Genomic DNA, 102862 nt, shown 5'->3' with positions numbered 1-102862 from the left:
CGGCCAGATCTTGCATGAGTCACTCGTCGATCACCGACGTCGAACCCTACCGATACCAATCCCTCCCAGAACCGGCTCACCTATAGAAGCGTCGCCGGGGGCGGGGGGCGGGGGCGGGGGTCAGAGAGTGGTGCGGGTGCGGGTTACCGCGTCGACGGCAGCGGCCAGGAGCGGGGGCGGTGGGGTGGCCAAGGCCAGGTCGGCGGCGACCACCCGGAGCTGGTCGGGCAGGGCCAGGTCGCTGGGCAGCCGGGGCACCTCGCGGCGCGGCTCACCGGCGGCGTCGGCGGCCAGGTTGGCGAGTTCCTGGACCAGCTTGTGCACCAGGTCGGCCCGGGACACGTTGCCGCCCCCGGCCGGCGCCGACCAGCGCGGCTGCTGCCAGTGCCCGACCTGTCGGACCAGCAGGGCCACCGCCCGGTCCAGTTCCGCTGCGCTCATCACCGCCGAGTCTACGGACGACGCCCGCCGCCGCGGGATGCGGAGGCGGGCGTCGACGGGCGGGCGGGACGGTCAGTCGTCGCCCTGGAAGTAGCTGAGCAGCCGCAGGATCTCGATGTAGAGCCAGACCAGGCCGACCACGATGCCGAACGCGGCCGTCCAGGCGTAGCGCTGCGGGAGCCCCATCCGGACCCCCTCCTCGATCTGGGCGAAGTTGAGCACGAAGCTCAGCGACGCCACCACGATGCAGACCAGGCTGAAGCCGATGGCGAGCGGGCTGCCGTCCCGCAGGTGCGTGTTGACGCCGAACAGCGCCAGCACCAGGTTGACCAGCATCACGCCGAACAGGCCGGCGATGATCGCCACCATGATCCGGGCGAACTTCGGGGTGGCCCGGATGATCCGCGCCTTGTAGATCATCGCCATCAGGAAGAAGACGCCGAAGCTGGCCGCCACCGCCTGGAGCACGATGCCGTCGTAGAGCGAGTCGAACGCCTTGCTGACCATGCCGACGAAGACGCCCTCGACGATCGAGTAGGCCACCACGAGCGCCGGGTTCGCCATCCGGGAGAACGAGATGATCAGGCCGAGCACCAGGCCGACCACGGCGGCGCCGATCCAGGCGACGCCGACCAGGGCGTCCGGCACGAGCACCCAGGCCGCGGCGGCCGAGGCGCCCAGGATGGCGAGCATGAGGACCGTCTTGACGACCACGTCGTCGAGCGTCATCGGGGTCACCGCAGGCGGGGCCACCGGCTGGCCGTAGCCGCTCGGGTAGTGCTGCTGCGGCGGGTACTGCTGGGGGTATCCGGGCTGACCGTACGGCCCGGGCTGGGCGTACCCGGTCGCCCGCTCACGCTCGGCCGCCTGGCCGAGCCGGGCGAGCACCGGGTTCGAGGTCTTCACTTCTCAGGCCTCCCTCAGGGGGTCGTTCGCACGTAGACGTGCACCTCCAGCGTAGACGCGGCGACAAGACCGTGCGCGGCGTCAAGCTGTGGGAAAGCTGAGAGTTCCGTGCCCGGGGCGGGGGTCGAACCCGCACGCCTTTCGGCAGCCGCTTTTAAGGCGGCCGTGTCTGCCGTTCCACCACCCGGGCGGGTGACACCGCCGCGCCGACACGCGCGGTGCAGATCTCACCGTAGCGGCTGCGCCGCGCCGCGGCGTACCCCGTGGGGGGCGGCCGATAGGGTCGGGGCCGTGACCAGCGCCGCCCGCGCGGCCCCCGGGCCCGACCGCGACCAGGCGGTCCGACCCGCACCGGCGACCGCCGCGGCGCGGGTCGGCCGGGTCCGGGCCGCCGCTCGCCGGCACCGCGCGGACCTGCTGGTCGGGCTGCTGTTCGTGGCGTTCGCCGGCGGCCTCACCCACGGCCTGTGGCCGACGCCGGGCACCCGGATGCTCGCCCTCAACCCGGCCGACCAGACGCTCTACGAATGGTTCCTGGCGCTCGACGCGCGGGCCCTGCGCGGGGACGTCAGCCTGGTCACCGACCGGCTCAACGCGCCGGACGGGGTCAACCTGATGGCCAACACCTCGGTCATCGCGCTCGGGGTGCTGCTCGCGCCGGTCACCTGGGCGTTCGGCGCGCCGGTCACGTTCGCCCTGCTCGTCGCCGGCAACCTGGCCGGCACGGCGGTCGCCTGGTATCTGCTGTTCACCCGGACGCTGCGGGCCCACCGGCTCGCTGCCGGGCTCGGCGCGGCACTCTGCGGCTTCGGGCCGGGCATGGTCTCGCAGAGCAACGGCCACCTGCACATGACCGCGCAGTGGCTGGTCCCGGTGCTGGTCTGGCTGGTGGTACGGCTGCTGCGCGCCGCCGACCCGGCCGGTCGCCCGGACGGCCCGGACCGCCGCCGGATGGCCTCCTCGGCGGTCGGGCTGGCCGGCACCGCCGTCGTCCAGGTCTTCGTCGGCGAGGAGGTGCTCTTCCTCACCGCGCTCACGCTGGCGGTGCTGGCCGTCGCGTACGGGCTGGCCGACCGGGAGCTGTCACGTCGGGCACTGCCCGGCTTCGCGGGTGGGCTGCTCGGCGCCGCCGGGCTCGCGCTGGTGGTGCTGGCGTACCCGCTCCGGCTCCAGTTCGCCGGCCCGCAGGGAGTCGCCGACGGCATCTTCCCGCCCGCCTACTTCTCCGCCGACCTGACCGGTTGGACCCGGCTCTCCGCGCTGACCGTGCTCGGCAGCCCGGAGGCGGTCCGGCTGACCACCGGCCCGGCGGAGTTCACCACGTTCCTGGGCTGGCCGCTGCTGGTGGTGGCGGCCGGCTGCGCGGTCTGGCTCGGCCGACGCGCGCTGGTGCGTGCCCTGGTCGCCGCGGCGCTGGTGATGGCCGCGTTCTCGCTCGGCCCCGAGGTGGTCGCCGGCGGCGAGCGGACCGGCGTGCCCGGCCCGTACGCGCTGCTGGCCGGCCTGCCGGTGGTGGACGGCGCGCTGCCCACCCGGTTCGCGCTGGCGGTGCTGCCGCTGGTCGGCACCATGCTCACGCTCGCCGTGCACCGGGCGCTGCACGAGCCGGGTCCAGCGCGCCGGCTGGTGCCGCTGGCGGTCGGCGCGGCCCTGCTCAGCGTCTTCCCGACGCCGCTGCCCACGATCGACCGGCCGCCGCTGCCCACGTTCGTCACCGGCGGCCACTGGCGGCAGTGCGTACGCCCGGGCGGGGTGCTGGTGCCGGTGCCGACGGCCACCCCGCAGCACCCCGGGCCGATGCGGTGGGCCACCGCCACCGGCGTCGGGTTCGGCATGCCGGAGGGGTTCTTCATCGGCCCGTACGGTCCCGGCGGCTCGGCCACCATGGGCACCTGGCAGCGTCCCACCTCGGCGCTGCTGGCCGACGTGGCCCGGCGGGGCGTCGCGCCGGCGATCGGCGACCGGCAGCGCCGCCAGGCGGCCCGGGACGTCGACGCCTGGGGCGCGTCGTGCGTGGCGCTCACCGACGACGCCCCGCACGCGGAGCTGCTGCGTCGGACGCTGGAGGCGCTCTTCGGTCCGGGCCTCCGGGTCGCCGACGCCTGGACCTGGCGGTTCTGACCCGGGTACGACGAAGGGCCCTTCCGTGCGGGAAGGGCCCTTCGCCGGCGAACGTCAGACGCGCGCCGCGCCGACCGGAGGGGCGGACGCCTCGGCGAACTCCTCGCGCGGGTCGTGCAGCTGGCCCAGCGCGACCACCTCACGCTTGAGGAAGAACGCCAGCGACCAGTCCACCACCACCCGGACCTTGCGGTTGAACGACGGGATTCGCGACATGTGGTACGTCCGGTGCATGAACCACGCCGGCCAGCCGGTCATCTTGACGCCGTAGACCTGCGCCACGCCCTTGTGCAGGCCGAGGCTGGCCACGCTGCCGGCGTGCTTGTGCTTGTAGTCGACCGGCTCGCGCCCACGGACCACGTTCACGATGTTGTCGGCCATCCGGGCGGCCTGCCGTACCGCGTGCTGGGCGCTGGGCGAGCAGAAGTTGCCCGGCTCCTTGGTCAGGTCCGGCACGGCGGCGCAGTCACCGGCGCTCCACGCGCCCTCGACCACCCGGTCACCGTCCACGATCTGGAGCGTCGGCCGGCAGGTCACCCGGCGCCGCTCGTCGCGCGGGAAGTCGGTGGCGTCAAGCATCGGCGACGGCTTCACGCCGGCCGTCCACACGATGGTGTCGGACGGGAAGCTGTCGCCGTCGGAGAGCTTGACCACCCCGTCGACGCAGGACTCCAGCCGGGTGTCCAGCCGGATGTCCATGTTCCGCTTCAGGAGCTGCTGCACCGTGTAGGCGCCCATGTCCCGGTCGACCTCGGGCAGCACCCGCTGGGTCGCCTCGACCAGCACCCAGCGCATCTCCTCCGGCGTCAACTCCGGGTAGTAGCGCAGCGCGTCGCGGGCCATGTCCTCCATCTCGGCGAGCGCCTCGATGCCGGCGTAACCGCCGCCCACGAAGGTGAACGTCAGCGCACGGCGGCGGACCTCCGGGTCGGTCGTGGCAGCCGCCACGTCCAGCCGGTCCAGCACGTGGTTGCGCAGGAAGATGGCCTCGCCGATGGTCTTGAACCCGATGCCGTTCTCGTGCAGGCCCGGAATCGGCAGGGTGCGGGAGACCGAGCCGGGGGCGACCACCACGTGGTCGTACGGGATTTCCCGGGCCGGGCCGCTGATCGGCTGCACCACGGCGGTCTTGCGGTCGTGTTCGATGCGGGTGACCGTGCCGGCCACCACCGTGCACTTGCGCAACTCCCGCCGCAGCGGCACCACAGCGTGCCGCGGGGAGATGTTGCCGGCCGAAGCCTCCGGGAGGAACGGCTGGTACGTCATGTGGGGCTGCGGGTCGACGACGACCACCTCGGCCTCACGCGAGCTCAGCTTCTTCGACAGACGCAGAGCGGCGTACAGGCCGACGTGCCCGGCACCCACGACAAGGATCCGCTTCGGATTCACGTCATCCATCTTTCCCCGGGGGGCTCCGGTAACACCGCGCGAGACCCCCTTCTGTGACGGAGCACAACCCGTGTGACCTGCGCAACGTCCCGCCGCGTCCCGTCATCTGCGACGCAGCAGCCACCCCAGCAACGCGCTCAGCCCCACCGCGACCAGCAGCCCCACCACGGTCGCCGCCTGCGTCCCGTCGGTCCCGCCGAGCCCGCCCAGCCACGCCAGCACGATGCCGAGCACGGCGCTGGCCAGCACCACGCCGCCGGCCCGCGCCAGCCACCGCAGCACCAGGTCCGGGTCGATCAACCCGTCGTAGGGCAGCAACGCGGCCAGCGCGCAGAGCGTGTGCGCCAGATAGAGCAGCGTGGCCACGGCGAGCAGCCGCCACAGCGCCGGCGGCCGGTCGTAGCCGAGTGTGGCCAGCAGCCAGCCGCCCACCGTCACCAGCGCGGCGAACGTCGGCCAGAGCCGGCGCGGCGCGACCGCCGGCAGCACCGCGGCCACCGCCAGGGCCAGCAGCGACCGCGGGGCCAGCATCTGCACCGGGTACGCCAGCAGGAAGCCGGCGAACACGACGAGGAAGATGCCGCCGCGCACCAGCAGCGGCAGCGCGCTGACCCGGGCCACCCTGTACCGCACCGCCCGCACCCGTTCCACGAGCCCGCCCGCCAGGTCGCTCACCGCAGCCCCACTCTCGGCGCCATGGCCAGGCGGGACACGTCGCGCAGCACCTCGTCCAGGCTGCCCGCGCCGGCCCAGCGCACCACCGGCACGCCGTGCTCGCGGAGCTGCCCGATCATCGTGTCCCGGTCCAGCCGCCACAGCCGGTACGCCACCTCGGCCCAGCCCCGCTCCTTCGGCACCGGCAGCTCCGCCGGCAGCGTGTCCACCGCCACCACGAACCGCCCGCCCCGGGCCAGCCGGGCCAGCATCTGCGCCGAACGCTCGTCGAGCAGCGGGGTGAGCACCACCACGAGCGCGTCCGAGGAGAGCACCTGCGGGCCGAACACCTGGTCGTACGGCTCGTGCGGGGACGACTCGGCCTGCACGTCGAGCAGCCACTCCAGCACGGTCAGGTACTGCCGGCGCCCGGTGGCCGGGCGCAGTCGCCGGGCGGCCGGGCCGTACTCCAGCAGCGCCACCCGGTCGCCCCGGTGCAGGTAGTGCTCGGCGATCGCGGCGGCGGCCCGGACCGTGGTGTCGAGCACCGACGCCGGGCCGCGTACGCCGCCGGAGCGGCCCGCCTCGGCGAGCACGTCCAGCAGCACCACCACCTCGGCGTCCCGGTCGGAGAGGGTGGCCGCGACGTGCAGTTGGCGGGCCCGCAGCGACACCCGCCAGTCGATACGGCGCAGCCGGTCCCCGGGCGCGAAGACGCGTACGCCGGCCAGCTCGCCGCCCTCCCCCGGCCGCCGCGACCGGTGCGCGCCGACCAGCCCGGCGGCCCGAGGCATCGCCTCGACCGCGTCGAACGGCTCGGTGCGCGGGTAGACCCGGGCACGGATCGGAGCGGTGAGCACCGCCCGGGAGACCAGCAGCCCGTCGGCGGCGGCGACCCGGACGCCGGCCGGGCCGAACGGGTGCCGGCCCCACCGCAGCGCGGTGCCGGTCAGCTCCAGGTCGACGGCGCTGCCCCGGGGCACCGACGTGACGAACGGCCGGTCCGCGCCGCCGGAGCGGCTCACGTCCAGCTCGGCACCGCCGAAGCCGACCTTCTCCACCCGCAACCACTGCGACATCCGGGTCCGGACCACCGCCAGGTCGTAGCCGATCAGGTCCGGGTTGGCCACCGCCACCGTGGTGGCCATCGGCGCCCCTTCGACCAGGTGGGTGTCCGCGACGCTCAGCTCCAGCTCGGGCTGGGTGGCCGGGCGGCGGCGCAACCCGTACGCGGTGCCCAGCGCGAACGGCGTGGCCAGCACCACCAGGTCGATCCGGCCGAGCAGCACGGCCGCGACGAGCAGCACGCCGGTGAGCAGCACGGCCCGGCCGAGCGCCCAGGTGGGCGCCCAGCCGTTCGCCGGCTCGGCCCGCTCGTCCATCAGCGCCCGGCGGCGTAGCTGGGCAGCGCGCCGCTGGCCGGGGCGGGCGTCGACTCGAGCACCTCGCCGACCACGAACGCCGGGTCGACCCGGCGCAACCACATCTCCGGACGCAGCGTGATGCGGTGCGCCAACGCGGGCGCCGCCACCGCCTTGACGTCCTCCGGCACCACGTAGTCCCGGTTGGCGAGCACGGCCCGCACCCGGGACAGCAGCAGCAACGCCAGCGAGCCGCGCGGCGACGCGCCGACCAGCACGGACGGGTGCTCGCGGGTGGCCGCGGTGAGCGCCACGATGTACCGGCCGATCGAGTCCTCGACCACCACGTCCTCCAGCGCGGCCTGCATGGCGCGCAGCGTGGCGGCGTCCACCACCGGCGTGATCTCGGCCTCCTCGCGACGCCGGGCGATGCGTCGGCGCAGCACGTCCCACTCCTCGTCGTGGCTCGGGTAGCCGAACGAGACGCGCAGCAGGAACCGGTCGAGTTGCGCCTCGGGCAGCGGGTAGGTGCCCTCGTACTCGATCGGGTTGGCGGTGGCCAGCACGTGGAACGGCTCGTCCAGCCGGTAGGTCACGCCCTCCACCGAGACCTGCTTCTCCTGCATCGCCTCCAGCAGCGCCGACTGGGTCTTCGGCGGCGTCCGGTTGATCTCGTCGGCGAGCAGCAGGTTGGTGAAGAGCGGCCCGGCCCGGAACGAGAAGTCGCCGCTGCTCTGGTCGTACAGGAACGAGCCGGTGACGTCGGCGGGGAGCAGGTCGGGGGTGAACTGGAGCCGGCGGAAGTCCAGCCCGAGCGCCTGCGCGAAGCACCGCGCGGTGAGCGTCTTGCCCAGGCCGGGCAGGTCCTCCAGCAGCACGTGGCCGCCGGCCAGGATGCCGGCCAGCACCAGCTCCAGCGCCTCGCGCTTGCCGACCACGACGGTGCCGACCGCGTCCAGGACGGTCCGGGCGAGCCGGCCCACCTCGGCGGGAGGCATGCTCCGGTCCTCGTTCATCAGATCTTCTCCAGTTCGGCGACGATCGCCGCGAGGTCGCGCGGCGTCGGGGGGCGGCGGGCGGGGGTGCCGAGGAACGTCCACAGCGGCTCGCCCAGCAGGGCGCGGGCGCGCGCCGGGTCGGACTCGCGGGTGACGCCGTGCCGCTGCCGCAGCCGCTCGTCGGCCAGCTCACCGAGGCGCGGCAGCACCCGCTCGGTGAACCGCTCCCGGTTGTCGGTGCACCAGTCCAGCGGTCGTTCCCAGCCGTTGATGGCGGTCCGCAGCGCGTCCCGGGCGGACCAGTTCCAGGTGCCGGACTCCTCGCCGCCGGAGGACCGCAGCCCGGCGCGCGGCGGGGGTGGGGGCGAGAGCGCGGCGGTGACCCGGCGCACGGCGAGCACCGCGAGCACGCCCGCCACGATGATCCAGAGCGGCACCCGCAGGCCGACCGCGCGGAGGCCGACCACGATCACCACGACGGCGGCGGCGGTGACCAGCACGATCCGCAGCAACCACCGGCCCCGGCCCCCTGACGGTCGGTCAACTGCGGAGCCGGTGGGCTCTTCGCCGGAGCCGAGCAGGTCGTCGATGCTGGTGCTCACGGAGCGCCGACCTCCCCCGCCGCCACCCCGGTCAGCTCGCCGCGCAGCCGGCGCAGCGCCGCCCGGGCCTGGTCGCGGGTGCGTTCGTCGACCGGGTGGGTGGCGTAGCGGGCCTCCCGGTAGACGTGCGCGAACCCGTCCAGCACGTCGGCGCTGGCGATCGCCGGGATGCCCGCCTCGGGGTCGCCGCGCAGCAGCCGACTGACCAGGTCGGTAGGCGTGTCACCGGTCCTCCGGGGCACCCCGGTGTCCTCGGCGGCCTCCTCCAGCCGGACCCAGCAGGCGATCACCGCGGTCCGCGGGTCGGTGGCCCGGTCGTCCAACTCCTCCAGCCCGGCGTCCAGGGCGGCCACCACCTCGCGGGCGGTCCCCTCGGCGGTACGCCGGGTGCGCCGTACCGGCACCGCGCGGGTGGTCCGGCGCAGCGCGCCGCGGAGCACGCTCCAGAGCAGGTAGCCGACGACGACCAGCACGATCGTGAAGAGCAGCGCCACGGCGGCGGTGCCCAGCCAGTCGGGCACCCCGCCCTCGGAGGGGATGCCCGCCTCCCGGGGCTCGACCGGGATCGACGGCGGCGCCTCGGACGGATAGTCCGGGACGTACGGGACGTTGTCCACGGGCGGGATCCGGCTGGCCCCGATCGCGGAGTGGCCGGCGGCGAAGGCGGCGACCGCGAGCAGCACCGCGACCGCCGCGACCGGCCACCACCTGCGCAGCACGCCGAAGTCCATTCCCCCGCCTCAGGTGTGTTCCTCAGTCCACCCCGGACAGTTGCTTGGCCCGGGTGAACACGTCGTCCAACATCGCCGGCGTGAGCCGGCCGGTGAACGTGTTCTGCTGGCTGACGTGGTAGCAGCCGAGCAACGCCGGCACGGACTCGCCGGACCAGTGTGCCCCATGACCGAACACGGGTCGCGGTGTGGGCGGGCGCTGTCCGTACACCTGGCGGAGCACCGGCCACCACGCGGCCCAGGCGAACGCGCCCAGCGCGACCACCACGCGCAGCGTGGGGCGGATCAGTTCGACCTCGCGGTGCGCCCACGGCGCGCAGGTGTCCCGCTCGGCCGGGGTGGGCTTGTTGTCCGGCGGGGCGCAGCGCACGGCCGAGAAGATGCGGGTCTCCCGGAGCGTGAGGCCGTCGTCGGCGGCGACGCTCGTCGGCTGGTTGGCCAGCCCGGCCCGGTGCAGCGCGGCGAAGAGCACGTCACCGGAGCGGTCCCCGGTGAAGATCCGGCCGGTGCGGTTGCCGCCGTGCGCGGCGGGCGCCAGGCCGAGGATCGCGATCCGCGCGTCCGGCGGCCCGAGGCCCGGCACCGGCCGCCCCCAGTAGTCCTGGTCGCGGAACGCGGCCCGCTTGACCCGGGCCACCTCCTCGCGCCACGCCACCAGCCGCGGGCAGGCGAAACAGTCACCGACCGCGCCATCGAGGTCGGTGAGGTCGGTCGCCCGCGCCGCGCGGGCGACCACCTCCCCCGGGGTACGCGACTCAGCCAAGCTTCGCCCGGAACAGTTCCAGGGTGCGGGCCCAGGCGGTGGCGGCAGCCCGCTGGTCGAACTGCTCCGGCCGGTCCTCGTTGAAGAACGCGTGCGCGGTGCCCGGGTAGTCGAACGTCTGGCAGGTGCCGCCGGCGGCCTCGATGGACCGGCGTACGCCCTGCACCCCGTCGGCGGCGGAGAGACCGTCCGCCTCGGAACAGTGGACGAGCGCGGCCTTCCCGGCGTAGCCGGCCCAGTCGGCGGGCATGCCCTCCCACGGGAGCCGGGGGTAGAAGGCGGTCGTGGCGACGATCCGCTCGGCGGCGGTGCCGGCCCACAGGGCGAGGCTGGCGCCCGCGCAGAACCCGGCGCAGCCCACCTTGCCGGCCACCTCCGGACGGCTCGCCAGGTATTCGGCGGCGGCCGAGATGTCGCTGGCCGCCTCGTCCATCTGGCTGCTGTTCAGCATCTGCCGGGGCTCGGTCGGCTTGACGGCGGGACCGCCGTGCCGGAAGTCGGGCGCGAGGGCGACGAAACCGGCCTCGGCGAAGCGGTCGACCACGGCCCGGACGTGGGGCACCAGGCCCCACCAGTCCTGGATGACGATGACCGCCGGGCTGGCCGCACCGCCGGAGGGTATCGCGAGATACCCCTCGCTCGTCCCCCCGTTGCCGGTGAAGCTCACCATCTCGCCCATGGGCCCGTCCTCCTAGCGGTCAGTCACCGTTGGCTGGTCGCACAGTTGGCTGTCACGTGCCGGTAGCGTGCCACGCCGTCACCGGCCCGGGGAAGACGGAAGAACAGTGGCATTCACCTCCTGTTTGAACCGCCAAGGGGTTTAGCGATTGCTAAACTCACCGTATGGTGGCTGGTGAGTGGGACGTCTACCTCGTCGACGAGGTGAGGCACTGGATCGACACCTTGGATCCACACCTCCACGCCCGGGTCATCCAGGCGATCGACCTACTCGCGGAAGTCGGGCCAGGGCTCGGGCGACCGCTCGTCGACACCATCCACGGTTCGTCCATGGCCAACTTGAAGGAGCTCCGACCGGGAAGCGTACGTATCCTCTTTGCGTTCGATCCGTGGCGTTCGAGCATCCTTCTGGTCGCCGGCGACAAGTCGGGCCAGTGGAACAGGTGGTACCAGGAGGCCATTCCGACGGCCGAGCACCGTTACGAGCTCTATCTCAAGGATCGGGCACGAGAGGAGGAGGGGAGGGCATGAGCGACTACACCCGGTGGCAGGACATCCGCACGGCTCACGTCACCCGAGCCGGCGGCGAAGAGGCAGTCGAGGCGGGCAAGCAGCAACTCCTCGCCGAGGTCATCGGTCACCGGCTCGCCGAGGTGCGTCGCGCCCGAGGACTGACCCAGCAACAGGTGGCGGACCGCATGGGCGTCACGAAGGGGCGGGTCTCCCAGATCGAGCAGGGAAAGATCTCCGGCCAGGAGGTGGTTGCCCGGTTCGCCGCCGCGCTGGGCGGCCGACTGCACCAGGCAATCTACTTCGACGACGGCGACATCGCCGCCATCGCCTGAGCCGGTCGTCCTCACCGCCACCCGGGCGGCGGTGAGGACGACGGCGACAGATCAGTTGGTCGGAACCGGCGCTCCAGGCTCCGCGGACGCACCGGTGGCAGACGCGGTCGGCAGGGCCGGAGGCGCCGATCCCGGCGTCCCGCTCGCGGTCGGCGCGGGCGTGCCGGTGACCGCGGGTGGGAGGCCGGACGGCGAGGCCGTGCCGGTGGCCGTGGGCGGGGCGGGGGGCGCCGGCGCCACGGCCGGCGGGCCGAACGGGGCCAGCTCCGGGCAGTACGGGTAGGCGTTGCGCGGTGCCGGCACGGCGCCGGCCGCGTCGAGGCAGGTCGGCCAGCCGAGCCGGATCGGCACGCCGTTCTGGTCGAAGAGTTGGGCGTCGCGGACGAGCCGCCCCTGCTGGTCGTAGACGAAGACGTCCTCGATCCGGTCGTACCGCCGGTCGACCGCGACCTCCTGGTAGGAGGGATAACCGTCCTCGCCGGCGTTGCGATCGACGTCGGCGAGCACCGCGAACGAGAAGACCACCAGCACGGCGGTGCCCACCAGGTGCAGCCGGCGCGGCCACCCGGTGAAGCCGCCGGAGCGACGGCCGAGCCACAGCGACGCGAGGACCGCGCCGGTGAGCAGCAGCAGGCCGCCCAGCAGGCTGTCGTCGAGCCGGGGCAGCAGACCGGCCCGGCCGCTGCGCGTCATCTCGCCGATGAGCAGCGCGGCCAGATAGCCACGCAGCAGCCACCAGGCCGGGCGCAGCGAGCGCAGGAAGTCCGCCACCCGGGCGTGCCCGAGCAGCGGGCCGAGTTGACGGTCGAGCAGGCGCACCTGGGTGGCGGCCCGGTCCCGCGCGGCGGCCAACCGACGCAGGCGGGCCGGTCGGCCGCCCGGCTCCGCGCCGGCCGCGGTCCGCAACTCCAACGCGTACGCCTCCGGTGCGCCGAGCCGGTCGACGAGCGTGCCGTCGCCCTCGGCGGCCACCTCGGCGAGGTGCTCCGGAAGGTCCTCGGTCAACTCGTCGCGGAGCGTCGGCGGCAGGTCGGCGAGCGCGGCCCGCACCCGGTCGACGTAGTCCGTGATCTCCTGCCCAGTGACGGTCATGCCGCCATCCCCCGATCGTCGAGCAGTGCGTCCATGGTGGTGGCGAACGAGCGCCAGGTCTTGCCGGAGCGGGTGAGCTGGTCCCGGCCGGCGGCGTTCAACGCGTAGTACTTGCGGTGCGGCCCGGACTCGCTGGGCACCACGTAGGTGGTCAACAGGCCGCCCGCGAATAGCCGGCGCAACGTGCCGTAGACGGAGGCGTCGCCGACCTCGGTGAGGCCGGCCTCGCGCAGCCGGCGGAGGATGTCGTAGCCGTAGCCGTCGGAGTCCCTGAGCACGGCCAGCACCGCCAGGTCGAGCACGCCCTTGAGAAGCTGCGTCGTATCCACGCTCCGCACAGTAGTGCGCATTGCACAGTACCGTCAACGAAGACACCCCCTCCCTCCCCTCTCCACCCCCTCCCCCGCCTCGTTGATCAAGGAGTTTGCGTCGGGACTCGCCGCGAAGGCCGACGCGAACTCCTTGATCAACGAAGCGGAGGGAGGGGAGGGAGGGGGAGAGGGCGGCGGGCTAGGCGAGGCTCCAGGCGATGCCGTCGAGGATGTCGTGCTCCGAGGCGACCACCGAGGACATGCCGGCCCGTTCCATGATCACGCGCAGCACCAGCGCGCCGGCGCCGATCACGTCCGCCCGGCCGGGGTGCATCACCGGCTCGGCCAGCCGCTGTTCCCGGGTGGCGCCGAGCAGGTAGGCGGTCACCTCGGCGACCCGCGCGTACGGGACCCGGGCGTGGTGGATGCGGCTCGGGTCGTACTCCCGGAGCCCTTCGGCCAGGGCGACCACTGTGGTGACCGAACCGGCGAGCCCGACCAGCGTGGCGGCCTCCCGGCCGGGGACGGCGGCCAGCGCCCGGTCCACCGCCGCCGCGATGTCCGCCTCGGCGGCGGCGATCTCGGCCGGCGTGGGCGGATCGCCGGGCAGGTGCCGCTCGGTCATCCGGACGCAGCCGATGTCCACCGAGATCGCCCCGCGCACGCCGTCGGCGCGGGTGCCGACCACGAACTCGGTCGAGCCACCGCCGATGTCGACCACCAGGTACGGCGGTTCGGCGTCGGCGGGCAGCCCGCGCACCGCGCCGGTGAACGACAGCCGGGCCTCCTCGTCGCCGGTCACCACCTCCGGCGGTACGCCGAGCGTCCGCTCGACCATCGCGCGGAAGTCGTCGGCGTTGGAGGCGTCGCGCGACGCCGAGGTGGCGCACATGCGCACCCGCTCGACGCCTGTCCTCTCGATCTCCGCCGCGTAGTCGGCGAGCGCCAGCCGGGTCCGCTCGATCGCCTCGGGCGCCAGCGAGCCCGTCCGGTCGACGCCCTGCCCCAGCCGTACGATCTCCATCCGCCGGCTGACGTCGGTCAGCGGCGCCGCCTCCCCGGCGGAGGGATCCGGCAGGTCCGCGATCAGCAGTCGGATCGAGTTGGTCCCGCAGTCGATGGCCCCCACGCGCACGCTCACGGCGCCCACCCTACGGCAGCCCGAGGCGACTCAGAGGCGCAGCAGCATGCGGGTGTTGCCCAGGGTGTTGGGTTTGACCCGTTCCAGGTCGAGGAACTCGGCCACACCCTCGTCGTAGGAGCGCAGGAGCTGCTCGTAGACCACCTGCGGCACCGGGGCGCCGTCGATCTCGTGGAAGCCGAAGCCGCCGAAGAAGCCGGTCTCGAACGTGAGCACGAAGATGCGGGCGATGCCCAGCTCGCGGGCCGCGTCGATCAGCTCACCGACGATCCGGTGGCCGATCCGGTGCCCCCGGCAGGACGGGTCGACCGCGACCGTCCGGATCTCGGCCAGGTCCTCCCACATGACGTGCAGCGCGCCGCAGCCGACCACCGTGCCGTCCGGCGTCACCGCCACCCGGAACTCCTGCACGTCCTCGTAGAGCGTCACGGTGGCCTTGCTGAGCAGCCGCCGGTCGTCGGTGTACGTGTCCACCAGCCGGCGGATGCCGCGCACGTCGGCGGTGCGGGCCCGACGGACCGTGACCTGGTCGACGGTGGTCATCTCACTCTCCGGCGGGCACGTCCACGCAGGGGCCGGCGGCCCACCACTTCTCCACGAGCGCCAGCGTCTCGTCGCCGAACGGGTTCACCCCGGGGCCGGCGGCCAACGCGTGGCCGAGATGCACGTGCAGGCACTTCACCCGACCGGGCATCCCGCCGGCGGAGATGCCGGCGATCTCCGGCACCTCGCCGATCGCGTCGCGGCGGGCCAGGTAGTCGGCGTGCGCGGCCCGGTAACGGGCGGCCAGCTCCGGGTCCTCGGCGAGCCGGTCGGCCATCTCCTTCATCAGCCCGGCCGACTCCAGCCGGCTGCACGCCGCGGTGGCCCGCGGGCAGGTCAGGTAGAACAGCGTCGGGAACGGCGTGCCGTCGGCCAGCCGGGGCGTCGTCTCCACCACGTCGGGCAGGCCGCACGGGCACCGGTGGGCCACCGCCCGGGTGCCGCGCGGCGGGCGTCCGAGCTGCGCGGCGACCGCGGCCAGGTCGGCCTCGGTGGCCGGTCGGCGTTCCGGCGGGGGTACGGAGTCCGCCGCCGGCTCCTGCGGTGGTACGACGCTCACAGATTGTGCCTCTCGAAAACAGCTCACTTGTCGGGGCGCTCGGCGTTCGCCGCCTGCACGCTCGACCACAGCGTGTCGTACCAGGGGTCGGGCGGTCTCGGCGACCCCGGCTTCGCGCCCTTGCCGGCGTCCTTGGCGGCCCCGTCCGGGTCGGAGAGCACCACCAGCAGCGTCTCCCCCGGCTTGCCCATGAAGAACCGTTCCCGGGCCTGCGTCTTGACGTACTCCGGGTCCTTCCACTTGGCCGCCTCGGCGGTGAGCCGGTCGATCTCCGCCCGCTGCGCCGCCTGGGACGCCTCCATCCGCTCGATGTCGGTCTGCTGGTCCAGGTAGACCCGGACCGGGTAGGTGTACGCCAGCGCGAGCGCGATCAGCACCGCGAACAGCACGGTGGCGCGCCCGGTGAAGCGCCGGGGTTGGGGTGCGGTGAGCCGCTTGACCGGGCCGCCGGCCGCGGTACGCCGGGCCGCGCCCGGACGGTTCGCGGAGCGTACGCCCTCGGTGACGCGGGACGCGCCGGGTGACCGGCCGGCGGCGCGCGCCTCCGCGCGGACGCCGTCGCGGGCCGTGGACCGGGTCCGGCCCCCACCCGTCCGGCCGGCCTGACCCGGCCGACGGGCGGGCCGCTGGCCACCCGGTGTGCGGCGCTGCTGCATCGTCACACCCCTCCCCCGGAGCGTCGACCTCAGGCCGAACGGTAACGCGGGAACGCGCCGGCGCCGGCGTACCGCGCCGCGTCGGCCAGCTCCTCCTCGATCCGCAGAAGCTGGTTGTACTTGGCGACCCGGTCGGAGCGGGCCGGCGCGCCGGTCTTGATCTGACCGCAGCCGGTGGCGACCGCCAGGTCGGCGATGGTGGTGTCCTCGGTCTCGCCGGAGCGGTGGCTCATCATGCACCGGAAGCCGGCCCGGTGGGCCAGGTCCACGGCGTCCAGCGTCTCGGTGAGCGAGCCGATCTGGTTGACCTTGACCAGCACCGCGTTGGCGGCCCGCTCGGCGATGCCCCGGGCGATACGCTGCGGGTTGGTCACGAACAGGTCGTCGCCGACGATCTGGATCCGGTCGCCCAGCGCGGCGGTGAGCGTGGCCCAGCCGCTCCAGTCGTCCTCGGCGAGCGGGTCCTCGATGGAGACGATCGGGTAGTCGCCGGCGAGCTTGGTGTAGTAGTTGCTCATCTCCTCGGCGCTCTTGGTGCTGCCCTCGAACGTGTAGGAGCCGTTGTCGAAGAACTCGGTGGCGGCCACGTCGAGCGCGAAGACGATGTCGGTGCCGAGCCGGTAGCCGGCCTTCTCCACCGCCTCGGCGATCAGGTCCAGCGCGGCGGCGTTGGTGGGCAGGTTCGGGGCGAAGCCGCCCTCGTCGCCGAGGCCGGTCGACAGGCCCTTCTTCTTCAGCACCGACTTGAGCGCGTGGTAGACCTCGGCGCCGGAGCGGACCGCGTCCCGGAACGTCGGCGCGCCGATCGGCGCGATCATGAACTCCTGGACGTCGACGTTCGAGTCGGCGTGCGCGCCACCGTTGAGGATGTTCATCATCGGCACCGGGAGCAGGTGCGCGTTGGGGCCGCCCAGGTAGCGGAAGAGGCTCAGCTCGGCGCTGCCGGCGGCGGCCTTCGCCACGGCCAGGGAGACGCCGAGGATGGCGTTCGCGCCCAGCTCGCCCTTGTTGTCCGAGCCGTCGATGTCGATCATCTTCTGGTCGATCAGCCGCTGCTCACTGGCCTCGTAGCCGATGAGCTGGTCGACGATCCGGTCCTCGATGTTCGCGACCGCCTTCTCGACACCCTTGCCCAGGTAGCGGTCCTTGTCGCCGTCGCGCAGCTCGACCGCCTCGAAGGCGCCGGTGGAGGCGCCGGAGGGCACCGCGGCGCGGGCGATCGTGCCGTCGTCGAGCCCGACCTCGACCTCGACCGTCGGGTTGCCCCGCGAGTCCAGGATCTCCCGGGCGACAATTCCCTCGATGGTTGCCACTGAGTCGCTCCTCGTTTGTGTGTTCCGGTCCGGTGTGGGCCGCGACGGTGCGGCTGAGGCAGGTGTTGAACGCAGCGTATCGGTCCCCGCTCTCCGGTACGGCGCTCGGGGCGCACCCCGGGGCAGCGAATGAGACGGACATTCCCGGTTTACCGGTCGTCAACCGGCAACGGGTTTGCGAGAGGTTGCGTCGATCGACAAGGCTGGGCATCATGCCTGCCGCTTCGACGACCCTCCGCGTGCTCGCCGCCTCGGTCATCGCGTCGCTCTCGGTCACCGGCTGTCAGGCCCTGGACGACGCGGACGTCGCGCTCGGCCGGGCCGACCTGGTGAACGACCTCGCCGCGCGGATGGACCGGGCGCTGGAGCGGACCTGGGCCGCGGAATACCAGCTCACCGGCGGCGGGACCGCCTCGATCGCGCAGACCGCCAAGCCGCTCCGCTCCACCTACGCCTGGCCCGGCGGCAAGATCACGGTGACCCAGGAGGCGGTGACCCGGTGCGCGAGCACCACCGCCCGCACCTCCTGCACCATGTCCCCGCCGGTGCTGACCGCCGGCAAGCCGTCGGTGATCGTCTACGACGAGGCGCGCAAGCAGGGGCTGGTCACCCCGCCGGCGGTGATCCGGCTGCTCACCGCCGCCGCGCTGGAGCCCCAGGCGGTCATCAAACAGACCGACACCACGCTGGCCGGTCACCACGCCACCTGCATCGACGTCACCGACACCGGGGAGCGCTTCACCGCCTGCGTCACCACCGAGGGGGTGCTCGGCAGCTTCACCGGCACGCTCGACGGCAAACCGGCCGAGCTCACCCTGAGCCGCTACACCGAGACGGTCGAGGCCGGCGCGTTCGCGGTGCCGGCCGGCGCCGGTGTGGTGGACCGTCGCCCGAAGGCGTCCTGACCCTCACACCCCCAACAGCGTGCGCAGGTGGCGCGGCGGCGGGCAGTCGTGCGACAGCATCGCGTCGTGCCAGTCGCGCGCCGGCACGCCCGCCGGCCGGGCGGCGGCGATGTCCGCCATCTCGCTGTAGCCGACGAAGTAGGTGGAGAGCTGGGTGGAGGTGAGCAGCGCCCGCCGCCACTTGCCGGCCGCCTCGCCCTCCTCCTGGAAGCCGCGCCCGGTCATCAACGCCATCGCCTCGGCCTCGGACAGGTCGTCGCAGTGCACGAGCTGGTCGAGCAGCGCGTTGATGGTCATCCGGAGCTGCATCTTGAGCTGCTGCAACCGCACCGGCAGCCCGCCGAAGCCGAGCCCGGCCATCAGCTCCTCGGTGTAGACCGCCCAGCCCTCGACGAACACGCCGGACTCGGTGAGCGCGCGCACCCGGGTCGGGCCGGCGTACCGGCGGGCGTGCGCGAGCTGGAGGAAGTGACCGGGCATCGCCTCGTGCACGGTCAGGTTGCGGATCATGTGGTCGTTGTACTCCCGGTAGAACGACTCGACCCGCTGCGCCGGCCAGTCCGCCGGGGTGGGCGCGATGCAGTAGAACGTCGGCACGTCGGCCGTCTCCAGCGGGCCGGGCGAGTCGCAGTAGGCCACCGCGACGCCGCGGGCGAACTCCGGCATCTCCTGGATCACGCACGGGTCGTCGACGAGGCTGACCAGGTCGTGGTGGCGGACGAAGTCGGTGGCCTCGTCGAGCGTGCCGGAGGCGAGGTCGACGATGGTGGCGTCGTCCGGGTGCTCGGCGGCGAGCAGGTCAAGCGCACGGCGTACCGTCTCGTCGTCGGCCGGACCGCCGACCAGCTCGACGGCCGCCGCGCGGATCTCGTCGGTGACCCGGTCGAGGTTGGCCCACGCGCGGCGCTGCACCTCGGCGGCGCCCAGCTCGGTGTCGAGCGTGTGCCACAGCCGCGCCTCCCAGCGCCGCCGGCCCAGCCGGGGATCGCGCCCCGGCCCGGCGTCCGCTGCCAGCCCGGCCCGCAGCCACGCCACGAACTCGTCGAGCGCGGCGATCGCCGCGGTGGCGGCCGGTCCCACCCGGTCGCGCAGCGCCGGGGCCTGGGCGAGCAGCGCCGGCACCTCGTCGCGGACCAGCGCCGCCGCGCCGACGAACTGCCCGACCGCCGTCTCGGCGTGGACCCGCGGCATGTCCCGCAGCGTCGCGCGCGCGGTCGCCAGCGCGTCCGGTACGGCGGAGAGGCGCCCGGCCAGGTGGGTCAGCCGCTCCTCGACCGGCGCGTACGGCCGGGCCAGCAACGCGTGCAGCAGCGGACCCGGGTTGTGCCGCAGTGGGTCCCACTCGTGGCTGCGGATCTCGGAGTCCTCGAACAGCCCGCGGTCGACCAGGGCGCTGAGCAGCGCGTGGTCGACGCTCTCGTCGGTGTCGAGCACGTCGGGGTCGATCTCGGAGAGCGCGTCGGCCGCGTCCCGGAGCATCGCCCGGTCGGCGGCGAGCGCGTCGGCGGAGAGGTCGGGCAGCCGGTCGTCGTAGCGGTGGTCCCCGACCGAGGTCGCCAACCCGGGCCGGCTCTCCAGCACGGCCTCCACGATCCGCTCCGCCAACACCCCAAACGCTTCCATCCCCGAACCCTACCGATCACCCCCGACGCCCACCCCCCGCGATCTTGCAGTCACGGCCCCTCCGATGCCGGATTCAGCCGTTTTGTCGAGGCGGAAAGTGCAAGATCGGCGGCGGGTCAGGCGCGTTCGGCGGCGCGGACCGCGTCGGCGTACGCCAGGGTGGCGCGGCGGAGCGCGGCCTCCGGGTCGATGCCGGCCTGCCGGGCGGCGGCGACGGTGGCCAGCAGGCTCGCGCCGAGCCGCGCCTCGGCGTCCACCTGCGACTCGGCGAGCGGCGGCGGCACCGCCAGCCCCACCCGGCCGGCGCGGTCCAGGATCTTCGCGGCCAGGGCCAGCGCGGGCTGGCTCAGCGCGATGCCGTCCAGCACCGAGTCACGGGTCTTCTCGGCCCGTTTGATCCGCTCCCAGTTCGCCTCGATCTCCTCGATCGAGCCGGCCCGCTCACCGGAGAACACGTGCGGGTTGCGCCGCACCATCTTGTCGACCAGGCCGCCGGCCACGTCGTCGACGGTCCAGCTCTCCCCCTCCGGCAGGTCCTCCGCGAGCCGGGCGTGCAGCAGCACCTGGAGCAGCACGTCGCCCAACTCCTCGCGCAGCGCGTCGGTGTCGTCGGCGCCGATCGCGTCGTACGCCTCGTAGCACTCCTCCAGCAGGAACGGGGCCAGGCTGCGGTGCGTCTGCGCCCGCTTCCACGGATCACCGCCCGGGGAGGCCAGCCGGTCCATCACCTCGACCGCGTCCAGCAGCCGGGCGCCCGGCGGGTCCCACGAGCCGTACATCAGCTCCAGCTCGGCCAGGCCGGGCTGCCGGGCCAGCCGCAGCCCCAGCTCACGGGCGAGCGCCTCGTCGCCGGCCGGGCCGGCCAGCCAGACCGCGCCGCCCTCGGTCGCGGCGGCGTCCAGCAGCGCCTGCGTCGCGCCCTCGGTCACCACGCGCACCTCGGCGCCGGCCGTCCGGACCGCCCGGGTCAGCTCGCTCTCCGCGCCGGTGAGGACCGGCGCGGAGCGTACGGCGTCCCAGGCGGCCGACGTCAGCAGACCGGCCGGCAGCCGGGGCGAGGTGACCAGCAGGACGATGCGCGCGGTCATGCGCCGGGCGCCGCCGACGGGTCGATCACCGGCACCGACTCACCGGTCTCCGGCTCCGGGGTGGAGACGTCGGTGACCGACGAGCCCGGCTCGCCCAGCGGCACGGCCACCGCCGGCACGTCGCCCTTGAAGCTGAGCAGCGGGAACGCCAGCGGGCGGTAGCGCGGGTTGACCGAGACGTCGTACCCGCCGATGGCGTCCGCGAGCACCTTGCGGGTGGCCAGCGCGGAGCGGAGCTGCTGTCCGTCGAGCTGGCTGGCCGCGTCGGCGTCCTTCACGTCCGGCGGGATGGCGCCGGCGGCCCGGCCGGCCGCGATCACGGTGGCCAGGTCCTCGGCCGTGGGGGCGGCCGGCTCGCCGGCCGGCAGGCCGGACATGCAGGTGTAGAACTCGGCGACCTTCTTCGCGTACGTCGCGTCGGCGGGCAGCCCGGTCTGCTGCGCCACCTGCTCCGGCGTCACCTGGCCCTGCGGCTGGTAGCCCTTGTCGGCGGAGAGTTCCCGGCACACGTCCGACAGCACGAGGGTGGCGACCACCTGGTCCCGGGCCGGCAGCAACGCGTCGGCCTGCGGAGCGGTGGCCGGCTGGCTGGCCAGGCCGTCCCGGACCTCGTCGAGGATCGAGGTGACCCGATCCTCGGTGACGCGGGTGTCGCCGACGTAGGCGGCGACCCCGGGCTCGGTACGGCAACCGGAGAGGGCGACGAGGCCGACCGCCACGCTGGCGACGGCGACAAGACGGCGAGCACGCATGACGGTCACTCTCTCACGCCCCGTATCCGGCTGTGACGCCGCCCACCTCACCGCGCCCCCGCCCCGGCCGGCTGCGCCGCCGCCGGTTCCCCCAGGACATCCTTCAGGAGCTGGGCGCACCACTCCAACAGCGCCTGGTCGCGCAGCGGCTCGCCACCGATCCGCCGGGTGCTCGGCCGGGGCACGCTGACCTGGTCGAGCGCCTGCTTGTAGACCGAGTCGGGGTGATAGCGCTTGAGCCGCATCTGCTTCGAGTCGGGCAGCGGCAGCGGACCGAACCGGATGTGCTTGCCCTGCATCGACACGTCGGTCAGGCCGTAGCGGCGGGCCAGTAGCCGGAAGTTCGCCACCGCGACCAGGTTCTGCACCGGGGCGGGCGGCTCGCCGTACCGGTCGGTCATCTCGGCCACCACCTCGCGCAGCCGCTCGGCGTCGCGGGCCTCGGCGAGCTTGCGGTACATCTCCAGCCGCAGCCGTTCCACGCCGACGTAGTCGTGCGGCAGGTGCGCGTCGATCGGCAGGTCGATCTTGACGTCCACCTCCTCCTCGGCGCGCTCGCCCTTGAACGCGGACACCGCCTCGCCGACCATCCGCACGTACAGGTCGAAGCCGACGCCCTCGATGTGGCCGGACTGCTCGCCGCCGAGCAGGTTGCCGGCGCCCCGGATCTCCAGGTCCTTCATCGCCACGTACATGCCGGCGCCCAGCTCGGTGTGCTGGGCGATGGTGGCCAGCCGCTCGTGCGCGTTCTCGGTGAGCGGCTTCTCCGGCGGGTAGAGGAAGTACGCGTACGCCCGCTCCCGGCCCCGGCCGACCCGGCCGCGGATCTGGTGGAGCTGGGCCAGGCCGAGCAGGTCGGCGCGCTCGACGATCAGCGTGTTGGCGTTCGGGATGTCGATGCCGGACTCCACGATCGTGGTGCAGACCAGGACGTCGAACTCCTTCTCCCAGAAGCCGACCATCACCTTCTCCAGCGCCTCCTCGCCCATCTGGCCGTGCGCCACCGCGACCCGGGCCTCGGGCACCAGCTCACGGATCCGGCGCGCCGCCCTGTCGATCGACTCGACCCGGTTGTGCAGGTAGAACACCTGCCCGTCACGGAGCAGCTCGCGGTGGACGGACGCGGCCACCTGCCGGTCGTCGTACGCCCCGACGAACGTGAGCACCGGGTGCCGCTCCTCCGGCGGGGTGGCGATGGTGGACATCTCCCGGATGCCGGTGATCGCCATCTCCAGCGTCCGCGGGATCGGGGTGGCCGACATGGCGAGCACGTCGACCGAGGCACGCAGCGTCTTCAGGTGCTCCTTGTGCTCGACACCGAAGCGCTGCTCCTCGTCGATGATGACCAGCCCGAGCGACTTGAACCGGGTGGCCGCCTGGAGCAGCCGGTGGGTGCCGATGACGATGTCGACGGTGCCCTCGGCGACCATCTCCAGCGTCCGCTCGGACTCCTTCGGGGTCTGGAACCGGGAGAGCTGCCGGATGTTCACCGGGAACTGGCTCATCCGCTCGGCGAACGTGTTGTAGTGCTGCTGCACCAGCAGCGTGGTGGGCACCAGCACGGCCACCTGCTTGCCGTCCTGCACCGCCTTGAACGCCGCCCGGACCGCGATCTCGGTCTTGCCGTAGCCGACGTCGCCGCAGATCAGCCGGTCCATCGGGACGGTCTGCTCCATGTCCCGCTTGACCTCCTCGATGGCGGCCATCTGGTCCGGCGTCTCCTGCCAGGGGAACGCGTCCTCCAGCTCCCGCTGCCACGGCGTGTCCGGCCCGAAGTTGTGCCCCTTGGACGCCTTGCGGGCCGCGTAGAGCTGGATGAGCTGGGCGGCGATCTCACGGACCGCCTTGCGGGCCCGGGCCTTGGACTTCTGCCAGTCCGAGCCGCCCATCTTGTGCAGCGTGGGCTGCTCGCCGCCGACGTAACGGGAGAGCTGGTCGAGCTGGTCGGTGGGGACGAAGAGCCGGTCGCCGGGCTGGCCGCGCTTGCTCGCCGCGTACTCGATGACCAGGTACTCCCGGCTGGCGCCGTTGACGGTGCGCTGCACCAGCTCGACGTAGCGGCCGATGCCGTGCTGCTCGTGCACCACGAAGTCGCCGGCCCGCAGTTCCAGAGGGTCGATGGTGTTGCGCCGCCGGCTGGGCATCTTGCGCATGTCGCGGGTGGAGGTGCCCCGGCCGCCGGTGACGTCGTTGCCGGTCAGCAGCACGAACCTGGACGCCTCGTCGACGAAGCCGGCGGTCAGGCAGCCGCAGGAGACCAGCACCTCACCGGGGGCGGGCGCGGCCGGCACCTCCGCCACCAGCCGGGCGCCGAGGCCGGCGTCGCGGAGCACCTCGACGGCCCGCTGGGCCGGGCCGTGCCCCTCGAACACCAGCGCGATCGACCAGCCCTCGCCGGCCCAGCGCTTCAGGTCGTCGACCACCCGGGCGGTCTCACCGTGGTAGAGCGGGGCCGGTCGGGCGGCCAGGCTCACCGCGATGGCGTCGTCGGGCGTGACGTCGACCTCGGCCGGCGCGTCCTCCCAGGGCTGCCGGGCGGGCGCCGCGTCCGCCTCGTCCAGGCCGAACGGGGCGAGTGTCCACCAGGGCTGGCGCAGGGCGCGGGCCTGCGTGCGTACCTCGGCCAGGGTCTTGAAGGCGGCGGCGCCGAGGTCGACCGGGGCCTGGCCGCCGACGGCGGCGGCGGCCCAGCTCGCCTGGAGGAACTCCTCCGAGGTACGGACCAGGTCGTGCGCCCGGGTGCGGATGCGCTCCGGATCGCAGAGCAGCACGTGGGTGCCGGCCGGCATGCAGTCGACGAGCAGTTCCAGCGCGTCGTCGCCGATCAGCGCCGGCGCGAGCGACTCCATCCCCTCGACCGGGATGCCCTCGGCCAGCTTGTCGAGGATCTCGGCCAGCTCGGGGTGCTCGGCGGCGAGCGCGGCGGCCCGCTGCCGGACCTCCGGGGTGAGCAGCAGCTCACGGCAGGGCGGCGCCCAGAGCTGCGGCACGCCCTCGATGGTGCGCTGGTCGGCGACCGCGAAGGTGCGGATCTCCTCCACCTCGTCGCCCCAGAACTCGACCCGGGACGGGTGCTCGTCGGTGGGCGGGAAGACGTCCAGGATGCCGCCGCGCACGGCGAACTCGCCGCGCTTGGTGACCAGGTCGACCCGGGCGTACGCCATGTCGGTGAGCCGGCGGGCGACCTCCTCCAGGTCGGCCTCCTCCCCGGCGGCGAGCTGCACCGGCTCCAGGTCGCCGAGGCCCTTGAGCTGCGGCTGGAGCAGCGACCGGACCGGCGCGACGACCACCCGCAGCGGCCCGGTACGCCCGTGCGCGTCGGCCGAGTCGGGGTGGGCCAGCCGGCGCAGCACGGCCAGCCGCCGGCCGACCGTGTCGGAGCGGGGCGAGAGCCGCTCGTGCGGCAGCGTCTCCCAGGACGGGAAGACCGCCACCTGCTCCGGCGGCAGCAGGCTGCCCAGCGCCGAGACCAGGTCGTCGGCCTCACGGGTGGTGGCGGTGACCGCGAGCACCGGCCGCCCGGCCCCCTGCTCGTCGGCGGCCACCGCCGCGACCGCGAACGGGCGCAGCGCGGCGGGTGCGGTGAGGTCGAGACCGTCGACCTGGGCGGCACCGGAGCGCGCCAGGTCACGCGCCCGGGCCAGCCCGGGGTCGGCCAGGGCGGCGGCGAAGAGTCCGGTGAGCATCAGTGATCACTTCCAGCGCTTGACACGACGACGACCCCGCGTCCAGCCGGACGGGGGGTGCACCCGTCGAGCCTATCCCTCTCCCGTCCCCGCCACCCCCCACGCGCCCTCACCTCCACCCCCATCCCCGCGCGGATTCACGGAAAGAGGGCCCTTCGGGGTGCGGACAAGCACGCTTTCCGTGAATCTGCGGCGCTTCTTGACGGGGTGGAGGGGGCGTGGTGCGGTGGGCGGATGGGTGAGTATCGGGCGGTGTTCGACGCCGAGGTGGTCTTCGCGAACGGGGGCGGTCTGCGCACCGACGGGTTCCGGCTGGACGTGCCCGACCCCGGGATCACCGACGACGAGCTGGCCGCGTTGCTGGTCCGGCACCTCGGGCTGCTCATGGTCGGCGAGGTGCGGATCACCAACCGGACCGTCGTCGAGGAGCCGCACAAGGGCGGGCGCGGCACCGCCGTCCCGGCCACCGGCGGGCGGCGGCTGGTCGAGCTGAGCCACGAGATCACCGAGGGCCTGGTCACGCTGCCCGGCTGGCCGGGGCCGCGGATCACCGACTGGCTCACCCGGGAGACCTCCCGCCAGCGGTACGCCCCGGGCGTCGAGTTCCACGTCGGGCGCATCGACATGATCGCCAACACCGGCACGTACGTCGACACGCCGTCACACCGCTTCGCGGACGGCCCCGACCTGGCCGGGGTGCCCCTGGACCGGCTGGCCGACCTGCCCGGCCTGGTGGTCCGCGTGCCCGCCGGGGTCCGCGCGGTGGACCGCCTGCTGCTCGCCCCGTACGAGGTGGCCGGGCGGGCGGTGCTGCTGCACACCGGCTGGGACACGCACTTCGGCACCGACCGGTACGCCGCCGAGGACGCGCCGTTCCTGACCGGCGACGGCGCTTCCTGGCTGGCCGAGGCCGGCGCGACGCTCGTCGGCATCGACTCGGTCAACATCGACGACATGACCCCGGCCGCGGCCGGTGAGCGCCCGGCACACAGCACGTTGCTGGCCGCCGGCATCCCGATCGTGGAGCACCTGACCGGCCTGTCCGAGCTGCCGCCCACCGGTTTCCGGTTCACCGCCGCCCCACCGAGGGTGGCCGGCATGGGCACGTTCCCGGTCCGCGCCTTCGCCACCGTCTGACGGCTCCGCCTCGCCCGCGCAAGATCCACTCCGCTTCGCCGAGATGGCGGGATCACGGCACCCGCGATGCCACCACCTCGCCGAAGTGGCGGACGCACCCAACGCGATCACCGGCAAGATCCACACCACCTCACCGAGGTGGCGGGGTCAACAGCGCACCGACACCCCCACTTCGGCGAAGTGGAGTGGATCTTCCCGTTCCACCGCGCGCCCCCGCCCGCCCCCAGGGATCACGGCCGGCTTCTGGCGACATCTCGTTCGCGGCGAACGAAAGCTTGCCAAGATCCACGAGGCGACCCAGTGGGTGGAACGCCGTGGGTGTCAAACGGGAGCCGAGACACCCATGGCGTTCCACCTACGGCATCCCGACGCGGTGGGTGGAACGCTACGGCTGTCAGAAGAGTGCTTTGACAGCCCAAGAAACAACGCCTCATCGACACGCTGACCGAGCGCATCGAGTCCGGCGACTTATCCCCCGGGCGCGAAGTTGCCCTCCGGCACCGAACTCTGCGCCGAGTTCGACGTCCCCCGCCAGGTGGTGCGCTCCGCCGTCGACTGGCTCAAGGCACGGGGACTCGTCGAGGGCGCGCCCCGCGTCGGCGTGTTCGTGCGGGGTCAGTAGTGGACGGCGATTCGCCGGTTGATCGGGTCGACCAGGATCTCGCCGCCGTACGGGATGATCAACTGCGGGTCGGTGTGACCGAGGTCGACGTCGAAGACCACCACCGGGTCGTCGACGTAGGGGCCGATCGCCCGCAGGACCGCCGTCCGCTGCGCGTCGCCCCAGGCCAGCCGCTCCGCGACGGACAGCGGCCGGTCGAAGTCCCACGCCTTCGGGCGGCCGACCACGATCGCCGGGAAGCCGGCCAGCAGGCCGCGCTCGCCCAGGTTGCGCACGATCCGGAAGACCTCCTGCGCCGACGGCATCTCCTCCGAGGTCTCCAGCAGCAGCACGGAGCCGGCCAGCGCGGCGGCGGAGGGCACCCGGTCGGCCGCCGCCAACCAGTGCAGGATCTCCAGGTTGCCGCCCCAGGTCCGCCCGCGTACCACCCGGGCCGGGCCGTGCCAGCGCCAGCCCGCGCCGGGCAGCAGCGGCGGCTCCTCGGTCAGCGTCGTGGGGTCCTGCCAGTCGAGCGGCTCGTCGCCCCACTCGGCGGCCGGCGTCAGGTCGTACCAGTCGGAGGTGAACAGCGCCGCGCGCAGCGAGTCGAACGTCAGCGGGTGCGGGCGGCCGGGCCGGCCGAGGTGCACCAGCACCGAGCCGCCGTGGTAGGCCACCATCCCCAGCCGGTACAGGTGGTTGAGCACGTTGGTGTTGTCGGAGTAGCCGAGGTACGGCTTCGGGTTGGCGCGCAGCACGTCGTCGTCGAGATAGGGGGTGACCGTGATCAGGTCGTCCCCGCCGACGGTGGCCAGCACCGCGGTGATCGTCGGGTCGGCGAACGCGGCGGTCAGGTCGCGGGCCCGGTCGCGCGGGTCGGCGCCCATCACGCGGGTGGTCGGATACTCCACCGGCACCAGGTGCAGCTCCTCGCGGAGCCGGCGCAGGCCCAGCTCGTACACGTGGGGGAAGAGACCCGGCAGGCCGGCGGAGGGTGAGACGACCGCGACCCGGTCGCCCGGCTGCGGCTTGGTGGGGTAACGGGGCGTCGTCATGATCCGAACGCTATCGGCGGGCGCCAGCGAATTCCGCCCGACGAAACCGCAAAAATGGGGCACATGCCGGCAATAGGCTGGGCCCGTGGACGACGAGCCGGAGCTGCGGACCCGGGACTGGCTGCCGCGCACGGCGGCGCTGGTGCTCGGCACCCTGGCGCTGGCCAGCGCGTTCATCGCGGCCTACGTCGGCGCGCTGCACAAGCCGGAACCACGCGACCTGCCGGTCGCCGTGGTGACCTCCGACCAGCAGGCGCAGGCCGTGATGACCGCCGTCCGCGCCCGCACGAACACCATCAAACCCGTCGGGTACGACAGTCAGGCCCGCGCCGTCGCCGGCCTCAACGACCGGTCGGTGTACGCGGTGCTCAGCTCCGCTCCGGGCGGACTGACCCTGGCCACCGCCAGCGCCGGCGCGCCGGCCGCCACCGAGCTGGTCACCGACGTGTTCACCCGGGCCGCCCAGCAGGCCGGGGTGCCGTTGCAGGTCACCGACGAGGTGCCGGTGTCCGCCGGGGACCCGCGCGGCCTGGTCCCGTTCTACCTGGCGGTCGGCGTGGTGCTCGGCGGCTACCTGGCCTCCACCGCGCTGGGCATCTCGCTCGGCACCAGCCCGCGCGGGCTGCGTCAGGCCGGGCTGCGGATCGCCACGCTCGCGGTGCACTCCATCCTGCTCGGCACCATCGGGGCGGTGCTGGTCGGGCCGGTGCTGGACGTGTTCGACCACGACGTGGGCACCATCGCGGTGGTCGGCGCGCTGGCCGCGTTCGCGGCCGGGATGGTGGCGGCGGCCGTGCAGGCGTGGCTCGGCCTGCTCGGCACCGGGCTGGTGATCCTGCTGCTGGTGGTGCTCGGCAACCCGGGCTCCGGCGGCATCTACGCGCCCGAGTTCCTGCCCGCGTTCCTGCGCGGGATGCACCGCTGGAACGTGCCCGGGCTCGCCACCGACCTGTTCAAGTCGGCCGTCTACTTCGACTGGCGCGGTGGCGGCTGGGCGTTGACCGGGCTGCTGGTCTGGGTGCTCGTCGGGCTGGTCGGGCTGCTCACCGCCACGGTGTTCCGGGCCCGTCGGCGGGCCGCGCGGACCGGCGCGGGACGGCACGCCGCCGCCGACAGGTGACCGGCCGGCACGTCCCAGAGTGCAGATCATCACGCCGTCCCCCTCCTCCGGCCGGGGCCCGCGCGGATACCATCCAGGGGAGTCGGACAGCGCTGTCCTTCGTCCTCGCGTAAGGAGCGCACCCGTGACCGACCAGCACGACCACGACGGCCCCGACGCCGCTCTCCGGGCCGACATCCGCCGCCTCGGCACGCTGCTCGGGCAGACCGTGGCCCGCCAGGAGGGCCGCCCGCTGCTCGACCTGGTCGAGGAGATCCGCGCCCAGGTCCGCTCCGACGCGCCGGCCGCCGCGCAACGCCTCGCCGGGCTCGACGTCACCACCGGCACGAAGCTGGCCCGCGCCTTCTCCACCTACTTCCACCTGGCGAACATCACCGAGCAGGTGCACCGCGCCCGCGACCTGCGCCGGCGCCGCGCCACCCACGGCGGCTGGCTGGACCAGGCGGCCAAGATGATCGCCGAGCGTGGCGTGCCGGCCGAGGAGATCGCCGCCGCGGCCCGCCGGCTCGCCGTCCGCCCGGTGTTCACCGCGCACCCGACCGAGGCGGCCCGCCGGTCCATCCTGTCCAAGCTGCGCGCGGTCGCCGACGAGCTGGACGCCGAGACCGCCAACGCCATCCTCTACGGCGCCAGCGACGAGGGCCCGGCCAACCGCCGCCTCGCCGAGCTGCTCGACCTGATGTGGCAGACCGACGAGCTGCGGCTGGACCGGCCGGACCCGACCGACGAGGCCCGCAACGCCATCTACTACCTGCGCGACCTGCACGCCGAGGCCGCCCCGCAGGTTCTCGACGACCTCGCCGACACGCTGCGCACGCTCGGTGTCGAGACGTCGCCGACGGCCCGCCCGCTGACGTTCGGCACCTGGATCGGCGGCGACCGCGACGGCAACCCGTTCGTCACCCCGACGGTCACCCGCGAGGTGCTGCGCATCCAGCACGAGCACGGCATCGAGGCCACCGAGAAGGCGATGGACGAGCTGATCAGCGAGGTCAGCGTCTCCCGCCGGCTGCGCGCGGTCTCGCTCGACCTCTCCGCCAGCCTGGCGAAGGACCTGGACGCGCTGCCCGAGGTGGCGCCCCGGTTCCGCCGGGTCAACGCCGAGGAGCCCTACCGCCTCAAGGCCCGCTGCGTGAAGGCGAAGCTGGCAAACACCCGGGAGCGGCTGCGCGCCGGCACCGGCCACGTGCCGGGCCGCGACTACCGGGGCGCGACCGAGCTGATCGCCGACCTGGAGCTGCTGCGCGCCTCGCTGGCCCGCAACTCCGGCCAGCTCACCGCCGTGGGGCGGTTGGCCTCCACCATCCGTACGGTCTCCGCGTTCGGGCTGCACCTGGCCACCATGGACATCCGGGAGCACGCGGAGAAGCACCACGAGGTGCTGGCGCAGCTCTACGAGACGGTCGGCGAGGTCTCCGACTACCCGTCGCTGACCCGGCTGGAGCGCACCAAGCTGCTCGCCGACGAGCTGACCGGCCGCCGGCCGCTCTCCACCCAGGACAGCCCGCTCACCGAGTCGGCCCGCAAGACGTTCGACGTGTTCTCCGCGATCCGCGAGGCGCAGGACCGGTTCGGTCCCGAGGTCATCGAGTCGTACATCATCTCCATGACGCTGGGCGTGGACGACGTGCTCGCCGCGGTGGTGCTGGCCCGCGAGGCCGGCCTGGTCGACGTGCAGAGCGGGCGGGCCCGGATCGGCATCGTGCCGCTGCTGGAGACGCCGGCCGAGCTGAACACCGGCGGCGAGCTGCTCGACGAGCTGCTGTCGCTGCCGGCCTACCGGGCGCTGGTCGCGGCCCGGGGCGACGTGCAGGAGGTGATGCTGGGCTACTCCGACTCCAACAAGGAGGCGGGCATCACCACCAGCCAGTGGTCCATCCACCGGGCCCAGCGCGCGCTGCGCGACGTGGCCGCCCGGCACGGCGTACACCTGCGGTTGTTCCACGGTCGGGGCGGCACTGTCGGTCGGGGCGGCGGCCCCACCCACGAGGCGATCCTGGCCCAGCCGTACGGCACGCTGGACGGCGCGATCAAGGTGACCGAGCAGGGTGAGGTCATCTCCGACAAGTACACGCTGCCGGCGCTGGCCCGGGAGAACCTGGAACTGACCGTGGCGGCCGTGCTCCAGGCCACGCTGCTGCACACCGCGCCCCGGCAGCCGGCCGAGATGCTGGAGCGCTGGGACGCGGCGATGGACGTGGTGTCGGACTCGGCGTTCCGGTCGTACCGTTCCCTGGTCGAGGACCCGGACCTGCCGGCCTACTTCTGGGCCTCCACGCCGACCGAGCTGCTCGGCGCGTTGAACATCGGCTCCCGCCCGGCGAAGCGCCCGAACACCGGCGCGGGCCTGTCCGGCCTGCGGGCCATCCCGTGGGTGTTCGGCTGGACGCAGACCCGGCAGATCGTGCCGGGCTGGTTCGGCGTCGGCTCCGGGCTGGCCGCCGCGCGCACGGCCGGGCTGGCCGACGTGCTCGCCGAGATGAACCGGAACTGGCACTTCTTCCGCACGTTCCTGTCGAACGTCGAGATGATGCTGACCAAGACCGACCTGACGATCGCCCGTCGCTACGTGGAGACTCTGGTCCCGAAGAAGCTGCACCCGATCTTCGCCACGATCGAGGAGGAGTACGAGCTGACCAAGCGGGAGGTGCTGGCGGTCACCGGCTCGCCGGCCCTGCTGGAGAACTCGCCGGTGCTCCAGCGCACGCTCGCGGTGCGGGACACCTACCTCGAACCGCTGCACCACCTCCAGGTGGCGCTGCTGCGGCAGTACCGCGAGTCCGGCGCCGCCGGGCGGGCGGTGGCGACCGCGCCGGGCGGGCGGCGTGCCCCTAACGACGGTACGGCGCTGGAGCGGGCGCTGCTGACCACCGTCAACGGCATCGCCGCCGGCATGCGCAACACCGGCTGAGCAGGTAAGGAGGGGCCCCCGCTCAACGCATCACGCATGGGCGGGGGCCCCTTCTCACACTTCGGGCCGGTGCTACCAGTCGCCGCCGCCGAAATCGCCACCACCGAAATCGCCGCCGCCGAAGTCGCCGCCACCGAAGTCGCCGCCGGCGTAGTCGCCCTGACCGCCGAAGTCGTTGCCGCCGAGGTCGCCGCCGCCCGGGTCGCCGTAGTCCTGGCCGTCGCCGAAGCCGTCCTGGAAGCCCTCCTGGTAGCCGGCCTCGTAGCCGTAGCCCGGGTCGGCGAACGCGGGCGAGAAGAGCGCGTCCGCGATCAGCATGCCGCCGAGCACACCGGCGCCCGCGCCCAGCGCGGTCTTCCACCACGGCGTGGAGTACCAGCCGGCCGGCACCGGCCGGCCCTGCATGTGCCCGCCCGGGTAGTAGTAGGGCGTGTGGCTGCCCGGCTGCGGGCCGGCGCGGAACGTCTGGCCCTGCACGTTGACTTCACGCTCCTTGGTGAGCTGGCCGACCCCGCGGGCGGCGGCCAGCGGCGGCAGCTCCGGGCCCGGGTCGATGCCCATCGCCGTACGCGCCGCCCGGATGTACGCCAGCCCCTCCAGCGCGGTCTCCCGGGCCAACGCGAACTGGTGCGGCGTGCGCGCCTGTTCGAGCTGCGAGCCGGCGGCGTTGTAGCGCTCACCGGCGTCGGCCAGCGCCTGCCGCACCGCCGGGGCGTCGCCGTGCAGGTTCATCAACTGGCCGCCGAGCCGCTCGTACCAGCGCTGCGCCTCGGCCCGCGCGTCGGCCATCTCGTTGGCCCGCCGGGACCTGCTCCCCCACCGCCAGAACACGAACGCACCTCCGAGCATCAGGACCAGGAACAGCCACAGGGCACCTTCCATGACCTCGAACGTACCCAGCTCGCGCACGTCGTACCCGTTTGGCAAGCTCTCCGGCATGAGCTTCTCGACGCTGGCCGTGGTGGTGCTCTGCCTCGCCGCCGGCGGCGCGGTGGGCTGGCTCGCGGCGCGGGCCCGGTCGGCGGCCGACGTGGCCCGGCTGGAGGCGACGCTGGCGGCCACCCGGGAGGGTGAGGGGCGGCTGGAGCAGTCGATGCGCGCGCTCAGCTACGAGGCGACCGCGCAGTCGCAGGAGGCGGTGGCGCGGGCGGTCGCGCCGCTGCACGACTCGCTGCGCCGCTACGAGCAACGCGTCGCCGAGCTGGAGCACGACCGGGTCGACGCCTACGCCGAGCTGCGCGAGCAGGTGCGCGCGATGAGCACGGTCTCCGGTGAGCTGCGCACCGAGACCAAGCAGCTCGTCGCCGCGCTGCGCGCGCCGCAGGTGCGGGGACGCTGGGGCGAGCACCAGCTCCGGCGGATCGTCGAGGCGGCCGGCATGCTGGAGCACTGCGACTTCAGCGAGCAGGTCACCGCCGCCACCGAGCACCAGGGGGTCCGTCCCGACCTGGTGGTGCGGCTGCACGGCGGGCGCACGGTGGTGGTCGACGCCAAGGCGCCGTTCGACGCCTACCTGACCGCGATGGAGGCGCGCGACGAACGCGGGCGGGACACCCAGCTCGACGCGCACGCCCGACACCTGCGGGCACACGTGGACAGCCTGGCCGCCAAGTCCTACTGGACGGCGTTCGACCAGACGCCCGAGTTCGTGGTGCTGTTCGTGCCGGCCGACCCGTTCCTGGACGTCGCGTTGCAGCGTGATCCCTCGCTGTTGGAGCACGCGTTCGCCCGCAACGTGGTGCTGGCCACGCCGGCCACGCTGGTGGCGCTGCTGCGGACGGTCGCCTACTCCTGGCGGCAGGAGGCGTTGGCGCGCAACGCGGCCACCGTCCACTCGCTGGCCCGTGAGCTGTACGGGCGGCTGTCCACGCTGGGCGACCACGTCGGCAAGCTGGGCAGCTCGCTGAGCGGGGCGGTGACGGCGTACAACCGGGCGGTCGGTTCGCTGGAGGCCCGGGTGCTGGTCAGCGCGCGCAAGCTGGCCGAGCTGGGCGTGTCGGGCGACGAGCTGGTCGCCCCGGCGCAGGTCGAGCTGGCGCCCCGGCAGCCGCAGGCGCCGGAGTTGCTGAACGGGTCGTCCACATCGGCCGAACGGTCGGCGGGCATCGACGTCTAACACGGTCGGCATGACGATGACGGCCGATTCTCGTCACGGAGTGGTCACAAAGCCAACCTCGGTAGTGACACAACTCGACACGCCACGAAGGATCTGCGTCACACGCGCCCTGTCCCCTGAAGGGCCCTGTTCTCTGGAGGAAGAGAACGTGAGTCAACCCCGCAATCGGAGCCGGCGCCCCTCCGCCGCGCTCTTCGCCTCGGTCCTCGCGGCCGGGGCCATGACCGTCGGGGGTGGCGCCGCGACCGCGAGCGCGGCCCCCGCCGCCCCCCGACCCTCGCAGCCGACCGCCGCGAAGGCCCTGGGCGCCCACGACGCCAAGTTGCTCGACGCGGCCGAGGCGAAGCACGCGCCGACCGTCACGATGATCATCGCGGCGAAGAAGGGCTCGGCCAAGAAGGTCGTCGACGGGCTGACCGGCCTCGGCGCCACCGTGAGCCAGCGGTACGACCAGGTCGGCTACGTGCTGGCCAAGGTCCCCACGGCCAAGGCGCTCAAGGCCGCCACGCTGCCCGGCGTCGCCGCCGCCGACCTCGACGAGACCATCACGCTCCCCGACCCGACGCCGGAGGCCGCCCCGAACGGCGCCAAGGCCGCCGAGCAGGGTGAGACGCTGGCCGGCCCCGGCGGGGACACCGGCGCGGTCAACCCGTACATGCCGACCAACGAGACCGGCGCGGAGGCGTTCAAGGCCGCCCACCCGGAGTGGGACGGCCGCGGCGTCACCATCGGCATCATGGACTCGGGCGTCGACCTGAACCAGCCGGCCCTCCAGCAGACCACCACCGGCGAACGCAAGATCGTCGACTGGGTCACCGCGACCGACCCGCTCGAGGACGCGTCCTGGCGCCCGATGACCACCGAGGTCACCGGTCCGACGTTCAGCAACTCGCTGGGCACCTGGACGGCGCCGGCCGGCACCTACAAGTTCAACGTGTTCCGCGAGAACATCACCGCCGGCAGCGACGCGCGGGGCGACGTCAACCGGGACGGAGACACCACCGACGCCTGGGGCATCCTCTACAACCCGGCAAACGGTGACATCCGCGTCGACGTGAACCAGAACAACGACTTCACCGACGACGCGGTGATGCGGCCGTACAAGGAGAAGTTCCAGGTCGGCCAGTTCGGCACCGACAACGCGGCCACCGACGTGCGGGAGCAGATCCCGTTCGTGGTCGAGTACCGCCGCAACGTCGACACCACCCCGGTCGGCGGTCCCGGCCTGGTCGACTACGTCAACATCGGCATCGTCGAGAGCACCCACGGCACGCACGTCGCCGGCATCACCGCCGCCAACGACATGCTGGGCAACAGCGCCTTCGACGGCGCCGCCCCGGGCGCCAAGCTGGTCTCCGCCCGGGCCTGCTCGTGGGGCGGCGGCTGCACCGCCGCGGCGCTCACCACCGGCATGGTCGACCTGGTGGTCAACCGCCGGGTCGACCTGGTGAACATGTCGATCGGCGGCCTGCCGGCGCTGAACGACGGCTCGAACGCACGCGCCGTGCTCTACAACGACCTGATCAACACCTACGGTGTGCAGCTGTTCATCTCGGCCGGCAACTCCGGCCCGGGCCTGAACACGGTCGGCGACCCGTCGGTCGCCACCGACGTGGTCAGCGTCGCGGCGAGCGTCAGCAAGGACACCTGGCTGGCCAACTACGGCTCGGTGGTCCGCAAGGACAACTGGCTGTTCAACTTCTCCTCCCGCGGCCCGCGTGAGGACGGCGGCTTCAAGCCGAACATCACCGCCCCCGGCTCGGCCATCTCCACCGCGCCGACCTGGCAGGCGGGCAACCCGGTGCCGGAGGCGGGCTACCCGCTGCCCCCGGGCTACCAGATGCTGAACGGCACCTCGATGGCCGCTCCGCAGACCGCCGGCGCCGCCGCGCTGCTGCTGTCGGCCGCGAAGGCGACCGGCACCGGCGTCACCCCGGCCGCGCTGCGCCGGGCCGTCTACACCTCGGCCAAGCCGATCGCGGGCGTCCCGACGTACGCGCAGGGCTACGGCATGGTCGACGTGCCGGGCGCGTGGAACCTGCTCGCCCAGGGCGTGCCGACCCGCACCTACACCTCCGAGGCCGCGGTCTGCACCGAGCTGTCGCCGAACCTGACCCGCTACGACCGGGCCTCCGGCACGTTCGTGCCGAGCCCGAACGTGGGCGCCGGCGTCTACAACCGCTGCGCCGCCGACCAAGGCGGGCAGAAGGCCAAGGAGAGCCGCTACTACGAGGTCAAGCTGACCCGCACCAGCGGCCCGAACAAGGGCGTCAAGCACCTGGTCGACTTCCGCGGCAACGACGGCACCTGGACCGCCCCCAAGGAGGTCTGGCTGCCGCTGAACTCGACCGTCACCGTCAAGGTGAAGGCCAAGCCGATGACCGTCGGCGCGCACGGCGCGATCATGACCGTCGACGACCCGGCCACCTCGATCGTCGACTTCGAGGTCGCCACCGTCGTGGTCGCCTCGAACGCGGTGACCGGCCCGGCGTACTCGTTCTCGACCAACGGCTCGGTCGAGCGGAACAGCTTCACGTCGTACTTCGTGACGGTTCCGCAGGGCGCGGGCGCGCTCCAGGTCAACCTGTCCGGCATCGCGACCGGCTCGCAGACCCGGTTCATCGCCATCAACCCGTACGGCGTGCCGGTCGAGAGCACCGCGAGCACCGCCTGCTACACCAACTTCTCCGACGCCGCCGCCTGCAAGCCGCAGGAGCGCGACTACCAGAACCCGATCCCGGGTGTCTGGGAGATCGAGGTGGAGTCGCGGCGCACGTCGCCGGCGCTGGACAACCCGTTCACCATCCAGGCCCGGGTGCAGGGTGTGCAGGTGGAGCCCGCCGTGGTCGAGCTGCCGTCGGTGACCGCCGGCACGCCGGCCCCGGTGAGCTGGAACCTGACCAACACGTTCGGCCCGGTCCAGGTGACCGGCGTCGGCGGCCCGCTGTCCAGCGTGCGCGCCGAGCGGCCGACCATCACCGAGGGCGCGACCCAGGAGTACACGGTGGACATCCCGGCCGGGACCACCTCGTTCTCCGCCCGGATCGGCAACACCGCCGACCTCGGCGCCGACCTGGACCTGTACATCTTCCGGGGCACCACCGAGGTGGGCCGGTCGGCCGACGGCGACTCGGAGGAGGCCGTCACGCTGACCAACCCGGTGGCCGCCACCTACCGGGTGGTCATCGAGGGCTACGCGGTCGCCGCGGGCGGCACGGCGTACGACTACCGTGACTCGTTCGCGTCCCCGGCGCTGGGCTCGCTCTCCGCGCCGGCCACGCCGCTGTCCCTGGCCAACGGCGCCACCGCCACCCTCACCGGTGCGGTGACCGCGCTCGCCACCCCGGCCGCCGGCCGGGAGCTGTTCGGTGACATGGCTGTCACCACCACCGAGGGCGCGGTCGTCGGCCGCGGTTCGGTGCAGATCCACGCGGTCAACTAGCCGCTGGTACGACGGGAGCCCCGTCCCCCGGTCCGGGGGGCGGGGCTCCTGCGTGCGTCCGGTGGTCCCGGACGGGTGGCCGTGGCCCGGGCGCGTCAGGCGGGGCGGGCCGACTCGACGACGAACGGGGTGCCCTGCTGGCAGGTGGTCATCATGCCCGGCTCGGGACGGCCGGTGACCTCCACCTTGGCGCCGGCCTTGAGCAGGTCGCGCGGGCCGCCGACCAGCAGGTGGTCGTCGAGCAGCAGGCAGTTCGGTTCGACGCCGGCGCGGATGGTGCCGCTGAGCGTGGTGCCGCCCACGCCGGGCGGCGTGGACGGGCCGCCCTTCCAGGTCGGGTTCGGGCGGCTGGGGCTCACGCTGGGGGCGGGGTCGGGCTGGCTGGTCACCGGAGCGGCTCCCGTCGGGCTCGGGCTGGGGCTGGCGGGCTCGTCGCCCGGGCCGGCGCAGGCGGTCAGCGCGGCACCGGCGATCAGGGCTACGAGCACCGTCCGAGGAGTCTTCATGGTCGGTTGGACGCGTCGGGCGCCGGATCCGTTCCCCGTCAGCCGCGCGCCGCGGCGGCCTTCATGTCGCGCTTGAGCTCCTGCGGCAGCGAGAACGTCAGCCGCTCGTCGGCGGTGGTGATCTCCTCGACGTCGGCGAAGCCGCGCTCGGCCAGGTACGCGAGCACGTCCTGGACCAGGTCGTCCGGCACGCTCGCGCCGGAGGTCAGCCCCACGGTGCGGGCCCCGGCGAGCCAGGCGTCGTCGATCTCGTGGGCGAAGTCGACCAGGTGCCCGGCACGGGCGCCGGCGTCGAGCGCGACCTCGACCAGGCGGACCGAGTTCGAGGAGTTGCGCGAGCCGACCACGATCACCACGTCGCACTCGGGGGCGATCTCCTTGACCACGTGCTGGCGGTTGGAGGTGGCGTAGCAGATGTCGTCGCTGGGCGGCGACTGGAGCAGCGGCAGGCGCTGCTTGAGCCGGGCCACGGTCTCCAGCGTCTCGTCGACCGAGAGCGTGGTCTGGGAAAGCCAGACCACCTTCTCCGGGTCACGCACGGTGACCTGGTCGACGCTGTCCGGCCCGTCGACGAGCTGGATGTGGGCGGGGGCCTCACCGGCGGTGCCGATGACCTCCTCGTGCCCCTCGTGACCGATGAGCAGGATGTCGTAGTCCTGCTGGGCGAACCGCCGGGCCTCGTGGTGCACCTTGGTGACCAGCGGGCAGGTGGCGTCGATCGCCCTCAGCGAGCGCTCCCTGGCCTGCTCGTAGACCTCGGGGGCGACACCGTGGGCGGAGAAGATGACGGTGGCGCCCTCCGGCACCTCCTCGTTCTCCTCCACGAAGATCGCGCCCTGGGCCTCCAGCGTGCGCACCACGTGCTTGTTGTGCACGATCTGCTTGCGGACGTAGATCGGCGCGCCGTAGAGCTTCAACGCCTCCTCGACGGTCTGCACCGCCCGGTCCACGCCCGCGCAGTAGCCGCGGGGCTTGGCCAGGAGCACGCGCTTGCCGGTCCGGGGAGTCGTCTCAGCGTCAGTCACCCGACCATGGTACGTGCGCCCGCCGCGCCCTCGCCCGGCCTGTCGGCCCCGGGCCGTAGGGTGGGCGGGGTGAGCGCGGGTGAGGTGGGTCGGGGCACACCCCCGGAGGCGAGCACGCCCCCGGAGCGGAGCACGTCCGAGGAGCCGTGGCCGGTCCGGGTGGTCAGCCAGAAGGTCGGCGCCTGGATCGCCCGGCTCGGCTGGGTCTGGGTCGACGGCCAGGTGGCGCAGATCAGCCGCCGGCCCGGCGCCGCCACCGTGTTCCTCACCCTGCGTGACCCGTCGGCCGATCTCAGCCTGACCGTCACCACCAACCGCGACGTGCTCGACGCGGGCGCGCCGGAGCTGCGCGAGGGCGCCCGGGTGGTGTTGCACGCCAAGCCCGAGTTCTACGCCGCGCGGGGCACGCTGAGCCTGCGCGCCGACGAGATCCGCCAGGTCGGCCTCGGCGAGCTGCTGGCCCGACTGGAGAAGCTCAAGAAGCTGTTGGCGGCCGAAGGGCTGTTCGACAGGTCCCGCAAGCGGCGGCTCCCGTTCCTGCCCGGCCGGGTCGGCCTGATCACCGGGCGGGCCTCGGCGGCCGAGCGCGACGTGCTGACCAACGCCCGCCGCCGCTGGCCGGCGGTCGACTTCCGCACCGTCAACGTGGCGGTGCAGGGGTCCGCCGCGGTGCCCGACATCGTCGGCGCGCTCAAGGTGCTCGACGCCGACCCGACGGTCGACGTGATCGTCATCGCCCGGGGCGGCGGCGGCATCGAGGACCTGCTGCCCTTCTCCGACGAGGCGCTGTGCCGGGCGGTCTTCGCCTGCCGCACGCCGGTGGTCAGCGCGATCGGCCACGAGACCGACGCGCCGCTGCTCGACTACGTCGCCGACGTCCGGGCCTCCACGCCCACCGACGCGGCGAAACGGATCGTGCCCGACCTGACCGAGGAGGTCCGCCTCATCGGGCAGGCCCGGTCCCGGCTGGAGCGGGCCGTCCGCCATCTCGTCGACCGTGAGCAGCACCGGGTCGACCTGCTCCGCTCCCGCCCGGTGCTGGCCCGACCGCAGGTGATGGTCGACCAGCGCGCCGTCGAGGTCACCGCGCTGCGGGACCGCGCCGGCCGGTGTCTGACCCACCGGCTGGGCGCCGCCGACGACGACCTGCGGCACACGCTGGCCCGGCTGCGGGCGCTCTCCCCGGCGGCCACGCTCGACCGCGGCTACGCCATCGTCCAGCGCGCCGACGGCCACGTGGTCCGCGCGGCGTCCGAGGTGGCCAAGGGCGATCCACTGCGGGTACGCCTCGCCGAGGGCGAGCTGACCGCCACCGTCGACGGCTGATGAGATGGGACCGATGACTGAGAAGACCAAGGACGAGCAGCTCAGCTACGAGCAGGCCCGTGCCGAGCTGGCCTCGGTGGTGGAACGGCTGGAGGCGGGCGGCACCTCGCTGGAGGAGTCGCTGGCCCTGTGGGAGCGCGGCGAACAGCTCGCCGGTGTCTGCCAGCGCTGGCTGGACGGCGCGCGGGCCCGCATCGACGCCGCCCGGCAGCGCGCCGGGGAGTGACCCCCGGAGCCGGTACGCCGCAGCGGCGTCGGGATGCCACTGCGGCGTACCGGCGACGAGCCGGACGACCTCCGGTCAGTTGAACAGGTTGTACAGCTCCGGCGGCGCCTCGACGACCTGGTCGGCCGGGGGCTTCTGGGCCGCGGCGGCGGCGCCGTAGTCGCTGTAGGTGATCTTGACGTCCTGCGCGGCGCTCTGGCCGGCGGCCGGGATCTTGAGCACCAGCTCGCTGAGCCGGCCCTGCGGGTCGACCTTGGCGGTGAACGGCACCGACTGGGCCTGCGCCCCGAGCGCGGTGATCACGGCCGGGTCGAGCGAGCCCGCCTCGGCGGCCTTCGACACGTCGACGGTGCCCTCGTACGCGCCGTCACCGCTCTGCCGTACGTCGGTGATGCCCTGGGTGAGCACGGCGCTGCCGGCCGGGTCGACCTTCTCGAAGTCGAAGCCCAGCGCCCGGTTGCCCTTGATCCGGTTCTGGTCGAGGTGGTGGTACTTGCCGGTGTTGAGGTTCTTCACGCCGGGGATCTGGGTGGCGGCGGTGCCGCCCAGCTCCAGCTTGACCCAGCTGTCCGGCTTGGCGTGGATGAGGTCCAGCTTCATCATCAGGTCCGACGACGGGTCACCGATCGTCATCCGCATCTCGGCGCTCTGGCTGGGCTGGTGCACCTGCCCCTCGGCGGTGGAGCCGGCACCGGTCATGGCGAACCGGAAGTTGCCCTCCCGGATCGCGTTGGTGGAGTCGAGCAGCGCCTGCTTGGCCGCGCTGCCGGACGCCGTGGCGCTGGGGGCGACGCTGCCGGAGGCGCCGGCGCTCGGGGTCGCGGAGGCGTCGGACGTGCCGTTGCCGTTGCAGGCCGCCAGGCCGGGAATGAGCAGCGCCGCGGCGAACGCGGTGGCGCTGAAGCGTCGTATCTTCACGTCAACCTCTCCAGGTGGGTCGTCCGGGATCGTGTCCCTTCTGTTCCCTGAAGCGGCGTTCGGCAATCCCGGTCATCCGACCGGGGGACGTCAGCGCAGCGAGGTGGCGAGCCGGCGCAGCTCCGTCTCCCCCGCGTCACCGACCACGATCACCGTGCGGTTCGGTTCCAGCAGGACGAGCGCCTGCTCGTTGCCGCGGGCGGTGTACCGCTGCCAGCTCAGCCCGTCCGGCAGGTCGGCCGGGCCCTGCGGCTGGCCGTCGCTCAGCTCGGCCGGCAGCAGCTTCTCCGCCGGGATGTTGCTCTCCACGAGCTGCGCGCCCCGGCCCTCCGGGGTGAGGTACCCGATGCGCAGCGTCGCGCCGTCCGTCTCGGTCCGGAAGCGGGCGTTCACCGTACGCCAGTCGTCGCCCAGCCCGGTCGGCGCGGCGACCGGGAAGGCGCCTGCCGCGCGGGCCTGCTCCAGCGCGGGCGCCGGGTCGACGGTGACCGGCGAGTCGCCGCCGAGAAAGCCCCGGTAGAACGCGATCAGCAGCGCGATCGGCACCAGCAGGATCAGCAGCGACAGCACCATGTCCTTCGGGGACCGCTCGGAGCGGGCCTTGTCCTTCCCCGGGGGCGGGGCGGGACGCTCACCGGCGTCGGCGAGCGGCGCGGACGCCGACGGCTCGACGAGCGCGGGCGTCCCCTCCGGCGGGGTGGCACCGGGCCGCACCGGCGGCTGGCCGTCGGGCGGCGTGGCGTCGGACGGTACGCGGTCGGCAGGCTGTGCGGGTTCCACCCGGCCATTGTCGCAGCCCGACGGGGAAGGTGATCCTGGCCTCCTCCGCCCCGCCGGGGCGGCGAACCTGAGATCGTGTGAGGATCAGCGACAAAACCGGCGGCATCCCCGCCGGTCCACCCCGCAACGTCGCGAGGAGGAGGCCGCCATGACAACCACCGGTACGCGGACGCCCCAGGATCTCGACCGCAATCTCGCCCTCGATCTGGTCCGGGTCACCGAGGCCGCGGCCATGGCCGCCGGCCGGTGGGTCGGCCGGGGCGACAAGGAGGGCGGTGACGGCGCCGCCGTCGACGCCATGCGCAAGCTGATCAACTCGATCCCGATGCGGGGCGTCGTGGTGATCGGCGAGGGCGAGAAGGACAACGCCCCGATGCTCTTCAACGGCGAGGAGGTCGGCGACGGGACCGGTCCCGAGGTGGACGTGGCGGTCGACCCGATCGACGGCACCACACTGATGAGCAAGGGCATGCCGAACGCGCTCGCCGTGCTGGCGGTGGCCGAGCGCGGCGCGATGTTCGACCCGGGCGCGGTCTTCTACATGGAGAAGCTGGCGGTCGGCCCGATGTACGCCGACGTGGTCGACATCAACGCCGGGGTCGCCGAGAACATCCGCCGGATCGCGAAGGTCAAGGGCACCGACACCAGTGAGGTGACGGTCTGCGTGCTGGACCGGTCGCGCCACGACGACCTGGTGAAGCAGATCCGGCGTTCCGGGGCCGGCATCCGGCTCATCTCCGACGGCGACATCGCCGGCGCCATCGCGGCGGCGCGCGGCGAGTCGGACGTCGACGTGCTGATGGGCATCGGCGGCACCCCCGAGGGCATCACCGCGGCCTGCGCGCTGAAGTGCATGGGCGGCATGATGCAGGCCAAGCTCTGGCCGAAGGACGACCAGGAGCGGGAGAAGGCGCTGGCCGCCGGGCACGACCTGGACCGGGTGCTGTTCACCGACGACCTGGTCACCGGCGACAACTGCTTCTTCGTGGCCACCGGTGTCACCTCCGGCGACCTGCTGCGCGGCGTGCGCTACCGGGCCGGTGGGGCGTACACCCAGTCGATCGTGATGCGCTCCAAGAGCGGCACGATCCGGGTCATCGACTCGTACCACCGGCTGGAGAAGCTGGCTCTCTACTCGGCTGTCGACTTCGACGGGCGTCCGTTGGCCGAGCAGGAGTGACCACGACCGGGACGCCGACGCCGGCGCCGACGCTGTCGACCAGCCGGCGGATCGCCGGGGTGGGGCTGGCCACCGGCTCCGGCGTCCTGGTGGCGCTCCAGTCCCGGATCAACGGCGAGCTGGGCGTACGGCTGGCCGACGGGATCGCCGCCGCGGTGGTCTCGTTCGGCGTGGGTCTGCTGATCCTGCTGGTGCTGGTCCCCGCCACGGGCGGGGGCCGGCGAGGGCTGGCCGCGCTGCGCGGTGCGCTGCGCAGCGGCACGCTGCGGCCGTGGCAGTGTCTGGGCGGCGTGTGCGGCGCGTTCCTGGTGGCGACGCAGGGGCTGACCATCGGCGCGCTCGGCGTGGCCGTCTTCACCGTCGCGGTGGTGGCCGGGCAGTCCGGCAGCAGCCTGCTGGTGGACCGCGCCGGCATCGGCCCGACCGGCCGGCAGGCGGTCACCCCGAACCGGCTGGTCGGCGCGGTGCTCACCGTGCTGGCCGTGCTGCTGGCGGTGGGCGACCGGCTGGGCGACCCGGGCGCGCTGGCACTGGCCCTGCTGCCGCTGGCGGCCGGCGTGGGCATCGCCTGGCAGCAGGCGGTGAACGGCCGGGTCCGCGCGGCGGCGGACAGCGCGGTGACCGCGACGCTCGTCAACTTCGCGGTCGGCACGGTGGCGCTGCTCGCCACGTTCGCGGTGGAGGTGGCGGTGCGGGGTCGGCCGACCGGCGGCTTCCCGCGCGAGCCGTGGCTCTATGTCGGCGGTCCGATCGGCATCGTGTTCATCGCGCTGGCCGCCGCGCTGGTCCGGTTCACCGGGGTGCTGCTGCTCGGCCTGGCCACCATCGCCGGGCAGATCGTCGGCGCGGTGCTGCTGGACGTGGTGCTGCCCACCGCCGCCTCCCACCCCGGCCTCAACACCCTCCTGGGCGCCGCCCTGACGCTGGTAGCCGTCCTCATCGCCGCCGGGGGTAAGGCGGGGCCCCCGGTCAACGCCTCCGGTAGCGGCGGGGCCCCCGCTTGACAAGCGCGTCACCAGAGGGCCCGGCCTAACGCGGAGCCGGGGCAGGCAGGCCGGCGACCATCTCGTCGACGATCCGGTCCAGTGGGGTCGGCTCGACGCCGAGCGTGGCGGTGGCCGCGGACGAGTCCAGCACGAACGGGCCGGCGAACTGGTGTGCGGTCTCGCGCAGTTCCCGGGCGAACGGGTTGACCACGCCGGCCGCCCAGAGCACCGGGTACGGCATCCGGGTCAGCCGCGGCGCGGGCGCGCCGGCCCGGGCCGCCGTCCGCCGGGCCAGCTCGCGCATGGTGGCCGGCGGCGGGCTGGGCACGTGCCAGGCCCGGCCCCAGGCCCGCGCGTCGGTCGCGGCGGCGACCAGGGTGCGGGCGACGTCCGGGACGTACGTCCAGGTGTGCGGCGCGTCCCAGTCGACCGGCAGGAACACCCGCTGCCCGGCGAGTACCCGGGGCAGCACCATCATGGCCAGCGAGGTGCCGCCGAGGCCGATGTAGTCGGAGCCGCGTACCTCGGTGACCCGGGCGTGACCGGCGCGGTGCGCGGCCAGGGCGTCGGCCCACATCCGGTTGCGGACCCCGCCCTTGGTGCCGGTGGCGGCGAGCGGGGTCGCCTCGGTCATCGGCGCGTCGACCGGGCCGTACCCGTAGAGGTTGCCGACGGTGGCGAGCACGGCGCCGCTGCGTCCGGCGGCGGTGAGCAGCGCGGCGGCCAGCGGCGGCCAGTCCGTGGCCCACCTGTGGTACGCCGGGTTGGCGCAGTTGTGCAGCGCGACCGCGCCCTCGGTCAGCGCGGTGAGCCGGTCGGCGTCACCGGCGTCGGCGGCGATCCGCTCGATCGCCGGGTGTGCCGGGCCGGTGCCGCGCCGGGTGACCACGCGCACCCGCTCGCCGCGCTCGGCGAGCAGTCGGGCGGTGGCGGTGCCGACGGGTCCGGCGCCGACGATCACGTGCAGGGCCATGACAGGTCCACCTTCTCTGAAGCAGTAGTCCGAAGCGAGAGCACTGCTCTCGAAAAAGAGCATGACTCACTGATCGACCCCTCGTCAAGAGCAGTGCTCTCTGTTTTGATTGCCGCTCTCGCTCATGGCACAGTGGGCGCATGGTCGCTCCCTCGCTCCGCGCCCGGGTCCGCGCCGGGATGATCGAAGAGATCAAGGCGGTTGCCCGCCGTCACCTGGCCACCGACGGCGCGGACCTCTCGCTGCGCGCCGTCGCCCGGGATCTCGGCATGGCCTCCTCCGCGATCTACCGCTACTTCCCCAGCCGCGACGACCTGCTCACCGCGCTGATCCTGGAGGCGTACGACGCGCTCGGCGACGCGGTGGAGACGGCCGACGCCGCCGCCGACCACGACGACCTGCGCGGTCGCTGGCTCGCCGCCAGCCGCGCGGCGCGCGCCTGGGCGCTCGCCCACCCCGCCGAGTACGCGCTGCTCTACGGCAGCCCGGTCCCCGGCTACGCGGCCCCGGACGACACGGTCGCGCCCGCCCAACGGCCCCCGATGACGCTGCTCGGCATCCTGCGCGACGGGATGGCCGCCGGCCGGCTCACGCCGCCGGACGAGGAGCTGCCCGAGCCGCTGCGCGGCGACCTGGCCGAACTGACCGCGCTGACCGGGGTGCCGTTGCCACCCGCGCTGATGGTCCGGGCGATGGCCGGCTGGACCCAGCTCTTCGGGCTGATCAGCTTCGAGCTGTTCGGCCGGATCAACCGGGCGCTGCCGCACCGGGACGAGTACTTCGACCACCAGATCGCCCTGATGGCCGACCTGGTCGGCCTACCCTGACGGCCGGTTGGGAAGGGGGCCGCGCCGCTACCGAAGGCGTGCCGAAGGGGCCCCTCCTCACGTGCCGTCGGAGGAGTGGCCGGGGAAGAGGTGCGCCGTCGGGTCGATGGCGACCGCCGCGTTGTTGACCGCGGTCGCCGCCTCGCCGAAGCCGGTGGCGATGAGCCGGACCTTGCCCGGGTACTCGGTGATGTCCCCGGCCGCGAACACCCGGGGCAGGTTGGTGGCCATGGCGCTGTCGACCACGATGTGCCGCCGGTCCAGGGCCAGCCCCCACTCGGTCAGCGGCCCCAGGTCGGCGGTGAAGCCGAGCGCGGCGACCACGGTGTCCACCGGGAGCGTCTCCACCGCGCCGCCGCGTACGGTCAGCTCGGCGCCGGTGACGTGCTCCTCGCCGTACAGCCGGCTCACCTCGGCGTTGACCACCACCCGCACCGGCAGCGCGCGAACCCGCTCGACGGTGGCGGCGTGCGCGCGGAACCGGTCCCGCCGGTGCGCCAGCGTCACCGACCGGGCCAGCGGCGCGAGCGTGACCGCCCAGTCGAACGCCGAGTCGCCGCCGCCCACGATGAGCACCTGCCGGTCGGTCAGCTCGACCGGCTGCGGCACGAAGTAGACGATCCCGGCGCCGGTGAAGCTCTCCGCGACCGGCAGCGGCCGGGGCGTGAAACTGCCCAGCCCGCCGGTCACCACCACCGCGCCGCAGCGGAGCTGCGCACCGCCGGCCAGCCCGAGCACCGGCCGGCCGTCGAGGTGGGACAGCTTCTCCGCGCGTACGCCGAGCAGGTAGTCGGGGTGGTACGGCGCGGCCTGGGCGAGCAGGTTCGCGATCAGCTCCCGGCCCTTGACGGCGGGGAAGCCGGCGACGTCGAGGATCAGCTTCTCCGGGTACATCGCGGTGACCTGACCACCCGGCTCGGGCAGCGCGTCGATCACGGCGACGGAGAGCCCCCGGAACCCGGCGTAGTAGGCGGCGAAGAGCCCGGCCGGGCCGGCCCCGATCACGGCGAGATCGACTTCGCGCATGGCGTACCGTCACTTTCGGCCAGGGATCAACCCGTGCTGCCGACGGTAGGCGGGCCGGTGACCTGGGGCAAGGACGTCCCGCCGGTCGATCGGTCGCGTCGTCAGGGCAGCCGGAGCGGCGGCGACCCGAGCGGGTCCGGCGTGCCGGCGTCGGCGCGACGGCGGAACAGGATCGCGGCGACCACGCCGCCGAGCAGCCCGAACAGGTGACCCTGCCAGGAGATCAGCTCGTCGGTGGGGAGGATGCCCAGCAACTGCCAGCCGTAGAGCAGGCCGACCAGCAGCACCACCGCGAAGTTCCACCAGCTCCGCTCCACCACCCCCCGGGTGAGCAGGATGCCGAGGTAGCCGAAGATCACCCCGCTCGCGCCGACCACCACCGAGCTGGGCGAGCCGGTGAACCACACGCCCAACCCGCTGACCAGGATGATCACCGCGGTGGACCAGAGGAACCGGCGGGTGCCGGCGGCCAGCACGAACGTGCCGAGCAGGATCAGCGGGATGCTGTTGCTGTAGAGGTGGTTCCAGCCGGCGTGCAGGAACGGCGAGAAGAAGACGCCGTCGAGGCCCTGGACGCGGTGCGGGATGATGCCGGCGGTGAGGTCGAGGTTGAGCCGCAGCCCGACGTCGAGCGCCTCGATGAGGAACAGCACCGGCACCACCGCGCACATGGCGACGAACGCCCGGCCGAGCGACGCGTAGAACGCGTCGGTGCCGAACCGGTGGGGGTCTCCGCCGCGCGGGCTGTCCTGCCAGGTCACCTGTCAACAGCTATCAGCAAATGCGGCGGATCGCCACTCGGGCGGACAGACGACGGCGGCGGGACACCCGGATCACCGGGCCTCCCGCCGCCGTTCGACCCGATCAGTACCAGCCCTCGCTCTGCGACTGCTGCCAGGCGCCGCACGGGGTGTCGTACCGGCCCTTGATGTAGCCGAGGCCCCAGGTGATCTGGGTGGCCGGGTTGGTGCGCCAGTCGTCGGCGACCGAGCCCATCTTGCTGCCGGGCACCGCCTGCGGGATCCCGTACGCGCCGGAGCTGCTGTTGGACGCCTTCGGGTTCCAGCCGCTCTCCTTCGTCCAGAGCTTGTCCAGACAGGGGAACTGGTCGATGCCGAAACCCTTGTCCAGCATGACCGCGCAGCCGACCTTGCGGTTGCCGCTGTACTCCGCGCAGGACGCCGGAATCGGCCCGTCGTACGGCTTGGCCTTCGCCTCCGCCTCCGCCTTCGCCTTGGCCTCCGCCTCGGCGCGCTCCTTCTTGCGGTTCGCGGCGGCACGCTCGGCGGCCTTGGCCCGCTCGGCGGCCTCCTTCGCCGCCGCCTTGGCCCGCAGCTTGGCCTGGTACTCGGCGGCGCGCTGCTTGGACGACTGCAGGCGGTGGTCGGCCTGCCGTTCGCGCTGGTAGATGTATTCGGTCCGGTCGACCTCGAGGCCGACCTGCGCGGTCAGGCCCTGCTGCTGGGTCTGACGATCTTCGCCCAGGTAGAAACCACCGGCGACGCCCACGGAGAGCAGCGCGACAGCGGCCGTACGGGCGCCGAACCGGCTCCAGAGCCGACTCACGAAGTTTCCCTTCGTCGGAGGCAGGGACACGGCACCACGCGTGGCCGCACGGCCGCGCCCGGGTGCCGCGAGCGCCCCGACCCACCGGTCTCCGCCGGCGCACCGACCCCCGTGGCTCCCGCCGTCGTGGCGGGGAATGCTCGACGAGGCGCCGGGTGCGAATGGGACTCCAGGCACTGGAGTTGTCGGTGACGCTCGATGGACACCATCGCGCACGGTGAGGCGGGTGGGAAACTGCGGGAGCCAAAAGTGATCTGTGCCACACTTAAAATAGGGACGAAGTGGGGCATAACGACCCGTCAGCTCGGGATGTCCTCCAAGAGGTCGGTGACCATCGCGGCGATCGGCGAACGCTCCGACCGGCTGAGGGTGACGTGCGCGAAAAGGGGATGGCCCTTCAGCGCCTCGATCACCGCGGTCACGCCGTCGTGCCGCCCCACCCGCAGGTTGTCGCGCTGCGCCACGTCGTGCGTCAGCACCACCCGCGAACCCTGGCCGATCCGGGACAGCACGGTGAGCAGGACCCCCCGCTCCAACGACTGCGCCTCGTCGACGATGACGAACGCGTCGTGCAGGCTCCGGCCCCGGATGTGCGTCAGCGGCAGCACCTCCAGCAGACCGCGCGAGGTGACCTCCTCCAGCACGTTCTCGTGCACCACCGCGCCCAGCGTGTCGAAGACGGCCTGCGCCCAGGGCGACATCTTCTCCGACTCCGAGCCGGGTAGGTAGCCCAGCTCCTGGCCACCGACCGCGTACAACGGGCGGAAGACGATCACCTTCTTGTGCCGGCGGCGCTCCATCACCGCCTCCAGGCCGGCGCAGAGCGCCAGCGCCGACTTGCCGGTGCCGGCCCGGCCGCCCATCGACACGATGCCGATCGACTCGTCCAGCAGCAGGTCGAGCGCGATCCGCTGCTCCGCCGAGCGCCCGTGCAGACCGAACGCCTCCCGGTCACCACGGACCAGCCGAACCGTCTTGTCGGGCAGCACCCGGCCCAGCGCCGAGCCCCGCGACGAGTGCAGCACCAGACCGGTGTGACAGGGCAGGCCCGCGGCGGCGTCGACGTCGAGCGCCTCGCCCGCGTACAGCCGGCCGATCTCGTCGTCGGGAAGCTCCAGCTCGGCCATCCCGGTCCAGGTCGGGTCGCTGGCCTGACCGTGCCGGTACTCGTCCGCGCGCAGGCCGACCGAGGCGGCCTTCACCCGCAGTGGCATGTCCTTGCTGACCAGGGTCACGTCGCGGCCCTCGGCGGCCAGATTGAGCGCCACCGAGAGGATCCGGGCGTCGTTCGACTCGTTGCGGAAGCCGGGCGGCAACACGCCGTCGTCGGTGTGGTTCAGCTCCACCCGCAGCGTGCCGCCGGAGTCGTTGGCGGGCACCGGACGGTCCAGCCGGCCGTGCCGCACCCGCAACTCGTCCAGCATGCGCAGCGACTGGCGCGCGAACCAGCCCAGCTCGGGGTGGTGCCGCTTGCCCTCCAGCTCCGAGATGACCACCAGCGGCAGCACCACCTCGTGCTCGGCGAAGCGGTGGAACGCCGCGGGGTCGGAGAGGAGGACCGAGGTGTCCAGGACGAAGGCCGGGCCGGATGGTCGGGGCTCCTCGGTGCCGGCGGTGGCGGCAGCGGCGCTCCGCCGGCTGCGCGTGGTCCGGCGGGTCGTGGCGGTCGCGGCCGGGGTCGGCTCGGCTCCGGCGGGGGTACGGCGAGTGGTCACAGGCCTGCTCCGCGGATGGGCACCCGGCCACCCGAGTTCCGCCTCATCCGGTGCCCGGCGGACACGGGGTCGGATGCGGGCCCCGTGCGCGAGGTCGCAGGTCCGGGCTGTCCGGCTGGCCCGGGAAAACCCCGTGCCATGCCTAGACGCTAATCGCCGTGGGCCCGCTCGGCTAGAGCCCCGGGTGGATCACCGGTGAACACGCCGGAACCGGCCGGGATGCATGCCCCCTGCGCGCATCCCGGCCGGGGCCGGAGCCGCCGGCGTCGCGCCGCCACGACGGCGGGCGGGCACGGCGCGTACCGGACGCGGACCTCAGCCCGGCCGCCGCACCAGCGCCCCGGCTCGGGGGCCGGCGGCGGTCGCGCCGAACGACGACCCGGTGTACGTGGTGCCGGCGCGGGCGACGGCGCCGCCGAGCCGAGCGGTCGCGGTGACCCGTACGGCCGGCGCCCCGGCCCGCACGGCCGGCGCGTCGGGGCGGGCGGTGACCGCGGCGGGCACGGCGGTGCCGGCGAACGGCGCGCCGGTACGCCCGACCGAGGTCACCACCGTCGGGGCGGGCGCGGCCAGCGCCGAGGCGATGACGGCCTGCGCCTCCCGACGCCGACGGTTCCAGGCGCCCCGGTCCCCGTCGAAGTAGCCCTGCCGGTAGCCGAACCGGTAGCCGATCCGGTAGCTGAGCTGGCCGTGCAGCCGGCCGGCGGCGTAGCAGGTGGAGCCGAGCACCAGGACGAGGACGACGGCGAGAAAAGGGCTCACCGGGCCACCTCCCCCGCCCGGCTCATCGCTCGTCCGCCCCGGGCAGCGGATCGGCCACCAGTAACCGCTCCAGATCGGCGGTGCTGACCTCCTCGACCAGTTCCACGCTGATCCGGCAGCCGTCGAGGATCACCTCGGCCACCGAGGCCCGGCGGATCTCGCCGCCGGAGTCGTAGACCCGCACGCTCAACTCGGGGCAGCCGAGGTGGGTCCGCCAGGCGTCCCACTCCTCCCGGTCGCCCACGTTGAGCGAGAGGTAGCGGCAGCCCCGGGCGAGGTAGAGGCGCCAGGGCGCGCTCAGCCCGGCGGAGACGCCGTCCGCGATCAGTCCGAAGGCCTGGGCGCGGGTCGCGAGTTCGGTCACGACACCCCCTCCGCACCGGCGGAGTGACGCATGTGAGCACTTGTCGTCTCAAGCACGTGACACAACGTAAGTTGTCTCATGGGCGTGACAGTATCAGCTTTTCGTCCGCTTGCCGCCGTACTGGCGTCTATCTATCCTGCCCGGGTGACACCCCTCGACAGCGGCTCCGGAGCGGTGACCGGCAGCCACCCACCGGCGTCACGTCGGCGTGACACCAGCGCGCCGAGCAACCCCGACACGAGCGACTGGTCGTACCGTCACGGGGTGAGCGAGACGGCCAATGCACGGAAGATCTCCTTTGCCACCTTCGTCCGCCGCGCGCTGGACGACGCCCGCGCCATGCGCGCGTGGAGTGGCACCGAGGTCTCCCGGCGCACCGGTGTCTCCCGCCAGACCATCAACCGCTGGGTGCGCGGCGACTGGGCGAGCGACCCCGAGGCCGAACGGGTGGTCGCGTTCTGCGAGGGGCTCGGGCTCGATCCGGCCGTCGCGTTCACCGCGCTCGGCTGGGACCGGACGACCGGCCCCCGCGCCGCCCCCGCGCCGCCCCCGATGGATCCGGACGTCGAGGCGCTGCTGCGCCGGCTGGTCGACCCGAACGTCTCCGACGCGGAGAAGTTCCACATCCGGGAAACCATTCGTTACCTCGCATATCGCCCGACACTGCCAGCCGATGTCCGAAATAGGGGCAAACAGGCCGGCTAGTTCTCAGATGGCGAAAGAACGGAAAGGCAGTACCGATCGTTTCGCCTCGGGCCCGGATCGGACCGGCTAGCGTCCACGTTTGTACTGCTAAGGGCTCGTCGTCGGCGGGGGGACGGGACACAGCCGAACCCAGCCCTGCGGGACAGAAGGAGGGGTCTGTCCATGACCCTGAAATGGTTGGCAGTCGTGGTCGCGGTGGTGTCGGTGACATCGTGCGTGACCGGCAACGTGGTGGTCGGCGTGCTGGACGGCGGGCAGCTTCCCCTGGTCGTCAATCTCCTCGCGCTCACCACCACCGGCACGGCGGTGATCCTCGCCGTCGTGGCCGAGTTGCACGACCGGCTCAACGACCGGGTCAGCGCGCTCACCGAGTTCCTGGTGGCGCGACTCAACGAGATCGAGGCGCACACCGGCGACCGGAACACCGGCTTCGTGGAGGGGTACCTGCTCAGTCACGGGCAGGAGGCGGCCGTGGTGCCGTTCGGGCGCCGAGGACGGGGAGCCGCCGAACGCTGACCTGCCACGTCGTCCCGACGTCACATCTCGGCCACGAATACGCCGCCCGGCGCGGGGGTACGCTGTCGCGCGTGCCGCCGTTGAATCTGGGCAACCAGCAGCCGAAGACCCCGTTGGACGCCGAGCACGCCTGGCGGGCCACCGCCGCGCGTGCGGGTGACGTGGTGCTCTTCTTCGACTTCGACGGCACACTGGCGCCGGTCGACGACGATCCCACCGCGGTCCGCCCCGCGCCGAAGGTGCTCGCCGCGCTGGAGGCGCTCGCCCCGCGCGTACGCCGGATCGCGATCGTCTCCGCGCGCCCGGTGGAGTTCCTCCGCGACCATCTCGGCGGCCTCACCGGCGTCGACCTGTACGGGCTCTACGGCCTGGAGCACAGCCACTCGGGCGGCGAGACGGTCACCGAGCCGGCGGCGTTGCCCTGGGTGCCGACCATGGCCGAGCTGGCCGAGCAGGCCCAGACCGAGCTGCCGCCGGGCGCGCTCGTCGAGTTCAAGCGGCTCTCCGTCGCGCTGCACTGGCGCACCGCGCCGCAGCTCGGTGACCTGGTGCAGGAGTGGGGCCGGGCCCAGGCCGAGCGGCTGGGCCTGCGTTGTCAGGCCGGCCGCATGGTGCTGGAGCTGAAGCCACCGGTGGACCGGGACAAGGGCATGGTCATCGGCGAGACGGTCCGCGACGCCGGCGGGGCGTGGTATTTCGGCGACGACGTCTCCGACATCAAGGCGTTCGCCGCGCTGCGCGCCCGTGCCGCCACCGATCCCGACTTCCTCGGCGTCTGCGTGGCGGTCGCCAACCCGGAGACCGGCCACGAGGTCGCCGACGCCGCCGACCTCACGCTCGACTCCCCCGCCGCCCTGGGCGACTTCCTCACCGCCGCCCTCCCCCACCTGACCCCCTGACCCCGACCCCCCACCCCGCCCCGCCCCCACCCCCACCCCACCCCCACCCCGCCCGCTTCGTCGATCTTGCACTTACTGCCCGGACAAAGGCAGACAAAAGCCCCAGCCGCGGGGCCGAATGTGCAAGATCGGCGAGATCGGCGAGATCGGCGAGATCGGGCGGCGGGCGCGGGCCGGGACGGGCGGGCGGCGGGCGTCAGGTGCCGTAGCGGCGTTGCCGGGTGGCGTACGAGCGCAGGGCGCGGAGGAAGTCGACCTTGCGGAAGTCGGGCCAGTTCAGCTCGCAGAAGTAGAACTCCGAGTGCGCGCTCTGCCAGAGCATGAAGCCGGAGAGCCGCTGCTCCCCGCTGGTCCGGATGATCAGATCCGGATCCGGCAGGCCCTTGGTGTAGAGGTGCTCGGAGATGTGGTCGACGTCGAGCGTGGTGGCCAGCTCCTCGATCGTCCCGCCGTGCGACGCGTGCTCCAGCAGCAACGAGCGGACCGCGTCGGCGATCTCGCGCCGGCCGCCGTACCCGACGGCGATGTTGACCTGGGCGCCGCCGTCGCGGTCCCGGGTGCGCTCCTCGGCGGCCTTCAACGCGGCCGCGTGCTGCGCCGGCAGCACGTCGAGCGCGCCCACCATGCGCAGCCGCCAGGGATTGCCCTGCTCGGCCAGCTCGGTGGTGAGATCCTCGATGATCTGGAGCAGCGGGTCCAGCTCGGCGGCCGGCCGGGAGAGGTTGTCGGTGGAGAGCAGCCAGAGCGTGACGTGCCCGACGCCGGCCGCGTCGCACCAGCGGAGCAGCTCCTTGATCCGCTCGGCCCCCATCCGGTGACCGTCGTTCGGATCGACGAAGCCCATCTCCCGGGCCCATCTGCGGTTGCCGTCGCACATCACGCCGACATGGGCGGGCACCGGCTTGCCCGCGAGCTTCGCGGTCAGCCGGCGCTCGTACACGGAGTAGAGGAGTTTCCGCAGAGTCATCACTTGCAGGGTAGCGACCCACGGGAAAGATCAGTGCCGCGGTGGCGCATCGCGGGACGGCGGGTCGCCTCCGGCCCGGCACGCCGACCTCGGCGGGTCACTCCCCGGTCCGGCGCGGGCGCGTCACCCGCCCTCCGCGCGGGTGCGGCTCGTCACCCGGCCCCCGCGCGGGTGCGGCTCGTCACCCGGCCCCCGCGCGGGTGCGGCTCGTCACCCGTTGGCCCGGCGGCGGCGCGGCGCGGCGGCGGCGATCGCGCCCAGTGTGCGGGCGTCCAGGCGGCCGTCGCCGAGCCCCAACTCCACCACCGTCCGGTAGACCCGCTCGTCCCGGCCGGCCGCGCCGACCACCGCGTCCACCACCCACTGCCGCCGGGCCAGCCAGGCCGCCGCCGAACTGTGCCGCAGATGAGCGCCGAGCCGGGCGCGCAGCGCCGCCGCGTACCGCCGGGCCGCCTCGGCGGGCGCGTCGGCCGCCGCCGCCCCGGCCAGCGCGCCGGAGCGCAACGCGTAGAAGATGCCCTCGCCGGTGAACGGGTTGATCAACGACAACGCGTCGCCGGCCAGCACCACCCGGCCCTGGCCCGGCGCCGGCCGGTGGGTGGAGAGCGGCAGGTGGTGCGCCCGCAGGTCGGTCACCGTGGCCGGGTCGGTGTCGGGCAGCAGCGCGGCCATCCGGTCCAGCAGGTGCGCCCGGGTCAGCGGCTCGCCGCGCAGCACCTCCCCGTACCCGACGTTCGCCCGCCCGTCGCCGATCGGAAACACCCACGCGTACGCGGGCCAGCGCGCCGCCGAGGTCACGATGAGCTGCTCGGGCGGGCCGGGCGGCGCCGGCGCGTAGCCACGGATGGCGAGCGCGAGGTGCCGGTCCGGGTTCACCGGGTACCCGAGCGCCCGGCGCAGCACCGAGCCGGCGCCGTCCGCGCCGACCACCGCGCGGGCGGTCAGCTCCCCGTCGAGCACCACCCGGTCGACGCCGGCCTCCACCCGGCGTACGGTGTGCCGCCGCAGCTCGGCTCCCGCCCCGACCGCCGCCCGGACCAGTCGCGCGTCGAACACCCGCCGAGGCACCGTGTACGCGGGCCGGGGCAGCGCCCGGGCCACCGCGCCACCGCCGGGACCGACCAGGCGCAGCGCCGGCAGCGGCGGATATCCGTCGACCGCGCCGGTCACGCCCAGCTCGGCGAGCACGTCCAGCGCGTGCGCGGCGATCCCGTCCCCGCACGCCTTGTCCCGCGGGAAGTCGTACCGGTCGAGCAGCAGCACCCGCGCCGCCCCGGCCCGCCGCGCGGCGAGCGCCGCCGCCGCCCCGGCCGGACCCGCCCCCACCACCACGACGTCCCACACCGTGTCACCACCCACCCCCCAATCCTCCCCCCGCCCACCCTTCCCCAACCCCCCACCGCGCCGCCCCACCCCCAACCCCACCCACCCCGCCCCGCCCCCCGCCCCGACCCCCGCCCCGACCCCGTTGATCAAGGAGTTTGCGTCAGAAAGAGGCTCGAAGTTGACGCAAACTCCTTGATCAACGGGGAACGGGTGGGGGGGTGGGGGTGGGTTAGGGGGTGGGGGTGGCTCGGTGGAGGGAGTAGAGGGTGAGGGCGGCGGCGGTGAGGAGAGGGGCGCCGTCGCGGATCAGGCCGTCGGAGCCGAGCAGCCACCAGCAGAGCGGGAGGTCGAGCGCGAGCACGCCGAACGTCACCACCACCAGCGCGCGCCGGGCCCAGCCCTTGCCGCGCAGCAGGAACGCGGTGCAGAACAGCACCGCGTAGCTGGCCGCGATGCCGGCGCCGATCCAGAACAGCACCGCGGGTACGGCGGCGACCCCGCCGTCCAGCAGTGACCCGGTCGCCACCAGCGCCGGCACGAGCATCAAGGGGCTGTAGGTGAACGCGGCGACCCGGGCGGTCAGCAGCCACCCGTTCGCCTGTGGGCGCTTCGGCGTCACCTCGCGCCAGGCGATCGTCCCGCCCTCGACGACCAGGCCCTTGCGGTGTCGGACCAGGTGCGCCCGGACCGCGTCGGAGCGGTAGAGCAGCACCACCACGGCGACGCAGAGCGCGGTGAGCGCCGCGAAGCCGAGCAGGCCGGGCAGCGCCGGCACCCCCTGCCGGGGCACGATCAGGCGGCCCACCGCGAAGACGGTGGTCACGGCCAGGATCAACCCGAACGGGCGGGCCGCCACCCGGCCCCGGTTGACGTGGCCGATCAGGATCAGGAAACCCAGCGAGCGGAGCATCGCCCAACCGGTACGCACCGCGAGGCCGAACTCCTGCTCCGGGGCGTACCAGTAGTTGAGCAGCTCGACCACGACGGTGGCCCCCGCGGTCACGGCGAGCAGCGTGGTCAGCGCCCGGACGGCGGACGGCCGCCGGACCTCGACAGGTTCGGCGGCCGTCCTCATGGCATCCGTTGTTGCCCGGCGCGGGCAACCGGCACACCTGTTACTTCTGCGGCTCCACGTCCAGCCGGGCGCGCAGCGCGTCCAGCTCGGCCCAGAGCACGCCGGGGAGCTTGTCACCGAACTTCTCGAACCACTCGGTGACCAGCGGCAACTCCTTGCGCCACTCCTCCGGGTCGACCTTCAGGGCGATCCGGACGTCCTCCGGGGTCATGTCGAGGCCGTCGATGTCCAGCGCGTCCTGCGCCGGGACCATGCCGATCGGGGTCTCCACCGCGTCGGCGGTGCCCTCCAGGCGCCCGATGACCCACTTGAGGACGCGGGAGTTCTCGCCGAAGCCCGGCCAGAGGAAGCTGCCCTCGGCGTCCTTGCGGAACCAGTTGACGTAGTAGATCTTGGGCAGCTTGGCCTCGTCGCCGTCGGTGCCCTTGCCCATCTCGATCCAGTGCCGGAAGTAGTCACCGGCGTGGTAGCCGATGAACGGCAGCATGGCCATCGGGTCGCGGCGCACCACGCCGACCGCGCCGGACGCGGCGGCGGTGGTCTCCGAGGAGAGCGTGGCCCCCATGTAGACGCCGTGCACCCAGTCCCGCGCCTCGGTGACCAGCGGGACGGTGTCCCGCCGCCGGCCGCCGAACAGGATCGCGTCGATCGGCACGCCGTTCGGGTCGTAGTAGTCCTCGGCCAGGATCGGGCACTGCGTGATCGGGGTGCAGAACCGGCTGTTCGCGTGCGAGGAGAGGTTGTCGCTCTCCGGCGTCCAGTCGTTGCCCTTCCAGTCGATCAGGTGCGCCGGCGGCTCACCCATGCCCTCCCACCAGATGTCGCCGTCGTCGGTGAGCGCCACGTTGGTGAAGACCGAGTTGCCGCGGTCCAGCGTCCGCATGGCGTTGGCGTTGGTCTTCCAGTCGGTGCCGGGCGCGACGCCGAACAGGCCGTACTCCGGGTTGATCGCGTAGAGGCGGCCGTCCGGGCCGAAGCGCATCCAGGCGATGTCGTCGCCGATGGTCTCGACCTTCCAGCCCGGGATGGTCGGCTCCAGCATGGCCAGGTTGGTCTTGCCGCAGGCCGACGGGAAGGCGCCGGCGATGTGGTAGACCTTGCCCTCCGGCGAGGTGATCTTGAGGATCAGCATGTGCTCGGCCAGCCAGCCCTCGTCGCGCCCCATCACGCTGGCGATCCGCAGCGAGTAGCACTTCTTGCCGAGCAGCGAGTTGCCGCCGTAACCGGAACCGAAGGACCAGATCTCCCGGGTCTCCGGGAAGTGCGAGATGTACTTGGTCTCGTTGCACGGCCAGGCCACGTCCTGCTGGCCGGGCGCCAGCGGCGCGCCGATCGAGTGCAGCGCGTGCACGAAGTCGGCGTCGTCGCCCATCGCCTCCAGGATCGACGACCCCATCCGGGTCATGATCCGCATCGAGGCGACCACGTACGGGCTGTCCGTGATCTCGACGCCGAACATGGGGTTCTCGGCCTCGACCGGGCCCATGCAGAACGGGATGACGTACATGGTGCGACCGCGCATGCTGCCGCGGTACAGCTCAGTCATCGTCCGCTTCATCTCGGCCGGCGCCATCCAGTTGTTGGTGGGGCCGGCGTCCGCCTCGTCGACGGAGCAGATGAAGGTGCGCTCCTCGACCCGGGCGACGTCCGTCGGGTCCGTCCGCGCGTAGAACGAGTTGGGCTTCTTCTCGGGGTTCAGCCGGATCAGGGTGCCGTTGGAGACGAGTTCGTCGGTGAGGCGACGCCACTCCTCGTCGGACCCGTCCACCCACACCACCCGCTCCGGAGTGGTGAGTTCCGCGACCTCTCGGACCCAGGCGAGCAGTTTGGGGTGGGACGTCGGGGCCTGATCGATACCCCGAACAACAGCCGGAGCAACCATGTCACATCTCCTTGTGGTCGACGCTGACCGATCTATGGGATGCACGAGTTCTGGCGGGTGAGGCGCCGCCGTCGTGGAAACCTGGGATTGGGCTCAGCGTAAACCGGGCTGCCTCCCCAGTCAGTGGGACTGGTTGTGAAGAACTGCACAAGGTACGCCCACGCTGCGGCTACACGATCTGATACCCGCTTTCGCGCGCAGTTTCACGCAAATCCTTCGGCGAACCTTCGACCGCCCGACCCACGGATGCGGGATTACGTGATGCGCCGCGCGCCTTGGTACGGTCGGTTACGCTCTGCTCACCGACATTCGGAACGAACCACCGGACCGCCTCCCGGCGACCCGGTCGCGGCGGACGGCGGGGAAGTTGTCGCGGCCGACTCGCCGTTGCGGCGGGTCCCCCTTCCCTGCAACCGGTACTCTCGGCGGGTGGCCGCGACGATGACCGGGGACCAACCGGGGGCTCCGCCGACCCGTTCGGGTCCGCTCGGAGCGCTGCTCCACCGCTTCGGCCACCTCATCCACGAGCTGAGCAAGTTCGCCACCGTCGGCGGCTTCGCCTTCCTCGTCGACTTCGCGCTCTTCAACTACCTGTCGAGCGGGCGCGGCATGCCGCCGCTGGCCGCGAAGACCATCTCCACCGTGGTCGCCGCGACGGTCGCCTTCCTCGGCAACCGGTTCTGGACCTGGCGGCACCGCCAACGCTCCAACCCGGCCCGCGAGTACGCGCTGTTCTTCTTCTTCAACGGGGTGGGCCTCGGCATCGCGGTGGCCTGCCTGGCGATCAGCCGCTACGGCCTGGGCGCGATCTGGCCGGCGGTGTTCCAGACGCCCCTGGCCGACAACATCGCCAGCTTCCTCGTCGGCACCGGCCTGGGGACGCTGTTCCGCTTCTGGTCGTACCGACGATTCGTCTTCGTCGAGGCGGGAACTCCCCCCGTTCCGGCACCGAGCCGAGATCGAGAGTCCGGGGCGTGACGCACCGCCCATCCCGACCCGCCGGGCCCTGCCGGCCCTGCCCACTGCCCTAAGGTGTTCCGCATGCCTGGAGTCCGTCTGCTGCCCGAGCGCTGGCAGAAGTTCATCCGTGAGGCGGCCAAGTTCGGCATCGTCGGCGGCATCAACACCGTCATCAATTACGCGGTGTTCAATGCGCTGGCACTCACGGTTTTCCGGGACGGCCAACTCAAGGCGACCGTGATCGCGACCATCGTCGCCACGATCACGTCGTATCTGATGAATAGGCACTGGACGTACCGGGATCGACCGAAATCCGCCCTGCGGCGGGAATATGTCCTGTTTTTCCTGTTCAACGGCGCCGGCCTGGTCATCGAACTCGGCGTCCTGGCGTTGGCGAAGTACGGCCTCGGCGTCCACGGCCTGCTGGCGTTGAACGTGGCGAAGACGGTCGGCGTCCTGCTGGCCACCCTGTTCCGCTTCTGGTCCTACCGCACGTTCGTGTTCCAGCCGGTGCCGAAGCACGCCGAGGAGACCTGGCACGCCGTGCCCCGCGACGAGTGGGACAACGTCGCGGAGATGGACCCGGTCGCCGAGCTGGCCGAATCGGTGAGCGAGCTGGAGGAGGAGGAGCTGCCCCCGGGCGCGAGCCGCCCGAGGAGCGACTACACACCGCCCCAGGGGCGTACAGCTCCGGTCGACGCCGCGCTGGGCGGGGCGCTCCGCGCCGACCTGGACGCCGAACTGGCCGCCGAGTTCCCGTCCCGCCGCGCCCGCCGCTGAACGTGGGCGCCCGCCGCTGAAGGGTGGGCGCCCGCTGGCTGAACGTGAGCGCCCGCCGGCTGGACGTGGACCCACCCTGGCGCGGCTCACGAGGGGTCGCGGAGCGGCTTCCCCTCGGCCATGTCGGCAAGCATCTCCCGCATCTCTCCGTCGCCCAGGCTGTGCTTGTCGTGGTGGGCCTCGACCAGCTCGTAGAGCTTCGTCTGCACCCGGTCCACGTGCGGCACGTCGTGCAGCACCGACTGGCCCCGCTCACCGGCCGACTCGATGGTCAACGTCCCGCAGCCGAGCATCCGCTCCACGAAACGCTGGTGCATGGCGTGGTCGTTGATCCGGGTCAGCGGCAGGTCCCGCCGGTTGCGGGAGAGCACGCCCTCCTGGAGCAGCACCCGCTCGTTGGTGAACAGGTAGTGCGTGCTGCGCCAGACCAGGAACGGCCACAGGCCCAGCCAGAGCACCAGCACGAGGCCGAGCCCGGCGAGGACGTACAGCGCGATGGCGCCGCCGTCGCCCTCCGGCAGCAGGATCCAGCCGGCGACCACCGCCGCGACGGTGAGCGCCAGCACCAGGATCGGCCGGACCAGGGCCTTCCAGTGCGGGTGCAGGTGCAGCACGACGTGCTCGTCCTCGGTGAGCACGTCTTCGGGGAACGCCACTTCGAACCTCCTCGGGGAACCGGACGCGCTGACCGTAACCGGTCGGGGCACCCCGGCGGCATCGGCCGCGCGGGCCGCTGCCGGAGGGAGATGTTAGGCGGGGCCCCCGCCTATACCGGAGGCGTAAGCAAGGGCCCCTCCTTTCACCGCAGGTGGAGCACGTCGCCGGCGGCCAGGCGGAGGGGGGCGCCGGTGGCGGCGTCGACCACGAGCTGGCCGTCGGGGTCTACGCCGGTCGCGGTGCCGTGCGCCTCGCGCCCGTCCGGCAGCAGCACCCGTACCCGGCGGCCGATCGTGGCGCACCCGGCCAGGTACGCGTCGCGCAGCCCGCTGGCCTCCGCGTCGCCCCCGGCGTCGCGCCAGCGCGCGTACCAGTCGGCGAGCGAGCGCAGCAGCGCCCGCAGCAGCGGATCGCGGTCGGTGGCGGTGGCGCCGGCGAGCTGGAGCGAGGTGGCCGGCAGCCCGGTCGGGTTCTCCGGCAGCTCGGCGGCGCGCAGCGTCACGTTGAGGCCGACGCCGACCACGATCGCGGGCGGCACGGCCCCGTCGCCGGGCACCGCCTCGGCCAGCACGCCGGCGCACTTCGCGCCGTCCACCAGCAGGTCGTTGGGCCACTTCAGCCGGGCGTCCAGCTCGGCCAGCAGGCGGACCGCCTCGGCCAGCGCGACGCCGGCCAGCAGCGGCAGCCAGCCGTACCCGGTGGCCGGCACCGGCGCCCAGCCGCGTTCGGCGACCGCCTCCCCGGGTCGGAGCAGGACGCTTGTCGCGATGCCGGCGCGCGGCGGCGACTGCCAGACCCGGCCCCGCCGCCCCCGGCCGGCGGTCTGCCGCTCGGCGACCACCACCAGGCCCTCCGGTTCGCCGTCCCGCGCGGCGGCCACCACGTCCGCGTTTGTCGAGCCGGTCTCCACCAGCAGCTCCAACCGGCGCCAGGGTCCGTGCGGCGCGACCAGCGCCCGCCGCAGCCGGGCCGCCGACAGCGGCGGGCGGTCCAGATCGGTGTACGGCGAGCCGGGCATCCCGCCAGCCTACGGCCCCGAGGGTTCGCCGGTCGCCGGTAAGCGGTGAGGCGCACTGCACAACCCCACCCACCTGAACCATCGTTATATTCCACGGGTGACTACCGAGACCGGGACCACCATCCACACGACCGCCGGCAAGCTGGCGGACCTGGAGCGACGGCTCGACGAGGCGGTGCACGCCGGGTCGGCGCGCGCGGTCGAGAAGCAGCACGCGCGGGGCAAGAAGACCGCCCGGGAGCGGATCGAGCTGCTCCTCGACGAGGGCTCGTTCGTCGAGCTGGACGAGTTCGCCCGGCACCGCTCGACGAACTTCGGCCTGGAGCGCACCCGCCCGTACGGCGACGGCGTGGTGACCGGCTACGGCACCGTGGACGGCCGGCAGGTCTGCGTGTTCGCGCAGGACTTCACCGTCTTCGGCGGCTCCCTCGGCGAGGTCTTCGGGGAGAAGATCGTCAAACTGATGGACCTGGCCATGAAGATCGGCTGCCCGGTCGTCGGCATCAACGACTCCGGTGGCGCGCGGATCCAGGAGGGCGTCGCCTCGCTCGGTCTCTACGGTGAGATCTTCTTCCGCAACGTGCGGGCCAGCGGTGTCATCCCGCAGATCTCCCTGATCATGGGCCCGTGCGCGGGCGGCGCGGTCTACTCCCCGGCGGTCACCGACTTCACCGTGATGGTCGACCAGACCTCGCACATGTTCATCACCGGCCCCGACGTGATCAAGACGGTCACCGGCGAGGACGTCGGCATGGAGGAGCTGGGCGGCGCCCGCACCCACAACGCCCGCAGCGGCAACGCGCACTACCTCGGCACCGACGAAGAGGACGCGATCGACTACGTGAAGGCGCTGCTGTCGTACCTGCCGTCGAACAACCTGGACGAGCCGGTGGTGTTCGACGCCCCGGCCGACCTGGCGGTCACCGACTCCGACCGGGAGCTGGACACGCTGATCCCGGACTCGGCCAACCAGCCGTACGACATGCACCGGGTCATCGAGCACGTGCTCGACGACGGCGAGTTCCTGGAGGTGCAGCCGCTGTACGCGCAGAACATGGTGGTCGGCTTCGGCCGCGTCGAGGGTCGCCCGGTGGGCGTGGTGGCGAACCAGCCGATGCAGTTCGCCGGCACGCTCGACATCGCCGCCTCGGAGAAGGCGGCCCGGTTCGTACGCACCTGCGACGCGTTCAACGTGCCGGTGCTGACGTTCGTGGACGTGCCCGGCTTCCTGCCCGGCACCGGGCAGGAGTGGGACGGCATCATCCGGCGCGGCGCGAAGCTCATCTACGCGTACGCCGAGGCCACCGTCCCGAAGGTCACCGTGATCACCCGCAAGGCGTACGGCGGCGCGTACGACGTGATGGGCTCCAAGCACCTCGGCGCGGACCTCAACTTCGCCTGGCCGACCGCGCAGATCGCGGTGATGGGCGCCCAGGGCGCGGTGAACATCCTCTACCGCGCCGAGCTGGCGAACGCCGAGGACCCGGCCGCCGTCCGCGCCGAGAAGATCGCCGAGTACGAGGACACGCTGGCCAACCCGTACATCGCTGCCGAGCGCGGCTACGTCGACGGCGTGATCCCGCCGCACGAGACACGGACCCAGATCGTCCGGGCGCTGCGGGTGCTGCGCACCAAGCGCGAGACGCTGCCGCCGAAGAAGCACGGCAACATCCCGCTGTAGGTGTAGGGAGGGGTCCCCGCTTGACGCCTCGCGTAGAGCGGGGCCCCTTCGCCCACGCGGCCCGGTTCAGCAGCCGGGGTCGGCGGCGACGCACATCCGCTCGGCCGCGAGCCGGGCCAGGTCCCGCAACTGCGACTCGGTGCCGTCCGAACCGTTCTGGAGCACGCTGACCAGATCACCGACACGCACCACCGCCAACGCGGTGACCGACGTGGTGTCACCGAGTGACGCGCCGGTGTCCAGGTTGCGGGCTTGGCCGACCGTGTGGCGCACCAGCACCGACTCGTCCCCGGCAAAGCCGCGGTCGACCTCCTGCCAGGAGTGGGCGACCTCCGCGTCGATCGTCTTGCCGCGCCACGCCGTAGGGCCGCTGGAGCGCCACATCCGGCAGGGGGCGAGCAGCGCGGGCAGCCCGTCGAAGAGCCGGTCGGCCCCGTCCGGCGCGATCCGGTAGAGGTCCTGGATGGCCAGCACCTGGCCCTCTCGCTGATCGCGGCCCCCGGTACGTTCCCGGACCATGGTCACCGAACGCGAATAACGGGACTGCTCCCACGTCGTCGGTTGTCCCTGGTTCTGCCGGCAGTACTCCAGCATCCGGTCCAGCCGGATCTCCTCGCCGAGGCCGGACTCGGTCCAGGGCTCCACGATGGCCGGCCGCAGGTCCGCCGGTTGCAACAGCGCCTCGGCGGGCACCTCGGTGGCGGTCCAAACAGTCGCCGACGGGCTGGCCGCGGCCGGCGTCGGCACGTCGGCGCCTCGGCTTGTCAGGAGCGCGGCACCGGAGGTGAATGTCAGCACCGCCACGGCCGCCGCGACTGCCGCACGCCGGCTGCGTCGGCGTGCCCGGGCCCGCAACTCGGCCGGCTCCGCCCACCGGACGGCGTGCAGCTCACGCTGCATCAGGGAGATGAACGTCGGGTCGTCGTCACGCATCGGCGGGCTCCTCCAGATCTACGACCACGAGCAGTTCGGCCAGCGCGGCGCGGCCCCGGGACAGCCGCGCCTTGACGGTGCCGAGCGGCGCCTCGGTCTCCCGGGCCACCTCGGCCACCGGCATGCCGAGCAGGTAGTGCATCGCGATGGCGGTGCGTTGCGCCTCGGGCAGCCGGCGCAACGCCGCCACCACCTCCACGGTGTCCGTGCCGGGGGCGGGAATGCTCTCCTGTGCCCCGTGTCGCAGGTAGGCACGGGCCCGGCTGCGCAGGCTGCGCCACCGGCTCACCGCGATCCGGCTGGCCACCACCCGCACCCAGGACTCCGGGTCGTCGTACCCGCGCACGGTCGACCACCGCTGCCAGGCCCGGATGTACGCCTCCTGCACCGCGTCCTGCGCCTCGGCCAGGTCACCGGTGAGCACGTACACGAAGCCGAGCAGCCGTTGCCGGCTGCCCCGGTAGAACTCGTCGAAGCCGTCGCTGTCGGGCACTGCCACCTCCCCGTGTTCGCCAGGGACACGCCTGGCGGCGCGGCTCGGGTTGCCCGCTCAGCCGATCAATTTCTCCAGTTCCCCGCGGGGGAAGCCGCCGGCCGGGATCCGTTCGCGGACCGCCCGCCGGACGGCGGTCTGGACCGCGGCGTTGGCCGGGGTGGGCACCCCGTGCAGGCGGCCGAGCAGCACGATCTCGCCGTTGAGGTGGTCGGCCTCGGCGGAGCCGGCACCTCGGGCGAGGCTCTGCCAGGTGGAGCCGCCGGACCGCGTTTCGCCGTCGACCGGCCGGTGCGCCACCAGGTCGCCGCGTGCGGCGGCCTCCTCCTCGCGGGTCGTGTGCGGGATGCCGGCGGCGGCCAGCGCCGCCTCGCCCTCGGCGCGGACCCGGGCCGACAGCGGCTCGGGCACGTCCCGGCCGAGCAGTGCCTGGAGGCCGTTGCCGAGGTTGGCCAGGAGCTTGCCGTACTTCCAGCGCATCACGTCGTCGCGGACCGGGGCGACGAAGCCGGCGGCGGTCAGGTCGGCCGCGACCGCCCGCCCGGTGTCGTCGGTGCCGGTCGGGTAGCGCCCGAGGTGCAGCATCCCCGGATGCGGGTGCCCGTTGGCGACCACCACGCCCGGTTCCAGGTGGGTGGCGGGCAGCCACACGCAGACCGGGTGCACCCGGGCGAAGAGCCGCAGCGCGGCGGGTTCGTTCGCCACCCCGTTCTGGGCCAGCACGACCGGGAGCCGCTCGCCCGCCGTGCCGCCGCCCGCCACCGGCGCGTCGGCCCAGGTGGTCAGCGCGGCGACGGTGTCCTGCGACTTCACGGTGAGGACCAGCACGGTGTCGGCCGGCAACGGTGGGCCGCCCGGCCCGGCCGCCGCCGGCAGCCGGCCGGACACCGCGCCGCGCGGCGTCCGCAACGTCAACCCCCGCTCGCGCAGCGCGTCCAGGTGAGCGCCGCGGGCCACCAGCGTCACGTCGCGGCCGGCGTCGGCCAGCAGTACGCCGATGGTGCCGCCAACCGCGCCCGCTCCGATGATCACGTATCGCACCGGTCCGATTCTGCCTCGCCGGGCCGGGTACCGCCCGGAACGGTGGCGTGTCCCGGTGCGACGAGGCGTGCCGCGGCGCGGCGCGGGCGCCGGAGCAGCGGGCACTGGAGCAGCGGGCACCGGAGCGGCGGGTGCCGGAGCACGGCAGGGGTCAGCCGGTGAGGCCGGTGTCGGCGAGGATCGGGCCGGCCAGCAGCAGCGCGCCGGCGACCAGCGCGCCGACACTGACCAGCAGGAACGCCGCCACCCAGAACAGCGGCGGGAACGGCGTGAGCCGGGCGAGCTGGTCGGCGTCCGACTCCGGCATCCGGCCGCGGCTGCGTTGGCGTCGCAGCTCGAACACCGGGCGTACGCCGCCGAACAGCAGGAACCAGATCGAGGTCCAGGCGAACGCGGCCTGGACCTGGGGCGGGGTGTACCAGGACACGGCGAGCACCAGACCGCCGGTGACCAGCAGCGACAGCGCGCCGAACAGGTTGCGGATCAGCACCAGCATGCCCAGCAGCAGCGCCACCGCGACCCAGAGCAGCAGCGTGATCCGGTTTCCGGCCAGCAGCCAGGCGCCGGCCAGGCCGAGCAGCGAGGGGGCGACGTAGCCGGCGAGCAGCGTGAGGATCATGCCCGGTCCGGAGGGCCGGCCGGCGGAGAGCGTCAGCCCGGACGTGTCCGAGTGCAGCCGGATGCCGTGCAGCCGCCGGCCGGTGAGCAGCGCCACCAGCGCGTGGCCGCCCTCGTGGGCGATGGTCACCGCGTTGCGGGCGATCCGCCACGGCAACCGGGTGACGACCACCGCGAGCGCGACCACGGCGGTGAGCACCACCAGCAGCGGGGGCGGGTCCGGCTGGGCGCTCAGCAGCGTGTCCCAGAGCGTGGTGAGACCGTCGATCAGGGGCATGGGCGGGGAGCCTACCGGCCGGAGTCGTGTCGATCGACCGGCCCGGCCTCGTAGAGTGTGAGACTGATCGGACGAGGCGTCGGAACGGAGGTGAGGTCGGTGAGCGCAGCCCCCCTGGAGCCCCACAGCTCGCACGTGGGTCCGTGGACCGAGGCCGACTACCTCGCGCTGGAGGACAGCCTCGACCGCATCGAACTGCTCGACGGGAGCCTGATCGTGAGCCCTGCCCCGAGCCGGCGGCACCAGCGGGTGGCACGACGGCTGGCGAACGCGCTCGAGCTGGCGGCCGAACCGGTCGGCCTGTTCATCTACGACGCCATCAACGTTAGGCTGGGTGGGGACCGGATCGTGATCCCGGATCTCGTCGTCACGGATACCGACGACGACGGAGTGATCCTGGATGTGGCCCGAGTCGTGCTTGTCGGAGAGATCGTCTCCCCCGGCAACGCCGCCGCCGATCGGGTCCTGAAGATGCAGCTCTACGCGATCGCGCGCATCCCGTGGTACCTGCTTGTCGAGCAGGACGGCGACAGCCACTCGCTGCGGCTGCACCGGCTCGACGGTGAGCACTACGTCGAGGACGCAGTCGCCAAGGCCGGCGAGACACTGACAGTGACCGAGCCGTTCCGCTGGGCAATGGACCCGGCCGCGCTCCGCTGACTCCGAAGTCGCGCACCACCAGGGACGACGACATTCGTCGATGAAAATTTCCTTGCTTCCTATTGCGATGCAGGGCAGTTATCTCCAAAGATGGGCGTCAATCAGTTGACGTCCTCTGGAGGCAAACCATGGCCCGTACCAGACTCTCCGTACGCCGGCTCCTCGCCGCCGGCCTGGCCGTCGCCGCCACCGCGGCTGCGGCCCTCGTGGCGACCGCCGGACCGGCCGCCGCCGCGACCACGCCCGGCATCGACGTCTCCCGCTACCAGGGCACCATCAACTGGACCAGCGTGCGGAACTCGGGCATCCAGTTCGCCTTCATCAAGGCCACCGAGGGCACCAGCTACAAGGACCCGAACTTCAACACGAACTACGTGAACGCCTACAACGCCGGCGTGATCCGCGGGGCGTACCACTTCGCCCGGCCGAACATCTCCGCCGGTTCCACCCAGGCCGGCTACCTGGCCAGCAACGGTGGCGCCTGGTCCGCCGACAGCCGGACGCTGCCCGCCGCGCTGGACATCGAGGCCAACCCGTACAGCGGTGGCTACTGCTACGGCCTGAGCACCACCGGCATGCGCAACTGGATCCAGGACTTCCTCAACACCTACCGCTCCCGCACCGGCCGGTACGCGGTCATCTACACCACCACGAGCTGGTGGAACCAGTGCACCGGCAGCTGGACCGGGCCGTGGGCCAACCACCCGCTGTGGCTCGCCCGCTGGTCGAGCACGCCCGGCTCGCTGCCGGCCGGCGCCCCGGTCTGGAGCTTCTGGCAGTACACCAGCACCGGAAGCGTCTCCGGCATCAGCGGCAACGTCGACCGCAACTACTGGAACGGCGACCGCACCCGGCTGATCGCGCTGGCCAACAACACCTGACGGACGCGCACGGACAGCGGGACCGCCCCGAACCGGGGCGGTCCCGCTGTCGTCGTACCGTCTCGATCGAAGCTCAGGCCCGGCGGCGCGTGGCGACCGGCACGGGCACCGCGGCAGGCCGACGGGTCCAGCGCCACGCCGCCACCCCGGCGACGGTCAGGGTGAGCACCCCGAGGACCGCGACCGGCGCGGACAGGCCGGCGGTGATCAGGAGCAGGACGGCGTCGCCGAGCGCGACCAGCATCCACAGTGCCAGCCGGGGGCCGGTGTCCCTGCGTCGGTAACCCATGTCGCACCTCCTTCGTCGTCGGGGTATTCATACCCCCGACTACGGAAAGTCATGCGAACAAGTTTCGCGGGCGCGGGATTCGCCGGGTCAGTTCCTCCGGTCCGGCACGAAACCCTTGGTGATCACGTCGAAGGCGGCCAGGTTGGCCTGCCAGTCCTTCGCCGGCACCTCCCAGCGCAGCGCGTAGCCCCGGTTGCTGGCCGTGGCCACGCCCCGGTTACGCACGTGGAAACGGGTGCCGTTGTCGCGCGTCTCCAGCCAGTCCCAGTCGGCGCAGGTGCGGTAGTAGCCCTTGCACGGGACGATGTCGACAAGCTCGTAGTTGCTGACCCGCGAACGCCGGTACGGCTCCTGCTCCCGCCAGTCGGCGAGCGCGTCCTTCTCCGGCCGGTCCGTCCACTGCATGAACAGCACCCGGCGGGCGCCGCCCACCTCGTAGAGCACGACCTGGTTGTTGCCGGGCCGGGCCTGCCAGCCGTTCGGGATCGGCACCTTGAAGCCGTTCGAGCCGGTGTAGTAGCGCCAGCCGGTCGGCAGCACGAACCCGGTCGGCGACGGGCTGGCCGACGGGCTCGGGCTGGTCGACGGGCTGGCCGACGGCGCGCTCGCACTCGGTGAGGCGCTGGCGCTCGGCGCGGGCGGGACCGCCGACGCCACCGACGAACCGGTGGTCGGTCGGCCGCCGTCGCCCCCGTCGTCGTCGCCGTTGTTCAACAGCGGCACGGCCACCGCCAGGCCGACCAACAGCACCAGCACCAGCGCGCCGAGCAGCAGGTTGCGCCGGTTCGGCGCAGCCCTGACGCCCGGCAGCACGGTCGCCCGACCGGTCGACGACACCGGGCCACCCGCCGCCGGGCTGACCGGCGCGGATCCGGCCGGAGCCGGGCTGACCGACGCCGGGGCCGGACGCTGCGCGGGCGCGGCGACGACCGGCTCACCGTCGAGCCGGGTCTCGTCGAGCGCCGGGTCGGCGTCGTCGACCCGGGCCTCGCCGACCGGCGGATCGGCGTCGAGCTTCGTCGTCGGATCGGCGACCGGCGGCGTCACCTTCGCGGTCGGTCCGGCATCCGAGGTGGACGCCGGCACCAACGCGGTCGGCTCGGCGACCGCCCCACTCGCGGCGGCGGCCACCCCGGACGCCGAGGTGGAAGCGCGTTCGACCTGGTCGTCGGCGGGGCGCGGCGCGGGCACCAGCGGGGGTCGCGGCACCCGCGGACCATTCGGCCCCGGCCGGCGTACGCCGTCCAGCAGCGAGATGCCCTTGGCCCGCCGGCCGCCGACCTTGCGCAGCATGCGCTCCGCCACCTCGGCGGTGATCCGCTCGTCCGGATCCTTACGCAGCAGGCCCTGGAGCACCGGCTTGAGCGGCCCGGCGTTGCGCGGCGGCGGCATCGGCTCGGTGGCGAGCGCGGCCAGCGTGGCGATCGCCGACGGGCGAGCGTACGGCGACTTGCCCTCGACGGCGGCGTAGAGCGTGGCGCCCAGCGACCACAGGTCGGCCTCCGGACCGGCGGTGCCGTCCCGCGCCCGTTCCGGAGAGATGTACGCCGGGGAGCCCAGCACCATGCCGGTGCGGGTCACGTTCGGGTCGCCCGGAATGGTGGCCAGGCCGAAGTCGGTGAGCACCACCCGACCGTCCTCGCCGAGCAGCACGTTGCCCGGCTTCACGTCGCGGTGCATGATGCCGGCCTTGTGCGCGGCCTTCAACGCGCCCAGCACGCCGAGACCGATCTCGACCGCCTTGGCCACCGAGACCGGGCCGTCCTCGGCGATTGTGTCCTGCAACGACTTCGAGGCGACGTACTCCATGACAATCCACGGGTCGCCGTCGGTGCGCAGCACGTCGAAGATGCGGACCACGTTGACGTTGTTGAGCCGGGCGATCGCGCGGGCCTCACGCAGCGAGCGTTCCCGCATCTCACGGCGCTCGTCCGGGGTGAGACCCGGCGGCGGGACCAACTCCTTGATGGCGACGTCGCGGTGCAGCACCTCGTCCCGCGCCTTCCAGACGCGGCCCATGCCGCCCTGACCGAGCGGCGTGATGAGCCGGTATCGGTCAGCGACGAGTTGGGGAAGCGCGTTCGACATCGCAGAAACGGTACCCGGCCGGTCCGACGCGCACACCGCCGGCACGCCACTCTACGACGAAGGTCGAGTTCGCGACGCGTACCCTTGGGTCATGTCTGCCGAAGAGCCGATGTTCCGGGTCGTCCGCGGCGTGCCCACCGCCGAGGAACTGGCCGCCCTGGTCGGCGCGGTCATGGTGCGCACCCGCCCGGTCACGGCCCCCGCGCCGGCCGCCGTCTCGCACTGGGCGCGCAGCGCCCGGCCGGCCGGCGCCACGCCGGTCGCCGGCCCCGGCGCGTGGCGCAGCTCCGGCCTTCCCCGCTGAAACCTTCCCCGCGTACGCGAGCAGTTCCGGGGCTGCCAGGATCAGCGCGGAGCCACTAACCTCACTCTGGGAAACCGTTTGGTGACAGGCAGGGAGGTCCGATGATCCCGGAGGACAACCAGCCAGCCGGCTGGCTGCGCGGCTACGGCGGCATCGAGGCCGATATCCGACAGATGCGCGAGTTCGCCGACCGGCTACAGGACGAGGTCACGCGCAACTACTCGCCCCACCTGTCCTACATCGCCGACGACATGAAAGCCCCGGTGCCCAACCCGGCCGACGCCTTCATCGAGCTGGTGCAGTTCCTCCAGGCCCACCACGAGACACAGAAGGCCGCGGTCAGCGCCGTGTGGGACCTGGCACCCGCCACCGGCCGGCTCGCCGAGGCCGCCGGCCGGATCGCCGCCCGCTACGACGACTCCGACGCCTTCTCCTCCGCCCGGGTCTCCGACGTCGAACGGGCGCTCACCGGCCCCACCACCACCGCCGTGGCGCGCCCCACCCCGCCACTCGCCGACCCCACCGGCCCCGGTCAGGGGCGGGTGGTCCTGCCGTGATCGAACGGGGCGGCGGTCGCACCTCCGGGCTCACCGACTGGCGACTGATGGACGTGCTCAGCATGTGGGCGTGCCTCCAGGACCAGGACACCGCCGGTCAGTGGAAACAGGTCGCCGGCTGGCGCAAGGTGTGCGACCTGGCGTTGGCCCACCTCGGCCGGCTCCGGGAATACCGGCGTGGCCTCGCCGAGGCGTGGCCACCCGAGACCAACGCCGCCGCCCAGGCGTACGTCGGCGAACTCGACCAGCTCATCGACCGGGTGCAGCGCACCCACGACGCCGCAGCCGCGAACTACGACGCGCTCGCCGCCGCCGCACGCGCCATCGGTAGCGCCCGCAGTGAACTGCAACCGCTGTACGACGAGTTCGCCACCAAACTGCGGCAGAAGCAGGCGTACGAGGCGACGATCGCCGATCCGAAGGCGGTTGCCGGAAGCCGACTGCCGGAGCGGCCCCCGGTGACCGACGACGACCTGGAGCAGTTGAACGTACGGGCACGCGGGTTGATGACGGGATTGAGCGGAGAACTCCAACTGGCCCAGGTCATGCTCCAGCGTCCGCCGGCACCAGCCCGACCGGGTCGCCAGGTCAACGACCCCGACGCATACGAGCAGGCCATTCCCACTATCCCGCCCGTCGTTCCGCTTCCAACTCCATATTCAGCAAGAGATGCCCACCCTAGCGACTCTAGAACCGCCACGACAGAGGTAAAGCCGCCTGCACATGGGCTGGGTATTGGTGGGCCAATATTAGGAGGGACAGGGCCAAGTACCGCGCAGGTTCCCCTAATATCAAACCCGTCTGCTACCACAACCCCTTCCGCAGCACCCATAATCGGCAATCAAACAAACACTCCACCAATCACGGGAATCGAGAGGATGCTTCCTGACCGCCCCGGGATGCACCCTCCTCCCCCTTTCCCCCTGAACAACAGCAACACAGGGCGTCCCGCATCAAATAATGTGCCTAGGTTGTCGCCATCCAATGGCTTCATAGGTGCACCTCCCGGAGGGGTCACCAATCAACCGAGCCCAATCACCCCTCGGCGGGTAAATCCGTTCGGGGGAGTGATCGGTGGAGGTGGCGCAGGCACTGCGCCTAGCGGCTCTGCGGGATCTCGACCAGGAACGGGACGATTCATCCAACCGGCCGGAAACTATAGCCTTTCCCCTGCCGGCGGTTCACCTTCCGCAATGCCCAACCTCGGATCAAGAAGACCCCAAATAAGCGATATCGATGAACAGCCTTCCTGGGACCCAGATCACCCGTGGCAGACGAGTCAGGGCGTAGATCCGGTGATGCTTCCACCGGAAGATGAAGGGCCTATAGATCCTGGCCCAGCCATCGGCTGCAACCGGTGAAGGCGACGCTACATTTTGCAATGGTTGTGCTGCTTCTTGGGGGCGCCGCAACCAGCAATCGCGGCTCAGGTGGAACGTCAACCGAACCAGCGGATCAAATTCGTGCCGACCAGTGGCACCTTCGCTACCTCAGGTCCTCGTATGCCAACACAATAAGTCGTGGCGATGGAGTAATCGTGGCGGTCCCCGACACAGGCGTCGCCCCCCACCCAGACCTCCGCAGCAACCTTTTAGCCGGAACATCAATTATCCCTGGCGTCCCTGGCGACGGGCGCAGTGACGAAAACAGCCACGGGACAGCTATGGCGGGCCTAATTGCCGCCCACGGCCAACTCCATGACAAAGGAGCACTGGGGATCGCTCCAGGTGCCCGAATCTTGCCTATAAAAACTTCAGACGCAGAAAACATTGGCCAGCCTGATGATTTGGCGGCTGGAATTAACTTCGCAATCAGTCAGCACGCGGACGTCATAAGCATTTCCAGTAGCGGTGCCACAAGCCCAGAACTCGTTAGGGCTATACGAAACGCCATTGCGGCAGACATCGTCATCGTCGCAGCCGCCGGCAACAGCCCTGAAGACTCTTATGTTGGATATCCCGCCACCGAGGACGGTGTGATCGCGGTAGGCGGCACAGATCGCAACGGACAACATGCCGCAATTTCCGTCAGTGGACCAGAAGTGGACGTCGTAGCTCCTGCTGTCGACATCTACAGCACCAGCTTTGGCGGCAAGTATTCGAAGGGCACGGGAACTTCCAGCGCCACCGCGATTGTTGCCGGCGCTGCTGCTCTGATCCGCTCCAAATATCCCCACCTCCCCGCCGAGGAGGTCGCACACCGCCTTACCGCGACCGCTGTCGACAAAGGACCGCCCGGTCGCGACGACCAGTACGGGTACGGCGTGATCGACCTGGTCGCGGCACTCACCGCCGACGTACCCCCGCTCGGTTTCGAGTCCACCGGGGTGACCGCCCCGGCACCTACGGCAGCCGCGCCCCGGTCCGGCGGTGACGACGGCACGGTCCGGGGCTTCGCGACCCTCGGGGTACTGCTCGCTGCCGGCGGCGGCTATCTGATCTGGCGGCGGCGTCGACGTGCCGACGACCCACCGCCGAGGGAGAGCCGGTAGCGTCGGCGGGGTGTCGACCTCCGCGCCGCTGCGCCTCGTACTCGCCTCGCAGAGTCCTGCCCGCCGCAAGCTGCTCCAGGCCGCCGGGATCGAGCCCGACGTGCTGGTCAGCGGTGTCGACGAGTCGCAGGTGGTCAGTGACCGGGCCGAGGAGTTGTGCCTCGAACTGGCCCGGCTGAAGGCGGAGGCCGTGCTCGGCCGGCTGCGTCCCGTCGCGGGCGAGCGCACGCTGGTGCTCGGCTGCGACTCGGTGCTCGCGTTTGACGGCGAGATCTTCGGCAAGCCGGCGGACGCGGCCGACGCCACCCGGCGGTGGCAGCGGATGCGCGGGCGCAGCGGCGTGCTGCACACCGGGCACTGTCTGATCGACGTGGCAGCCGGGGCCCGCGCGGAGGCGGTCGCCTCGACCACGGTGCACTTCGCCGACATCAGCGACGAGGAGATCGTGGCGTACGTGGCGACGGGCGAGCCGCTGGCGGTGGCCGGGGCGTTCACCATCGACGGGCTGGGGGGCGCGTTCCTGACCGGCATCGAGGGTGATCCGGGCACGGTGGTGGGGCTGTCCCTGCCGCTGTTGCGCCGGCTTCTCGGCGAGTTGGGGCTGAGCGTCGTCGACCTGTGGACGAAGGTCGCGCCGGGCGGCCAGGAGATCGAACATCTCGGCTGACGTCCGGGGGTGAGCACGAAGCCGTTGCCGCTGACCACGGAGCTGCACGACTACCTGGTGGCCCACGGGTCCCGGCGGGGTGCTCACTGTCGACCGCACGCTCCGCGCCGGCCGGGTGCTCGCTCCGCGTGACGCGGACGGTCGGGCGGTCGCCGCCTTCGACGCCGAGGTCGTCGCGGACGCCCGCGTCGAGGTGGTCCTGCTGCCGATCGCTGACGGGGTCACCCTCGCCCGGGTGCGCTGAGCGGGGGCAGGGCACGGCCCAGGCGGACCGTCAGCAGCACGGCCGCCGCGATGAAGCATGGCAGCATCAGGAAGGCCGGATGCGGTCCGACGCCGTCGGCCACCCAGCCGAGCGCGACCGGCGCGATCCCGAAGCCCACCGCCATCGAGTACGACGACCAGCCCGCCGCCCGGTCGGCGGCCGGGCCGGCCACCGCCAGCGCGATGGAGATCGCCAGCGGGTAGTGCAGAGCGTTGCCGAGGCCGAGAACGACCAGGCCGGTGACCGCCAGCCAGCCGATCGGGCTGGTCCAGAACAGCGCGAACCCGGCGAGCGACACGGTGAACGCGCCGAGCAGCAGCGGCACCGGTGGCCAGCGCAGCGCCGCCCGTCCCCCGGCGACCCGCCCGGCGAACATGCCGCAGACGATCGCCGCGACGGCCGCCGACGCGCCGCCGGCACTCAGCCCGGCGTGGGTACGCAGCACATCGGCGGTCCAGAGCGACAGGCAGACCTCGATCGAGCCGGTGACCGCCATCAACACCCAGGCGATCCAGTACGCACGCGGCAGCCGTCCCGACGTCGCCCGCCCGTCGGCGTCGGCAGCAGCCCGGAGGAGGGCTGGTCGAGCGGGGCGGCGACCCGACCCGGGCACGGCCGGCCCACCAGCGGGAAGGTCGGCCGGCACTGCGGCGGGAACGTCGGCCGGTCCCGCAGCGGAAACAGCGGCCGGTGCCGCAGCGGAAACGTCGGCCGGTCCCGCAGCGGAAACAGCGGCCGGTGCCGCAGCGGAAACGACGGTCTGCGCACCAGCGGAAACGACGGTCGACCCTGCGGCGGGGACGACGGTCGGCGCCCCGCCGGGGAAGGCGGCAGCCGCGGTAGCGGGGGCGCGGTTCGGCGGGCGTACCCGGAAGGTCAGGGCGGTGAGCGCGACCAGCGTGACCAGCCCGACCTCGACGGCGGTCACGGGTCGCCAGCCGAGGCCGGCGTCGACGGTGGCTCCGATGGTCAGCGGGGCCAGGATGCCCATGCCGGCGCAGACGGCGTTGGCCTCGGTGAGCGCGGCGGGGGCGGCCGGGCCGTGCCGGGCGGTGAGCACGACGTTGACGCCGCTGATCACCATCATGCCGAAGGTGGCGACGACCGTGACGGCGGCGATGGTGGCCGGCGGCGGGTGGAGCACGCCGAGCGCGGCGACGCCGGCGGCCACGCCGGCGAGGCCGAGCCAGACGGCCGGGCCGCGGCCGTAGCGGCGGGCGACCGGGGCGAAGAGCGCGCCGCCGGCCAGCGCGCCGACCGCGATGCCGGTGCTGTGCAGGCCGGCCACCGCGGCGCTGGTGCCCTGCTCGTCGCGGAGCAGCGGTACGACGGGGCCGAACCCGTAGAGGAAGAAGCCCCAGAGGCCGAGCTGGGCGTAGGCCAGCCAGGTGGTGCGGTCACGGGTCAGGCGGGGCACCGGCCCGACGCTACGCGCGCCTGGCCGGCACCCCGCCAGTAGTGAGAGGCAGCTCTCGCTGGGGTGTTAGGAAGGGGCCCCGCCGCTACCAATGCGTTGAGAGGGGCCCCGCCTTTCACCGGACGCTGCGGGCGAACTGGCGGGCGGCCCAGACGACGCCGGCCACCGCGAGCACCGCGATGATGCTGAGCCCCTGCCAGACCTTGTCGTTACCCAGGTCGCCGGCGAACAGGGCGCGGGTGCCGTCGACCGCCCAGGAGAACGGGTTCCACTTGGCGACGCCCTGCAACCAGCCGGGTGCGAAGGTGAGCGGCAGCAGGATGCCGGAGAGCAGCAGCACCGGTTGCGCGACGGTGTTCATCAGCGGGGCGAGCGCGTCCTCGCTCTTGACCTTGAGCGCGACGCCGTAGGAGACGGCCGAGGTCATCAGCGCGATGAGGGCGAGCATCAGGTACGCCAGGAGCAGGTAGCCGATGAAGACGCGCAGGTCGAACAGGACCGCCAGCAGCGTGATGATGACGGCCTGCGCGATCAGCGAGACCACGTCGCGCAGGGCGCGGCCGAGCAGCAGGGCGAGCCGGCTGACCGGGGTGACCCGGGAGCGTTCGATGACGCCGGCGCGCAGCTCGGCGATCAGGCCGAAGCCCTGGAACAGGCCACCGAAGATGGCCAGCAGGACCAGCAGGCCGGGCACGAAGATCTTGTACGCGGCGGCCTGGGTGGGCGCGTTCAGGGCCGGCTTGAGCAGCGGGGCGAAGAGCAGCAGGTACATCACCGGCTGGAAGACGCCGACGAAGACCCAGACCGGGTTGCGGAGCAGCAGTTGGGCCTGGCGCTGGAAGATCAGCCAGGTGTCGCGGGCGAGTTTCATGACGGGCTTCTCCGGGGGTCAGGACTCGCGCAGCGAGCGGCCGGTCTTGGTGAGGAAGACGTCGTCGAGGCTGGGTCGGTGCAGCTCGATCGAGCGCAGCTCCAGCCCGGCGTGGTCGAGGCGGCGCAGCACCTGCGGGATGGCGACGGCGCCCTCGTCGACATAGAGGCGCAGGCCGCCCTCGTCGACGGTCTCCAGCTTGGTCACGTACGCCTCGGTGTCGAGCAGCTCGGCGGCCTGCGGGGTGCTGGCGGCGTCCAGGCCGACGATGACCACCTCGCCGGAGATCTCCCGCTTCAGCTCGGCCGGGGTGCCCTCCGCGACGATCTCGCCGTGATCCATGATCGCGATCCGGTCGCAGAGCGCGTCGGCCTCGTCCAGGTAGTGCGTGGTGATGAAGACGGTCATCCCCTCGGTCCGCAGCCGGCGGATCTCGTCCCACATGTGGGCGCGGCTCTGCGGGTCGAGGCCGGTGGTCGGCTCGTCGAGGAAGACGATCTTCGGTTCGTGGATGATGCCGAGCGCGATCTCGACGCGCCGGCGCTGGCCGCCGGAGTAGGTCTTGCACTTGCGGTCGGCGTACTCGCTGAGTTGGAACGCGTCCAGCGCGCGGGCGGCGCGTCGGTGCGCGTCGGCCTTGGTGATGCCGTAGAGGCGGGCCTGGAGCACCAGTTCCTCGCGGGCGCTGGACTCGTCCCAGGTGCTGCCGCCCTGGGGCACGTAGCCGATCCGGCGGCGCACCCCGGACGGGTCCTTGCGCAGGTCGGCGCCGGCAATGGTGGCCTGGCCGCCGTCCGGCTCGATGAGGGTGGCGAGCATCCGCAGCGTGGTGGTCTTGCCGGCGCCGTTGGGCCCGAGGAAGCCGAAGATCTCCCCCTCGGCGACGTCGAGGTTGACGCCGCGGACCGCGTCCACGGTTTTCGTCTCGCGACCCGCGCGGGAGCGGAACGACTTCCGCAGCCCCCTGGTCTCGATCATTTCTGCTCCTGGTCGTCCGGGCCGGGGGCACCCGGCCACCGGTCAGCGGTTCGCGTCGAGGCTAACGCGATATAGCTCTTGTGGTCAACGTTGATTATTTCGTGTCACCGTCCGTCCAGCCGGACCACCCCTCGGCCCGTTCCATCCCCTCCGGCAGGTACGACACCCCGGACTCGATCCGCTCCGCGATCCGCTCGCACCAGGCCATCTCCGCCTCCGCCCGGGCCAGCCACAGCTCGAACATCCAGCTCACGTGCACCGGCTTGCGGGCCCGTACCCAGTCCGAGTCCAGCGAGGCCCGCATCGACTCCACCCCGGCGCGCAGCAGGTTGGCCCGGTTGCGCAGCGCCGCCGCCGCCTCCTCGCGCGGCATCGCCGGCAGGAACGAGAACGCCACCGCGAACGGGTCCGGCGACTCGTGGAGCTGCCACCACTGTGCCCGCAACAGCGTCTCGAACTCGTCCTCGCCCTTCGTCGTCACCTCGTACGTGGTGCGGGCCGGACGCGCGCCCACCTGCTCGACCGAGACGGTCCGCAGCAGCCCCTCGTCGGTGAGCTTGCGCAACGCGTGGTAGATCGACCCGGGCTGCACGTTGGCCCATTTGTCCGCACTCCAACTGAGCAGTTCGCGGCGCACGTCGTAGCCGTGCACCGGCTGCATCCACCTGACCAGGCCCAGAATCATCATCCGCGTCGCCGACACCGGACAAGCGTAATAACCAAGTTTGACTACAGTGCGGCATCCCACACTGAGCGATCGTTAGGGCCGGCACCTCGGCCGATACACTCCCGGCATCGACCTCCCGGGAGGAGCCCCCAAGGTGCGCAAGGTTCTCATCGCCAACCGCGGCGAGATCGCCGTCCGCGTCATCCGCGCCTGCCGTGACGCCGGGCTGGCCAGCGTCGCCGTCTACGCGGACTCCGACCGGGACGCCCTGCACGCCACGCTCGCCGACGAGGCGTACGCGCTCGGGGGCGACACCGCCGCGGACAGCTACCTGCGCATCGACAAGCTGGTCGACGTGGCCGCCCGGGCCGGCGCGGACGCGGTGCACCCCGGCTACGGCTTCCTCTCCGAGAACGCCGACTTCGCCCAGGCTGTCCTCGACGCCGGGCTGACCTGGATCGGCCCCACCCCGCAGGCGATCCGCGACCTGGGCGACAAGGTGACCGCCCGGCACATCGCGCAGCGCGCCGGCGCGCCGCTGGTGCCCGGCACGCCCGACCCGGTGGCCGGCGCCGACGAGGTGATCGCGTTCGCCACCGAGCACGGCCTGCCGGTCGCGATCAAGGCGGCGTTCGGCGGCGGCGGCCGGGGCCTCAAGGTGGCCCGCACGCTGGAGGAGATCCCGCACCTGTTCGAGTCCGCCACCCGCGAGGCGGTCGCCGCGTTCGGCCGGGGCGAGTGCTTCGTCGAGCGCTACCTGGACCGGCCCCGCCACGTCGAGGCGCAGGTGCTCGCCGACCAGCACGGCAACGTGATCGTCGTCGGCACCCGGGACTGCTCCCTCCAGCGCCGGCACCAGAAGCTGGTCGAGGAGGCGCCCGCGCCGTTCCTCACCGACGCCCAGCGCGCCCAGATCCACGACAGCGCCAAGGCGATCTGCCGGGAGGCCGGCTACCACGGCGCCGGCACGGTGGAGTACCTGGTCGGTGGGGACGGCACCATCTCCTTCCTGGAGGTCAACACCCGGCTCCAGGTCGAGCACCCGGTGACCGAGGAGACCGCCGGCATCGACCTGGTGCGCGAGCAGTTCCGCATCGCCGACGGCGAGAAGCTGCGCCTCACCGAGGACCCGACGCCGCGCGGGCACGCCATCGAGTTCCGCATCAACGGCGAGGACCCGGGCCGCAACTTCCTGCCCGCTCCGGGCACCGTCACCGCGCTGCGGCTGCCCAGCGGTCCCGGCGTGCGGGTGGACACCGGCATCTCGGCCGGCGACGTGATCGGCGGCAACTTCGACTCACTGCTGGCCAAGGTGATTATCGTGGGCGAGACGCGTACCGAGGCGCTGGAGCGGGCCCGCCGGGCGCTCGACGAGATGGTGGTCGACGGCATGGCCACCGCGCTGCCGTTCCACCGCCTGGTGGTCCGCGACGAGGCGTTCACCGCCGAGCCGTTCACCGTGCACACCCGGTGGATCGAGACCGAGTTCGACAACACCGTGCCGGCGTTCACCGCCGCCGCCGGCCCCGCCGAGGCTCCGGCCGAGCGCGAGACCGTCGTGGTCGAGGTGGGCGGCAAGCGGCTGGAGGTCGTCCTTCCCGCCGGCCTCGGCGCGGGTACGGCGGCAGCCGCGCCCGCCGCCCGCAAGCCGGCCCGCCGTGGTGGCGGCGGCAAGGCGGGCGCCGCGGTCGGCGGGGACACGCTCGCCTCCCCGATGCAGGGCACCATCGTCAAGATCGCCGTTGCGGACGGCGACACGGTCGCCGAGGGTGACCTGGTCGTGGTGCTGGAGGCGATGAAGATGGAGCAGCCGCTGCACGCGCACAAGGCCGGCACGGTGAGCGGCCTGGCCGCCGAGGTCGGCGCGGTGATCACCGCCGGTGCCCCCATCTGCACCATCGAGGGTTGAGGAGCGGCCCCCTTTTGACGCCTGCGGTCGAGAAGGGGGCCCCCTCTTACCGGCGCGTAGCCGGGTGGTCTGGGCCACCAGCGGCGGCGGGACGCGCCGGGAGCGGGAATGATGTTCGGGTGAGGTTCCTCCATGGCGCGGTTCCCGCGCACGATCTGACCTACAACGACGTCTTCATGGCGCCCAACCGTTCGGAGGTGGGCTCCCGGCTCGACGTCGACCTGTCCTCCGGCGACGGCACCGGCACCACCGTCCCGCTCGTGGTGTCGAACATGACCGCGGTGGCCGGCCGGCGGATGGCCGAGACCGTCGCCCGGCGGGGTGCGGTCGCGGTGATCCCGCAGGACATCCCGATCGAGGTCGTCGCCAACGTGGTCGGCTGGGTCAAGCAGCGGCACCTGGTGCACGACACGGCGATCACGCTCGGCCCGACCGACACCGTGGGCGACGCCATCCACCTGCTGCCCAAGCGCGCGCACGGCGCGGTGGTCGTGGTCGACACCGACGGCCGCCCGGTGGGCGTGGTGACCGAGGCGGACACCGTGGGAGTGGACCGGTTCGCCCAGCTCCGGCACGTGATGTCCACCGAGCTGCACACCGTGCCCGCGGACGCGGACCCGCGTACCGGATTCGACCGGCTCTCGGCGGGCCGGCGGCGGCTCGCGCCGGTGGTGAACGCCGAGGGCCGCCTGGTCGGCGTGCTGACCCGGGCGGGCGCGCTGCGGGCGACGCTGTACCGGCCGGCGGTCGACGACCGGGGCCGGCTGCGCGTCGCGGCGGCGGTGGGCATCAACGGCGACGTCACCGGCAAGGCCGCCGCGCTGCTGGAGGCCGGGGTGGACACGCTGGTCGTGGACACCGCGCACGGCCACCAGGAGCGGATGATGCAGGCGCTGCGGGCGGTCCGCAAGCTCGACCCGGCCGTCCCGGTGGCGGCCGGCAACGTGGTCACCGCCGACGGGGTACGCGACCTGGTCGAGGCCGGCGCCGACATCGTGAAGGTGGGCGTCGGGCCGGGCGCGATGTGCACCACCCGGATGATGACCGGGGTGGGCCGACCGCAGTTCTCCGCGGTGCTCGACTGCGCGGCGGCGGCCCGTTCGCTGGGCCGGCACGTCTGGGCCGACGGCGGCGTCCGGCACCCGCGCGACGTGGCGCTGGCACTGGCCGCCGGCGCCTCGAACGTGATGGTCGGTTCCTGGTTCGCCGGCACCTACGAGTCCCCCGGCGACCTCTACACCGACGCGGACGGCCGGCGTTACAAGGAGAGCTTCGGCATGGCCTCGTCCCGGGCGGTGAGCGCGCGGACCGCCGAGGACAGCATGTTCGACCGGGCCCGGAAGGCGATCTTCGAGGAGGGCATCTCCTCGGCCCGGATGTACCTCGACCCGACCCGGCCGGGCGTCGAGGACCTGATCGACGAGATCGTCTCCGGGGTACGCAGCGCGTTCACCTACGCCGGAGCCCGCACGCTTGACGAGTTCCACGAGCGGGCGCTGGTCGGGGTGCAGAGCACCGCCGGCTACACCGAGGGGATGCCGCTGCCGACGAGCTGGTGACGGCTCAGCGGAACAGCCGGCCGACCACGGTACGGGCGGCCGGCTCGGGGTCGGCGCCGACCCGGTCGGGCAGGGCGCCGGCCAGCCACAGCTCGGCGAAGCCGTGCGCGATCGACCAGGCGGCCAGCGCGTCGGTGTCCGGCTCCCGACCGGTGTGCCGGGACACCCCGCCGCGCAGCAGCTCCCCGGTCCGCTGCCGGGCCGCCAGCAGGTCCGGGTCGTCGGCCCGGTAGAGGTCCGGACGGAACATCACCTCGAAGTGCGCGCGGTGTCGGACCGCGAAGACGACGTACGCGACGCCGCTCTCCCGGAAGTCGTCGCCGGCACCCCGCAGCGCGTCGCCGAGCAGGTCGAAGCCCTGGGTGGCGAGCGCGGTGAGCAGCCCCGCCTTGTCACCGAAGTGGTGCGCGGGCGCCGCGTGCGAGACGCCGGCCCGGCGGGCGAGGTCGCGCAGGCTCAGCGCGGCCGGGCCGGATTCGGTGATCGCCTCGACGGCGGCGGCGAGCAGCGCGCGGCGCAGGTCCCCATGGTGGTAGGCGCGGGAGGACGTCATGCCCCCACCATAACTTGTCATTGACAAGATACCGGCTTCGGCGGCAATCTTGTCGCTGACAAGATGACTCGTCGGAGGGATCACCAGTGGCACCCCTGATCGCACTTCTCGCCGGCACCGCCACGGCTCGGATCGCCGGTCTGCTCGGCGTGGACGCGCTCGACGGCTGGCATCCCGCGCTGCGGGTCGGGCTGGCGCTGATGTTCCTGCTGACCGGCGTGGCCCACTTCACGTCCCGCCGGGCGGACCTGATCGCCATGGTGCCGCCGGCGCTGCCCCGGCCCGGCCTGCTGGTCACGCTCACCGGCGTGCTGGAACTCGTCGGCGCGCTCGCCCTGCTCGTGCCGGCCACCGCGGGCGGGGCGGCGGCCGGCCTGGCGCTGCTGATGCTGGCCATGTTCCCGGCCAACGTCTCGGCCGCCCGCCGCCGGCTGACGCTCGGCGGACGGCCGGTCACCCCGCTCGCCGCCCGCACGGCGCTCCAGGTCGTGTTCGTGGCCGCCGCGCTGGCGATCGCGCTGAGCGGCTGACCGCCCGCGCCCACGTTCGGCTCAGACCCGGGCCGGTTCCGCCCCGGTCGACGGGGCGTCCCCGGTGGCGTCGGCGCGGACGCTCGGCAGGCGCAGGCAGGCGAGCAGGCCGACCAGCAGGAACCCGGCCGCCGTGAAGGCGGCGTACCGGGTGGCGTCGGAGAAGGCCACCTTCGCCTCCTCGGCCACCGGCGCGGTACGCGGATCCGCCGCCAGCCCGCTGATCGCCGCGCCGGCGCTCTCCTTCACCGCGGTCACCACCTGGTCCCGGCCGGCCGGGTCGAGGCCGGGCTGGTCGGCCAGCCGGTCCCCGAGCAGCCCGCCCAGGCCGGCGAAGAGCACGGTGCCGAGCACCGCGATGCCGAGCGCCGACCCGACCTGCCGGGCGGTGCTCTGCAACCCGGAACCCTGCCCGCTGCGCCGGACCGGCACCTCGGCCAGCGAGACGCCGGTGAGTTGCGCGGTGGCCAGGCCGACGCCGACGCCGTAGACGAAGAGGAACGCCACCGGGGCCCACCAGCGGGTGTCCGGCGCGACCACGAGGCCGAGCCCGGCGACGCCGACCAGCTCCGCGGCGACGCCGAGCTGGACCACCCGGGCCGCGCCCCAGCGCTGGGTCAGTGGCGCGCCGATGCCGCTGGCCAGGAAGCTGCCGACGGCGAGCGGCAGCAGCGCCAGGCCGGTACGGAAGGCGCTGTAGCCCAACACGTTCTGGAACCACAACGGCAGCGCGAAGAGCAGGCCGAACTCGCCCAGGCTCACGATCGCGGCGGCCAGGATGCCGTTGCGGAAGGACCCGATGCCGAACAACGACAGGTCGAGCAGCGCGGGTCGGCCGGACCGGTTGCGGCGGATCTGCTGGGCCAGGAAGACGCCGAGCGCGGCCAGCCCGGCGAGCGCGGCCACCGGCACCGGCGAGATCGAGGCGGTCCAGTCCAGGCCGAACAGGGTGAACGGGCGCTCCCGCTCCCACCAGCCGTAGGTGCGCCCCTCGATGAGCGCGAACACCACGCCGGTCATGCCGACCACGGAGAGCAGCGCGCCCAGCAGGTCGACGCCGCGTTCGGCGCGGTCGTCGCGGGACTCCGCGACCAGCAGCAGGGTGCCCACGATCACGGCGAGGCTGACCGGGACGTTGATGCCGAACGCCCACCGCCAGGAGTACGTGGTGGTGAGCCAGCCGCCGAGCAACGGCCCGAGCGCCGCCGCGCCGCCGATGGTGGAGCCCCAGACCGCGAACGCGATGCCCCGTTCGCGGCCGGTGAAGTTGGCGTTGAGCAGGGAGAGCGAGGTGGGCAGCATCATCGCGCCGCCGACGCCCTGGAGCACCCGGGCGGCGATCAGCGTCTCGCCGGAGTCGGCGAACGCGGCCAGCACGCTGGCCACCACGAAGACGCCGACCCCGATGACGAACATCCGCCGCCGCCCGGACCGGTCGGCGAAGCGGCCGGCGACCAGCAGCAACGACGCGAAGACCAGGGTGTACGCCTCCTGGACCCACTGCGCGTCGGTGGAGGTGATGTCCAGGTCCCGGATGATCTGCGGCACCGCGACGTTCACGATGGTGGCGTCCACGATGATCATCGCCACGCCGAGGCTGATGGCGAGCAGTCCCAGCCAGCGTCCGCGCCCCTCGGTGCGCATCGCACCCCTCCCCTTTAGCTAGATTTTCTAGCTACCCGAGATGCTAGCTTTAACCCATGGAGGGGGTGCCGTCAACCGGGGAGACCGGACCGGCCGGGCCCACCGGCCCGCCGCCGAGCAGTGAAGCGGCCCGCGCCCTGCGCGAGGTGCTGCGGGTCGCCGGGGACACCCGGGCCGCGCTGGCCCGCCGCCTCGGCATCGGCGCGACCGACGCCGCAGCCATCGACCACCTGATCTCCAGCCCCGAGCCGCTGGGCCCGGTCGAGTTGGGCAACCGGCTCGGCATCCGGTCCGCATCGGCCACCACGCTCGTCGACCGACTGGTCCGGGCCGGGCACGTCGCCCGCGCCCCGCACCCGTACGATCGCCGGCGGTTGAGCCTCCAGGTGACCGAACACGCGGTCGGCGAGGTGCTGGAGGCGCTGCGCCCGATGCTGGTCGGCGTGGACCGGGCGGTCGCCCGGCTCACCCCGGAGCAGGCCGAGGCCACCGCGGCGTTCCTGCGCGAGGTGGCGGACGTGATGCGCGACTACATCGCCACCGCGCCGGACGAGCCGGGGCCGGCCCGGCCGCCCCGTGACGAACGCGACTGAGGCAATTCTCAGTAATTAGTTTGGGGCCTGATGATTCGGGCGCTAATCTGACGGCCGTGAACATGGGACCGCTCGTCCGCTTCCCCGACGCGCTGCACCACGCGCCGCTCGGCCGGCTCATCTCCATCGCCGGCCACGTCGTCGAGCAGCACTGGGGGCGCTACCTGGCCGAGCACCACGGCCTCACCTCCGCCGGCATGCGCGTGCTGATGATCCTGCTGCGCTCCGGCGAGGCCACCCACCGGGAGATGGCCGAGCTGTGCTTCGTCCGACCGGCGACGCTCACCGGCATCGTCGACACGCTGGAGCGGGACGGCTTCGTCAGCCGGCAACGCGGCCCCGAGGACCGGCGGACCGTCCGGCTCACGCTCACCGACAAGGGGCACGAGCACGCCCGCGCCATCATCGACATGATCCACAGCGACCGCCCACTGACGTCGGTCGACGCCGACCCGGCCAAGCGCGCGATCATCCGCGAATTCCTGACCGAAATCATCACCGGCATGTCCGACGGGGATCTCCGTCGGTTGAACCGGGACAGCGAGTCCGACAGCGAGTCCGACACCGAGTCGCCAACGGGGAGACATCCGTGCTGATCCGCCTGCTCCAGACGCACCTACGCCCGTACCGACGACCACTGGCCGCCGTGGTGGCGTTCCAGTTCGTCGGCACCATGGCGTCGCTCTACCTGCCCAGCCTGAACGCCGACATCATCGACCGGGGCGTGGCGCGCGGCGACACCGACCAGATCCTGCGTACCGGCGGGTGGATGCTGGTGGTCAGCCTGCTCCAGATCGCCTGCTCGATCGCCGCCGTCTACCTGGGCGCCCGCACCGCGATGGGTTTCGGGCGGGACGTCCGCGGCGCCATCTTCGGCCACGTCAACCGCTTCTCCGCCCGCGAGGTCGCCCGGTTCGGCGCGCCGTCGCTGATCACCCGCAACACCAACGACGTTCAGCAGGTGCAGATGCTGGTGCTGCTGAGCTGCACCATGCTGGTGGCCGCGCCGATCATGAGCATCGGCGGCGTGGTGATGGCGCTGCGCGAGGACGTCGGGCTCTCCTGGCTGATGCTGGTCTGCGTGCCGGTGCTGGCCATCGCGCTGGGCCTGATCATCCGCCGGATGGTGCCCGGCTTCCGGCTCATGCAGACCCGGATCGACACCGTCAACCGGGTGCTGCGCGAGCAGATCACCGGCATCCGGGTGGTCCGGGCCTTCGTCCGCGAGCCGTACGAGACCGACCGCTTCGCGGTGGCCAACACCGAACTGACCGCGACCGCGCTCCGGATCGGCCGACTCCAGGCGTTGATCTTCCCGATCGTGATGCTGGTGCTCAACGTCTCCAGCGTCGCGGTGCTCTGGTTCGGCGCGGCCCGGGTCGACTCCGGTGAGATCCAGGTCGGCGCGCTCACCGCGTTCCTGCAGTACCTGATGCAGATCCTGATGGCGGTCATGATGGCCACCTTCATGCTGATGATGGTGCCCCGCGCCGCGGTCTGCGCCGAACGCATCCAGGAGGTGCTGGACACCGACTCGTCGGTGGTGCCGTCGCCGGACCCGGTGACCGAGGTCGCCAGTCGCGGCGAGCTGGAACTGCGCGGCGCCGGCTTCCAGTACCCGGGCGCCACCGCGCCGGTGCTGCACGACATCTCGTTCCGGGCCCGGCCGGGCCGGACCACGGCGATCATCGGGTCCACCGGCGCCGGCAAGACCACGCTGCTGACGCTGATCCCCCGGCTGGTCGACCCCACCGCCGGCGCGGTGCTCGTCGACGGCGTGGACGTCCGCGAGCTGGCCCCGGACGAGCTGTGGCGCCGGATCGGGCTGGTGCCGCAACGGCCGTACCTGTTCAGCGGCACGGTGGCGAGCAACCTGCGCTACGGCAACCCGGCGGCCACCGACGCCGACCTGTGGACGGCGCTGGAGATCGCCCAGGCGCGCGACTTCGTCGAAGACATGCCGGGCGGGCTGGACGCGCCGATCGCGCAGGGCGGCACGAACGTCTCCGGCGGCCAGCGACAACGCCTGGCCATCGCCCGCGCACTGGTCCGCAAGCCGGAGATCTACCTCTTCGACGACTCCTTCTCCGCGCTCGACCTCGGCACCGACGCCCGGCTGCGGGCCGCGCTCAAGCCGGTCACCGCGGACGCCGCGGTGGTGATCGTGGCCCAGCGGGTCTCCACGATCGTCGACGCCGACCAGATCATCGTGCTCGAGGACGGGGGTGTCGTCGGCATGGGACGACACGAGGAACTGCTGGAGAACTGCCCGACGTACGCCGAGATCGTGGCGTCCCAGCAGACCGCGGGGGTGCCGGCGTGAGCGAACGCACCGAGCGCAGCGAGGGCCGTGAGGGCATGCCCAGCCAGCACAGCATGAGCGCGGAGAAGAGCACGACCGCCCTCCCCCAGCAGCAGGGCGGCGAGCCGAAGCGGCTGCCGGCGGCCGGGCGGCGGCCCGCCGGGCCGCCGCACATGAGCATGGGCATGCCGGCCGAGAAGGCGATGCGGTTCGGCCCGTCCGCGCGCCGGCTGCTGAGGCGGCTCCGGCCGCACCGGCTCCCGCTCGCCGGGGTGCTGGCCTTGGCGCTGGCCAGCGTCGGGCTCAGCGTGGTCGGGCCGAAGGTGCTCGGCCACGCCACCGACATCATCTTCAACGGGGTGATCGGCCGGCAACTGCCGCCCGGCACCAGCACCGAGGCGGCGGTGGCCGCGGCCCGGGCCTCGGGCAACGACAACTTCGCCGACATGCTGGCCCGGATGGACGTGGTGCCCGGCGCCGGCATCGACTTTTCCCGGCTGGGCCGGGTGCTGGCGTTCGCGGTCGCGCTCTACGTCGTCGCCAGCCTTTTGATGTGGGCGCAGGGCTGGGTGCTCAACGGGGTGGTGCAGCGCACCGTGCTGCGCCTGCGCGCCGACGTGGAGGACAAGCTCAACCGGCTGCCGCTGCCCTACTTCGACAAGCAGCCGCGGGGCGAGCTGCTGAGCCGGGTCACCAACGACATCGACAACATCTCGCAGACGCTCCAGCAGACGCTGAGCCAACTGCTCACCTCGCTGCTCACCGTCGTCGGCGTACTCGGGATGATGTTCTGGATCTCGCCGCTGCTGGCGTCGGTGGCCCTGGTCGCGATCCCGCTGTCGGTGATCGTCACCGGCCAGATCGCCAAGCGGTCGCAGCGCAAGTTCATCGCCCAGTGGACCCACACCGGTGAGCTGAACGCCCAGATCGAGGAGGCGTACACCGGGCACGAGCTGGTCAAGGTGTTCGGTCGGCAGAAGGAGGTCGAGGCCGCCTTCCGGACCAAGAACGACGAGCTGTTCGCCGCCAGCTTCGGCGCGCAGTTCGTCTCCGGGATCATCATGCCGGCGATGTTCTTCATCGGGAACCTCAGCTACGTCGCGATCGCGGTGGTCGGCGGCCTGCGGGTGGCCTCCGGCGCGATGAGCCTCGGTGACGTGCAGGCGTTCATCCAGTACTCGCGGCAGTTCACCCAGCCGCTCACCCAGGTCGCGTCGATGGCCAACCTGCTCCAGTCCGGGGTGGCCTCGGCCGAGCGGGTCTTCGCGGTGCTGGACGCCGACGAGCAGACCCGCGACCCGGGTGAGCCGGGCCGGGTTGCGGACCCGCACGGCCGGGTCGAGTTCGAACACGTCTCGTTCCGGTACGACCCGGAGAAGCCGCTGATCGACGACCTCTCCCTGGTCGCCGAGCCGGGGCACACGGTCGCCATCGTCGGTCCCACCGGCGCCGGCAAGACCACCCTGGTCAACCTGGTGATGCGCTTTTACGAGCTGGACGCCGGGCGGATCACGCTGGACGGGGTGGACATCGGCACCATGCGCCGCGACGACCTGCGCGGCCGGATCGGCATGGTGCTCCAGGACACCTGGCTCTTCGGCGGCACCATCCGGGACAACATCGCCTACGGGCGGCCGGACGCCACCGAGGAGGAGATCCTGGCCGCGGCCCGGGCCACCTTCGTGGACCGGTTCGTGCGCAGCCTGCCGGACGGCTACGACACCGTGATCGACGAGGAGGGCAGCAACGTCAGCGCCGGCGAGAAGCAGCTCATCACCATCGCGCGGGCGTTCCTGGCCGAGCCGTCGCTGCTGATCCTGGACGAGGCGACCAGCTCGGTGGACACCCGGACCGAGGTGCTGCTCCAACGCGCCATGGCGGCGCTGCGTTCCGACCGGACCAGTTTCGTCATCGCGCACCGGCTGTCCACCATCCGCGACGCCGACCTGATCCTGATGATGGAGCAGGGCCGGATCGTCGAGCAGGGCACCCACGACCAGCTCGTGGCCGCCGACGGCGCGTACGCCCGGCTCTACCGGGCGCAGTTCACCGGTGCGGTCATCTCCGACGAGGTGCCCGCGCCGGCGCCCGCCGGCCCGGCGGCCGGGATGCGTCCGGCCGGCGCGCCGGCCGGGAACTGACCGTGGACCCGGCGACAGCCCGGACACCGCGCGCCGCCCGGGTGACAGCTCGTCACCCGGGCGGCGCGGCCGGGTCAGACCGGCGGGAGCAGGCCGGCGGACCGGCTCGCGACCACGGCGCCGATGAGGGCCAACGCGTCAGCGGCCGGCATCGGGGCCAACCCGCGCCCGTCGCGCAGGCGCAGCGACACCGCGCCGTCGGCCGCCTCCCGGGCGCCGACCACCCCGATGTACGGGACGCGCCGGCGGGACGCGTCCCGGATGCGCGCGCCGAGCGAGCCACCGGCGTCGACCTCGACCCGCAGGCCGGCCGCCTCCGCCTCCCGGGCCAGCCGACCGGCCGCCTCGGCCTGCGCGTCGTCGACCGGGAGCAGGAGCAACTGCACCGGGGCGTACCAGGGCGGGAACGCGCCCTGGTGCACCTCGATCAGGTACGCGAACAGCCGCTCCATGCTGCCGACGAGGCTCCGGTGCACCATCACCGGCCGTTTCCGCCGCCCGTCCGAGTCGGTGTACGACAGGTCGAACCGCTCCGGCTTGTCGAAGTCGAGCTGCACGGTGGAGATGGTCGACTCCCGGCCGGCCGCGTCCACGATCTGGATGTCGATCTTCGGACCGTAGAACGCGGCCTCGCCGGGGGCCTCGACGGCGTCCACCCCGTCGAGCGCGGCGCGGAGCAGCTCCTCGGCCCGCGCCCAGCCGGCGTCGTCGCCGACGTACCGTTGCCCCGGCCCACGCAGCGACAGGCGGAACCCGGCCGGCCGGACGCCGAGCGCGGCGTGCGCCTCGCCGATCAGCCGCAGGATCTCCCGGATCTCGTCGCCGACCTGCTCCAGCGCGCAGAAGTTGTGCGCGTCGTTGAGCGAGATGGCGCGCACCCGGGACAGGCCGCCGAGCACGCCGGAGCGCTCCGCGCGGTACATTCCGCCCAGCTCGGCGACGCGCAGCGGCAGCTCCCGGTAGGACCGGCCACGGGCGCGGAACACCAGCGCGTGGTGCGGGCAGAGCGCCGGGCGCAGCACGAACTCGTCGTCGGCGCTCAGCCGCATCGGCGGGAACATGTCGTCGGCGAACCAGCCCAGGTGCCCGGACCGTTCGAACAGCTCCCGCCGGCCCAGCGGCGGCGAGTAGACGTGCCGGTAGCCGGCCCGGCGTTCCAGCTCCCGCACGTACTCCTCGACGGCGTGCCGGGCGGCGGCGCCGGCCGGCAGCCAGATCGGCAGGCCGGCGCCCGCGAGCGGGTCGGAGACGAACAGTTCCAGGTCCCGGCCGAGCCTACGGTGGTCGATCATGTCGCTCTCCTTGATCGGGTACGACCCGGAGGCGAGCTGGCCCGGAACGCCGCGAGGCCCCGGAGCGGATCGCCCCGGGGCCTCGTCGACGGAAACGTCAGTGCGGCACGCCGGGAACTCCCGGCGTCGTGGTCCTCACCGCGCTGCGCATGCCTCGACGGTACGGCCGGCGGACCGGACGGGTCGACCGCTTTTCCGGTCGACGCCGCCCGGGCCCGGTCAGCGCTTCTCGCAGGCCACGCCGTCCTTGTCCCGGTCGAGGTGGGTGTTCTTGTTGTAGACGGTGGTGGCCACCGTGAAGTTGGTGACCGGCTTGGTGGTGCCGCGCACCTTGTCCTTCGCGCCCTTCTTGCCGACGCCGTGCTTGTAGGTCTTGTTCAGCTCGGTGCAGTTCTTGTATTTGACTGCTGCCGCCTCGGCGGGACCGGCCACGGCGAGCACGCCGCCGCCGGCCGCCAGGGTCAGGGCGAGCACGCCCCGGAGCAGGGTGGAAACCATGGAGGAGCCTCCTGTGCGGGATTGCTGAGAGCGCCCAAGATCGTATCGAGGGAGGGCGCGCAGGGAGGCGTGCTGTCGCAGGCCCGACAGCGGAGGTTGGGTGCGGGTCGCCGGCACGGGACCTGCCGGCGACCCGCGGCGGCTCGGGCATCGGGAACGGGGGACCCGACGGCACCGGTGCCGCGTCCCGTCAACGGTACGCCGGTGCGCTCGGATCCGCCGCCCCGCCCGATCCCCGGCGGCGGTCATGGCTGACCTCATCGCCGGCGTCGCGTCGCCCATGTGGGCGTACGCGCTGCTGTTGACGCTGTTGGTCGCCGACGCCTTCGTCCCGGTGGTGCCGACCCAGATCGTCATGATCACCAGCGGCGCGCTGACCGTCTACGGCGGGCTCAGCCTGCCGCTCACTATCGCGGTCGGCGCGGCCGGCGTCTTCGTCGGCGACCTGGCCTGCTACCTGCTCGGCCGCACCACCCCGGCCCGACGGGCGACCCGGGACGCGACGCCGGGACGGGCCCGCCGGGCCGTCACCCGGGCCACCCGCCGGCTGCGTGAGCCCGGACCGCTGGTGATCCTGCTCTGCCGGTTCGTGCCCGGCGGCCGGATGGCGGCCTGTTTCTCGGCCGGCCGCAGCCGCTACCCGTACCGCCTCTTCCTGGGTTACGAGGCGGTGGCGGCCGTCGGCTGGGCCGGCTACGGCACGCTCGTCGGTCACCTGGGCGGTCGGGCGCTCACCCAGTCGGGCTGGCGGCTGCTGCTGATCGGCGGCCTGGCCGCGCTCGGGTTCGCGGCGGCCGGCTGGGTGATGACCTGGCTCAGCACCCGGCAGCCCCAGCCGGCCGGGGCGACACCACGAGCACGTGACCACAGCGGAGGAGAACCGATCGTGAATGACGGGACGAACTGGCGCGACGTCGGAACGCAGGCCCGGCGACTTGATCCCACCTGGAACGACCCCGAGCGGGTGGCCCGACGCCGGCGGCTCAGGAAGCAGATGCTGGCCGCGGTCGACGGTGCCCGGCCCGACCGGGCCGGCGAGGAGCCGGACCCACCGTCCCGGGCCGACTGACCCGGTGCCCGGTCGCGACGGAGCGCCTATTCCAGCTCGTGCAGCATGAGCTGGCGGGCGGCCTCGGTGATCGAGCCGGACAGGCTCGGGTAGATCGTGATGGTCTGGGCCAGCTCGTTGACGGTGAGGTTGTTCTCCACCGCCATGGTGATCGGCAGGATCAGCTCGCTGGCCTTCGGCGCCACCACCACACCGCCGATCACCTGCCCGCTGGCCGGGCGGCAGAACAGCTTGACGAAGCCGTCGGCCAGGTCGTCCATCTTCGCGCGGGCGTTGCCGGACAGCGGCAGCATCACCTGGCGGGCCGGGGTCCGGCCGGCGTCCACCTCGTCCTGCGACACGCCGACGGTGGCCAGTTCCGGGTCGGTGAAGACGTTCGCCGCGACGGTACGCAGGCGCAGCGGTCGCACCGCCTCGCCCAGCGCGTGCCACATCGCGATCCGGCCCTGCATCGCCGCGACGCTCGCCAGCGGCAGCACGCCGGTGCAGTCGCCGGCCGCGTAGACGCCCGGCACGTTGGTGCGGGAGACCCGGTCGACCGTGACGTAGCCGCCCCGGGCCAGCTCGACACCGTACTCGGCCAGGCCCAGTTCGGCGGTGTTCGGGATCGAGCCGACCGCGATCAGCGCGTGCGAGCCGGTGACCTGCCGGCCGTCGGAGAGCAGCACCTCCACGCCGTCGCCGACCCGGTGAACCGCCTCGGCCCGGGAGTTGTTGAGGATGCTCATGCCCCGGTTGCGGAACACCCGCTCGATCGCCATCGCGGCGTCGGCGTCCTCGTGCGGCATCACCCGGTCCCGGCTGGAGACCAGCGTGACCCGGACGCCCATCGCCAGGTAGGCGCTGGCGAACTCGGCGCCGGTGACACCGGAGCCCACCACGATCAGGTGCTCGGGCAGCTCGGGCAGGTCGTACACCTGACGCCAGGTCAGGATGCGCTCCCCGTCGGGGAGCGCGGTGGGGAGCTGGCGCGGGGTCGCGCCGGTGGCGACCAGCACGGTGGCGGCGTCGATCGGGTACGGGGCCGCGCCGTCGGCGGGGGTGACGACCACCTGGTGGGTGTGGCCGAGCTTGTCCTCGCCGAGCCGTGCGGTCCCGGCGACGAACTCCACCCCGGCCTTGACCAACTTGGCGTGGATGTCGGCGGACTGGGCGAGGGCGAGCCGCTTGACCCGTTCGTGCACCGCCGGGGCGTCGACCGTGACCGCCTCCAGGCCGTCGGAGTGCACCCCGAACTCCTCGGTGTCCCGGTAGCCGGTGACCACTTCCGAGCTGGCGATGAAGGTCTTGGAGGGCACGCAGTCGGAGAGCACGCAGGCGCCGCCGGCGCCCTCCGCCTCGACCACGGTGACATCGGCGTCCAGCTGGGCGGCGACCAGCGCCGCCTCGTACCCGGCCGGTCCACCGCCGATGATCACGATCTGGCTCACAGAGCCATCCTTTCGTCCGTGCTCACAGTGACTTTCTTCTCCCCGTCGTGCCCGACACGCACCGTCGTATTCTCCCCCACCCGCCGACCGGGCTATCGTCGTCGCCGTGCGTCTCTACGCCGCTTACGGCTCAAACCTGGACCCCGCTCGCATGCGCGCCTACTGTCCGCATTCGCCGATGGTGGGCACCGGCTGGCTGGAGGGGTGGCGACTCACCTTCGCGGGCGAGGACGTCATCGGCTGGGAGGGCTCGGTCAGCACCGTGGTCGAGTCCCCGGGGGACCGGGTCTTCGTGGCGCTCTACGACATCCACCCGTACGACGCCGCCCAGCTCGACGAGATCGAGGGCGTGACCGCGGGGACCTACCGGAAGCTGACCGTCCGCGTCTCGACGCTGGACGGGGACGTGACCGCGTGGGTCTACGTCTTCGACGGCTACGAGGGCGGCCTGCCGACGTCGTGGTACCTGTCGGAGATCGCGAACGCGGCGGAGAAGGCGGGCGCGCCGGACGACTACGTCACCGAGCTGCGGTCCCGCCCCACCGGCACGGCGTCCGCGTAGCGCGTCTCCCACCCCGACAGTGTGCGCCGGTCGACCGGCCGCCCGCTCGCCGACCCCGGCCCGGGGGTCCCGGGTCACACCTCCGGGGCGGGCACGGTCCGCTCGTACATGTCGGTCCAGCGCTCCTCGACCAGCCCGACCGAGCGGTAGAGCGTGACCGGGGCGGTCGGGTTGGTCAGGTCCACACCCAGCCCGGCCCGGACGCGCCCCTTGGCGGCGTAGACCGCGAACGCCCGACGCAGCAGCGCCGCACCCACCCCACGCCGCCGGTGGGTGGGCAGCACGGACAGCGTCCGGACCCAGCCCGAGCCGTGCTCCACCGCCTGGTCGGAGGACTGCAACGCACCCGCCGGCTCGCCGTCGACCTCGGCCAGGAACCACTCGTCCCAGACCCTGCCGTACGCCGGGATCAGCTCCCGCCAACGCGCGAAGTCGAGCGGCTCGTAGTCGAGCGTGTCGCGGAACGCGGTGTCGTGGATCCGGTGGAACAGCCGCAGGTCGGCCTCGTCGTCGGGGCGCAGCGGCCGGACCGTCACCCCGGCCGGCGGGGCCGGCTCGGCCGGCAGGTCGGCCAGCGGGCGGCTCATCCGGACGTACCGCTTGACCCGGGTGAACCCGGCCGCCACCAGCTCGCCCGCCCAGCGGGTCTCCGGCGCGTACACGCCGGTGCGCGCGGTCAGCGCGGGCACGCCGCGCTCGGCGGCCCGTTCGGCGACCCGGTCGAGCAGCCGGGCCAGCAGCGGGGCGCGCAGCTCCGCCCCCCGGGCCGGGTCGACGAGCACGTCCACCCACTCCCGGCCCACGCCGGTCGGGTTGCTCAGGATCGACCAGGCCACCGCCGTCCCGTCGGGGTCGGTGACCAGCCAGGAGTCCCGGGCCGGGTCGACGAAGGGCGCGGTCAGCGCGTCCCGCACGTCGTCGGCGTCGAAGTCCGGGTGGCCCACCGCGAACGTGTCGGCGGCGTGCACCACTGCCAGGATCGCGGGGACGTCGTCGAGGGTGGGGCGGCGGGCCGTCCAGCCGGCGGGGAGCGTCACGCGGCCGATCCTGGCAGCCGGCCCGACCGTTCCGCCTCCCAATTATCCGCGCCGGGCGTGCCGCCGCGCGGCGGTGAGCAGTTCGACCAGCTCCGTGCCGGCGGCCGGACCGAGGACGTGGAACGCCGGGGACACCAGGCGGTCGGTGACCGCCTCGGCCCAGATCCGGCGGCGTACCAGTGGCCCGATCGGCGGGTACGGCGGGGCCCATCCGCACGCGGCGGCGCCCGCCTCCCCCTCCGGGCCGGCCAGCACCGCCTCCAGCGGGGTCAGCCCGGCGGCCCGCACCGCCAGCAGGTACGCCCCGGCGAAGTGCTCGCGCAGCAGCAGCAGGCCGACGGCCGCGCGGGCCCCGGCGGACGGGTCGGGCACCGGCATCGGCATCGCGCGCCAGGCGGCGAAGAGCGGCATGGCGCTGCCGTCCGCCGCGTCGACGGCCCGGCCGAGCAACCCGGCGAGCCGGGCCACGCCGGGTGCGTCGCCCAGCCGGGACGCGCCCCACCGGCAGCACTCGGCCAGGTTGGCGGCGGCCACCTCCAGCGGCGGCACCGTCCGCGCCGAGGCGTCCCACCCGTCCGCGACCGCTTCCGGGGCGATGAACCCGAGCGTCGCGGCCACCGTCTCGGCCCGGACGTCGCCGAGCGCGCCGGCCCGCCCGGTGATGTAGAAGGCCCACCCGGAGATGCCGAGCAGCCGGGCCCGGCGCAGCGTGGACGGGCAGCGGGAGAACGCCTCCCCGAGTTCCAGCACCAGTGGCTTGCTGGCGGCGACGACCTGCTCGGGAGTCATGGCCGGCCCGCCGTCCGTCCACCGTGGTCGTTCATCACGCTCAGTCTGCCCGGTCGTCACCGTCTTCGGCATCCCCCTCTTCGGCGTCGAGCGCCTCCAACACGGCCTCCACCTCGCCGGCCCGCCGCCGGGCGGCGGTGACCGTCCGTTCCGCGCCCCGACGGGCCAGCCGGGCCCGGCTCAGCTCCTGTTCGGCCACCGCCCGGCGGCGTTCCAGCTCGGCCAGCTCGGTCTCGATCCGGTCCAGCGCCGCGACACCGTCCCGTTCGGCCGCGCCCGCGCCGGCCAGTTCCTGTTCGGCCCGCTCCAGGTCCGTGTGGGCCTTCGCCAGCTCGCGGGTCGCCGCCCGCCGCCGGGCGGCCCGTTCGGCCCGCGCCGCCCGCTGGTCGCGGGCCCGCCGCGCCTCGGCCCGCGCGGTCGCCCCGTCCGGCCCGCCGGACCCACCCGCCCCGTCGGACCTACCCGCCCGCTCCGGCCCGCCGGACCCACCCGCCCGCTCCGGTACGCCGGCCGTGTCCTCGCCGCCGGTCACCAGCCGCAGCTGCGGGCGGGGTACCTCGCCGAACCCGGCGTAGTGGCTGGCCCGCAGCAGCCGGCCGGCGCGTACCTGCTCGGCCACCTCGGTGTCGGAGAGCGCGGCGTTGAGCGTCGCCTCCACCTCGCCCAGCGGCAGCTTCCCGGCGGGCGGCGCGGCGGGTTCGGCGGCGGCCAGCTTGCGCACCTCGGCGACCAGCGCGCCCACCACGGCGCGCCGCTGGGCGGAGAGTTCCCGCAGCTTGCCGCCGCGCAGGTCGCGTTGGGCGGCGCGGAGCGAGTCGGCGAGTTGGGCGAGGTCGGCGACCAACTCGGGTCGCCGGATCGCGAGCAGGTTGACCAGCCAGGCCGCGACCGTGGGGCGTCGCAGCCGGCCGATCTCCCGGGCGGTACGCGGATCGCCGGCCTCCCGCGCCTGCGCGACGGCGGCGTCCCGGGCCGCGACGAATCGGTCCGGCGGCGTGGCGTAGAGCCGCCGGATCAGGTCGACGGGAACGTCAGGCATCGATCCGTGTGCCCGGCTCCAGACGGCGGTAGTCGGTGCCGGACATCGCGGTGTACTGCTGGTCCAGCACCCCGAAGCCGTTGGCGTTGAGCAGCCCGTCGTGCAGCGCGTACGCGCGGCGTGGGGCGACCGCGCGGATGAAGTCGAGCACCTCGGAGAACTTCGACCAGGGCGCGTGGATCGGGGCGAACAGCGTGTCCACCCGGACGTCGTCGGGGGCGACCAACGCGTCGCCCGGGTGGTAGACCGTGTCGGCGAACAGGTAGCCCAGGTTCGGGATCACCGGGATGTCCGGGTGGATGACCGCGTGCTGCCCCCCGTACGCGCGCACCGGCACGCCGGCGGCGGTGAACGACTCACCGGGCGTGACCACGACGAGCGCCTCGGCGGCGTCGCCGAGCACGCCGGCGAGCGAGGCGGGGCCGTGCACCGGCACCGCCCGCCGCTCCAGCGCCCGGGTCAGCGCGGCGACGTCCACATGGTCCGGGTGCTCGTGGGTGACCAGCACCGCGTCCGCCCCGTCCAGCGCCCCGGCCGCGTCGCTGAAGACACCGGGGTCGACGACCAGCACTCCCCCGTCGTGCTCCAGCCGGAGGCAGGAGTGGGCGTACTTGGTGAGCCGCATCGTGACTCCTCCAATATCGAATCGTGACGTCCTCAGCGCAGTCTGCCGGAACCGGCGCGACCACGCGTCGCGTCCGAGGTATCGGTCCCGGCTGGCGGGGCCGACGACGATCGGAGCGGGGAATGGGCGGACGACGACTCCGGGGCGGGTCCCTGGTGGCGGTGGGCCTGGTCGCGATGCTGGCCGTGGGCGCGTGCAGCGCCGGCGGGGACAGCGGTGGGAGCAGCGGTGGCCGCGACGCGGCGGCGCCGGCGGCCGAGGGTGGGGCCGCGCAGGACCGGGACCAGGCGGCGCCGGGCGGGACCGGCGGCGCCGACCTGCGGGTGGACCAACGGTCCATCATCTACACCGGCACGATGCAGGTGCGGGTGGACGACGTGGACGCCGCGGCGCGGGAGGCGACCACGGCGGTCACCGCGGCCGGCGGCTTCGTCGGCGGGGACCGGCGGTCCAGTTCGTCGGCGGACGCCCGGGCGGTGCTGACCCTGCGGGTGCCGGCCGACAAGTTCGCCGGCGTGATCGACCAGCTCGCCGGCTACGGCCGGCAGGAGCGCCGGGAGATCCGCACCGAGGACGTCACCGAGCAGGTGGTCGACCTGGACGCCCGGATCGCCACCCAGCGGGCCCGGGTGGAGAGCGCCCGCAAGCTGCTCGCCCAGGCGAGTTCCGTGGACCAGCTCGTCACGTTGGAGAACGAGGTGGGCACCCGGCAGGCCGACCTGGCCGCGCTGGAGGCACGCAAGCGCCGGCTGGCCGACCTGACCGCGCTGTCCACCATCACCGTGACGTTCCTGGGCCGCGACGCCAGCACCGCCGAGGAGGGTGCCGACCTCGGCTTCCTCTCCGGGCTGGGCGGCGGCTGGGCGGTGTTCCTCACCTCGGTACGCGTGCTGCTCACCGTGCTCGGCGCCGTGCTGCCGTTCGCGGTGGTGATCGGCGTACCGCTGTGGTTGCTGCTGCGCTGGCGGCGGCGGGTGCGGGCCCGCCGGACGCCGCCGCCCGGCCGGTACCCGATGGGACCGCCGCCGGTCGGGCCGGGCGGCGGTCCGGTCAGCGCGCCGCCGCCAGTGCCCGCAGCGCGGTCTGGACCATGAGGCGTACGCCCGCCTCGATGGCGCGCTCGTCCACGTCGAAGGAGGCCCGGTGCAGGTCCATGTTGGGACCGTTCCGGCCGACGCCGAGGCGGGCGAGCGCGCCGGGCACGTGCTCCAGGTACCAGGAGAAGTCCTCGCCACCCATGCTCTGCGGCGTCTCGGCGATGCCCTCCGGCCCGAGCGCCGACGCGGTGGCCGCGGTGAGCACGCCGATGGCCCCGGCGTCGTTGGTCACCGGCGGGCGACCGCGCAGGTATTCCAGGTCGACGGTGGCGCCGGTGGGGGCGAGCACGTCCCGCACCACCTGGGCCACGATCTTGGGGGCCTGCTCCCAGGTCTCCCGGTCCATCACCCGCAGCGTGCCGGCGGCGGACGCCTCGGAGGGGATGACGTTGTAGCGGGTGCCGGCCGAGGCGTGGCCGAACACCAGCAGCAGCCCGCTGTTGGCCGGCACCCGGCGACTGATCAGCGTCGGCACCTCGGTGACCAGCCGGCCGAGCGCGTCGACCAGGTCGACGGTCAGGTGCGGCCGGGCGGTGTGCCCGCCCGGCCCGGTGAGCCGGACGGTGACGTTGTCGGCGGCGGCGGTGATCGGGCCGACCCGCAGGCCGACCTTGCCGACCGGCAGGTTCGGGTCGCAGTGCAGCGCGAAGATCTGCACCACGTCGTCGAGGCCACCGGCCTCGATGACCTCCAGCGAGCCGCAGGGCAGGATCTCCTCGGCCGGCTGGAAGATGAGCCGCACCCGGCCGTCCAGCTCGCCGAGGTCGGCGAGCTGGGCGAGCAGCATGCCGACGCCGAGCAGCACGGCGGTGTGCACGTCGTGGCCGCAGGCGTGGCAGACGCCGTCCACCGTCGAGCGGTACGGCACGTCCTTCGGGTCGCTGAGCGGCAGCGCGTCGATGTCGGCGCGGAGCGCGACCACCGGCCCGTCGGGGCGGCCGTCGATGTCGCAGATGACGCCGTTGCCCTTCGGCAGCAGGCGCGGGCTCAGCCCGGCGAGGGAGAGTTCCCGGTGCACCAGGGCGGCCGTCTCGAACTCCTCGCCGGACAGTTCCGGGTGGGAGTGGAGGTGACGGCGGGTCGCGATGAGGCCGGGTACCCGCAGCGCGAGCAGATGGTCGAGCTCGAAGGGCAGGGGCTGGGAACCGGTCGGCGCCTCGGGCCGGGACGACGCCAGCGGGCCGCCCGAGGGCAGCGTCAACGCACTCGTCACGTCGAATTCTCGATCACTTGAGAGGGATGGATCATCGGGCAGAACAGCAGACAGCCTAGACCCCCGACGGTGACGCTGCGCAACATCTTTCGCGTAGCGGTCGGACCGCGCAGCGTCACGAATGCCCTGGTGGGAGCGCTCGAATATCTGCGGGACAGCAGGTAGATCGTGGTCGGACGCGGTCATCTGCCCCCCACCTCCTACAACGCGTAACCGATTCATCGATTACCAAAAGCCGAGTCGTCGTTCCGAATTGTCGCATTAGTCGCGGCAATTAACTGCCACTCCGACAATTGCCCGACAACCGTCGGCTGCCGGGCGACTCCCGACGGTGACATGGCCGTCCGCTCATCGACCGCACATGCTGTCCGTCCCGTTCACCCGAACGGGTTACCCGCATTCCGAAACCGCACACCCGCCCCGGATGCGACGGCGGCCCGCGCCGGGCACCGAGGTGCCTCGGCGGGGCCGCCGTCACCGCCGTCTCAGAACCGGTCACTCGGTCGGTGGACCCCCCAGACCTCGCGCAACGTCCCGCAGACCTCGCCCACCGTGGCCCGGGCCCGCAACGCCTCCTTCATCGGATAGAGCACGTTCGCGTCACCCTCGGCCGCGGCGCGCAGCTCGGTCAACGCCCGCTCGACCGCTCCCGGGTCCCGCTCGGCGCGCAACCTGGCGAGCCGGTCGGCCTGGGCCGCCTCGATCGACGGGTCCACCCGCAACGGCTCGTACGGCTCCTCCTCGTCGACCCGGAACCGGTTCAGCCCGACCACCACCCGCTCGCCCGCGTCGATCTCCTGGGCGATCCGGTACGCGGACTGCTCGATCTCCCGCTTCTGGAAGCCGGCCTCGATGGCGTCCACCGCCGAGCCGTGGTCGAACACCCGGTCCATCAGCTCGACCGCCGCCGCCTCCAGCTCGTCGGTCATCGCCTCGATCACGTACGACCCGGCGAACGGGTCGACGGTGGCGGTGAGATCCGTCTCGTACGCCAGCACCTGCTGGGTCCGCAGCGCCAGCCGGGCCGCCTTCTCGGTGGGCAGCGCGATCGCCTCGTCGAAGCTGTTCGTGTGCAGCGACTGTGTGCCGCCGAGCACCGCGCCCAGGCCCTGCACCGCCACCCGGACCAGGTTGACCTCCGGCTGCTGCGCGGTGAGCTGCACGCCGGCGGTCTGGGTGTGGAACCGCAGCATCATCGACTTCGGGTTCTTCGCGCCGAAGTCGTCGCGCATCAGGCGGGCCCAGATGCGGCGGGCCGCGCGGAACTTGGCGACCTCCTCCAGCAGCGTGGTGCGGG

98 protein-coding genes, 1 tRNA gene and 2 pseudogenes (1 of these 101 only partly in view) are annotated in these 102862 nt (G+C 73.0%); 38 read left to right on the top strand and 63 right to left on the bottom strand.

Annotated elements, in window-relative coordinates; all coding sequences use genetic code 11:
- Positions 1-120: 120 nt before the first annotated feature.
- The 3 genes from ACIA6B_RS13515 to ACIA6B_RS13505 form a co-directional block, all read right to left on the bottom strand.
- Positions 121-441, bottom strand: coding sequence for a hypothetical protein (locus tag ACIA6B_RS13515; protein WP_396773123.1), 321 nt, complete (start codon positions 439-441; stop codon positions 121-123).
- A gap of 72 nt (positions 442-513) precedes the next feature.
- Positions 514-1347, bottom strand: coding sequence for a Bax inhibitor-1/YccA family protein (locus tag ACIA6B_RS13510; RefSeq protein WP_396773121.1), 834 nt, complete (start codon positions 1345-1347; stop codon positions 514-516).
- Between the two features lie 109 nt (positions 1348-1456).
- A tRNA-Leu gene (locus tag ACIA6B_RS13505) sits at positions 1457-1537 on the bottom strand.
- A 101-nt stretch (positions 1538-1638) separates the two neighbouring features.
- Between ACIA6B_RS13505 and ACIA6B_RS13500 the strand changes: the two genes are divergently transcribed.
- A complete protein-coding gene (locus tag ACIA6B_RS13500; protein ID WP_396773119.1) occupies positions 1639-3468 on the top strand; it encodes a hypothetical protein in 1830 nt (609 codons plus the stop codon).
- A 54-nt stretch (positions 3469-3522) separates the two neighbouring features.
- Here ACIA6B_RS13500 and ACIA6B_RS13495 read toward each other — a convergent pair whose 3' ends face one another.
- The 8 genes from ACIA6B_RS13495 to ACIA6B_RS13460 form a co-directional block, all read right to left on the bottom strand.
- Positions 3523-4857 carry an NAD(P)/FAD-dependent oxidoreductase gene (locus ACIA6B_RS13495; RefSeq protein ID WP_396773118.1) on the bottom strand — a complete coding sequence of 445 codons (1335 nt, stop codon included), beginning with the start codon at positions 4855-4857 and terminating at the stop codon, positions 3523-3525.
- 102 nt (positions 4858-4959) lie between these two features.
- Complete coding sequence (locus ACIA6B_RS13490) at positions 4960-5523, bottom strand: hypothetical protein (protein WP_396773172.1); 564 nt, start codon at positions 5521-5523, stop codon at positions 4960-4962.
- 5 nt (positions 5524-5528) lie between these two features.
- Positions 5529-6893 carry a DUF58 domain-containing protein gene (locus ACIA6B_RS13485; RefSeq protein ID WP_396773116.1) on the bottom strand — a complete coding sequence of 455 codons (1365 nt, stop codon included), beginning with the start codon at positions 6891-6893 and terminating at the stop codon, positions 5529-5531.
- Positions 6893-7888, bottom strand: a complete 996-nt coding sequence (locus tag ACIA6B_RS13480) for a MoxR family ATPase (protein WP_107162292.1) — start codon at positions 7886-7888, stop codon at positions 6893-6895. The genes ACIA6B_RS13485 and ACIA6B_RS13480 overlap by 1 nt, the downstream gene beginning before the upstream one ends.
- Positions 7888-8472: a hypothetical protein gene (locus tag ACIA6B_RS13475; protein ID WP_396773114.1), complete on the bottom strand. Its 585-nt coding sequence runs from the start codon at positions 8470-8472 to the stop codon at positions 7888-7890. Before ACIA6B_RS13475 ends, ACIA6B_RS13480 begins: the two co-directional genes overlap by 1 nt.
- Positions 8469-9203, bottom strand: coding sequence for a DUF4129 domain-containing protein (locus ACIA6B_RS13470; RefSeq protein WP_396773112.1), 735 nt, complete (start codon positions 9201-9203; stop codon positions 8469-8471). Before ACIA6B_RS13470 ends, ACIA6B_RS13475 begins: the two co-directional genes overlap by 4 nt.
- Before the next feature lie 22 nt (positions 9204-9225).
- The gene (locus tag ACIA6B_RS13465; protein WP_396773171.1) at positions 9226-9939 is read right to left on the bottom strand and encodes a uracil-DNA glycosylase; all 714 of its coding nucleotides are present in this window, start codon (positions 9937-9939) and stop codon (positions 9226-9228) included.
- A gap of 19 nt (positions 9940-9958) precedes the next feature.
- A complete protein-coding gene (locus ACIA6B_RS13460; protein ID WP_396773110.1) occupies positions 9959-10645 on the bottom strand; it encodes a dienelactone hydrolase family protein in 687 nt (228 codons plus the stop codon).
- A 164-nt stretch (positions 10646-10809) separates the two neighbouring features.
- Here ACIA6B_RS13460 and ACIA6B_RS13455 point away from each other — a divergent pair, with 164 nt between their 5' ends.
- Positions 10810-11175, top strand: coding sequence for a type II toxin-antitoxin system RelE/ParE family toxin (locus ACIA6B_RS13455; RefSeq protein ID WP_396773108.1), 366 nt, complete (start codon positions 10810-10812; stop codon positions 11173-11175).
- Positions 11172-11489 carry a helix-turn-helix domain-containing protein gene (locus tag ACIA6B_RS13450; RefSeq protein ID WP_396773106.1) on the top strand — a complete coding sequence of 106 codons (318 nt, stop codon included), beginning with the start codon at positions 11172-11174 and terminating at the stop codon, positions 11487-11489. The genes ACIA6B_RS13455 and ACIA6B_RS13450 overlap by 4 nt, the downstream gene beginning before the upstream one ends.
- A gap of 51 nt (positions 11490-11540) precedes the next feature.
- Here ACIA6B_RS13450 and ACIA6B_RS13445 read toward each other — a convergent pair whose 3' ends face one another.
- The 7 genes from ACIA6B_RS13445 to eno form a co-directional block, all read right to left on the bottom strand.
- Positions 11541-12581: an HAAS signaling domain-containing protein gene (locus tag ACIA6B_RS13445; protein WP_396773104.1), complete on the bottom strand. Its 1041-nt coding sequence runs from the start codon at positions 12579-12581 to the stop codon at positions 11541-11543.
- Positions 12578-12910: a PadR family transcriptional regulator gene (locus tag ACIA6B_RS13440; protein WP_396773102.1), complete on the bottom strand. Its 333-nt coding sequence runs from the start codon at positions 12908-12910 to the stop codon at positions 12578-12580. Before ACIA6B_RS13440 ends, ACIA6B_RS13445 begins: the two co-directional genes overlap by 4 nt.
- Positions 12911-13091: 181 nt before the next feature.
- Complete coding sequence (locus ACIA6B_RS13435; protein WP_396773169.1) at positions 13092-14021, bottom strand: exopolyphosphatase; 930 nt, start codon at positions 14019-14021, stop codon at positions 13092-13094.
- A gap of 42 nt (positions 14022-14063) precedes the next feature.
- Positions 14064-14576, bottom strand: coding sequence for an amino-acid N-acetyltransferase (locus tag ACIA6B_RS13430; RefSeq protein ID WP_396773100.1), 513 nt, complete (start codon positions 14574-14576; stop codon positions 14064-14066).
- Position 14577: 1 nt separating this feature from the next.
- On the bottom strand, positions 14578-15135 hold the full coding sequence (locus ACIA6B_RS13425) for a DUF501 domain-containing protein (RefSeq protein ID WP_396773099.1): 558 nt from the start codon (positions 15133-15135) through the stop codon (positions 14578-14580).
- A 23-nt stretch (positions 15136-15158) separates the two neighbouring features.
- Positions 15159-15791, bottom strand: coding sequence for a septum formation initiator family protein (locus ACIA6B_RS13420; RefSeq protein WP_396773097.1), 633 nt, complete (start codon positions 15789-15791; stop codon positions 15159-15161).
- 29 nt (positions 15792-15820) lie between these two features.
- Positions 15821-17104: a phosphopyruvate hydratase gene (eno, locus tag ACIA6B_RS13415; RefSeq protein ID WP_107162353.1), complete on the bottom strand. Its 1284-nt coding sequence runs from the start codon at positions 17102-17104 to the stop codon at positions 15821-15823.
- Positions 17105-17316: 212 nt separating this feature from the next.
- On the opposite strand from eno, the gene ACIA6B_RS13410 reads away from it, so the two are divergent.
- Positions 17317-18009 carry a hypothetical protein gene (locus ACIA6B_RS13410; protein WP_396773095.1) on the top strand — a complete coding sequence of 231 codons (693 nt, stop codon included), beginning with the start codon at positions 17317-17319 and terminating at the stop codon, positions 18007-18009.
- A gap of 3 nt (positions 18010-18012) precedes the next feature.
- On the opposite strand, the gene ACIA6B_RS13405 is transcribed toward ACIA6B_RS13410, so the two are convergent.
- The 4 genes from ACIA6B_RS13405 to mfd form a co-directional block, all read right to left on the bottom strand.
- Positions 18013-19632 carry a DUF885 domain-containing protein gene (locus tag ACIA6B_RS13405; protein WP_396773093.1) on the bottom strand — a complete coding sequence of 540 codons (1620 nt, stop codon included), beginning with the start codon at positions 19630-19632 and terminating at the stop codon, positions 18013-18015.
- Positions 19633-19748: 116 nt separating this feature from the next.
- A complete protein-coding gene (locus ACIA6B_RS13400) occupies positions 19749-20720 on the bottom strand; it encodes a nucleoside triphosphate pyrophosphohydrolase (protein ID WP_396773092.1) in 972 nt (323 codons plus the stop codon).
- Positions 20717-21472, bottom strand: a complete 756-nt coding sequence (locus ACIA6B_RS13395) for a hypothetical protein (RefSeq protein WP_107162360.1) — start codon at positions 21470-21472, stop codon at positions 20717-20719. Before ACIA6B_RS13395 ends, ACIA6B_RS13400 begins: the two co-directional genes overlap by 4 nt.
- A gap of 47 nt (positions 21473-21519) precedes the next feature.
- Complete coding sequence (mfd, locus tag ACIA6B_RS13390; RefSeq protein WP_396773089.1) at positions 21520-25158, bottom strand: transcription-repair coupling factor; 3639 nt, start codon at positions 25156-25158, stop codon at positions 21520-21522.
- 234 nt (positions 25159-25392) lie between these two features.
- Between mfd and ACIA6B_RS13385 the strand changes: the two genes are divergently transcribed.
- Positions 25393-26295 (top strand): cyclase family protein, encoded by a 903-nt coding sequence (locus ACIA6B_RS13385; RefSeq protein ID WP_396773088.1) that lies wholly within the window; start codon positions 25393-25395, stop codon positions 26293-26295.
- Positions 26296-26773: 478 nt separating this feature from the next.
- Positions 26774-26917: pseudogene (locus tag ACIA6B_RS13380) on the top strand (GntR family transcriptional regulator); the annotation flags it as partial.
- Here the strand turns inward: ACIA6B_RS13380 and ACIA6B_RS13375 are convergent.
- Entirely contained in the window at positions 26911-27951 is a 1041-nt protein-coding gene (locus ACIA6B_RS13375) for a S66 peptidase family protein (RefSeq protein WP_396773086.1), read from the bottom strand. The pseudogene ACIA6B_RS13380 and the gene ACIA6B_RS13375 sit on opposite strands and share 7 nt — an antisense overlap.
- 85 nt (positions 27952-28036) lie before the next feature.
- On the opposite strand from ACIA6B_RS13375, the gene ACIA6B_RS13370 reads away from it, so the two are divergent.
- Both ACIA6B_RS13370 and ppc read left to right on the top strand, forming a co-directional pair.
- Positions 28037-29071 (top strand): hypothetical protein, encoded by a 1035-nt coding sequence (locus ACIA6B_RS13370; RefSeq protein ID WP_396773085.1) that lies wholly within the window; start codon positions 28037-28039, stop codon positions 29069-29071.
- 124 nt (positions 29072-29195) lie between these two features.
- Complete coding sequence (ppc, locus tag ACIA6B_RS13365) at positions 29196-31982, top strand: phosphoenolpyruvate carboxylase (protein ID WP_396773084.1); 2787 nt, start codon at positions 29196-29198, stop codon at positions 31980-31982.
- 72 nt (positions 31983-32054) lie between these two features.
- Here the strand turns inward: ppc and ACIA6B_RS13360 are convergent, their stop codons facing one another.
- Positions 32055-32864, bottom strand: coding sequence for a hypothetical protein (locus tag ACIA6B_RS13360; RefSeq protein ID WP_396773082.1), 810 nt, complete (start codon positions 32862-32864; stop codon positions 32055-32057).
- A gap of 55 nt (positions 32865-32919) precedes the next feature.
- Between ACIA6B_RS13360 and ACIA6B_RS13355 the strand changes: the two genes are divergently transcribed.
- Both ACIA6B_RS13355 and ACIA6B_RS13350 read left to right on the top strand, forming a co-directional pair.
- Entirely contained in the window at positions 32920-34098 is a 1179-nt protein-coding gene (locus tag ACIA6B_RS13355; protein ID WP_396773168.1) for a DNA recombination protein RmuC, read from the top strand.
- 148 nt (positions 34099-34246) lie between these two features.
- Positions 34247-37540 (top strand): S8 family serine peptidase, encoded by a 3294-nt coding sequence (locus tag ACIA6B_RS13350; RefSeq protein WP_396773080.1) that lies wholly within the window; start codon positions 34247-34249, stop codon positions 37538-37540.
- Between the two features lie 95 nt (positions 37541-37635).
- Here ACIA6B_RS13350 and ACIA6B_RS13345 read toward each other — a convergent pair whose 3' ends face one another.
- Positions 37636-38046, bottom strand: coding sequence for a hypothetical protein (locus ACIA6B_RS13345; protein WP_396773078.1), 411 nt, complete (start codon positions 38044-38046; stop codon positions 37636-37638).
- A gap of 38 nt (positions 38047-38084) precedes the next feature.
- A complete protein-coding gene (locus tag ACIA6B_RS13340; protein WP_396773076.1) occupies positions 38085-39071 on the bottom strand; it encodes a 4-hydroxy-3-methylbut-2-enyl diphosphate reductase in 987 nt (328 codons plus the stop codon).
- 69 nt (positions 39072-39140) lie between these two features.
- On the opposite strand from ACIA6B_RS13340, the gene xseA reads away from it, so the two are divergent.
- Positions 39141-40397 (top strand): exodeoxyribonuclease VII large subunit, encoded by a 1257-nt coding sequence (gene xseA, locus ACIA6B_RS13335; protein WP_396773074.1) that lies wholly within the window; start codon positions 39141-39143, stop codon positions 40395-40397.
- 13 nt (positions 40398-40410) lie between these two features.
- Positions 40411-40623: an exodeoxyribonuclease VII small subunit gene (locus tag ACIA6B_RS13330; RefSeq protein WP_281942790.1), complete on the top strand. Its 213-nt coding sequence runs from the start codon at positions 40411-40413 to the stop codon at positions 40621-40623.
- Between the two features lie 75 nt (positions 40624-40698).
- On the opposite strand, the gene ACIA6B_RS13325 is transcribed toward ACIA6B_RS13330, so the two are convergent.
- Together ACIA6B_RS13325 and ACIA6B_RS13320 are read right to left on the bottom strand one after the other, a co-directional pair.
- The gene (locus ACIA6B_RS13325) at positions 40699-41541 is read right to left on the bottom strand and encodes a hypothetical protein (RefSeq protein ID WP_396773072.1); all 843 of its coding nucleotides are present in this window, start codon (positions 41539-41541) and stop codon (positions 40699-40701) included.
- 90 nt (positions 41542-41631) lie between these two features.
- Positions 41632-42321, bottom strand: a complete 690-nt coding sequence (locus ACIA6B_RS13320) for a DUF4245 family protein (protein ID WP_396773070.1) — start codon at positions 42319-42321, stop codon at positions 41632-41634.
- 148 nt (positions 42322-42469) lie between these two features.
- Here ACIA6B_RS13320 and glpX point away from each other — a divergent pair, with 148 nt between their 5' ends.
- Positions 42470-43501, top strand: coding sequence for a class II fructose-bisphosphatase (gene glpX / locus ACIA6B_RS13315; protein WP_396773069.1), 1032 nt, complete (start codon positions 42470-42472; stop codon positions 43499-43501).
- A complete protein-coding gene (locus ACIA6B_RS13310; protein ID WP_396773067.1) occupies positions 43498-44505 on the top strand; it encodes a DMT family transporter in 1008 nt (335 codons plus the stop codon). Before glpX ends, ACIA6B_RS13310 begins: the two co-directional genes overlap by 4 nt.
- 25 nt (positions 44506-44530) lie before the next feature.
- Here the strand turns inward: ACIA6B_RS13310 and ACIA6B_RS13305 are convergent, their stop codons facing one another.
- Positions 44531-45460, bottom strand: a complete 930-nt coding sequence (locus tag ACIA6B_RS13305) for an NAD-dependent epimerase/dehydratase family protein (protein WP_396773066.1) — start codon at positions 45458-45460, stop codon at positions 44531-44533.
- Positions 45461-45600: 140 nt separating this feature from the next.
- Between ACIA6B_RS13305 and ACIA6B_RS13300 the strand changes: the two genes are divergently transcribed.
- Complete coding sequence (locus ACIA6B_RS13300; protein ID WP_396773064.1) at positions 45601-46287, top strand: TetR/AcrR family transcriptional regulator; 687 nt, start codon at positions 45601-45603, stop codon at positions 46285-46287.
- 57 nt (positions 46288-46344) lie between these two features.
- Here the strand turns inward: ACIA6B_RS13300 and ACIA6B_RS13295 are convergent, their stop codons facing one another.
- The 6 genes from ACIA6B_RS13295 to ACIA6B_RS13270 all read right to left on the bottom strand — a co-directional run bounded on the left by ACIA6B_RS13295 (position 46345) and on the right by ACIA6B_RS13270 (position 51720).
- Positions 46345-47313, bottom strand: a complete 969-nt coding sequence (locus tag ACIA6B_RS13295; protein ID WP_396773063.1) for an NAD(P)/FAD-dependent oxidoreductase — start codon at positions 47311-47313, stop codon at positions 46345-46347.
- A gap of 101 nt (positions 47314-47414) precedes the next feature.
- Positions 47415-48074, bottom strand: coding sequence for a rhomboid family intramembrane serine protease (locus ACIA6B_RS13290; RefSeq protein WP_396773061.1), 660 nt, complete (start codon positions 48072-48074; stop codon positions 47415-47417).
- A gap of 103 nt (positions 48075-48177) precedes the next feature.
- The gene (locus ACIA6B_RS13285) at positions 48178-48879 is read right to left on the bottom strand and encodes a transglycosylase SLT domain-containing protein (protein WP_396773059.1); all 702 of its coding nucleotides are present in this window, start codon (positions 48877-48879) and stop codon (positions 48178-48180) included.
- 299 nt (positions 48880-49178) lie between these two features.
- On the bottom strand, positions 49179-50594 hold the full coding sequence (locus tag ACIA6B_RS13280; protein ID WP_396773058.1) for a PhoH family protein: 1416 nt from the start codon (positions 50592-50594) through the stop codon (positions 49179-49181).
- Between the two features lie 315 nt (positions 50595-50909).
- Positions 50910-51356: a hypothetical protein gene (locus tag ACIA6B_RS13275; RefSeq protein WP_396773056.1), complete on the bottom strand. Its 447-nt coding sequence runs from the start codon at positions 51354-51356 to the stop codon at positions 50910-50912.
- A gap of 22 nt (positions 51357-51378) precedes the next feature.
- The gene (locus ACIA6B_RS13270) at positions 51379-51720 is read right to left on the bottom strand and encodes a hypothetical protein (RefSeq protein WP_396773054.1); all 342 of its coding nucleotides are present in this window, start codon (positions 51718-51720) and stop codon (positions 51379-51381) included.
- A gap of 264 nt (positions 51721-51984) precedes the next feature.
- On the opposite strand from ACIA6B_RS13270, the gene ACIA6B_RS13265 reads away from it, so the two are divergent.
- The 3 genes from ACIA6B_RS13265 (at position 51985) to otsB (ending at position 53840) form a co-directional block, all read left to right on the top strand.
- Positions 51985-52425: a helix-turn-helix domain-containing protein gene (locus ACIA6B_RS13265; protein WP_396773052.1), complete on the top strand. Its 441-nt coding sequence runs from the start codon at positions 51985-51987 to the stop codon at positions 52423-52425.
- A 162-nt stretch (positions 52426-52587) separates the two neighbouring features.
- Entirely contained in the window at positions 52588-52941 is a 354-nt protein-coding gene (locus ACIA6B_RS13260; RefSeq protein ID WP_107162326.1) for a hypothetical protein, read from the top strand.
- 71 nt (positions 52942-53012) lie between these two features.
- A complete protein-coding gene (otsB, locus tag ACIA6B_RS13255) occupies positions 53013-53840 on the top strand; it encodes a trehalose-phosphatase (RefSeq protein WP_396773050.1) in 828 nt (275 codons plus the stop codon).
- 196 nt (positions 53841-54036) lie between these two features.
- On the opposite strand, the gene ACIA6B_RS13250 is transcribed toward otsB, so the two are convergent.
- The 4 genes from ACIA6B_RS13250 to ACIA6B_RS13235 form a co-directional block, all read right to left on the bottom strand.
- Entirely contained in the window at positions 54037-54807 is a 771-nt protein-coding gene (locus tag ACIA6B_RS13250) for an isoprenyl transferase (protein WP_396773048.1), read from the bottom strand.
- A 210-nt stretch (positions 54808-55017) separates the two neighbouring features.
- Positions 55018-56199 (bottom strand): geranylgeranyl reductase family protein, encoded by a 1182-nt coding sequence (locus ACIA6B_RS13245; RefSeq protein ID WP_396773047.1) that lies wholly within the window; start codon positions 56197-56199, stop codon positions 55018-55020.
- Between the two features lie 163 nt (positions 56200-56362).
- A complete protein-coding gene (locus ACIA6B_RS13240; protein ID WP_396773045.1) occupies positions 56363-57208 on the bottom strand; it encodes a hypothetical protein in 846 nt (281 codons plus the stop codon).
- Positions 57209-57248: 40 nt separating this feature from the next.
- Positions 57249-59090: a phosphoenolpyruvate carboxykinase (GTP) gene (locus ACIA6B_RS13235; protein WP_396773043.1), complete on the bottom strand. Its 1842-nt coding sequence runs from the start codon at positions 59088-59090 to the stop codon at positions 57249-57251.
- Positions 59091-59531: 441 nt separating this feature from the next.
- Here ACIA6B_RS13235 and ACIA6B_RS13230 point away from each other — a divergent pair, with 441 nt between their 5' ends.
- Complete coding sequence (locus ACIA6B_RS13230; RefSeq protein WP_396773166.1) at positions 59532-60068, top strand: GtrA family protein; 537 nt, start codon at positions 59532-59534, stop codon at positions 60066-60068.
- A 63-nt stretch (positions 60069-60131) separates the two neighbouring features.
- Positions 60132-60830, top strand: coding sequence for a GtrA family protein (locus tag ACIA6B_RS13225; protein ID WP_396773041.1), 699 nt, complete (start codon positions 60132-60134; stop codon positions 60828-60830).
- A gap of 86 nt (positions 60831-60916) precedes the next feature.
- Here the strand turns inward: ACIA6B_RS13225 and ACIA6B_RS13220 are convergent, their stop codons facing one another.
- Together ACIA6B_RS13220 and ACIA6B_RS13215 are read right to left on the bottom strand one after the other, a co-directional pair.
- Positions 60917-61486: a PH domain-containing protein gene (locus ACIA6B_RS13220; RefSeq protein ID WP_396773039.1), complete on the bottom strand. Its 570-nt coding sequence runs from the start codon at positions 61484-61486 to the stop codon at positions 60917-60919.
- Between the two features lie 143 nt (positions 61487-61629).
- A complete protein-coding gene (locus tag ACIA6B_RS13215; protein WP_396773037.1) occupies positions 61630-62505 on the bottom strand; it encodes a biotin--[acetyl-CoA-carboxylase] ligase in 876 nt (291 codons plus the stop codon).
- Between the two features lie 97 nt (positions 62506-62602).
- On the opposite strand from ACIA6B_RS13215, the gene ACIA6B_RS13210 reads away from it, so the two are divergent.
- Complete coding sequence (locus ACIA6B_RS13210) at positions 62603-64186, top strand: acyl-CoA carboxylase subunit beta (protein WP_357291907.1); 1584 nt, start codon at positions 62603-62605, stop codon at positions 64184-64186.
- Between the two features lie 66 nt (positions 64187-64252).
- On the opposite strand, the gene ACIA6B_RS13205 is transcribed toward ACIA6B_RS13210, so the two are convergent.
- The 4 genes from ACIA6B_RS13205 to ACIA6B_RS13190 form a co-directional block, all read right to left on the bottom strand.
- Positions 64253-65119, bottom strand: coding sequence for a hypothetical protein (locus ACIA6B_RS13205; protein ID WP_396773035.1), 867 nt, complete (start codon positions 65117-65119; stop codon positions 64253-64255).
- Positions 65112-65612, bottom strand: a complete 501-nt coding sequence (locus ACIA6B_RS13200) for a SigE family RNA polymerase sigma factor (RefSeq protein ID WP_396773034.1) — start codon at positions 65610-65612, stop codon at positions 65112-65114. The genes ACIA6B_RS13205 and ACIA6B_RS13200 overlap by 8 nt, the downstream gene beginning before the upstream one ends.
- Before the next feature lie 57 nt (positions 65613-65669).
- Positions 65670-66653: a ketopantoate reductase family protein gene (locus ACIA6B_RS13195; protein WP_396773032.1), complete on the bottom strand. Its 984-nt coding sequence runs from the start codon at positions 66651-66653 to the stop codon at positions 65670-65672.
- Between the two features lie 151 nt (positions 66654-66804).
- Positions 66805-67548 carry a M50 family metallopeptidase gene (locus tag ACIA6B_RS13190; protein WP_396773030.1) on the bottom strand — a complete coding sequence of 248 codons (744 nt, stop codon included), beginning with the start codon at positions 67546-67548 and terminating at the stop codon, positions 66805-66807.
- Positions 67549-67647: 99 nt separating this feature from the next.
- Here ACIA6B_RS13190 and ACIA6B_RS13185 point away from each other — a divergent pair, with 99 nt between their 5' ends.
- Entirely contained in the window at positions 67648-68208 is a 561-nt protein-coding gene (locus tag ACIA6B_RS13185; protein WP_396773028.1) for a Uma2 family endonuclease, read from the top strand.
- A 128-nt stretch (positions 68209-68336) separates the two neighbouring features.
- Positions 68337-69089, top strand: coding sequence for a GH25 family lysozyme (locus tag ACIA6B_RS13180; protein ID WP_396773027.1), 753 nt, complete (start codon positions 68337-68339; stop codon positions 69087-69089).
- Between the two features lie 73 nt (positions 69090-69162).
- Here the strand turns inward: ACIA6B_RS13180 and ACIA6B_RS13175 are convergent, their stop codons facing one another.
- Both ACIA6B_RS13175 and ACIA6B_RS13170 read right to left on the bottom strand, forming a co-directional pair.
- A complete protein-coding gene (locus tag ACIA6B_RS13175; protein ID WP_396773025.1) occupies positions 69163-69378 on the bottom strand; it encodes a hypothetical protein in 216 nt (71 codons plus the stop codon).
- Positions 69379-69465: 87 nt separating this feature from the next.
- Positions 69466-71466 carry a serine/threonine-protein kinase gene (locus ACIA6B_RS13170; protein WP_396773023.1) on the bottom strand — a complete coding sequence of 667 codons (2001 nt, stop codon included), beginning with the start codon at positions 71464-71466 and terminating at the stop codon, positions 69466-69468.
- A gap of 91 nt (positions 71467-71557) precedes the next feature.
- On the opposite strand from ACIA6B_RS13170, the gene ACIA6B_RS13165 reads away from it, so the two are divergent.
- Complete coding sequence (locus ACIA6B_RS13165; RefSeq protein ID WP_396773021.1) at positions 71558-71770, top strand: acyl-CoA carboxylase subunit epsilon; 213 nt, start codon at positions 71558-71560, stop codon at positions 71768-71770.
- A 101-nt stretch (positions 71771-71871) separates the two neighbouring features.
- Positions 71872-72327, top strand: a complete 456-nt coding sequence (locus ACIA6B_RS13160; protein WP_396773019.1) for a hypothetical protein — start codon at positions 71872-71874, stop codon at positions 72325-72327.
- On the opposite strand, the gene ACIA6B_RS13155 is transcribed toward ACIA6B_RS13160, so the two are convergent.
- Positions 72303-72860, bottom strand: coding sequence for a hypothetical protein (locus tag ACIA6B_RS13155; protein ID WP_396773018.1), 558 nt, complete (start codon positions 72858-72860; stop codon positions 72303-72305). The two genes, ACIA6B_RS13160 and ACIA6B_RS13155, sit on opposite strands and share 25 nt — an antisense overlap.
- Before the next feature lie 848 nt (positions 72861-73708).
- Between ACIA6B_RS13155 and ACIA6B_RS13150 the strand changes: the two genes are divergently transcribed.
- The 3 genes and pseudogenes from ACIA6B_RS13150 to ACIA6B_RS13140 all read left to right on the top strand — a co-directional run.
- Positions 73709-74818: a S8 family serine peptidase gene (locus ACIA6B_RS13150; protein ID WP_396773164.1), complete on the top strand. Its 1110-nt coding sequence runs from the start codon at positions 73709-73711 to the stop codon at positions 74816-74818.
- 10 nt (positions 74819-74828) lie between these two features.
- Complete coding sequence (locus ACIA6B_RS13145) at positions 74829-75485, top strand: Maf family protein (protein WP_396773016.1); 657 nt, start codon at positions 74829-74831, stop codon at positions 75483-75485.
- A gap of 70 nt (positions 75486-75555) precedes the next feature.
- Positions 75556-75729, top strand: a pseudogene (locus ACIA6B_RS13140) (SAM-dependent methyltransferase); the annotation flags it as partial.
- On the opposite strand, the gene ACIA6B_RS13135 reads toward ACIA6B_RS13140, so the two are convergent.
- The 4 genes from ACIA6B_RS13135 to ACIA6B_RS13120 form a co-directional block, all read right to left on the bottom strand.
- On the bottom strand, positions 75707-77167 hold the full coding sequence (locus ACIA6B_RS13135) for an MFS transporter (protein ID WP_396773015.1): 1461 nt from the start codon (positions 77165-77167) through the stop codon (positions 75707-75709). The pseudogene ACIA6B_RS13140 and the gene ACIA6B_RS13135 overlap by 23 nt on opposite strands.
- A gap of 115 nt (positions 77168-77282) precedes the next feature.
- Positions 77283-78038: an ABC transporter permease gene (locus ACIA6B_RS13130; protein ID WP_107157220.1), complete on the bottom strand. Its 756-nt coding sequence runs from the start codon at positions 78036-78038 to the stop codon at positions 77283-77285.
- A gap of 18 nt (positions 78039-78056) precedes the next feature.
- Positions 78057-79016 carry an ATP-binding cassette domain-containing protein gene (locus ACIA6B_RS13125; protein WP_396773009.1) on the bottom strand — a complete coding sequence of 320 codons (960 nt, stop codon included), beginning with the start codon at positions 79014-79016 and terminating at the stop codon, positions 78057-78059.
- Positions 79017-79110: 94 nt separating this feature from the next.
- On the bottom strand, positions 79111-79704 hold the full coding sequence (locus tag ACIA6B_RS13120) for a PadR family transcriptional regulator (protein ID WP_396773162.1): 594 nt from the start codon (positions 79702-79704) through the stop codon (positions 79111-79113).
- Between the two features lie 133 nt (positions 79705-79837).
- On the opposite strand from ACIA6B_RS13120, the gene ACIA6B_RS13115 reads away from it, so the two are divergent.
- Together ACIA6B_RS13115 and ACIA6B_RS13110 are read left to right on the top strand one after the other, a co-directional pair.
- Positions 79838-81592 (top strand): acetyl/propionyl/methylcrotonyl-CoA carboxylase subunit alpha, encoded by a 1755-nt coding sequence (locus ACIA6B_RS13115; RefSeq protein ID WP_396773006.1) that lies wholly within the window; start codon positions 79838-79840, stop codon positions 81590-81592.
- A gap of 119 nt (positions 81593-81711) precedes the next feature.
- A complete protein-coding gene (locus ACIA6B_RS13110) occupies positions 81712-83151 on the top strand; it encodes a GuaB1 family IMP dehydrogenase-related protein (RefSeq protein WP_396773004.1) in 1440 nt (479 codons plus the stop codon).
- A 4-nt stretch (positions 83152-83155) separates the two neighbouring features.
- On the opposite strand, the gene ACIA6B_RS13105 is transcribed toward ACIA6B_RS13110, so the two are convergent.
- Positions 83156-83704: a TetR/AcrR family transcriptional regulator gene (locus ACIA6B_RS13105; RefSeq protein WP_396773002.1), complete on the bottom strand. Its 549-nt coding sequence runs from the start codon at positions 83702-83704 to the stop codon at positions 83156-83158.
- A gap of 86 nt (positions 83705-83790) precedes the next feature.
- On the opposite strand from ACIA6B_RS13105, the gene ACIA6B_RS13100 reads away from it, so the two are divergent.
- Complete coding sequence (locus ACIA6B_RS13100) at positions 83791-84234, top strand: DoxX family membrane protein (protein ID WP_396773000.1); 444 nt, start codon at positions 83791-83793, stop codon at positions 84232-84234.
- A 21-nt stretch (positions 84235-84255) separates the two neighbouring features.
- Here the strand turns inward: ACIA6B_RS13100 and ACIA6B_RS13095 are convergent, their stop codons facing one another.
- On the bottom strand, positions 84256-85878 hold the full coding sequence (locus tag ACIA6B_RS13095; protein ID WP_396772999.1) for a DHA2 family efflux MFS transporter permease subunit: 1623 nt from the start codon (positions 85876-85878) through the stop codon (positions 84256-84258).
- A gap of 56 nt (positions 85879-85934) precedes the next feature.
- Between ACIA6B_RS13095 and ACIA6B_RS13090 the strand changes: the two genes are divergently transcribed.
- From ACIA6B_RS13090 to ACIA6B_RS13075, 4 genes are all read left to right on the top strand, one after another.
- Positions 85935-86471, top strand: a complete 537-nt coding sequence (locus tag ACIA6B_RS13090; RefSeq protein WP_396772997.1) for a MarR family winged helix-turn-helix transcriptional regulator — start codon at positions 85935-85937, stop codon at positions 86469-86471.
- Positions 86472-86533: 62 nt separating this feature from the next.
- On the top strand, positions 86534-87067 hold the full coding sequence (locus ACIA6B_RS13085; protein WP_396773161.1) for a MarR family winged helix-turn-helix transcriptional regulator: 534 nt from the start codon (positions 86534-86536) through the stop codon (positions 87065-87067).
- Positions 87061-88794, top strand: a complete 1734-nt coding sequence (locus ACIA6B_RS13080; protein WP_396772995.1) for an ABC transporter ATP-binding protein — start codon at positions 87061-87063, stop codon at positions 88792-88794. Before ACIA6B_RS13085 ends, ACIA6B_RS13080 begins: the two co-directional genes overlap by 7 nt.
- Positions 88795-88847: 53 nt before the next feature.
- A complete protein-coding gene (locus ACIA6B_RS13075) occupies positions 88848-90914 on the top strand; it encodes an ABC transporter ATP-binding protein (protein ID WP_396773159.1) in 2067 nt (688 codons plus the stop codon).
- 74 nt (positions 90915-90988) lie between these two features.
- Here the strand turns inward: ACIA6B_RS13075 and thrS are convergent, their stop codons facing one another.
- Both thrS and ACIA6B_RS13065 read right to left on the bottom strand, forming a co-directional pair.
- Positions 90989-92221 carry a threonine--tRNA ligase gene (gene thrS, locus ACIA6B_RS13070; protein ID WP_396773157.1) on the bottom strand — a complete coding sequence of 411 codons (1233 nt, stop codon included), beginning with the start codon at positions 92219-92221 and terminating at the stop codon, positions 90989-90991.
- A 204-nt stretch (positions 92222-92425) separates the two neighbouring features.
- On the bottom strand, positions 92426-92704 hold the full coding sequence (locus tag ACIA6B_RS13065) for an excalibur calcium-binding domain-containing protein (protein WP_396772993.1): 279 nt from the start codon (positions 92702-92704) through the stop codon (positions 92426-92428).
- A 247-nt stretch (positions 92705-92951) separates the two neighbouring features.
- Between ACIA6B_RS13065 and ACIA6B_RS13060 the strand changes: the two genes are divergently transcribed.
- Positions 92952-93773: a DedA family protein gene (locus tag ACIA6B_RS13060; RefSeq protein ID WP_396772991.1), complete on the top strand. Its 822-nt coding sequence runs from the start codon at positions 92952-92954 to the stop codon at positions 93771-93773.
- 26 nt (positions 93774-93799) lie between these two features.
- On the opposite strand, the gene ACIA6B_RS13055 is transcribed toward ACIA6B_RS13060, so the two are convergent.
- Positions 93800-95203, bottom strand: a complete 1404-nt coding sequence (locus ACIA6B_RS13055) for an NAD(P)H-quinone dehydrogenase (RefSeq protein WP_396772990.1) — start codon at positions 95201-95203, stop codon at positions 93800-93802.
- A 106-nt stretch (positions 95204-95309) separates the two neighbouring features.
- On the opposite strand from ACIA6B_RS13055, the gene ACIA6B_RS13050 reads away from it, so the two are divergent.
- A complete protein-coding gene (locus ACIA6B_RS13050; protein WP_091670050.1) occupies positions 95310-95765 on the top strand; it encodes a gamma-glutamylcyclotransferase in 456 nt (151 codons plus the stop codon).
- 74 nt (positions 95766-95839) lie between these two features.
- On the opposite strand, the gene ACIA6B_RS13045 is transcribed toward ACIA6B_RS13050, so the two are convergent.
- Genes ACIA6B_RS13045 through ACIA6B_RS13030 form a run of 4 tightly spaced genes read right to left on the bottom strand, consistent with a single transcriptional unit; the run spans position 95840 to position 99255 of the window.
- Positions 95840-96802, bottom strand: a complete 963-nt coding sequence (locus ACIA6B_RS13045; RefSeq protein ID WP_396772988.1) for a GNAT family N-acetyltransferase — start codon at positions 96800-96802, stop codon at positions 95840-95842.
- Between the two features lie 42 nt (positions 96803-96844).
- Positions 96845-97591, bottom strand: coding sequence for a hypothetical protein (locus ACIA6B_RS13040; protein WP_396772986.1), 747 nt, complete (start codon positions 97589-97591; stop codon positions 96845-96847).
- A 40-nt stretch (positions 97592-97631) separates the two neighbouring features.
- Positions 97632-98630 (bottom strand): hypothetical protein, encoded by a 999-nt coding sequence (locus ACIA6B_RS13035; RefSeq protein ID WP_396772984.1) that lies wholly within the window; start codon positions 98628-98630, stop codon positions 97632-97634.
- Positions 98623-99255 carry an MBL fold metallo-hydrolase gene (locus tag ACIA6B_RS13030; protein ID WP_396772982.1) on the bottom strand — a complete coding sequence of 211 codons (633 nt, stop codon included), beginning with the start codon at positions 99253-99255 and terminating at the stop codon, positions 98623-98625. The genes ACIA6B_RS13035 and ACIA6B_RS13030 overlap by 8 nt, the downstream gene beginning before the upstream one ends.
- 122 nt (positions 99256-99377) lie before the next feature.
- On the opposite strand from ACIA6B_RS13030, the gene ACIA6B_RS13025 reads away from it, so the two are divergent.
- Positions 99378-100349: a DUF4349 domain-containing protein gene (locus ACIA6B_RS13025; RefSeq protein ID WP_396772980.1), complete on the top strand. Its 972-nt coding sequence runs from the start codon at positions 99378-99380 to the stop codon at positions 100347-100349.
- Here ACIA6B_RS13025 and ACIA6B_RS13020 read toward each other — a convergent pair.
- Together ACIA6B_RS13020 and ACIA6B_RS13015 are read right to left on the bottom strand one after the other, a co-directional pair.
- A complete protein-coding gene (locus tag ACIA6B_RS13020) occupies positions 100306-101565 on the bottom strand; it encodes an amidohydrolase (protein WP_396772978.1) in 1260 nt (419 codons plus the stop codon). The genes ACIA6B_RS13025 and ACIA6B_RS13020 overlap by 44 nt on opposite strands.
- Positions 101566-102050: 485 nt before the next feature.
- Positions 102051-102862, bottom strand: the 3' portion of a protein-coding gene (locus tag ACIA6B_RS13015; protein ID WP_396772976.1) for a methylmalonyl-CoA mutase. The gene runs 772 nt beyond the window's last position; the window shows 812 of its 1584 coding nt (coding positions 773-1584); its start codon lies beyond the right edge, outside the window; it ends in the stop codon at positions 102051-102053.

Origin of the sequence: Micromonospora sp. NPDC051141 (genome assembly GCF_044455765.1) — a bacterium.
In the GTDB taxonomy this organism is placed as follows: domain Bacteria; phylum Actinomycetota; class Actinomycetes; order Mycobacteriales; family Micromonosporaceae; genus Micromonospora.
Note: the sequence above shows the minus strand (reverse complement) of the source record. Positions and strands in the feature narration are given on the sequence as shown.

Excerpts from the sequence above, each read along its gene's own strand:
- ACIA6B_RS13515 (WP_396773123.1), bottom strand. The coding sequence starts at position 441 with ATGAGCGCAGCGGAACTGGACCGGGCGGTGGCCCTGCTGGTCCGACAG.
- ACIA6B_RS13485 (WP_396773116.1), bottom strand. The coding sequence starts at position 6,893 with ATGGACGAGCGGGCCGAGCCGGCGAACGGCTGGGCGCCCACCTGGGCG.
- ACIA6B_RS13480 (WP_107162292.1), bottom strand. The coding sequence starts at position 7,888 with ATGAACGAGGACCGGAGCATGCCTCCCGCCGAGGTGGGCCGGCTCGCC.
- ACIA6B_RS13470 (WP_396773112.1), bottom strand. The coding sequence starts at position 9,203 with ATGGACTTCGGCGTGCTGCGCAGGTGGTGGCCGGTCGCGGCGGTCGCG.
- ACIA6B_RS13460 (WP_396773110.1), bottom strand. The coding sequence starts at position 10,645 with ATGGGCGAGATGGTGAGCTTCACCGGCAACGGGGGGACGAGCGAGGGG.
- ACIA6B_RS13455 (WP_396773108.1), top strand. The coding sequence starts at position 10,810 with ATGGTGGCTGGTGAGTGGGACGTCTACCTCGTCGACGAGGTGAGGCAC.
- ACIA6B_RS13450 (WP_396773106.1), top strand. The coding sequence starts at position 11,172 with ATGAGCGACTACACCCGGTGGCAGGACATCCGCACGGCTCACGTCACC.
- ACIA6B_RS13445 (WP_396773104.1), bottom strand. The coding sequence starts at position 12,581 with ATGACCGTCACTGGGCAGGAGATCACGGACTACGTCGACCGGGTGCGG.
- ACIA6B_RS13430 (WP_396773100.1), bottom strand. The coding sequence starts at position 14,576 with ATGACCACCGTCGACCAGGTCACGGTCCGTCGGGCCCGCACCGCCGAC.
- ACIA6B_RS13420 (WP_396773097.1), bottom strand. The coding sequence starts at position 15,791 with ATGCAGCAGCGCCGCACACCGGGTGGCCAGCGGCCCGCCCGTCGGCCG.
- ACIA6B_RS13410 (WP_396773095.1), top strand. The coding sequence starts at position 17,317 with ATGCCTGCCGCTTCGACGACCCTCCGCGTGCTCGCCGCCTCGGTCATC.
- ACIA6B_RS13405 (WP_396773093.1), bottom strand. The coding sequence starts at position 19,632 with ATGGAAGCGTTTGGGGTGTTGGCGGAGCGGATCGTGGAGGCCGTGCTG.
- ACIA6B_RS13400 (WP_396773092.1), bottom strand. The coding sequence starts at position 20,720 with ATGACCGCGCGCATCGTCCTGCTGGTCACCTCGCCCCGGCTGCCGGCC.
- ACIA6B_RS13395 (WP_107162360.1), bottom strand. The coding sequence starts at position 21,472 with ATGCGTGCTCGCCGTCTTGTCGCCGTCGCCAGCGTGGCGGTCGGCCTC.
- mfd (WP_396773089.1), bottom strand. The coding sequence starts at position 25,158 with ATGCTCACCGGACTCTTCGCCGCCGCCCTGGCCGACCCCGGGCTGGCC.
- ACIA6B_RS13385 (WP_396773088.1), top strand. The coding sequence starts at position 25,393 with ATGGGTGAGTATCGGGCGGTGTTCGACGCCGAGGTGGTCTTCGCGAAC.
- ACIA6B_RS13375 (WP_396773086.1), bottom strand. The coding sequence starts at position 27,951 with ATGACGACGCCCCGTTACCCCACCAAGCCGCAGCCGGGCGACCGGGTC.
- ACIA6B_RS13360 (WP_396773082.1), bottom strand. The coding sequence starts at position 32,864 with ATGGAAGGTGCCCTGTGGCTGTTCCTGGTCCTGATGCTCGGAGGTGCG.
- ACIA6B_RS13355 (WP_396773168.1), top strand. The coding sequence starts at position 32,920 with ATGAGCTTCTCGACGCTGGCCGTGGTGGTGCTCTGCCTCGCCGCCGGC.
- ACIA6B_RS13345 (WP_396773078.1), bottom strand. The coding sequence starts at position 38,046 with ATGAAGACTCCTCGGACGGTGCTCGTAGCCCTGATCGCCGGTGCCGCG.
- ACIA6B_RS13330 (WP_281942790.1), top strand. The coding sequence starts at position 40,411 with ATGACTGAGAAGACCAAGGACGAGCAGCTCAGCTACGAGCAGGCCCGT.
- glpX (WP_396773069.1), top strand. The coding sequence starts at position 42,470 with ATGACAACCACCGGTACGCGGACGCCCCAGGATCTCGACCGCAATCTC.
- ACIA6B_RS13305 (WP_396773066.1), bottom strand. The coding sequence starts at position 45,460 with ATGGCCCTGCACGTGATCGTCGGCGCCGGACCCGTCGGCACCGCCACC.
- ACIA6B_RS13300 (WP_396773064.1), top strand. The coding sequence starts at position 45,601 with ATGGTCGCTCCCTCGCTCCGCGCCCGGGTCCGCGCCGGGATGATCGAA.
- ACIA6B_RS13295 (WP_396773063.1), bottom strand. The coding sequence starts at position 47,313 with ATGCGCGAAGTCGATCTCGCCGTGATCGGGGCCGGCCCGGCCGGGCTC.
- ACIA6B_RS13260 (WP_107162326.1), top strand. The coding sequence starts at position 52,588 with ATGACCCTGAAATGGTTGGCAGTCGTGGTCGCGGTGGTGTCGGTGACA.
- ACIA6B_RS13250 (WP_396773048.1), bottom strand. The coding sequence starts at position 54,807 with ATGACTCTGCGGAAACTCCTCTACTCCGTGTACGAGCGCCGGCTGACC.
- ACIA6B_RS13240 (WP_396773045.1), bottom strand. The coding sequence starts at position 57,208 with ATGAGGACGGCCGCCGAACCTGTCGAGGTCCGGCGGCCGTCCGCCGTC.
- ACIA6B_RS13235 (WP_396773043.1), bottom strand. The coding sequence starts at position 59,090 with ATGGTTGCTCCGGCTGTTGTTCGGGGTATCGATCAGGCCCCGACGTCC.
- ACIA6B_RS13230 (WP_396773166.1), top strand. The coding sequence starts at position 59,532 with ATGACCGGGGACCAACCGGGGGCTCCGCCGACCCGTTCGGGTCCGCTC.
- ACIA6B_RS13225 (WP_396773041.1), top strand. The coding sequence starts at position 60,132 with ATGCCTGGAGTCCGTCTGCTGCCCGAGCGCTGGCAGAAGTTCATCCGT.
- ACIA6B_RS13215 (WP_396773037.1), bottom strand. The coding sequence starts at position 62,505 with ATGCCCGGCTCGCCGTACACCGATCTGGACCGCCCGCCGCTGTCGGCG.
- ACIA6B_RS13205 (WP_396773035.1), bottom strand. The coding sequence starts at position 65,119 with ATGCGTGACGACGACCCGACGTTCATCTCCCTGATGCAGCGTGAGCTG.
- ACIA6B_RS13190 (WP_396773030.1), bottom strand. The coding sequence starts at position 67,548 with ATGCCCCTGATCGACGGTCTCACCACGCTCTGGGACACGCTGCTGAGC.
- ACIA6B_RS13180 (WP_396773027.1), top strand. The coding sequence starts at position 68,337 with ATGGCCCGTACCAGACTCTCCGTACGCCGGCTCCTCGCCGCCGGCCTG.
- ACIA6B_RS13175 (WP_396773025.1), bottom strand. The coding sequence starts at position 69,378 with ATGGGTTACCGACGCAGGGACACCGGCCCCCGGCTGGCACTGTGGATG.
- ACIA6B_RS13170 (WP_396773023.1), bottom strand. The coding sequence starts at position 71,466 with ATGTCGAACGCGCTTCCCCAACTCGTCGCTGACCGATACCGGCTCATC.
- ACIA6B_RS13165 (WP_396773021.1), top strand. The coding sequence starts at position 71,558 with ATGTCTGCCGAAGAGCCGATGTTCCGGGTCGTCCGCGGCGTGCCCACC.
- ACIA6B_RS13160 (WP_396773019.1), top strand. The coding sequence starts at position 71,872 with ATGATCCCGGAGGACAACCAGCCAGCCGGCTGGCTGCGCGGCTACGGC.
- ACIA6B_RS13150 (WP_396773164.1), top strand. The coding sequence starts at position 73,709 with ATGGTTGTGCTGCTTCTTGGGGGCGCCGCAACCAGCAATCGCGGCTCA.
- ACIA6B_RS13130 (WP_107157220.1), bottom strand. The coding sequence starts at position 78,038 with ATGAAACTCGCCCGCGACACCTGGCTGATCTTCCAGCGCCAGGCCCAA.
- ACIA6B_RS13125 (WP_396773009.1), bottom strand. The coding sequence starts at position 79,016 with ATGATCGAGACCAGGGGGCTGCGGAAGTCGTTCCGCTCCCGCGCGGGT.
- ACIA6B_RS13120 (WP_396773162.1), bottom strand. The coding sequence starts at position 79,704 with ATGATGATTCTGGGCCTGGTCAGGTGGATGCAGCCGGTGCACGGCTAC.
- ACIA6B_RS13105 (WP_396773002.1), bottom strand. The coding sequence starts at position 83,704 with ATGACGTCCTCCCGCGCCTACCACCATGGGGACCTGCGCCGCGCGCTG.
- ACIA6B_RS13095 (WP_396772999.1), bottom strand. The coding sequence starts at position 85,878 with ATGCGCACCGAGGGGCGCGGACGCTGGCTGGGACTGCTCGCCATCAGC.
- ACIA6B_RS13090 (WP_396772997.1), top strand. The coding sequence starts at position 85,935 with ATGGAGGGGGTGCCGTCAACCGGGGAGACCGGACCGGCCGGGCCCACC.
- ACIA6B_RS13085 (WP_396773161.1), top strand. The coding sequence starts at position 86,534 with ATGGGACCGCTCGTCCGCTTCCCCGACGCGCTGCACCACGCGCCGCTC.
- ACIA6B_RS13075 (WP_396773159.1), top strand. The coding sequence starts at position 88,848 with ATGAGCGCGGAGAAGAGCACGACCGCCCTCCCCCAGCAGCAGGGCGGC.
- ACIA6B_RS13065 (WP_396772993.1), bottom strand. The coding sequence starts at position 92,704 with ATGGTTTCCACCCTGCTCCGGGGCGTGCTCGCCCTGACCCTGGCGGCC.
- ACIA6B_RS13060 (WP_396772991.1), top strand. The coding sequence starts at position 92,952 with ATGGCTGACCTCATCGCCGGCGTCGCGTCGCCCATGTGGGCGTACGCG.
- ACIA6B_RS13040 (WP_396772986.1), bottom strand. The coding sequence starts at position 97,591 with ATGACTCCCGAGCAGGTCGTCGCCGCCAGCAAGCCACTGGTGCTGGAA.
- ACIA6B_RS13035 (WP_396772984.1), bottom strand. The coding sequence starts at position 98,630 with ATGCCTGACGTTCCCGTCGACCTGATCCGGCGGCTCTACGCCACGCCG.
- ACIA6B_RS13030 (WP_396772982.1), bottom strand. The coding sequence starts at position 99,255 with ATGCGGCTCACCAAGTACGCCCACTCCTGCCTCCGGCTGGAGCACGAC.
- ACIA6B_RS13025 (WP_396772980.1), top strand. The coding sequence starts at position 99,378 with ATGGGCGGACGACGACTCCGGGGCGGGTCCCTGGTGGCGGTGGGCCTG.